At 60.2% G+C, this 111,701-nt stretch carries 107 protein-coding genes, 1 tRNA gene, 3 pseudogenes and 1 riboswitch (2 of these 112 cut by a window edge); of the genes and pseudogenes, 61 read left to right on the top strand and 50 right to left on the bottom strand.

Annotation, left to right across the window (positions count from 1 at the left end):
* Positions 1-194, top strand: partial view of a 6-phosphogluconolactonase gene (gene pgl / locus T3A99_RS22605; protein WP_047228355.1) — the 3' portion only. It extends 520 nt beyond the left edge of the window; only the last 194 of its 714 coding nucleotides appear in the window; the start codon falls outside the window, past its left edge; its stop codon occupies positions 192-194.
* A 17-nt stretch (positions 195-211) separates the two neighbouring features.
* A complete protein-coding gene (locus T3A99_RS22610; protein WP_047228354.1) occupies positions 212-877 on the top strand; it encodes a bifunctional 4-hydroxy-2-oxoglutarate aldolase/2-dehydro-3-deoxy-phosphogluconate aldolase in 666 nt (221 codons plus the stop codon).
* 242 nt (positions 878-1,119) lie between these two features.
* On the opposite strand, the gene T3A99_RS22615 is transcribed toward T3A99_RS22610, so the two are convergent.
* Together T3A99_RS22615 and T3A99_RS22620 are read right to left on the bottom strand one after the other, a co-directional pair.
* Positions 1,120-2,307, bottom strand: a complete 1,188-nt coding sequence (locus T3A99_RS22615) for an aminotransferase class V-fold PLP-dependent enzyme (protein WP_281459479.1) — start codon at positions 2,305-2,307, stop codon at positions 1,120-1,122.
* Between the two features lie 12 nt (positions 2,308-2,319).
* Positions 2,320-2,556 (bottom strand): DUF3820 family protein, encoded by a 237-nt coding sequence (locus tag T3A99_RS22620; RefSeq protein ID WP_047228352.1) that lies wholly within the window; start codon positions 2,554-2,556, stop codon positions 2,320-2,322.
* Between the two features lie 205 nt (positions 2,557-2,761).
* Here T3A99_RS22620 and T3A99_RS22625 point away from each other — a divergent pair, with 205 nt between their 5' ends.
* The 4 genes from T3A99_RS22625 to T3A99_RS22640 all read left to right on the top strand — a co-directional run bounded on the left by T3A99_RS22625 (position 2,762) and on the right by T3A99_RS22640 (position 6,454).
* On the top strand, positions 2,762-3,226 hold the full coding sequence (locus tag T3A99_RS22625; RefSeq protein WP_322834819.1) for a PA2169 family four-helix-bundle protein: 465 nt from the start codon (positions 2,762-2,764) through the stop codon (positions 3,224-3,226).
* A gap of 160 nt (positions 3,227-3,386) precedes the next feature.
* The gene (locus T3A99_RS22630; RefSeq protein WP_322834820.1) at positions 3,387-5,387 is read left to right on the top strand and encodes an FUSC family protein; all 2,001 of its coding nucleotides are present in this window, start codon (positions 3,387-3,389) and stop codon (positions 5,385-5,387) included.
* Entirely contained in the window at positions 5,374-5,580 is a 207-nt protein-coding gene (locus T3A99_RS22635) for a DUF1656 domain-containing protein (protein ID WP_047228349.1), read from the top strand. Before T3A99_RS22630 ends, T3A99_RS22635 begins: the two co-directional genes overlap by 14 nt.
* A gap of 10 nt (positions 5,581-5,590) precedes the next feature.
* Complete coding sequence (locus T3A99_RS22640; protein WP_047228348.1) at positions 5,591-6,454, top strand: HlyD family secretion protein; 864 nt, start codon at positions 5,591-5,593, stop codon at positions 6,452-6,454.
* Positions 6,455-6,608: 154 nt separating this feature from the next.
* Here T3A99_RS22640 and T3A99_RS22645 read toward each other — a convergent pair whose 3' ends face one another.
* Together T3A99_RS22645 and T3A99_RS22650 are read right to left on the bottom strand one after the other, a co-directional pair.
* Positions 6,609-7,079 carry a MaoC family dehydratase gene (locus T3A99_RS22645; protein WP_003184579.1) on the bottom strand — a complete coding sequence of 157 codons (471 nt, stop codon included), beginning with the start codon at positions 7,077-7,079 and terminating at the stop codon, positions 6,609-6,611.
* 40 nt (positions 7,080-7,119) lie between these two features.
* The gene (locus T3A99_RS22650; protein WP_047228347.1) at positions 7,120-8,064 is read right to left on the bottom strand and encodes an alpha/beta hydrolase; all 945 of its coding nucleotides are present in this window, start codon (positions 8,062-8,064) and stop codon (positions 7,120-7,122) included.
* Positions 8,065-8,310: 246 nt separating this feature from the next.
* Between T3A99_RS22650 and fadD2 the strand changes: the two genes are divergently transcribed.
* Positions 8,311-9,999 carry a long-chain-fatty-acid--CoA ligase FadD2 gene (gene fadD2, locus T3A99_RS22655; protein ID WP_047228346.1) on the top strand — a complete coding sequence of 563 codons (1,689 nt, stop codon included), beginning with the start codon at positions 8,311-8,313 and terminating at the stop codon, positions 9,997-9,999.
* Positions 10,000-10,367: 368 nt separating this feature from the next.
* Positions 10,368-12,059, top strand: coding sequence for a long-chain-fatty-acid--CoA ligase FadD1 (gene fadD1, locus T3A99_RS22660; protein ID WP_076386040.1), 1,692 nt, complete (start codon positions 10,368-10,370; stop codon positions 12,057-12,059).
* A 228-nt stretch (positions 12,060-12,287) separates the two neighbouring features.
* Here the strand turns inward: fadD1 and T3A99_RS22665 are convergent, their stop codons facing one another.
* A complete protein-coding gene (locus T3A99_RS22665; protein ID WP_030139341.1) occupies positions 12,288-12,665 on the bottom strand; it encodes a hypothetical protein in 378 nt (125 codons plus the stop codon).
* 195 nt (positions 12,666-12,860) lie between these two features.
* Between T3A99_RS22665 and T3A99_RS22670 the strand changes: the two genes are divergently transcribed.
* The 3 genes from T3A99_RS22670 (at position 12,861) to def (ending at position 14,714) form a co-directional block, all read left to right on the top strand.
* Entirely contained in the window at positions 12,861-13,052 is a 192-nt protein-coding gene (locus tag T3A99_RS22670; protein ID WP_047228344.1) for a CsbD family protein, read from the top strand.
* Positions 13,053-13,227: 175 nt separating this feature from the next.
* Positions 13,228-14,172: a YihY/virulence factor BrkB family protein gene (locus tag T3A99_RS22675; protein ID WP_047228343.1), complete on the top strand. Its 945-nt coding sequence runs from the start codon at positions 13,228-13,230 to the stop codon at positions 14,170-14,172.
* A 2-nt stretch (positions 14,173-14,174) separates the two neighbouring features.
* Positions 14,175-14,714: a peptide deformylase gene (def, locus tag T3A99_RS22680; protein WP_047228342.1), complete on the top strand. Its 540-nt coding sequence runs from the start codon at positions 14,175-14,177 to the stop codon at positions 14,712-14,714.
* A gap of 121 nt (positions 14,715-14,835) precedes the next feature.
* On the opposite strand, the gene T3A99_RS22685 is transcribed toward def, so the two are convergent.
* Together T3A99_RS22685 and T3A99_RS22690 are read right to left on the bottom strand one after the other, a co-directional pair.
* The gene (locus T3A99_RS22685; protein WP_047228341.1) at positions 14,836-15,258 is read right to left on the bottom strand and encodes a GNAT family N-acetyltransferase; all 423 of its coding nucleotides are present in this window, start codon (positions 15,256-15,258) and stop codon (positions 14,836-14,838) included.
* A 291-nt stretch (positions 15,259-15,549) separates the two neighbouring features.
* On the bottom strand, positions 15,550-16,581 hold the full coding sequence (locus T3A99_RS22690) for a LacI family DNA-binding transcriptional regulator (RefSeq protein WP_274090906.1): 1,032 nt from the start codon (positions 16,579-16,581) through the stop codon (positions 15,550-15,552).
* A 215-nt stretch (positions 16,582-16,796) separates the two neighbouring features.
* Here T3A99_RS22690 and T3A99_RS22695 point away from each other — a divergent pair, with 215 nt between their 5' ends.
* Positions 16,797-17,330, top strand: coding sequence for a gluconokinase (locus T3A99_RS22695; protein WP_076386036.1), 534 nt, complete (start codon positions 16,797-16,799; stop codon positions 17,328-17,330).
* 92 nt (positions 17,331-17,422) lie between these two features.
* Positions 17,423-18,775, top strand: a complete 1,353-nt coding sequence (locus T3A99_RS22700; protein ID WP_047228337.1) for a GntP family permease — start codon at positions 17,423-17,425, stop codon at positions 18,773-18,775.
* Between the two features lie 168 nt (positions 18,776-18,943).
* Here T3A99_RS22700 and alaC read toward each other — a convergent pair whose 3' ends face one another.
* On the bottom strand, positions 18,944-20,161 hold the full coding sequence (alaC, locus tag T3A99_RS22705) for an alanine transaminase (RefSeq protein ID WP_076386034.1): 1,218 nt from the start codon (positions 20,159-20,161) through the stop codon (positions 18,944-18,946).
* A gap of 210 nt (positions 20,162-20,371) precedes the next feature.
* Between alaC and T3A99_RS22710 the strand changes: the two genes are divergently transcribed.
* Positions 20,372-21,037, top strand: coding sequence for a LysE family translocator (locus tag T3A99_RS22710; RefSeq protein ID WP_107321632.1), 666 nt, complete (start codon positions 20,372-20,374; stop codon positions 21,035-21,037).
* 75 nt (positions 21,038-21,112) lie between these two features.
* A complete protein-coding gene (locus T3A99_RS22715; protein WP_047228334.1) occupies positions 21,113-21,601 on the top strand; it encodes a GyrI-like domain-containing protein in 489 nt (162 codons plus the stop codon).
* A gap of 133 nt (positions 21,602-21,734) precedes the next feature.
* On the opposite strand, the gene T3A99_RS22720 is transcribed toward T3A99_RS22715, so the two are convergent.
* On the bottom strand, positions 21,735-22,220 hold the full coding sequence (locus T3A99_RS22720; protein ID WP_047228333.1) for a GNAT family N-acetyltransferase: 486 nt from the start codon (positions 22,218-22,220) through the stop codon (positions 21,735-21,737).
* Positions 22,221-22,362: 142 nt separating this feature from the next.
* Here T3A99_RS22720 and T3A99_RS22725 point away from each other — a divergent pair, with 142 nt between their 5' ends.
* From T3A99_RS22725 to T3A99_RS22740, 4 genes are all read left to right on the top strand, one after another.
* Positions 22,363-22,797: a YybH family protein gene (locus T3A99_RS22725; RefSeq protein ID WP_047228332.1), complete on the top strand. Its 435-nt coding sequence runs from the start codon at positions 22,363-22,365 to the stop codon at positions 22,795-22,797.
* 67 nt (positions 22,798-22,864) lie between these two features.
* Positions 22,865-23,209 carry a YciI family protein gene (locus T3A99_RS22730; protein WP_047228331.1) on the top strand — a complete coding sequence of 115 codons (345 nt, stop codon included), beginning with the start codon at positions 22,865-22,867 and terminating at the stop codon, positions 23,207-23,209.
* Between the two features lie 27 nt (positions 23,210-23,236).
* Entirely contained in the window at positions 23,237-23,713 is a 477-nt protein-coding gene (locus T3A99_RS22735) for an SRPBCC family protein (RefSeq protein WP_047228330.1), read from the top strand.
* Entirely contained in the window at positions 23,713-24,948 is a 1,236-nt protein-coding gene (locus tag T3A99_RS22740; protein ID WP_305467639.1) for an RNA polymerase sigma factor, read from the top strand. The genes T3A99_RS22735 and T3A99_RS22740 overlap by 1 nt, the downstream gene beginning before the upstream one ends.
* Positions 24,949-25,163: 215 nt before the next feature.
* On the opposite strand, the gene T3A99_RS22745 is transcribed toward T3A99_RS22740, so the two are convergent.
* The 4 genes from T3A99_RS22745 to T3A99_RS22760 form a co-directional block, all read right to left on the bottom strand.
* Entirely contained in the window at positions 25,164-26,498 is a 1,335-nt protein-coding gene (locus tag T3A99_RS22745; RefSeq protein WP_047228328.1) for an imelysin family protein, read from the bottom strand.
* A 264-nt stretch (positions 26,499-26,762) separates the two neighbouring features.
* Positions 26,763-28,814, bottom strand: a complete 2,052-nt coding sequence (locus tag T3A99_RS22750; RefSeq protein ID WP_188252327.1) for a putative bifunctional diguanylate cyclase/phosphodiesterase — start codon at positions 28,812-28,814, stop codon at positions 26,763-26,765.
* A gap of 304 nt (positions 28,815-29,118) precedes the next feature.
* Positions 29,119-29,715 carry a superoxide dismutase gene (locus T3A99_RS22755; RefSeq protein ID WP_047228326.1) on the bottom strand — a complete coding sequence of 199 codons (597 nt, stop codon included), beginning with the start codon at positions 29,713-29,715 and terminating at the stop codon, positions 29,119-29,121.
* 175 nt (positions 29,716-29,890) lie between these two features.
* Positions 29,891-30,493, bottom strand: coding sequence for a LysE/ArgO family amino acid transporter (locus T3A99_RS22760; RefSeq protein WP_047228325.1), 603 nt, complete (start codon positions 30,491-30,493; stop codon positions 29,891-29,893).
* Between the two features lie 96 nt (positions 30,494-30,589).
* On the opposite strand from T3A99_RS22760, the gene T3A99_RS22765 reads away from it, so the two are divergent.
* The 3 genes from T3A99_RS22765 (at position 30,590) to T3A99_RS22775 (ending at position 33,525) form a co-directional block, all read left to right on the top strand.
* Positions 30,590-31,483 (top strand): LysR family transcriptional regulator ArgP, encoded by an 894-nt coding sequence (locus T3A99_RS22765; RefSeq protein ID WP_047228324.1) that lies wholly within the window; start codon positions 30,590-30,592, stop codon positions 31,481-31,483.
* Positions 31,484-31,539: 56 nt separating this feature from the next.
* Complete coding sequence (locus T3A99_RS22770) at positions 31,540-32,532, top strand: NAD-dependent epimerase/dehydratase family protein (protein WP_139050964.1); 993 nt, start codon at positions 31,540-31,542, stop codon at positions 32,530-32,532.
* Positions 32,533-32,640: 108 nt separating this feature from the next.
* The gene (locus T3A99_RS22775) at positions 32,641-33,525 is read left to right on the top strand and encodes an ATPase (RefSeq protein WP_047228322.1); all 885 of its coding nucleotides are present in this window, start codon (positions 32,641-32,643) and stop codon (positions 33,523-33,525) included.
* A 231-nt stretch (positions 33,526-33,756) separates the two neighbouring features.
* Here T3A99_RS22775 and rapA read toward each other — a convergent pair whose 3' ends face one another.
* A complete protein-coding gene (rapA, locus tag T3A99_RS22780) occupies positions 33,757-36,603 on the bottom strand; it encodes an RNA polymerase-associated protein RapA (protein WP_047228321.1) in 2,847 nt (948 codons plus the stop codon).
* A gap of 248 nt (positions 36,604-36,851) precedes the next feature.
* Here rapA and T3A99_RS22785 point away from each other — a divergent pair, with 248 nt between their 5' ends.
* The 3 genes from T3A99_RS22785 (at position 36,852) to ccoM (ending at position 37,712) form a co-directional block, all read left to right on the top strand.
* Complete coding sequence (locus T3A99_RS22785; protein WP_047228320.1) at positions 36,852-37,193, top strand: hypothetical protein; 342 nt, start codon at positions 36,852-36,854, stop codon at positions 37,191-37,193.
* Positions 37,194-37,287: 94 nt separating this feature from the next.
* Positions 37,288-37,449: a hypothetical protein gene (locus T3A99_RS22790; protein WP_171061412.1), complete on the top strand. Its 162-nt coding sequence runs from the start codon at positions 37,288-37,290 to the stop codon at positions 37,447-37,449.
* Between the two features lie 146 nt (positions 37,450-37,595).
* Positions 37,596-37,712 carry a cytochrome c oxidase subunit CcoM gene (ccoM, locus tag T3A99_RS22795; protein WP_025212288.1) on the top strand — a complete coding sequence of 39 codons (117 nt, stop codon included), beginning with the start codon at positions 37,596-37,598 and terminating at the stop codon, positions 37,710-37,712.
* Positions 37,713-37,961: 249 nt separating this feature from the next.
* Here ccoM and T3A99_RS22800 read toward each other — a convergent pair whose 3' ends face one another.
* The gene (locus T3A99_RS22800; RefSeq protein ID WP_047228319.1) at positions 37,962-39,437 is read right to left on the bottom strand and encodes an inorganic phosphate transporter; all 1,476 of its coding nucleotides are present in this window, start codon (positions 39,435-39,437) and stop codon (positions 37,962-37,964) included.
* Positions 39,438-39,799: 362 nt separating this feature from the next.
* Complete coding sequence (locus T3A99_RS22805) at positions 39,800-40,000, bottom strand: hypothetical protein (RefSeq protein WP_047228318.1); 201 nt, start codon at positions 39,998-40,000, stop codon at positions 39,800-39,802.
* Positions 40,001-40,562: 562 nt separating this feature from the next.
* Here T3A99_RS22805 and pcaR point away from each other — a divergent pair.
* The 10 genes from pcaR (at position 40,563) to pcaC (ending at position 50,278) form a co-directional block, all read left to right on the top strand.
* Positions 40,563-41,405, top strand: a complete 843-nt coding sequence (pcaR, locus tag T3A99_RS22810; protein WP_092397150.1) for a pca regulon transcriptional regulator PcaR — start codon at positions 40,563-40,565, stop codon at positions 41,403-41,405.
* 292 nt (positions 41,406-41,697) lie between these two features.
* On the top strand, positions 41,698-43,044 hold the full coding sequence (locus tag T3A99_RS22815; RefSeq protein WP_047228316.1) for an MFS transporter: 1,347 nt from the start codon (positions 41,698-41,700) through the stop codon (positions 43,042-43,044).
* A 293-nt stretch (positions 43,045-43,337) separates the two neighbouring features.
* Positions 43,338-44,195, top strand: coding sequence for a CoA transferase subunit A (locus tag T3A99_RS22820; RefSeq protein WP_047228315.1), 858 nt, complete (start codon positions 43,338-43,340; stop codon positions 44,193-44,195).
* Positions 44,192-44,974: a CoA-transferase subunit beta gene (locus T3A99_RS22825; RefSeq protein WP_171061413.1), complete on the top strand. Its 783-nt coding sequence runs from the start codon at positions 44,192-44,194 to the stop codon at positions 44,972-44,974. The genes T3A99_RS22820 and T3A99_RS22825 overlap by 4 nt, the downstream gene beginning before the upstream one ends.
* Positions 44,971-46,176 (top strand): 3-oxoadipyl-CoA thiolase, encoded by a 1,206-nt coding sequence (gene pcaF / locus T3A99_RS22830; protein WP_281459472.1) that lies wholly within the window; start codon positions 44,971-44,973, stop codon positions 46,174-46,176. Before T3A99_RS22825 ends, pcaF begins: the two co-directional genes overlap by 4 nt.
* A 37-nt stretch (positions 46,177-46,213) precedes the next feature.
* Positions 46,214-46,918: a protocatechuate 3,4-dioxygenase subunit beta gene (pcaH, locus tag T3A99_RS22835; RefSeq protein WP_076386020.1), complete on the top strand. Its 705-nt coding sequence runs from the start codon at positions 46,214-46,216 to the stop codon at positions 46,916-46,918.
* A gap of 1 nt (position 46,919) precedes the next feature.
* Positions 46,920-47,486, top strand: a complete 567-nt coding sequence (gene pcaG, locus T3A99_RS22840) for a protocatechuate 3,4-dioxygenase subunit alpha (RefSeq protein ID WP_047228311.1) — start codon at positions 46,920-46,922, stop codon at positions 47,484-47,486.
* 210 nt (positions 47,487-47,696) lie between these two features.
* Positions 47,697-49,061: a 3-carboxy-cis,cis-muconate cycloisomerase gene (locus T3A99_RS22845; protein WP_107321639.1), complete on the top strand. Its 1,365-nt coding sequence runs from the start codon at positions 47,697-47,699 to the stop codon at positions 49,059-49,061.
* A 12-nt stretch (positions 49,062-49,073) separates the two neighbouring features.
* Complete coding sequence (gene pcaD, locus T3A99_RS22850; protein WP_139050960.1) at positions 49,074-49,874, top strand: 3-oxoadipate enol-lactonase; 801 nt, start codon at positions 49,074-49,076, stop codon at positions 49,872-49,874.
* A gap of 11 nt (positions 49,875-49,885) precedes the next feature.
* Positions 49,886-50,278 (top strand): 4-carboxymuconolactone decarboxylase, encoded by a 393-nt coding sequence (gene pcaC, locus T3A99_RS22855; RefSeq protein ID WP_047228308.1) that lies wholly within the window; start codon positions 49,886-49,888, stop codon positions 50,276-50,278.
* 632 nt (positions 50,279-50,910) lie between these two features.
* Here the strand turns inward: pcaC and T3A99_RS22860 are convergent.
* The 4 genes from T3A99_RS22860 to T3A99_RS22875 all read right to left on the bottom strand — a co-directional run bounded on the left by T3A99_RS22860 (position 50,911) and on the right by T3A99_RS22875 (position 59,270).
* The gene (locus tag T3A99_RS22860) at positions 50,911-52,164 is read right to left on the bottom strand and encodes an OprD family porin (protein ID WP_322834821.1); all 1,254 of its coding nucleotides are present in this window, start codon (positions 52,162-52,164) and stop codon (positions 50,911-50,913) included.
* A 1,326-nt stretch (positions 52,165-53,490) separates the two neighbouring features.
* Positions 53,491-54,948 carry an AdeC/AdeK/OprM family multidrug efflux complex outer membrane factor gene (gene adeC / locus T3A99_RS22865; RefSeq protein ID WP_047228033.1) on the bottom strand — a complete coding sequence of 486 codons (1,458 nt, stop codon included), beginning with the start codon at positions 54,946-54,948 and terminating at the stop codon, positions 53,491-53,493.
* On the bottom strand, positions 54,945-58,109 hold the full coding sequence (gene emhB, locus T3A99_RS22870) for an efflux RND transporter permease subunit EmhB (RefSeq protein WP_322834822.1): 3,165 nt from the start codon (positions 58,107-58,109) through the stop codon (positions 54,945-54,947). Before emhB ends, adeC begins: the two co-directional genes overlap by 4 nt.
* Before the next feature lie 3 nt (positions 58,110-58,112).
* Positions 58,113-59,270 (bottom strand): efflux RND transporter periplasmic adaptor subunit, encoded by a 1,158-nt coding sequence (locus T3A99_RS22875; RefSeq protein WP_157952121.1) that lies wholly within the window; start codon positions 59,268-59,270, stop codon positions 58,113-58,115.
* Between the two features lie 265 nt (positions 59,271-59,535).
* Between T3A99_RS22875 and T3A99_RS22880 the strand changes: the two genes are divergently transcribed.
* Positions 59,536-60,168 carry a TetR family transcriptional regulator gene (locus T3A99_RS22880; protein WP_047228030.1) on the top strand — a complete coding sequence of 211 codons (633 nt, stop codon included), beginning with the start codon at positions 59,536-59,538 and terminating at the stop codon, positions 60,166-60,168.
* 211 nt (positions 60,169-60,379) lie between these two features.
* On the opposite strand, the gene T3A99_RS22885 is transcribed toward T3A99_RS22880, so the two are convergent.
* From T3A99_RS22885 to T3A99_RS22900, 4 genes are all read right to left on the bottom strand, one after another.
* Positions 60,380-60,886: a hypothetical protein gene (locus tag T3A99_RS22885; RefSeq protein WP_047228029.1), complete on the bottom strand. Its 507-nt coding sequence runs from the start codon at positions 60,884-60,886 to the stop codon at positions 60,380-60,382.
* A 328-nt stretch (positions 60,887-61,214) separates the two neighbouring features.
* Complete coding sequence (locus T3A99_RS22890; protein ID WP_076386007.1) at positions 61,215-62,264, bottom strand: alkene reductase; 1,050 nt, start codon at positions 62,262-62,264, stop codon at positions 61,215-61,217.
* 32 nt (positions 62,265-62,296) lie between these two features.
* The gene (locus T3A99_RS22895; protein ID WP_047228027.1) at positions 62,297-63,463 is read right to left on the bottom strand and encodes an MFS transporter; all 1,167 of its coding nucleotides are present in this window, start codon (positions 63,461-63,463) and stop codon (positions 62,297-62,299) included.
* Between the two features lie 17 nt (positions 63,464-63,480).
* On the bottom strand, positions 63,481-63,783 hold the full coding sequence (locus T3A99_RS22900) for an ArsR/SmtB family transcription factor (RefSeq protein ID WP_047228026.1): 303 nt from the start codon (positions 63,781-63,783) through the stop codon (positions 63,481-63,483).
* A 156-nt stretch (positions 63,784-63,939) separates the two neighbouring features.
* On the opposite strand from T3A99_RS22900, the gene T3A99_RS22905 reads away from it, so the two are divergent.
* Positions 63,940-64,524: an ACP phosphodiesterase gene (locus tag T3A99_RS22905; RefSeq protein WP_047228025.1), complete on the top strand. Its 585-nt coding sequence runs from the start codon at positions 63,940-63,942 to the stop codon at positions 64,522-64,524.
* A 145-nt stretch (positions 64,525-64,669) separates the two neighbouring features.
* On the opposite strand, the gene T3A99_RS22910 is transcribed toward T3A99_RS22905, so the two are convergent.
* Together T3A99_RS22910 and olsB are read right to left on the bottom strand one after the other, a co-directional pair.
* A complete protein-coding gene (locus T3A99_RS22910; RefSeq protein WP_047228024.1) occupies positions 64,670-65,461 on the bottom strand; it encodes a lysophospholipid acyltransferase family protein in 792 nt (263 codons plus the stop codon).
* Positions 65,461-66,216 carry an L-ornithine N(alpha)-acyltransferase gene (gene olsB / locus T3A99_RS22915; protein ID WP_047228023.1) on the bottom strand — a complete coding sequence of 252 codons (756 nt, stop codon included), beginning with the start codon at positions 66,214-66,216 and terminating at the stop codon, positions 65,461-65,463. The genes T3A99_RS22910 and olsB overlap by 1 nt, the downstream gene beginning before the upstream one ends.
* A gap of 145 nt (positions 66,217-66,361) precedes the next feature.
* Here olsB and T3A99_RS22920 point away from each other — a divergent pair, with 145 nt between their 5' ends.
* The 5 genes from T3A99_RS22920 to T3A99_RS22940 all read left to right on the top strand — a co-directional run bounded on the left by T3A99_RS22920 (position 66,362) and on the right by T3A99_RS22940 (position 70,656).
* Positions 66,362-67,234, top strand: a complete 873-nt coding sequence (locus T3A99_RS22920) for an acyl-CoA dehydrogenase (RefSeq protein WP_322834823.1) — start codon at positions 66,362-66,364, stop codon at positions 67,232-67,234.
* A 169-nt stretch (positions 67,235-67,403) separates the two neighbouring features.
* Positions 67,404-68,498 (top strand): serine hydrolase domain-containing protein, encoded by a 1,095-nt coding sequence (locus T3A99_RS22925; RefSeq protein ID WP_305467659.1) that lies wholly within the window; start codon positions 67,404-67,406, stop codon positions 68,496-68,498.
* The gene (locus tag T3A99_RS22930) at positions 68,495-68,806 is read left to right on the top strand and encodes an amidase (protein WP_107322060.1); all 312 of its coding nucleotides are present in this window, start codon (positions 68,495-68,497) and stop codon (positions 68,804-68,806) included. The genes T3A99_RS22925 and T3A99_RS22930 overlap by 4 nt, the downstream gene beginning before the upstream one ends.
* A gap of 100 nt (positions 68,807-68,906) precedes the next feature.
* Positions 68,907-69,497, top strand: coding sequence for a YceI family protein (locus T3A99_RS22935; protein ID WP_139050943.1), 591 nt, complete (start codon positions 68,907-68,909; stop codon positions 69,495-69,497).
* A gap of 1 nt (position 69,498) precedes the next feature.
* Positions 69,499-70,656 (top strand): phospholipase D-like domain-containing protein, encoded by a 1,158-nt coding sequence (locus tag T3A99_RS22940; RefSeq protein ID WP_107322061.1) that lies wholly within the window; start codon positions 69,499-69,501, stop codon positions 70,654-70,656.
* A 126-nt stretch (positions 70,657-70,782) separates the two neighbouring features.
* Here the strand turns inward: T3A99_RS22940 and bglX are convergent, their stop codons facing one another.
* A complete protein-coding gene (gene bglX, locus T3A99_RS22945) occupies positions 70,783-73,074 on the bottom strand; it encodes a beta-glucosidase BglX (protein ID WP_274090355.1) in 2,292 nt (763 codons plus the stop codon).
* Positions 73,075-73,336: 262 nt separating this feature from the next.
* On the opposite strand from bglX, the gene T3A99_RS22950 reads away from it, so the two are divergent.
* The 6 genes from T3A99_RS22950 (at position 73,337) to T3A99_RS22975 (ending at position 78,068) form a co-directional block, all read left to right on the top strand.
* Positions 73,337-73,945 carry a LemA family protein gene (locus T3A99_RS22950; protein WP_281459469.1) on the top strand — a complete coding sequence of 203 codons (609 nt, stop codon included), beginning with the start codon at positions 73,337-73,339 and terminating at the stop codon, positions 73,943-73,945.
* Positions 73,946-74,081: 136 nt separating this feature from the next.
* The gene (locus T3A99_RS22955; protein ID WP_107322063.1) at positions 74,082-74,828 is read left to right on the top strand and encodes a TPM domain-containing protein; all 747 of its coding nucleotides are present in this window, start codon (positions 74,082-74,084) and stop codon (positions 74,826-74,828) included.
* 28 nt (positions 74,829-74,856) lie between these two features.
* The gene (locus T3A99_RS22960) at positions 74,857-75,474 is read left to right on the top strand and encodes a TPM domain-containing protein (RefSeq protein ID WP_173407284.1); all 618 of its coding nucleotides are present in this window, start codon (positions 74,857-74,859) and stop codon (positions 75,472-75,474) included.
* Between the two features lie 150 nt (positions 75,475-75,624).
* The gene (locus T3A99_RS22965; protein ID WP_047228013.1) at positions 75,625-76,842 is read left to right on the top strand and encodes a class I SAM-dependent methyltransferase; all 1,218 of its coding nucleotides are present in this window, start codon (positions 75,625-75,627) and stop codon (positions 76,840-76,842) included.
* A 231-nt stretch (positions 76,843-77,073) separates the two neighbouring features.
* Entirely contained in the window at positions 77,074-77,655 is a 582-nt protein-coding gene (locus T3A99_RS22970) for a DJ-1/PfpI family protein (RefSeq protein WP_047228012.1), read from the top strand.
* A 68-nt stretch (positions 77,656-77,723) separates the two neighbouring features.
* On the top strand, positions 77,724-78,068 hold the full coding sequence (locus tag T3A99_RS22975) for a YegP family protein (protein ID WP_322834824.1): 345 nt from the start codon (positions 77,724-77,726) through the stop codon (positions 78,066-78,068).
* Positions 78,069-78,164: 96 nt separating this feature from the next.
* Here the strand turns inward: T3A99_RS22975 and T3A99_RS22980 are convergent, their stop codons facing one another.
* A complete protein-coding gene (locus T3A99_RS22980) occupies positions 78,165-79,184 on the bottom strand; it encodes a DUF4917 family protein (protein WP_047228010.1) in 1,020 nt (339 codons plus the stop codon).
* 140 nt (positions 79,185-79,324) lie between these two features.
* On the opposite strand from T3A99_RS22980, the gene yiaY reads away from it, so the two are divergent.
* Complete coding sequence (gene yiaY, locus T3A99_RS22985; protein WP_047228009.1) at positions 79,325-80,473, top strand: L-threonine dehydrogenase; 1,149 nt, start codon at positions 79,325-79,327, stop codon at positions 80,471-80,473.
* Here the strand turns inward: yiaY and T3A99_RS22990 are convergent.
* Both T3A99_RS22990 and T3A99_RS22995 read right to left on the bottom strand, forming a co-directional pair.
* Positions 80,470-81,633: an MFS transporter gene (locus T3A99_RS22990; protein WP_322834825.1), complete on the bottom strand. Its 1,164-nt coding sequence runs from the start codon at positions 81,631-81,633 to the stop codon at positions 80,470-80,472. The two genes, yiaY and T3A99_RS22990, sit on opposite strands and share 4 nt — an antisense overlap.
* A 12-nt stretch (positions 81,634-81,645) precedes the next feature.
* A complete protein-coding gene (locus T3A99_RS22995) occupies positions 81,646-82,881 on the bottom strand; it encodes an aminotransferase class I/II-fold pyridoxal phosphate-dependent enzyme (protein ID WP_047228007.1) in 1,236 nt (411 codons plus the stop codon).
* Positions 82,882-83,148: 267 nt separating this feature from the next.
* On the opposite strand from T3A99_RS22995, the gene T3A99_RS23000 reads away from it, so the two are divergent.
* From T3A99_RS23000 to T3A99_RS23020, 5 genes and pseudogenes are all read left to right on the top strand, one after another.
* Entirely contained in the window at positions 83,149-83,565 is a 417-nt protein-coding gene (locus T3A99_RS23000; protein WP_047228006.1) for a VOC family protein, read from the top strand.
* A 13-nt stretch (positions 83,566-83,578) separates the two neighbouring features.
* A pseudogene (locus T3A99_RS23005) lies at positions 83,579-83,698 on the top strand (LysE family translocator); the annotation flags it as partial.
* An 85-nt stretch (positions 83,699-83,783) separates the two neighbouring features.
* Entirely contained in the window at positions 83,784-85,133 is a 1,350-nt protein-coding gene (locus T3A99_RS23010) for a diguanylate cyclase domain-containing protein (RefSeq protein ID WP_047228038.1), read from the top strand.
* A gap of 289 nt (positions 85,134-85,422) precedes the next feature.
* The gene (locus tag T3A99_RS23015) at positions 85,423-85,926 is read left to right on the top strand and encodes a DUF4142 domain-containing protein (protein ID WP_047228005.1); all 504 of its coding nucleotides are present in this window, start codon (positions 85,423-85,425) and stop codon (positions 85,924-85,926) included.
* Between the two features lie 76 nt (positions 85,927-86,002).
* On the top strand, positions 86,003-86,911 hold the full coding sequence (locus T3A99_RS23020) for an SDR family oxidoreductase (RefSeq protein ID WP_322834826.1): 909 nt from the start codon (positions 86,003-86,005) through the stop codon (positions 86,909-86,911).
* A gap of 47 nt (positions 86,912-86,958) precedes the next feature.
* Here the strand turns inward: T3A99_RS23020 and T3A99_RS23025 are convergent, their stop codons facing one another.
* Positions 86,959-87,372, bottom strand: coding sequence for a low affinity iron permease family protein (locus tag T3A99_RS23025; RefSeq protein ID WP_047228003.1), 414 nt, complete (start codon positions 87,370-87,372; stop codon positions 86,959-86,961).
* Positions 87,373-87,538: 166 nt separating this feature from the next.
* On the opposite strand from T3A99_RS23025, the gene T3A99_RS23030 reads away from it, so the two are divergent.
* Positions 87,539-87,685: a hypothetical protein gene (locus T3A99_RS23030; RefSeq protein ID WP_171061408.1), complete on the top strand. Its 147-nt coding sequence runs from the start codon at positions 87,539-87,541 to the stop codon at positions 87,683-87,685.
* 137 nt (positions 87,686-87,822) lie between these two features.
* On the opposite strand, the gene T3A99_RS23035 is transcribed toward T3A99_RS23030, so the two are convergent.
* The gene (locus tag T3A99_RS23035) at positions 87,823-88,233 is read right to left on the bottom strand and encodes a type II toxin-antitoxin system HicB family antitoxin (protein WP_322834827.1); all 411 of its coding nucleotides are present in this window, start codon (positions 88,231-88,233) and stop codon (positions 87,823-87,825) included.
* 207 nt (positions 88,234-88,440) lie between these two features.
* On the bottom strand, positions 88,441-89,070 hold the full coding sequence (locus tag T3A99_RS23040) for a LysE family translocator (RefSeq protein WP_322834828.1): 630 nt from the start codon (positions 89,068-89,070) through the stop codon (positions 88,441-88,443).
* A 145-nt stretch (positions 89,071-89,215) separates the two neighbouring features.
* Here T3A99_RS23040 and T3A99_RS23045 point away from each other — a divergent pair, with 145 nt between their 5' ends.
* The gene (locus tag T3A99_RS23045) at positions 89,216-89,695 is read left to right on the top strand and encodes an Lrp/AsnC family transcriptional regulator (RefSeq protein ID WP_107322068.1); all 480 of its coding nucleotides are present in this window, start codon (positions 89,216-89,218) and stop codon (positions 89,693-89,695) included.
* Between the two features lie 299 nt (positions 89,696-89,994).
* Entirely contained in the window at positions 89,995-91,206 is a 1,212-nt protein-coding gene (locus tag T3A99_RS23050) for a hypothetical protein (protein ID WP_047228000.1), read from the top strand.
* Positions 91,207-91,318: 112 nt separating this feature from the next.
* On the opposite strand, the gene T3A99_RS23055 is transcribed toward T3A99_RS23050, so the two are convergent.
* On the bottom strand, positions 91,319-92,311 hold the full coding sequence (locus tag T3A99_RS23055) for a TerC family protein (protein WP_076385991.1): 993 nt from the start codon (positions 92,309-92,311) through the stop codon (positions 91,319-91,321).
* A gap of 208 nt (positions 92,312-92,519) precedes the next feature.
* Here T3A99_RS23055 and T3A99_RS23060 point away from each other — a divergent pair.
* Positions 92,520-93,135, top strand: a pseudogene (locus T3A99_RS23060) (tyrosine-type recombinase/integrase).
* A gap of 294 nt (positions 93,136-93,429) precedes the next feature.
* Here the strand turns inward: T3A99_RS23060 and T3A99_RS23065 are convergent.
* A complete protein-coding gene (locus T3A99_RS23065) occupies positions 93,430-94,209 on the bottom strand; it encodes a DNA polymerase beta superfamily protein (RefSeq protein ID WP_173407273.1) in 780 nt (259 codons plus the stop codon).
* A gap of 125 nt (positions 94,210-94,334) precedes the next feature.
* Positions 94,335-94,955: a tyrosine-type recombinase/integrase gene (locus T3A99_RS23070; RefSeq protein ID WP_322834829.1), complete on the bottom strand. Its 621-nt coding sequence runs from the start codon at positions 94,953-94,955 to the stop codon at positions 94,335-94,337.
* Between the two features lie 115 nt (positions 94,956-95,070).
* On the opposite strand from T3A99_RS23070, the gene T3A99_RS23075 reads away from it, so the two are divergent.
* Complete coding sequence (locus tag T3A99_RS23075; protein WP_322834830.1) at positions 95,071-95,376, top strand: hypothetical protein; 306 nt, start codon at positions 95,071-95,073, stop codon at positions 95,374-95,376.
* A 455-nt stretch (positions 95,377-95,831) separates the two neighbouring features.
* On the top strand, positions 95,832-96,278 hold the full coding sequence (locus T3A99_RS23080) for an NUDIX hydrolase (protein WP_160891804.1): 447 nt from the start codon (positions 95,832-95,834) through the stop codon (positions 96,276-96,278).
* 45 nt (positions 96,279-96,323) lie between these two features.
* On the opposite strand, the gene T3A99_RS23085 is transcribed toward T3A99_RS23080, so the two are convergent.
* The 13 genes and pseudogenes from T3A99_RS23085 to T3A99_RS23145 all read right to left on the bottom strand — a co-directional run bounded on the left by T3A99_RS23085 (position 96,324) and on the right by T3A99_RS23145 (position 110,266).
* On the bottom strand, positions 96,324-96,686 hold the full coding sequence (locus T3A99_RS23085) for a DUF6124 family protein (RefSeq protein WP_173407270.1): 363 nt from the start codon (positions 96,684-96,686) through the stop codon (positions 96,324-96,326).
* Positions 96,687-97,219: 533 nt separating this feature from the next.
* Positions 97,220-97,293 (bottom strand) — tRNA-Gly (locus tag T3A99_RS23090).
* A gap of 162 nt (positions 97,294-97,455) precedes the next feature.
* Complete coding sequence (locus tag T3A99_RS23095) at positions 97,456-98,340, bottom strand: alpha/beta fold hydrolase (protein WP_160891816.1); 885 nt, start codon at positions 98,338-98,340, stop codon at positions 97,456-97,458.
* Positions 98,341-98,649: 309 nt separating this feature from the next.
* Positions 98,650-99,342, bottom strand: coding sequence for a pseudouridine synthase (locus T3A99_RS23100; RefSeq protein WP_139050925.1), 693 nt, complete (start codon positions 99,340-99,342; stop codon positions 98,650-98,652).
* 36 nt (positions 99,343-99,378) lie between these two features.
* Complete coding sequence (locus tag T3A99_RS23105; RefSeq protein ID WP_047227993.1) at positions 99,379-99,597, bottom strand: cysteine-rich CWC family protein; 219 nt, start codon at positions 99,595-99,597, stop codon at positions 99,379-99,381.
* A pseudogene (locus T3A99_RS23110) lies at positions 99,590-100,207 on the bottom strand (GGDEF domain-containing protein); the annotation flags it as partial. The pseudogene T3A99_RS23110 and the gene T3A99_RS23105, both read right to left, overlap by 8 nt.
* Positions 100,208-100,457: 250 nt before the next feature.
* Positions 100,458-102,236: an allophanate hydrolase gene (atzF, locus tag T3A99_RS23115; protein ID WP_322834831.1), complete on the bottom strand. Its 1,779-nt coding sequence runs from the start codon at positions 102,234-102,236 to the stop codon at positions 100,458-100,460.
* Between the two features lie 22 nt (positions 102,237-102,258).
* Complete coding sequence (uca, locus tag T3A99_RS23120; RefSeq protein WP_322834832.1) at positions 102,259-105,888, bottom strand: urea carboxylase; 3,630 nt, start codon at positions 105,886-105,888, stop codon at positions 102,259-102,261.
* Positions 105,889-106,191: 303 nt separating this feature from the next.
* Positions 106,192-106,833, bottom strand: a complete 642-nt coding sequence (locus T3A99_RS23125; RefSeq protein WP_107322078.1) for an urea amidolyase associated protein UAAP2 — start codon at positions 106,831-106,833, stop codon at positions 106,192-106,194.
* An 11-nt stretch (positions 106,834-106,844) separates the two neighbouring features.
* On the bottom strand, positions 106,845-107,570 hold the full coding sequence (locus T3A99_RS23130) for an urea amidolyase associated protein UAAP1 (RefSeq protein ID WP_274090345.1): 726 nt from the start codon (positions 107,568-107,570) through the stop codon (positions 106,845-106,847).
* A 12-nt stretch (positions 107,571-107,582) separates the two neighbouring features.
* A complete protein-coding gene (locus tag T3A99_RS23135; RefSeq protein WP_047227987.1) occupies positions 107,583-108,371 on the bottom strand; it encodes an ABC transporter ATP-binding protein in 789 nt (262 codons plus the stop codon).
* On the bottom strand, positions 108,368-109,183 hold the full coding sequence (locus T3A99_RS23140) for an ABC transporter permease (RefSeq protein ID WP_047227986.1): 816 nt from the start codon (positions 109,181-109,183) through the stop codon (positions 108,368-108,370). Before T3A99_RS23140 ends, T3A99_RS23135 begins: the two co-directional genes overlap by 4 nt.
* Positions 109,184-109,198: 15 nt before the next feature.
* The gene (locus T3A99_RS23145; protein WP_139050921.1) at positions 109,199-110,266 is read right to left on the bottom strand and encodes a putative urea ABC transporter substrate-binding protein; all 1,068 of its coding nucleotides are present in this window, start codon (positions 110,264-110,266) and stop codon (positions 109,199-109,201) included.
* Positions 110,267-110,326: 60 nt separating this feature from the next.
* Positions 110,327-110,428, bottom strand: a riboswitch (guanidine-I (ykkC/yxkD leader).
* Positions 110,429-110,733: 305 nt separating this feature from the next.
* On the opposite strand from T3A99_RS23145, the gene T3A99_RS23150 reads away from it, so the two are divergent.
* Positions 110,734-111,138 (top strand): hypothetical protein, encoded by a 405-nt coding sequence (locus T3A99_RS23150; protein ID WP_107322081.1) that lies wholly within the window; start codon positions 110,734-110,736, stop codon positions 111,136-111,138.
* A gap of 197 nt (positions 111,139-111,335) precedes the next feature.
* On the opposite strand, the gene T3A99_RS23155 is transcribed toward T3A99_RS23150, so the two are convergent.
* Positions 111,336-111,701, bottom strand: the 3' end of a protein-coding gene (locus T3A99_RS23155; RefSeq protein WP_047227984.1) for an enoyl-CoA hydratase/isomerase family protein. The gene runs 747 nt beyond the window's last position; only the last 366 of its 1,113 coding nucleotides appear in the window; its start codon lies off the right edge, out of view; the stop codon is at positions 111,336-111,338.

The following is a 111,701-nucleotide window of genomic DNA, read 5'->3' on the forward strand; positions in this document are numbered from 1 at the left end:
TGGCGCCCACCGTGCCGCACCAGCGCCTGACCATGAGTCGCGCTTTGCTGGCCTCGGCGAAACACAAAGTGCTGTCGATTTCCGGTCAGTCGAAATTGACCACCCTGAACGCTGCGGTGGCCGGTGACAATGTCGCCGAAATGCCGATCCGCGCGTTTTTGCAACCTACGTTAGAGATTTACTGGTGCCCATGAACCAAGGATCAGCCGCTATGACAAACCCATCCCCGACCGTTTCCATGGCGGACAAAGTTACCCTGATCGACAGCCTCTGCGCCAAGGCGCGGATTCTGCCGGTGATCACCATCGCCCGTGAGCAGGACATCCTGCCGCTGGCCGATGCCCTGGCCGCCGGCGGCCTGACGGCGCTGGAAGTGACCTTGCGTTCCCAATACGGCCTCAAGGCCATCCAGGTGCTGCGCGAGCAACGTCCGGAACTGGTGACCGGGGCCGGTACGGTGCTGGACCGCCATATGCTGGCCGCTGCCGAGGCTGCCGGTTCGCAGTTCATCGTCACCCCAGGCATCACCCGTGATCTGCTGGAAGCCAGCGTCGACAGCCCGATCCCGTTGCTGCCGGGCATCAGCAACGCCTCCGGCATCATGGAAGGCTACGGCCTGGGTTATCGCCGCTTCAAACTGTTCCCGGCGGAAGTCAGCGGCGGTGTCGCGGCCATCAAGGCCCTGGGCGGCCCGTTCGGCGAAGTGAAATTCTGCCCGACCGGCGGCGTAAGCCCGGCCAATATCAAGAGCTACATGGCGTTGAAAAACGTGATGTGCGTGGGCGGTAGCTGGATGCTTGATCCTGAGTGGATCAAGAACGGCGACTGGGCCCGCATCCAGGAGTGCACCGCCGAGGCGCTGGCGCTGCTGGACTGATTGTCTTACCGAACCTTCGTTGGGTGTTCTACGGTTTTACGGTGCGCTTGGTCGGCGCGCCGTTTTTTTTGCCTGGGTTTTATCGTACCGCGCTGGATGAACGCTGGATTTGTGGCGAGGGGATTTATCCCCGCTGGGGCGCGCAGCGGCCCCGAAACCTGACATCTCGGTGCGTCAGATAGGTTAAGTCCTCCTTGCTGGGCTGCTGCGCCGCCCTGCGGGGATAAATCCCCTCGCCACAACTACATTCGGCTCAGGTTAATCAGCGCCGCAGTCAACCGCTCGATATCCTTCGCCAAGGTGATCAACCCTGGGGTAATGCGAATACACGGCCCGACACTGGTGTTGCGCACCACGGTGAAGATCCCGTAGTCATTGAGCAGTCGATCGGCCATCGCCTGTTGATCGGGCTGGGCGCTGAAGCGCATCGACGTGATGCCACAGTACAGGCGCGGATCGTCCGGCGTCATGATTTCGATCCCCGGTACATCACGCACGGCGTTCACCCACAGGTCGCGCAGATAACTGAGCCGCACGCCCTTGGCCGATGCGCCACCCAATGAGCGGTGCTCCTCCAGGACCAAGGGCAGGGTGAGCAAAGCCGGGATATTGGGCGTGCTGTGGGGCGTTCGCGAGCGCACGTCTGCGGCTGGATAATGATCTTCGTCCATGTCCGGGTCGATGTCGGCCAGCCGTTGCGGTGCGATGTATAAAAAGCCCAGGGCCAGCGGCCCGCCTATCCACTTCTGCAGGTTGAACCCGGCGAATTCGATACCGAGCTTCTTCAGATCGAAATCGATCTGGCCCAGGGCGTGGGCACCGTCGAGAATGATATCGACGCCAAACTCACGGGCGGTTTCGGCAATGGCCTGGACCGGCATCACCAGCCCAGTGAGGTGGTTGACGTAGGTCAGCGCCATCAGCTTGAGGCGCGGGTAACGAATGAACGCTTGGCGATAAGTGCCCACCAGGCTTTCGAAACTGGCGGGGTGCGGGTGGACGAGTTCAATCACCTCTACGCCACGCTGCCGGGCCAGCCAGCGCATTGCGCTTTTAACCGACGCGTATTCCAGATCACAGATCAGCACCTGATCGCCAGGCTTGAGACCGTTGTAGTTGCGAATCAGCGTTTGCAGGGCGTCTCCGGCACTGTTGGCCAGCGCTACGCTAGCGGGGGACGCGTGGATCAGTTGCGCCACTTGCTGGCGAATCGCTTCGCCATGGTCCCGGTCGAAATGCTGGCGCACGTACACCGAGTTACCGCGATTGACGAACTCAATATTGCGTTGGTACTCCTCGACCACGGTCCGGGACATGCGGCCGAAGTAGCCGTTTTCCAGATTGAGCGGCCCATTGGGGTCGACATCGTAGCGACCCACAAAAGTTTCCCAGAAAGCTTCATCGTGGGCGCGCAGGGTGTTCTCGGGCATGGCGTGGCTCAATCAATGTTGGGGCTTGGGTTTGCCGTGTTTGGCACGCAGGGGGTCAAGCAGATCCGACAGACCGTTGTGGTCGATCTCCTGCATCAGCGCCAGCAAACCGCCCAGTTCCCCGTGAGGAAAACCCTCGCGAGCGAACCAGTTCAGGTATTGCCCGGGCAGGTCGGCCAGGATTCGGCCTTTGTATTTGCCGAAGGGCATCTGGCGTGTCACCAGCAGTTCGAGCTTTTCCGGGTTCATGGTAGGGGTCTTGATTCAGTCAGCCTGGAAAATACAGGCATTCTGCATGCAGGCCAAATGACAGATCATGCAAAGAACACGGATACAGTTATCGAGCGATTGATTAAGTTATTGATTTTTAGTGATTTTATTTGTGAATGCGGCTGGCACGACCGATGCAATATTCCTTGTAGGTTTTTTATTCACCAAGCAAAGGAATTGAAAAATGACCGACATCAACAAAGAATCCATCTCCGTCCTGAACGACCTGATCGAAACCAGCAAAGATGGTCAGGAAGGTTTCAAGACTTGCGCTGAAGACATCAAGCATCCACAACTCAAGTCGTTGTTCGTCCAGCGCGCCGCAGACTGCGCCGCCGCCGCGGCTGAGCTGCAAGCTGCCGTACGGGCGCTGGGTGGCGACCCGGAAACTTCCACCAGCGTTGCCGGTGATATGCATCGCCGTTGGGTGGACGTGAAATCCATGTTCACTGGCAAGGACGAAGAAGCAGTGCTCAACGAAGCCGAGCGCGGTGAAGACCATGCCCTTAAGGCTTACAAAGAAGCCATGGAGAAAATCAGCAAGCACAACCTGGTAGGTATTCGCGACCTGGTTGAGCGTCAGTTCCATGGCGTGCAGCGTAACCATGACCAGGTAAAAGCCCTGCGTAATCAGGCGCGCGCCAGCTAAACACGCGCGCTGTACAAAAAAACGCCAGCCTGTCTGGCGTTTTTTTATGCCGATCATGTAACCGTGGCTCTGGACTCAAATAGATAGCCAGCTAATAATTGCACCCTCCATCACCCTTTATTGCATCTATCGTTACTGCGTCCCCAGAAGAGTTTTTCGCGTGCCCATTACTTTCCAGGCCCTGTTCGCTCCCGACCGCCTCGCTGTGCAATTCGCCGTCAAGACCGTGCTTGGTGGTGGCTTGGCGCTTTGGCTGGCCTTGCGCTGGGGCCTGGAGCAGCCTTCATGGGCGTTGATGACCGCGATCATCGTGGCGCAACCGCTGTCCGGGATGGTGGTGCAGAAAGGTTTGGCGCGATTGGTCGGCACGCTGGTGGGCACCGTCATGTCGGTGGTGTTCATGGGGCTGTTTGCTCAGGCACCGTGGTTGTTCCTACTGGCGCTGGCCGTGTGGCTGGGCTTGTGCACGGCTTGCTCCACACTGCTGCGCAGCGCCTGGTCCTATTCGTTCGTGCTGGCCGGTTACACAGTGGCAATCATTGCCTTGCCGGCCATTTCCCATCCGCTGGGGGTGTTCGATCAGGCCGTGGCGCGCTGTACGGAGATCAGTCTGGGCATTGTCTGCGCCACGGCGGCCAGCGCGTTGCTCTGGCCGTTGCGGGTCGAGCGGCAATTGGCCGATCAGGCCCGTGTCGCCTGGCAGAGCGGCATGCAGGCGGCCCGTGCCACCCTGACGGGCGACGCCCAGGCCCGTAAAGGACTGTTGGAAATCCTCGGCAAGATCGTCGCCGTGGACGCCCAGCGTGAACACGCCTGGTTCGAAGGCAGCCTGGGTCGGCAACGGGCTCGGGCCATCAGCGCTCTGAGCCAGAAACTGTTGATGCTGCTGCGCATCTCCCGCTCGGTTCGGCGGCAATGGAAACAACTCGATCCTGAGGAAGCCGAGGCCCTCAAGCCGTGGATGAGCGAGGTGCAACAAGCCCTCGACGCCGACAGCGCGACCCTGCAAGCCTTGCGACCACGGGTGCTGGATGCATCCCACGATCCACTGATCAGCCCGGCGCAAAGTTATTGCCTGGCCCGCTTCGCCTTGTTGCTCGATACCGCCCTGGCTGCCTGCGCAGCCTTGAAGGCGGTGCAAGAGGGCAGGGAGGCGGTGGATCCGCCTCGCACCCTGGCGCCCCATCGTGACCTGCCCCTGGCCATGGTCTTTGGTGCGCGTAGCGCCCTGGCGTTTCTGGCGGTCGCCTGTTTCTGGCTGGCGACTGCCTGGCCCGCCGCCTCAGGCGCGCTGGTGCTCACCTGCGTGGTGTGCAGTCTGTTCGCCAGTCGCGAAAACGGCGCGCAGATCGGCATGAGTTTTCTTCGGGGAATTCTGTTGGCGGTGCCGACGGCGTTTGTCATCGGTGAGATTTTGCTGCCGCAGTGGAGCAGTTTTGCGATGTTGTGCATGGCCATGGGCGTGCCGCTGTTCCTGGGAGCGCTGGGTATGGCCAAGCCGCAGATTTTCGCCACGGCCACCTCGTTCTGTCTGCATTTCGTGGTGCTGATATCGCCGCTCAACGCCATGAAATATGACGTGGCGGCGTTCTTCAACAATGCTCAAGCGATGATGATCGGTGTGGGTGCGGCGGTGTTGGCCTTCAACCTGCTGATTCTGCGCGATCCGGCCTGGCATAGCCGGCGCCTGCTGGCCGCCACGCTGGATGATCTGGTGCGGTTGACGCGCCGTAGCCTGCGGGGCGCCGAGAGCTGGTTCGGCGGACGCATGGCTGATCGGCTGTTGCAACTGGCGCGGCATTATCCCGAACTGCCGGTGCCGGCGCGTAGCCGTTGGGATGACGGATTGCTTGGCCTGGACATGGGTGACGAGTTGCTGCACCTGCGTTTGAGTCTGGCCGTCGCCCAAATGCCCGACAACCGGGCCCAGCGCCGTTACTTCGATGCGCTGGAGCAGGTGCTTGAGCGCGGCCCGGCAGTTGATCAGGCCGAAGCACTCGGCCCGGCGAGCGACGAGTTCCTGAAGGTGTTGTCGACGCAACCGCCCGGCGATGCGCTGAAACTGGCCCAGGGTGCGGTGGTGCAATTGCAGAACAGCTGGCGCGCCTGGTGCCGTCAGCACGAACCTGAACAACGGGAGCAGAGCCATGGGCTTGCGTGAGTGGTCGATAGGCGGGGTATTGCTCAGCCCGTTCTTGATTTATGTGGTGCTGGCCTTGCTGGTGACCGGTGGGCTTCGCCTGTTGCTCAGCCTCGTGCCGGCCGGGCGCTGGATCTGGCATGAAGCCTTGTTCGACTGCGCCCTGTATGTCTGTGTCCTGACTGTTATTACCGTGGTCCTCGGACCGCTATAAGGAGTTGAACATGCGTACTTCCGTACGTGTTGCCGTCACGCTGAGCGTGGTGGCCGTGGCGATCTTCGCCGGGTTTCATCTGTGGCAGTACTACATGCTCACGCCCTGGACCCGGGATGCGCGGATTCGCGCCGACGTGGTGGTGATCGCCCCCGACGTGTCAGGTTGGGTGCGCGAGCTCAAGGCGGTGGATAACCAGCAGGTCAAGGCCGGCGATGTATTGCTGAGCATCGACCGCGAACGTTTCGAGGCCGCGCTGGAGAAAGCTCGGGCGGTGGTCCAGACCCGGCAGCAGCAACTGAGTTTGCGTGAACACGAAGCCAGTCGACGCGCCGCTCTGGGGCCCCAGGCTATCAGCGCCGAGTTGCGGGAAAACGCCCAGATCAACGCCGGCATCGCCCGGGGCGAACTGCGCGAGGCCCAGGCCGAGGCCAAGGTCGCCGAACTCAACCTGGCCCGCAGCCAGGTCCTGGCCCCACGGGGCGGCCATATCACCAACCTGCGCCTGGCCGAGGGCAACTACGTGAATGCCGGACAACCGGTCATGGCGCTGATCGACGATTCAACGTTTTATGTGCAGGCCTATTTCGAAGAAACCAAACTGCCCAGGATCCGCGTGGGCGATCCGGTCAAGGTCTGGTTGATGAGCGCCGGTCATGCCCTGCAAGGCCACGTCGAAAGCATCAGCCGCGGCATTACCGACCGCAATACCAATCCCGATGCGCAGTTGCTGGCGGAGGTCGAGCCGACCTTCAATTGGGTGCGCCTGGCCCAGCGGATTCCGGTGCGGATCAAGCTGGACAAGGTGCCTGAAGGGGTAAACCTGAGCGCGGGGATGACGGCGAGCGTGCAGGTGCGTGAAGACTTGCAATAACTTTGTGGCGAGGGGATTTATCCCCGCTGGGGCGCGAAGCGGCCCCAATATCTCAAGACCTCTGAGGTGTGTCTGCCCGAGTGCAGGGGGCTGCTTCGCAGCCCAGCGGGGATAAATCCCCTCGCCACAGGTCATTCACTTTAGATAGTGGTAATCAACCGACAGTAATCGCCGGCAGCGTCGGCAAGGTCACGGTCTGCTGCTTGCGTGGCGCGAGGATTTCCGCTTCGCCGTCCACCACCAGCTCGTCGCGCTGATTGAACACGCGAGTGGCAATGCGTACGCGAAATTTCGGCAGTTTCTCAAGGATCTCCAAGCGCACGGTCAGGGTGTCGCCAATCTTCACCGGCTTCTGGAAGCTCATCTGCTGGCCGATATAGATGGTGCCCGGCCCAGGCAGCTCGCAGGCCACCGCCGCGCTGATCAGCGCACCGCTGAACATGCCATGGGCGATGCGCTCCTTGAACATGCTCGCCGCAGCGAATTCGGCATCCAGGTGCACCGGGTTGTGATCGCCCGACATGGCGGCGAACAGCTGGATGTCGCGCTCTTCGACGGTCTTGCTGTAGCTGGCGGTCTGGCCGACTTCGAGGGCTTCGTAGGGGATGTTGGTAACCTGGGTCATCTATCAAATCCTGTGACGAGTAAAGGAAAACGCTGCAAACCTATTCGCTGCGTGGCGGTCGCTTGTGACTCAGGGCCTGGGCAATCCAGGCCAGCACGTCGGCCGTCACTTCATCGCGGTTGGTTTCATTGAACAGTTCGTGCCGGGCTTGCGGGTAAATCGTCAATTGCAAGTGCTGGCTGCCGGCGCCGCGCAGGGCGTCGGCCAGATCCTTGAGACGTTTGCCTTCACTCACCGGATCACATTCACCGCCGATCACCAGCAGGGGCAGGCCCGGATCGATCTGGGCGAGATTGGACGCTTTGCTGATCTGCTGCAACCCGCCGAGCAGGTCGACCCACAACTGATTGGTGCAACGAAAGCCGCACAGCGGGTCGAGGCGGTACTTGTCGACCTCGGCCGGGTCGCGGCTGAGCCAGTCGAAGGGGGTACGCGTGGGTTTGAATTTCTTATTGAAACTGCCGAAGGACAGCCACTCGATCAGGGCGCTGCGGCCCTTTGGGCCCTGGCGCATGCGCTCGAAACAGGCGATCAGGCGCGCGGCACGATAGAGCGCCACGGGCTGGAAATTCGAACCGCTGAGAATCGCCCCGTGCAGACTGGCGCTGTGATGTAACAGGTAACCCTGGGCGATGTAGCTGCCCATGCTGTGACCCAGCAATACAATGGGAACATCGGGGTGTTGCTGGCCGATGTGTTGATTGAGGCTGGCCAGGTCGCCGACCACCTTGGCCCAGCCATCCTCGTCGGCAAAATGGCCAAGCGTCGCTGCTTCGCCGGTTTTGCCATGGCCGCGCAGGTCCGGCGCGTAGACACCGTAGCCTGCATCGCACAGCGCCCGGGCCAGACGCGCGTAGCGGCCGCTGTGTTCGGCCATGCCGTGGGCCAGCATGATCACCGCTTCAGGGGCGGTTTCAGGCAGCCACTGATTGACGAACAGGCGGGTGTGGTCGGTGGCGGTGAGCATGAACGTTTGGTGGATCATGGTCATTCCTTTACTCACGGGCATACACAAGGGCAAACACAGCGTCGCTGCATTGTATAGCGCATCCGTTGCGTCTCGCCTGATCAAGTCACGTTACGTTACGTCGTGGCAGGTAGATTCACACAATCTATGAAGCAGGTTGCCATATTTGCCTGATTGGCCATAGCTGCTAGTGTCCCAAGAGCACCGCCTGTGCAAGAGCCACAGAAGCGGCCCGGACACGTTCAGGTAAAGAGGATAAAAACAATGCAGCCTGATTTCTGGAATGACAAACGCCCGGCCGGCGTGCCCCTGGACATTGACGTGGGGGCCTACAAATCGGTGATCGAGGTGTTCGAGCGTTCCTGCAAGAAATTCGCCGACCGTCCGGCGTTCAGCAACATGGGGGTTACCCTGACCTATGCCGAACTCGAGCGCTACAGCGCTGCCTTCGCCGGCTACCTGCAAGCCCATACCGACCTGGCGCCTGGCGATCGTATCGCGGTGCAGATGCCCAATGTCCTGCAATACCCCATCGCCGTGTTCGGTGCCTTGCGCGCCGGGCTGATCGTGGTCAACACCAACCCGTTGTATACCCCGCGGGAAATGCGCCACCAGTTCAAGGACTCCGGCGCCCGGGCACTGGTGTACATGAACCTGTTCGGACAGAAAGTCCAGGAGGTGCTGCCCGACACCGATCTGCAGTATCTCATCGAGGCGAAGATGGGCGACCTGATGCCAACTGCCAAGGGCTGGCTGGTCAATACGCTGGTGAGCAAGGTCAAGAAGATGGTCCCTGACTATTCGCTGCCCCAGGCCGTTTCCTTCAAGAGCACGTTGCGCCTGGGGCGGGGCCATGGCATCAAACCGCTGAAAGTCAGCCTCGAGGACATCGCGGTGCTGCAATACACCGGCGGCACCACCGGCCTTGCCAAGGGGGCGATGCTGACCCATGGCAACCTGGTAGCGAACATGCAGCAGGCCCGGGCATGCCTGGGCCAGTTCGGCGACGACGGCCAACCGTTGCTGCGCGAAGGCCAGGAGGTGATGATCGCGCCGCTGCCGCTGTACCACATCTATGCCTTCACGGCGAATTGCATGTGCATGATGGTCACCGGCAACCACAACGTGCTGATCACCAATCCGCGGGACATCGGTGGCTTTATCAAGGAGCTGAAGAATTGGCGTTTCTCGGCGCTGCTGGGGCTCAACACGCTGTTCGTGGCGCTGATGGACCATCCGGATTTCAAGACCCTGGATTTCTCCAGCCTCAAGCTCACCAACTCCGGTGGTACTGCGCTGGTCAAGGCCACCGCCGAGCGTTGGGAACAGCTCACCGGCTGCCGGATCACCGAAGGCTATGGCCTGACCGAAACCTCGCCGGTGGCCTGCACCAACCCTTATGGCACCAAGTCCCGGCTGGGCACGGTGGGGCTGCCGGTGCCGGGCACGCTCATGAAAGTGGTCAGCGACGACGGCGCCGAACAGCCACTGGGCGAGCGCGGTGAGTTGTGCATCAAGGGCCCGCAAATCATGAAAGGCTACTGGAACAAACCCGAAGCCACCGCCGAGGTGCTGGACAGCGAAGGCTGGTTCAAATCCGGTGACATCGCGGTGATCGACCCGGACGGTTTCGTGCGCATCGTCGATCGCAAGAAAGACATGATCATCGTCTCGGGTTTCAACGTATACCCCAACGAAATCGAAGACGTGGTGATGGCCCATCCGAAAGTTGCCAACTGCGCGGTGATCGGTGTGCCGGACGAACGTTCGGGGGAGGCGGTGAAACTGTTCGTGGTGCCACGCGAAACGGGCGTCAGCCTTGAGGAGCTCAAGGCTTACTGCAAGGAGAACTTCACCGGCTACAAGATACCCAAGCACATCGTGCTGCGAGAGTCGTTGCCGATGACGCCAGTGGGCAAGATATTGCGGCGGGAGTTGCGGGATATCGCCTGAGGCCGGCCATCCTTTGGAATAAACCCTGTGGGAGCGAGCCTGCTCGCGATGGCGGTGTATCAGTGACAGAGATGTCGACTGAGGCGCCGCCATCGCGAGCAGGCTCGCTCCCACGGTTTTTATGTATTCGCAGTGATTAACCAGTGCTTAGTATTTTTACTCTAAAAATGACCACTGCATATTCTTGAGTCATATTTATGACTATAGGGGCCACTTTTGGCTCTAGGCGACCCTTGGCAAAGCTGCTACTCTCGGCGCGCTTTTGTGACTTCTCGGCGTTGAATTAGGCCAGATTCACCAATAAACACACACCAATAATAATCGCATCAAATGCGGTGAGAATTCGCGTTGCTGAGGAGTGGGCTTCCATGATCGAAGACTTTTGGAAGGATAAGTACCCAGCTGGGATTGCTGCCGACATCAATCCAGACGAGTATCCGAATATTCAGGCGGTGTTGAAGCAGTCCTGCCAACGCTTCGCCGACAAGCCGGCATTCAGCAACCTGGGCAAGACAATTACCTACGGGGAACTGTATGAATTGTCCGGTGCCTTTGCTGCGTATCTGCAACAGCATACCGACTTGCAGCCTGGCGATCGAATCGCCGTGCAACTGCCCAACGTTCTCCAGTACCCGGTTGCCGTGTTCGGTGCGATTCGCGCCGGCCTGATCGTGGTCAACACCAACCCGCTGTACACCGCGCGGGAAATGGAACACCAGTTCAATGACTCCGGTGCCAAGGCGCTGGTGTGCCTGGCGAACATGGCGCACCTGGCCGAGGCTGTGGTGCCCAAGACGGGCGTCAAGCATGTGATCGTCACCGAAGTTGCCGATTTGCTGCCGCCACTCAAGCGTCTGCTGATCAACAGCGTGATCAAGTACGTCAAGAAGATGGTCCCCGCTTATCACTTGCCCAAGGCCATCAAGTTCAACGATGTGCTGAGCAAGGGCCACGGCCAGCCAGTGACCGAAGCCAACCCCACCAGTGACGACGTGGCCGTGTTGCAGTACACCGGCGGCACCACTGGCGTGGCCAAGGGCGCGATGCTGACCCATCGCAACCTGGTGGCGAACATGTTGCAGTGCAAGGCGCTGATGGGGTCCAACCTCAACGAAGGTTGCGAGGTCCTGATCACGCCGCTGCCGCTGTATCACATCTACGCTTTCACCTTCCATTGCATGGCGATGATGCTGATCGGCAACCACAATATCCTGATCAGCAACCCGCGCGACCTCCCGGCGATGGTCAAGGAACTGTCGAAGTGGAAGTTCAGCGGTTTTGTCGGTCTCAACACGTTGTTCGTGGCCCTGTGCAACAACGAAGCCTTCCGCAACCTGGATTTCTCGGCAATGAAGGTGACGTTGTCCGGTGGCATGGCCCTGCAACTGGCGGCGGCCGAGCGCTGGAAAGAGGTTACCGGCTGCCCGATCTGCGAAGGTTATGGCATGACCGAAACCAGCCCGGTCGCCACGGTCAACCCGATCCAGAAAATCCAGATTGGCACCATCGGCATTCCGGTGCCGTCGACGCTGTGCAAGATTATCAATGACGCCGGCGAAGAACTGCCATTGGGCGAAATCGGTGAACTGTGTGTGAAAGGTCCACAGGTCATGAAGGGCTACTGGCAGCGCCAGGACGCCACCGACGAGATCCTCGACAGCGAAGGCTGGCTCAAGACCGGCGATATCGCGCTGATCCAGCCGGACGGCTACATGCGCATCGTCGATCGCAAGAAAGACATGATCCTGATCTCCGGTTTCAACGTATACCCCAACGAGCTGGAAGACGTGCTGGCGACCTTGCCGGGCGTCCTGCAGTGCGCGGCCATCGGTGTACCGGACGAAAAATCCGGCGAGGCAATCAAGATTTTCATTGTGCCCCGCCCGGGTGTCACGCTGACCAAAGAGCAGGTGATGGAACACATGCGCGCCAACGTCACGGGCTACAAAGTGCCCAAGGCGGTGGAATTCCGCGACGCGCTGCCGACCACCAACGTGGGCAAGATCCTGCGACGCGAGTTGCGTGATGAAGAACTGAAGAAGTTGGGTCTGAAGAAGTAAAACCGCTGCCAACAAAAAGCCCCGCCAGTGCGGGGCTTTTTGTTTGGTATTGCCCTGGCAGGCCCCAAAAATCTGTGGCGAGGGGATTTATCCCCGCTGGGTTGCGCAGCAACCCCCCTGCGTCTTGTATGACAGATTGGTGTGGCTCATGAAAGCGTGGGGCTGCTTCATAGTCCAGCGGGGATAAATCCCCTCGCCACAGGAAGCCCGGCAGCTTATACGGATTGGTTACAACCGAAACTGCGCAAAATCCAGGTTGGTGCCACCCGGGCGCATGTCCTGCAGGTACGAATCCTTGTCGGCGCTCAGCTCCAGGCTCAGGGCCGCCTTGCGCTTGCCCTGGTTGCGTACTTCCAGGCCTTCCATTTTTTCGCGCAGGAACACGGTCGGTACCTTCAGGTGCAGCAGCTCATCGGTGGCCGGCGTGTGCAGCAGCAGGTGGATCCATTCGTACTGACCGATGGCCAGGCGTGCCACCGGGATATCGAACCAGAAGATGTTGCGGTTGCGGTTCAATTCGCTGAAGTGGCAGTTATTGACGCCCAGTACGGCGCCGCCCAGTTCCTGGTTTCTGCGGGCGATGGCCTGCTTTTTATCGAGTTTCATAACGTTCCTACGAGATTGGAGCTTCAGGTCGCAGCCTGAATACGTGGGGCATTCTCGGGGGTGGATCGGCAAACATAAAGCGCAACCTGCATCTGACGATGAAATGCGCTGCTGAAAAAATGAAACTCCCCGCAAACGGCCTCGGTCAACCCTTATGTAATGACTTTTCGTACAGTTGTTCACAGGAGAGACATCATGGGTAGCACGAGCGATAAAGTGAAGGGCGTTGCCAACGAAGCCGTCGGCAACATCAAGCAAGGCGTCGGCAAGGCCACCGACAATGACCGCATGCGCGCTGAGGGCGTGGTCCAGGAGAAAAAAGGTGAGGTTCAGCAAAACGTGGGCAAGGCCAAGGACGCAGTCAAGAAAGGCGTTGACGAGGCATAACCGGCCTGTTGAATAACCGATTGGAACGGCCATCCGCGGGTGGCCGTTGTCATGTCTGCTCGAACTTGCACCGGGGAAATTGTTCCAAAGTCGCCAAACAGGTTACTTTTGTCTTGGATAGCAACCCCGAGAGTCGCCAGGCGACCTTCCTTTTTTGCGGCGAAAGGAGACGCACATGATGTTCCCGGCCTTGAAAGGCTTACCCTTGCATCGTGTGATGATGCGTACCGTGACCGAGTTTCTCGACGACGAGATGTCGACCTACGCCTCGGCATTGGCCTACCAGATGCTGTTTTCGCTGTTCCCCTTCATTCTGTTCCTGATCGCACTGATCGGTTTCCTGCATTTGCCGGACTTCTTCTCCTGGCTGCGCCTGCAATCGGAGCTGGTGTTGCCACCCCAGGCCCTGGAGCAGGTCAACCCGGTGATCGACCAGCTTCAGCAATCCAAGGGGGGGTTGTTGTCGGTGGGTATCGTCATTGCGTTGTGGACTGCCTCGGCCGGTGTCCGGTTGATGATGAGTGCGATGAACGCCGCCTACGATGTGGTAGAGGGCCGTCCGATCTGGAAGCGCTTTCCGCTGTCGATTTTCTACACCATCGGCATCGCCGGCATGTTGTTGGCCGCCGCGGCGCTGATGGTGCTCGGGCCGCAGGTGATGGGCTGGATCGCGGCCCAGGTCGGGTTGGAGGAGTTCATCGTCACACTCTGGACCATCGTGCGCTGGCCGGTGATCGTGTTTTTGCTGATGGTGGCTGTGGCGTTGATCTATTACGTGATGCCTGACGTCAAACAGGAGTTTCGCTTTATTACACCGGGGTCGGTGCTGGCGGTGGTGGTGTGGATCATCGCGTCCCTGGGCTTTGCGTTTTACGTCAAGACCTTCGCCAACTACAACGCCATGTATGGCAGTATCGGCGCGATCATCGTGCTGTTGCTGTACTTCTACATTTCTTCGGCGGTGCTGTTGCTCGGTGCGGAGATGAACGCGGTGATCGAGCACATGTCCGCCGAGGGCAAGGACCGTGGTGAAAAGAGCCCGGGCGAGCACGAAAAACAGCATGTGTCGGGCCTGGGCCGTGACCATTCCATTCCTCACCCCCACACTGACGAAACCTGACCATGATTCGTGAAATCCTGAAAATGGGCGACGAACGCCTACTGCGTATTGCCCCGCCGGTGCCGCCGGAAATGTTCGACAGCCCAGAGTTGTGGCAGTTGATCGACGACATGTTCCAGACCATGGAAAGTGTGGGCGGCGTCGGCCTGGCCGCGCCGCAGATCGGTGTCGACCTGCAACTGGTGATCTTTGGCTTCGAGCACAGCGAGCGTTACCCGGACGCCGAGGCGGTGCCCCAGACGATCCTGATCAACCCGCTGATTACGCCGTTGGGCCCACTGATGGAGGAGGGGTTCGAGGGCTGCTTGTCGGTGCCGGGCCTGCGCGGTGCGGTCGATCGCTATCAACACATTCGCTACGAAGGCTTTGACCCCAAAGGCGAAGCCATTGTGCGCACGGCCTCGGGCTTTCATGCGCGGGTAGTGCAGCATGAGTGCGACCACCTGATCGGGCGGCTGTACCCCTCGCGCATCACCGATTTCAGTAAGTTCGGCTTTACCGAGGTCATGTTTCCGGACCTGGACCCGGCGGCGGACGACTAGCCTACGCAAACCCTCTGTGGGAGCGAGCCTGCTCGCGATAGCGGTGAGTCAGCTATGAAGCTGTTGACTGACACGCCGCTATCGCGAGCAGGCTCGCTCCCACATTGGATTGTGATGCGCTTCAGGAGAGTGTTTTAGGCTCCATCCCCATCGCAATCATCGGCTTGCTGCGCGCATAGCGACTCAGGCGCTCGGCCATCGCATAAGGCAGCACGGGGTCGAAGCTGAACCCCAGCCGCTCATAAAAGCCGCGCAAATCAGGATGGCAGAACAACCAGACCGGTCCTTCCACGCCTTTCACCGCTTCGTCGATCAAGCGCGCCGCGATCCCCTGCATGCGATACGTCGGGTCGACAAACAACCCCGTCAGCCAATGCCCACCCGACACCGCTCGCAAGCACAGGGCCGCGATGATTTCATCCTGCCGCGCCACCCACAACTGCGCTTCACGCACCGCTTTCATTGAAGATTGGTGGGCGCGATAAAACTTGTTCATCAGCGGCCACAAGGGTTCGTCGAGCCGCGTGTAGTGGATCTGGGACATGGCAAAGTCAGGGGGCGGTGAAGGGGAGGGTGATTATAAAAGAACATGTCTGCGGCGATAGGTGTATACCTGACTTCACATCCCGTATGAGTGGAGTACGTATCATGGCCAAAGGCATGGATTCAAAAAAAGCGGCAAAGAAAAAACCGGCGAAGACCGCCGATGAAAAGCGCGCCGACAAAAAGGCCAAGAAGGTGAATCTGTTCGGTCATTGAATCGGCACACATCGCGTAGAAGCCGGGTTTTTAACCCGGCTTTTACCGCCCACTGCATCACCGTCGTGGGACAGGCTCAGGTACTTTCGCGAACCTTGAGTTCAAATCCCATGTCCACCACCGGCTGAGCGATGCGGTTGCCAGCCATCAACGTGAGCATCTGTTCGGCGGCGCGATGGCCGATGGCCTCCCGTGGCGTGCTGATGCTGCTCAGGCGCGGCACCATGTGGGCCGAGGCGGGCAAATCGTTGAAGCCCAGGACCGCAACCTGCTCGGGAATCTTGATGCCACAGCGCAGGGCTTCGAACAGCGCGCCGTGGGCCAGGTCGTCGTTGCCGAAGAAGATTGCATCGACGTCCGGATGGCTGGCGAGTAACTGCAGGAACAGTTCGCCGCCCAGGCCCACCGAGGATGGCCGTGGGGTCAGCAGTTCCAGATCCGGGTCGTACAGGCCGGCTTTCTGCAAAGCACGGCGAAAACCTTCGCCACGCAGCAACGTGCGCTGGTCCAGTTGTGCGCCGACATAGGCCAGGCGCTTGCGACCCCGGGAGATCAAGTGCTCGGCCGCCGTCTCGCCGGCCTTGAGTTGCGAAAAGCCGACGCAGTTAAGGCCCGCACCGGGGTCCAGTTCCATCATGTACACGCAGGGAATGTTGCTGGCCTCGATCATGCGCCGGGCGCTCTCGGTACGGTCGAAGCCGGTCAGCAACAGACCGCGTGGCTGATAGGCCATGTAGTTACGCAGCAGGTCTTCTTCTTCGTCCCGGGAATAGTGATAGTTGCCGATCACCACTTCGAAGCCCTTGGGCCTGAGCACACGATGAATGGCTTCCAGGGTGTCGATGAACAACAGGTTGGACAACGACGGCACCAGCACCACCACCGAATGGCTCTGGGCCGAAGCCAGGGCGCGGGCGGCGGGGTTGACCACGTAGTTCAGGTCGCGGGCGGCCTGGCGGACTTTTTCCACCAGGCTTTCGGCAACGGTGCTGACGCCGCGCAGGGCACGGGAGGCGGTGATAGGACTGACACCGGCCAGGCGTGCGACTTCGTTGAGCGTAGGGCGACCGGTGGTGCGGGTATTCTTATCGTTTTTAGTGACGGTCATCAGGGCGGCTTGCCAAACAAAAATCAAGGCACTAAGGTAGCGCTGTCTCGACGCGGCTGCAAATGCGTGAGCGGGGTTTGCCTGAGCCCTGACCGTTAGCGTTGTGAACGAACATGCTGCAACCACAAAAATGACAAGAAGGCGTCGGCAACTTCTGCTTTTGCTCTGGTGTCACAACTTGCAAAGGTAGCGCTGTCTGCGCGCTGAGGTGTTACATGAATAATCCCATCACCGCCCTGGTCATCATGGGCGTTGCCGGTTGCGGCAAGACTTGCGTCAGCCAGGCCCTGTGCCAGTTGAGCGGCGCCACCGCCATTGAAGGCGACACTTTCCACCCTGCGGCCAACATCCAGAAGATGAGCGCCGGTATCCCCTTGAACGACGACGACCGTGCCGGCTGGCTTGACAGCCTGTGCGACGAGTTGCGCCGTGTCGATGCGATGGGCGAGCGTCCGGTGCTGACCTGTTCGGCCCTCAAGCACAGTTATCGCGAGCGTCTGCGCAGTGCCTTGCCGGGCCTGGGCTTCGTATTTCTTGAGTTGACCCCTGAAGTGGCCGCCGACCGCGTGTCCCATCGTCCGGGGCATTTCATGCCGTCGACCCTGATCGACAGCCAGTTTGCCACCCTTCAATCCCCTGTTGGCGAGCCCCTGACCCTGGCTCTGGATGCATCCAGCCACAGCGTCGATGAACTGGCTCATCAGGCTTATGTCTGGTGGGTGGATCACGGTTTGAAGCTGGCCAGTTGAGTTGCAAAAATTTTGCGTCAGAAAGATAGCGCTGTCCCGACGGCTTACAAATAACCGCTTCAATAACAACAACAAATCAGGAGACACCTCCCATGTTCGGCATGTCCCACGAGACGTTTCTGCTGCTTGATGCAGTGGTTACGGTGATCGGACTTATCGTCCTCATCACCAAGTTCAAACTCCACCCGTTCATTGCACTGACCATCGCGGCCGCTTTTCTGGGCCTGACCTCGGGCATGCCGATCGGCACCATCATCAAGGCGTTCCAGGACGGCTTCGGTGGCGTGCTGGGCTTTGTCGGCATCATTCTGGCGTTGGGTACGATGCTCGGTAAAATGATGGCCGAATCGGGCGGGGCCGATCAGATCGCCCAAACCCTGATCCGCGCCTTCGGCAAGGATAAAGTGCAGTGGGCCATGATGTTCGCCGCCTTCCTGGTGGGCATTCCGCTGTTCTTCGAAATCGGTTTCGTGCTGCTGATCCCGCTGGTGTTCATCGTGGCGCGTCGCACCGGTGTCTCGATCATCAAGATCGGTATCCCGCTGCTGGCCGGTCTTTCCGCGGTCCACGGCCTGGTGCCACCGCACCCGGGCCCGCTGCTGGCGATTGGCGTATTCGGTGCCGACATCGGTAAAACCATTCTCTATGGCCTGATCGTGGCGCTGCCGACGGCCATTATTGCCGGGCCGATTTTCGGTACCTTCATTGCCAAGCACATCCCCGGCCATCCGAATCAGGAACTGGTGGATCAACTGGCGCGTGAGACCGACTCTGCCGATCTGCCGAGCTTCAACATCACGCTGATCACCGTGCTCTCGCCGGTGTTCCTGATGCTGCTCAAGACCTTTGCCGATGTGGTGTTGCCTGAAGGCAATTTCTTCCGCACGTTCATGGACCTGATCGGGCATCCGATTTCTGCACTTCTGTTGGCATTACTGCTGTCGCTGTACACCTTCGGCTACAAGCAGGGCATCGGTTCGAGCCAGATACTCAAGTGGCTGGACGCGAGTCTGGCACCGACTGCGGCGATCATTCTGATCATCGGTGCAGGCGGTGGCTTCAAGCAGATGCTGGTCACCAGCGGTGTGGGTGATGTGATCGGTCACATGGCGGTGAGTGCGCAGATTTCACCGATCCTGTTGGCCTGGCTGGTGGCGGCGGTGATTCGCATCGCCACAGGCTCGGCGACCGTGGCAACCATCACGGGTGCCGGGATCGTGGTACCGGTGGTCGGGATGATTCCGGGCGTGAACCGTGAGCTGCTGGTGCTGGCGACCGGTGCCGGTTCGCTGATCCTGTCTCACGTTAACGATGCCGGCTTCTGGCTGGTCAAGCAGTACTTCAACATGACCGTGGCCGAAACCTTCAAGACCTGGACCGCGATGGAAACCATCCTGTCCGTGGTAGCGCTGATCTTCATCCTGTTGCTGTCGCTGGTGATCTAAGCGACGACGCATCACCCATTGTGGGAGCGAGCCTGCTCGCGATAGCGCACTGACCGTCAGCAACGAAGTCGACTGTCATGCCGCTATCGCGAGCAGGCTCGCTCCCACATTGGCTTCTGGTGATCTGAAGATCCAGAGTGGGAGCAAACTCCCACATTGATTTTGGTATCAGGCGTTCGGTTTGCTGACCAACCCATCCGCCCGGAACATCCCGCGAATGCCGCGAACGGCCTGGCGAATCCGGTCCTGGTTTTCGATCAGTGCAAAGCGCACATGATCATCGCCATATTCACCGAACCCCACCCCCGGCGAGACGCAGACCTTGGCTTCGGCCAACAGTTTCTTGGCAAACTCCAGCGAACCCAAGTGTGCATAAGCCTCGGGGATCTTGGCCCAGACGTACATCGACGCCTTGGGGTTTTCCACCATCCAGCCCAGTTCATGCAGGCCCTTGACCAGCACATTGCGGCGCTGGCGGTACTGTTCGGCGATATCCCGCACGCACTGCTGATCGCCTTCAAGCGCGGCGATGGCCGCCACTTGCAGCGGTGTGAAGGTGCCGTAGTCGTGGTAGCTCTTGATCCGCGCCAGGGCGTTGACCAGTTCCGGGTTGCCTACCATGAAGCCGATACGCCAGCCGGCCATGTTGTAGCTTTTGGACAGGGTGAAGAATTCCACGGCAATGTCTTTTGCACCCGGCACCTGCATGATCGACGGGGCTTTCCAGCCGTCGTAGACGATGTCGGCGTAGGCCAGGTCGTGGATCACCAGCACGTCGTACTGTTTGGCCAGGGCGATGACCCGTTCGAAGAAGTCCAGCTCCACGCATTGCGCGGTAGGGTTGGACGGAAAGCCCAGGATCATCATTTTCGGCTTGGGAATCGAGCCGCGAATGGCGCGCTCCAGCTCGTCGAAGAAATCCACCCCCGGCACCAGTGGCACCGAACGCACCTGGGCGCCGGCGATCACTGCGCCGTAGATGTGGATCGGATAGCTGGGATTGGGCACCAGCACGGTGTCGCCCTGGTCCAGGGTCGCCAGCATCAGATGCGCCAGGCCTTCTTTGGATCCGATGGTGACGATGGCTTCGGTTTCCGGGTCGATGTCCACCTCGTAGCGGTCCTTGTACCAGCGCGAAATGGCGCGGCGCAGGCGCGGTATGCCTTTGGAGGTGGAGTAACCGTGGGTGTCTTCACGCTGGGCGACGGTGACCAGCTTTTCCACGATATGTGGCGGTGTGGCGCCGTCGGGGTTACCCATGCTCAAGTCAATGATGTCTTCGCCGCGCCGACGCGCAGCCATCTTCAGCTCGGCAGTGATATTGAATACATACGGGGGGAGTCGATCGATGCGCGCAAAGCGGCGCGGCGAACCTTGGTTGGCCATTATTGCCTCGAGATACGTGAGCGCCCGGAACCGTCCGAGCGACGTTGGCCACTGCGGTGGCCTGCGGCGCAAGATAAAGGGGCTGATGGCCAATTGTCCAGTAGCGGCGCGCAACTATTTTCGACGACACTGTCGATCCGCTCAGGGGACTTTCAGTAACACCTGCGCATTGTACGACTCGCCCTGTTCAAAAAACGAATGGACTGAATGATGGAATTTTCCAGCGGTTTCCTGCTGAGCCTTTCTTTGTGCCTGGACATTGGCGTGGCCAATATCGCGATGATTACCCTGGCCATGCAACGTGGCTATTTCCAGGGTTTCGCCCTGGGCCTGGGCACATGTGTGGGGGACCTGATCTACGCGGTCCTGGCCTTGGCCGGCATGACGGTGCTGCTGCAATACGAAACGGTGCGCTGGGTGCTGTGGATCGGCGGCTCGGTGGTGCTGCTGTATTTCGCAGCGAAGATGATTCATTCGGCGATCTATCACCATGCGGCGTTGGCCGAGGCTGGCGAGGTGCGGAGTCATTCATCTGGACAGGAGTTTTTTCGCGGGATTTTCCTGGCGATGTCGTCGCCCAGTGCCATTCTCTGGTTCGCGGCGGTGGGCGGCACATTGATCGCTCGTTCGGGCGGCGGAACGATCCTCAGCTCGGCGCTGTTCCTGAGTGGATTTCTCTGTGCCGGACTTCTCTGGTGTGCAGGCCTGTGCCTGGCAGCAACCCAGGGCGGCAGGCTGCTGGGGGATAAACTGTTGCGCTATTGCTATTGGGCATCGGCCGCCATCTTCTGCTATTTCGCGGTGTACGTGATTGTTTCTGGCTACAACGAGTTTATCGGGAAAGTGGCGCCGGCCGTTGTGCCTGGACTCGGATAAGCGAAACGGGCCTGGCAATCTTCATCAGGCTTCTATACTGCAACACCCGACCTCACGTTTCTGGAGTGTTGACGCATGGAAAAGCACGAACCCGATAACGCAGCCGAACCACGCTTCGAACACGGACGTTTTCAGATAATCGCCGGTTTTGGTGGCTGTTTTACCCCGGACACCGCCGAGGATATCCCGCTGCTCTGGGAAAAGTTTTTGCCCTGGCTCGGTAAAGTGCCAGGGCAGAAAGATGAGGTCACCTATGGCGTGTGTTGCAACCCGGACGGGAAGGGTGGGTTTGAATACATTGCCGGCGTGGAAGTCAGCCGGCTCGATGACTTGCCTGAACAGTTGCGCTGGATCGAAATACAGCCTGCGCACTACGCAGTGTTCGAACACAAAGGCCCATTGAAAGCCCTGCCGCAGACGTTCCACTACATCTGGAAAGAGTGGCTGCCGCGATCCGGCCACACAGCTGCCGAGGCCCCGGAGTTCGAACGCTACAGCGAAGACTTCAACCCCAGGACCGGCGAAGGCTCTCTGGAAATCTGGATTCCTCTCAAACCGAGCTGATTGCCATCCTCTCGGCAATGCAAACCGGTGGGAGCGAGCCTGCTCGCGATAGCGGTGCCACATCCAACATTCATGCAAGCTGGCCCACCACAATCGCGAGCAGGCTCGCGCTCACAGACAGGTTATGTCCTGGTCAAAACACCAGCCCCATCCGCCGCTCATAACCGATGCGGCCCTTGTACGCTTCGCCACTGTCGACCCAGCCCAACCGGGTGTACAGGCCGATGGCCGAGACGTTGTCGGCGTCGACCGAAAGCTCCAGTCCCCTGATTTGCGGCCATGCCGCCTGAGCCGCGGCAGGAAGCGCTTGCAGGCAGGCCTTGCCGTAACCCTTGCCCTGGGCCCGATAATCGACTTGCAGGGCGTGCAGGGTGGCGCTGTGTTCGTTGGCCCAGGCGGGCAGTACTGGCGGGCGCTTGAGTAACAGGAACGCCACTGGCACCTCGCCAGCCAGCAACGCAAACCCTTTGACGCCAGGGCCGGGCCTGGACAACAGCGTGTGCAGTGCGCCGTGGATATCGCCGGCGAACTTGATCTGTTCGGGGTGGATTTCGATGGCTTCGACCTGCGTGCGCTGCAGCTCGGTGAGGTCTTCGTAGGGTACGAGCTGAGCGGTCACAAAAGCATCCGTTGTTTGCCGACAGAATGGGCCTGGGATTCTAGCGAATTTTTTTCTTTGAATTATTTTTGTTTGGGTTGTCGATTCGCAGTTTCTCTAAACGACAAAGGGTGTCTTCAACAAAAACCTGCGGAGAATCACCATGAATACCCAAGCCACCGAAACCGAAATCAAGGCCTTGATCGAGACTTATCGCCAGGCTGTCATGGAAAAAAATGTTGAAAAAGTCATGGCGCTCTATGACGACAACATCGTTTCGTTCGATGCCATCCAGGCCCTGCAATTCAAGGGCAAAGTCGCTTACCGGGCCCATTGGCAGGCGTGCATGGAGATGTGCCCTGGACCGCACAAGTTCGACTTCCATCAGATCGAGATTACCGCAGCTGACACGATCGCCTTCGCTCACTGGCTGGCCTATTGCGGCGGCACCAACGACAAAGGTGAAGAGCAGGCTTGCTGGATGCGCACGACCGCCTGCTATCAACGGGTGGCCGGGCAATGGAAGATTGTCCACGAACACTGGTCCGCGCCGTTTGATCCGATGGCCGGTACGGTGATGTTCGACCTGCAGCCCTGATCGTCGGTTTCTTCGCTGAGCGCTTTTCTGCGGTCCATAGTTGATCAGTTCGATCACGGAGCTTTCCATGAAGTACTTATGTCTGGTCTATAGCAACGAGCATGCGCTGCACAACTCACCCGACAGCCCGCAGGACGCTGAATGCATGGCCTACGCCGAGTCGGTCCAGGGCAGCGGTCGTATGATTGCCGCCGAGGCCCTGGAGTCGGTGCAGACCGCTACCACGGTGCGCATGCGCGGCGGCAAGTTGTCGATCACGGACGGTCCGTTTGCCGAAACCAAGGAGCAACTGGCGGGCTTCTACCTGATCGACGCCAAGGACCTGAACGAAGCCCTCCAGGTCGCCGGCAACATTCCGGCGGCCCGGGTCGGCTGCGTCGAGGTCCGACCGGTACGCCAACTGAATCCCTGAACAACAATCACAAACAGGATTTCATTCATGAACCTCAAACCTGCCGCGTTCGAGTTATCCATCAGCCGGGTGATCGACGCCTCGCGCCAGAAGATTTTCCGCGCCTGGACCGAGCCGGCGCTGCTTGTCCAATGGTGGGGACCCCACGGCATGACTACGCCGGAGTGCGAAATGGAGCTGTGGGTCGGTGGCCAGTTTCGCACCCTGATGCGTGCCCCGGACGGCAGTGAGTATCCGACCATGGGCGTGTTCCTGGAAATCGTTGCCCCGCAGCGGCTGGTCTTCACCGATGCGTTTGTGCCCGGCTGGATCCCCTCCGGCAAAGCCTTCATGACCGGCGAAGTGTTGCTTGAGGAGATGGGCGATAAAACCCTTTACACCGCCCGCGCCCTGCACTGGAACGAAGAAGACCGCCAGGCCCACGAAGCCATGGGCTTTCATGACGGCTGGGGCCAGAGCCTTGACCGGCTCGAAGCGCTGGTGACCCAGGGCATGCCCGACTGATGTCGGCCGAAGAAGTCAGCGCACGGGTCGAGCAGGTTTATCGGCAAGACTCGCGGCGCATCCTGGCGACGCTGATTCGCCTGCTGGGGGATTTCGACCTTGCTGAAGAGGCCTTGCACGAGGCCTTCTTCATCGCGGTCGAGCGCTGGCAGCGCGACGGTGTGCCGGACAATCCTCGGGCCTGGCTGGTGTCGGCCGGGCGCTTCAAGGCCATCGACAGTTTGCGCCGGCGCGCTCGCTTCGCGGCGAGCCGGCCGATGCTGATTGCCCAGCTCGAAGAACTGGAGCAGAGCGACTGGAGTGATGAGGACGTGGAAGACGATCGCCTGCGGCTGATCTTCACCTGTTGCCACCCGGCCCTGGCCGCTGATGCCCAGGTGCCGCTGACGTTGCGGGAAGTGTGCGACCTGACCACCGAAGAGATCGCCCGGGCTTTTCTCGCCGCCCCGGCGGCCATCGCCCAGCGCATCGTGCGGGCCAAGGCAAAAATTCGCGATGCGAAGATCCCCTATCAGGTGCCGTCCCGCTCGGAACTGCCCGAGCGGCTGGACAGTGTGTTGCGCGTGATCTACCTGGTATTCAACGAAGGCTATTCGGCCTCGATGGGGGCTGAGGTGACGCGTGAAGATTTGACCCGCGAAGCCATCCGTCTGGCCCGCCTGTTGATGGAGCTGTTGCCTGAAGCCGAAGTCATGGGTTTGCTGGCATTGATGCTGCTGCACGAGTCGCGGCGGCGAGCGCGAACCTCTCCCAGCGGTGAACTGATCCTGCTGGATGAGCAGGACCGATCCTTGTGGGACGCCGACATGATCGCCGAAGGCTGCGCCCTGGTGGAAGCCGCGCTCAATACCCGAAGGTTCGGGCCTTATTGCCTGCAAGCTGCGATTGCGGCAGTGCATGCCGAAGCCCCCACGGCGCAGGAGACCGACTGGCCGCAGATCGTTGGCCTCTATGATGTGTTGCTGCGTGCGGTGCCTTCGCCGGTGATCGAACTCAACCGCGCCGCGGCCCTGGCCAAACGCGATGGACCGCAAGCGGGCTTGCAGCGGATCGACGCGATTCTGGACCGGGGCGAGTTGCTCGATTATCACCTGGCCCACTCGGCGCGGGCAGAACTCTGTCGGCAGTTGGGACGCGTGGAGGAGGCGAGGGCGGCATATCGACGCGCGCTTGAATTGACTCAGCAATTGCCGGAGAGGCGGTTTATCGAGGGGCGGCTTGCGGGGTTGCAGTGATGACCACAAACGATGAAATTTCCTGTGGGAGCGGGCGTTGTGGTGTGCATCGTATTTATGAACAGCCGAAACCACTGTGGGAGCGAGCCTGCTCGCGATAGCGTCATGTCAGTCACATTGCTGTTGGCTGAAACATCGCTATCGCGAGCAGGCTCGCTCCCACAGGGTTTTATGGCTTGGCTGACGGGCATAACCCGTCAGTCAACCAGCCTTGATCAGAACTCGTGATCAGCGCTGTCCGGGTTCAGGTCGCTGATGCCCAGTTTGCCCGCGGCCTGTTCGATCGCGCCGGTTTGCTTGACCAGTGCGGCAATGGCGTCGCGCACGACCTGGTTGCCAGCGGTGTTGCCCGCAGCGATCAGTTGGTCGTAGTGCTCACCCTTGTTGGCGTGATCGACCATGACCTGGATCTTGGCTTCGGTGTCGGCCAGGTCGGCCTTGAGGGCGTTGTCAGCGGCCGGGTCAGCCTTGGCCACCAGGGACGACAGGCTGGCGCCGGTCATCTTGGTGCCGTCGACGCGGGTGTATTCGCCCAGGTAAACGTTGCGTACGCCTTTGGCATCGTAGAAGTGCGAGTTGTGGGTGTTGTCGCTGAAGCAGTCCTGCTCGTCTTCTGGCGAGTTGGCTTCCAGGGACACCTTCATACGTTCGCCCGCCAGTTCGCCGAGGGACAGGCTGCCCATGCCGAACAGCATCTTGCGCAGGCCGGTTTCGGCAGGCTCGGCTTCCAGGGTGGCGCGGTAGTTGTCAGCCACGTTTGGCTTCCAGTTGCCGACCATTTCTTCCAGATCGCTGACCAGCAATTGGGTCACGGCCTTGAGGTAGGCGCGACGACGGTCGTTGTGACCGCCAGTAGCCCCGGCACCTTCCAGATAATCGGAAGCCGGACGCTTGCCGGCACCAGGGCCGGTGCCGTTGAGGTCCTGGCCCCACAGCAGGAATTCGATGGCGTGGTAGCCGGTGGCGACGTTGGCCTCGGAACCGCCCAGCTCGTTCAGGCTGGCGAGTTTCTCCGGGGTGATGTCTTTCACGTCGACCTTGTCTTCGCCTACCTGGACTTCGGTATTGGCGATGATATTGGCGGTGGCGCCCGGGTTACCCAATGCGTGCGCGTAGGAGGTGTCGACGTAGTCGATCAGACCTTCATCCAGCGGCCAGGCGTTCAATTGGCCTTCCCAGTCGTCGATGATGGTGTTGCCGAAGCGGAACACTTCGCTTTGCAGGTAAGGGACGCGCGCAGCGACCCAGGCGGCCTTGGCGGCGTTGAGGGTCTCGTCGTTCGGTTTGGCCAGGAACGCATCGATCGCGGTTTGCAGGGTTTTCGCGGTGGATTCGGCATCGCTGTAGACCGCATGGACGATGTCGGCGTAGTGCGCGACAACGGCCTTGGCAGCGGCTTCGTCGATTTTGCCGGCTGCGGCTGGGGCGGCGGTGCTGGCTGCAGGCGTGGGCGCTTGCGGCGCGGCGGCCTTGTCTTTGCCTTCGCCGCAACCGGCGAGGGAAATAGCGATGGCCAGCAAACTGGCGGTAGCCAGAGGCATACGAATCATGGCGAACATCCTGCTTCGGTGATGGATGGGACAGGCGCGAGGTGCGCAAAGCTGCGACATAATGCGAAAGATTTGCATTATGTGTAAAGGGTTGTAGCTGTAAATATTTCTTATTTGTGATGCGGCGCGGGCAGCCTTCCGTAGGCGCCGCCGAGCTAAGCGAGGCGGCGATCTCTGCCCAGACGCTTGAGTCTCAAGCGAACAAACCAAAGAGCGCAGGCTTCGCCAACTCCGGCAGAGGCATGACTACCCGAGGAGAAAGAATCAGATGATGGAGACTTTGCTGCGCTGCGCCTGCTTGAGATAGATGCCCAACTCCCGTGCCGGTAGCGGTTTGCTGTAGTAATACCCCTGACCTTCATGGCAGCCCTCGGAGATGATGTAGGCTTCCTGCTCGACCGTCTCAACCCCCTCGGCGATTACCTGCATCCCCAGGCTCTTGCCCAACTGGATGATGGCCCGGACGATGGTCGCGTCATCCTCGTCATCGAGCAGGTCCTGGACGAAGCTCTTGTCGATCTTGATCTTGTCCAGCGGCAGGCTCTTGAGATAACTCAGGGACGAATAACCGGTCCCGAAGTCATCGATGGCAATCAGCGCGCCGGAGCGGCGCAGACTGAGCAAGTGCTGGGCGGCTGTCGTGATGTCTTCCATCAGGCCGGTTTCCGTGACCTCCAGCTCCAGGCTGCGCGGCGGCAGGCGGTACATCTGCAGCAAATTGTTCACCACCCGCGGCAGTTCGGCATGGTGCAATTGTACGGTGGACAGGTTGACCGCCATGCGCAGGTCAACGAAGCCCTGGTCATGCCATTCGCGCAACTGTTTGCAAGCCTGATCCAGGACCCATTCACCGATGGCGATAATGGTGCCGTTCTGTTCGGCCAAGGGAATGAACAGGTCCGGCGGCACGAGGCCGTGTTCGGGGTGATGCCAGCGAATCAGCGCCTCGGTACCCACCACTCGCAGGTCGCGATAGCTGACCTGCGGCTGATACACCAGGCTGAACTGCTCGAGGAGCAGAGCCTCGCGCAGGTCTTTTTCCAGCTCGCGACGGCGGCGCATTTCACTGTCGACGCTGGCGATGTAGAACTGGTAGCGATTGCGCGAGCGGGCCTTGGCCAGGGTCATGGTCTGCTCGGCTTTCTGCAACAACTTCTCGGTGCTGTCCCCGTCCTCGGGAAAGAGGGTGATGCCGATGGTCGCCCGTAGGCGGATTTGCTGATCATCGAGGATGAACGGCGCCTCCAGGTCATCGAGGATGCTCTGGGCCAACTCGGCGGCTTCGTAAGGTTGTTCGATATCGGCCTGGACCAGGGCGAACTGGTCGCCCCCCAGTCGCGCCAGCGCGCCAAGGCGTCCGCTGTGGGCTCGCAGCCTATCTGCCAGGGCCAGCAGCAACTGGTCACCGGTTTGATAGCTGAACTGTTCGTTGATGCCCTTGAAGTCATCCAGCCCCACACACAGTACGGCCACCCGGCGTTGCAAGCGCCCGGCATCCACCAGGATCTTGTCCAATTGCTGTTGAAGCTGCTGACGATTGGGCAGGCCGGTGAGGAAGTCATACTGGGCCATGCGCAGCAGGCTGTTTTCCGCCTCGTGGCGCAGGTGTGTATTGCGCTCGATGGAGGCGAGCAATTGGTTGGCGGTGTTGATCCAGAGCCCCAACTCATTTTGTTCGTGGCCGCGTAGCTGCGGGATCTTGTGTTCACTCGGCCGGTCGGGGTTGATTTCGGTCAGGTGTTCGATGATCCGCGACAGCGGTTTGGTCAGCAGCCAGTGATAGACCAGGTACAACACCAGGCCCATCGCCAGGGCTCGCAACATGCCCGATATAAAAATGATCACAGAGTTGACGATGAAACTCTGGCCGTAGGTGGCGGTGTCGAGAGTAATGCTCAGGTCACCGTAATATTCACTGTAAGGCCCGCGACCCACCAGTTGCGTGGTGAATGTGCGTTCCTTGCCAAGGATCAGGTCGGTCAGCCAGCGACTTCCAGAGTGCTGCAAAGGCCGGGTTTTTTCGGCGAGCATGGTCTCGTGAGGGTGACCGATAGAAGCCATGCGCACCGCTTGGTCCTGAAACAGCCCCTCGATCACTTGCATGCCCATCTCCCGGTCAAGGCTATAGACGGCCTGGGTCGAAGGGTCGCGGAACATATCAAGAATTCGTTGGGCATCGCTGGCGACGGCATGGTCGGTTTTGTAGGCATCGAAAACGATCTGGGCGCAGCTCAATACCACGCCGACGATCAATGCCGAAAGGAGCACGACCCGGAGCAACTTCACAGACAAGCTGTTCTTGAGTTCCAGCTTCAAAGAGGGGGTTCCTTGTTCCGTGCGAGTAGCGTCAAGTTGCCATGAGTATTGGCAATCCTGTGATGTCAGTCAAAGGGACAATCAAACACAAGGGTCTTCGCCTGAAACCTGGCCGTTATACGGTGTTTCCAGAGTTATTGCTCTACGACCATTGTGTCGGATGGAAGGGCCCGCAACTTGAGGCCTGGGTTTGATTTTTGTTGGATTTCAGACACGAGGTAGGGGGCCGGACAAGATTCCGGGGCTTTGTGCCAGCTAAAAAAAACCCGGCAAAGAGCCGGGTTCTTTTGTCTGGCATTACGGATCAAGCGGTGAAGGTCTTGCCTTCGAACTGCTCGGCCACAAACTTCCAGTTGACCAGGTTCCAGAACGCTTCGACGTACTTCGGACGAAGGTTGCGGTAGTCGATGTAGTAGGCGTGTTCCCAAACGTCGCAGGTCAGCAGCGGGGTGTCGCCGCTGGTCAGCGGGTTGCCGGCGCCGATGGTGCTGGCCAGGGCCAGGGAACCGTCAGCCTTTTTCACCAGCCAGCCCCAACCGGAACCGAAGGTGCCGACGGAAGTCTTGGTGAATTCTTCCTTGAACTTGTCGAACGAGCCGAACGCACTGTTGATGGCGTCGGCCAGCGCGCCGGTAGGTTGACCACCGGCGTTTGGCGCCAGGCAGTTCCAGTAGAAGGTGTGGTTCCAGACCTGAGCGGCGTTGTTGAAGATACCGCCCGAGGAAGTCTTGACGATTTCTTCCAGGGTCTTGCCTTCGAACTCGGTGCCAGGTACCAGGTTGTTCAGGTTCACGACGTAGGTGTTGTGGTGCTTGTCGTGGTGGAATTCCAGAGTCTCTTTGGAGATGTGCGGCTGCAGTGCATCGTGTGGATAAGGCAGCGGCGGCAATTCGAAAGCCATGGTGATTCTCCTAATCAGGTCAGTTGCGGTGAGCGCAAGGCCGATCACGGGCGGCCAGACTAGCGCCGGGGAGTTTGTACTCATTGCGGCGCAGGAGTCGGATCATAGCACCGGGGGAACGGCATAACCACGCAACAACTGTGTGGGATAGAGGTTCCAGAGCGGTTTGGAATAATCAGCCAGAGACGATCAACTGTATGGCCACGCTGAACATCATCGTTGCCACCAGCACATCCAGTATCCGCCAGGTACTCGGCCGGGCCAGCCACGGTGCCAGCCATGCCGCACCGATTGCCAGTGTGAAGAACCACAGCAACGAGGCACTGGCCGCTCCCACGACATAGGCGCCAGGCACGCTTTGCTGGGCCCCGAGGGAACCGATCAGCAACACGGTGTCGAGATAGACGTGGGGGTTGAGCAGGGTCACCGCCAACGCACTGAGCAGCACCGCCCGTAACGAGCGCACGACCTGTTTTTCATCTTGTTGCAGGCTTTGTTTCGAACAGGCCCGACGCAACGCCAGGCTGCCATACCAGAGCAGGAACCCGGCGCCGCCCCAGCGGGCTATTGAAAGCAGCAACGGGCTTTGGGCCAGCAGTGTCGCCAGCCCGAACACCCCGGCGGCCACCAGCAACGCATCGCAAGTTACACACAGGGCGGCGACCGGCAAGTGATGTTCGCGGCGCAGGCTTTGCGCCAGCACGAAGGCGTTCTGAGCGCCGATGGCCATGATCAGCCCGAGGGCCACCAGTAGTCCGTTCATGTAGCTTTGCCACATAAATTACTCCCCGAGTAGGTATGAATGCGGTGTCATTCTCTGGTGCAAAGCGGTATAAGAAAAACCAATATTGCTGATTGCTCATTAGGGAAACTGATGTTCGATTACAAATTGCTTTCCGCTCTGGCGGCGGTTGTCGAACAGGCCGGATTCGAGCGTGCCGCCCAAGTGCTGGGTTTGTCGCAGTCGGCGATTTCCCAGCGGATCAAACTGCTGGAGGCGCGGGTCGGCCAGCCGGTGCTGGTGCGCGTCACGCCGCCGGCACCGACCGAAATCGGTCGCCGCTTGCTCAACCATGTGCAGCAGGTGCGGCTGTTGGAGCGCGACCTGCAAAGCCTGGTGCCAGCGCTGGATGAGGAGGGGCTGCCTGAGCGCCTGCGGATCGCCTTGAATGCCGACAGCCTGGCCACTTGGTGGGCGGTGGCCGTTGGAGATTTCTGCGCCGAACATCATCTGTTGCTCGACTTGGTGGTGGAAGACCAGACCGTCGGCCTCAAACGCATGCGTGCTGGTGAGGTGGCGGCGTGCGTCTGCGCCAGTGAACGTCCGGTGGCTGGTGCCCGTAGTGTGTTGTTGGGGGCCATGCGCTACCGGGCGTTGGCCAGCCCGGCGTTCATCGCCAGGCATTTCCCCGATGGGGTGCGCGCCGATCAACTGGCGCGCACGCCGGCGCTGGTGTTCGGCCCGGATGATTTCCTGCAGCATCGCTACCTTGCTTCCCTGGGGGTCGAAGGCGGTTTCGAACATCATCTCTGCCCGTCGTCCGAAGGTTTCATTCGGCTCGCCGAAGCGGGGCTTGGCTGGGGACTGGTGCCTGAGTTGCAAATGCGTGAGCAACTGGAGCGGGGCGAGTTGGTGGAATTGCTGGCAGATAAACCGATTGATGTGCCGTTGTACTGGCATCATTGGCGCAATGGTGGGCAGTTACTGGGTTTGTTGACTGAACGATTGATCAAGGCGGCAAGCAGCAAGCTCCAAGCGGTAAGTTGAAAGCGATTGGCTTGAAGCTTGTAGCTTGAAGCTCGAATCTGATTTTAGGAGTCTTCATGAAAATTCTGGTTACCGGCGCAAGTGGCTTCATTGGCGGGCGCTTTGCGCGTTTCGCTCTGGAGCAGGGCCTGGATGTACGGGTCAACGGTCGCCGGGCCGAGAGCGTTGAGCACCTGGTGCGTCGCGGGGCGCAGTTCATTCAGGGGGATCTGAGTGACCCGTTGCTGGCTCGCGACCTGTGCCTTGATGTTGACAGCGTCGTGCATTGCGCCGGTTCCGTGGGGCTTTGGGGCCGCTATCAGGATTTTCACCAGGGCAACGTCCAGGTCACGGAAAATATTGTCGAGGCCTGCCTCAAGCAGAAGGTCCGGCGTCTGGTTCATCTGTCATCACCGTCTATTTACTTCGACGGCCGGGACCATCTGGACCTGACCGAAGAACAGGTGCCCAAACGCTTCAAACATCCCTACGCCGCCACCAAATACCTGGCTGAACAGAAAGTCTTCGGGGCCCAGGAGTTCGGTCTCGAAGTACTGGCTCTGCGCCCGCGCTTTGTCACCGGCGCCGGCGACATGAGCATTTTCCCCCGGCTGTTGAAAATGCAACGCAAGGGCCGCTTGGCCATTGTCGGCAACGGGTTGAACAAGGTGGATTTCACCAGCGTGCAGAATCTCAACGAAGCGCTGCTCAGCAGTCTTTTGGCCGGCGAATCGGCCCTTGGCAAGGCTTACAACATCAGCAACGGCACGCCGGTGCCGTTGTGGGATGTGGTCAATTATGTGATGCGACAGATGGAAGTCCCACAGGTCCGGCGTTATCGTTCCTACCGGCTGGCCTACAGCGTCGCCGCCCTGAATGAAGGTTTTTGCACGTTATGGCCGGGCCGTCCCGAACCGACGTTGTCGCGCCTGGGCATGCAGGTCATGAACAAGAATTTCACCCTGGACATCAGCCGGGCCCGGCATTATCTGGATTACGATCCACAGGTCAGCCTGTGGACCGCTCTTGATGAGTTCTGCGCCTGGTGGAAAGCCCAGGATGCCCGCTGATCGCCCCGTCATGAACCGAGTGCCAGGTTCGGGGTCAATCGGTGCGGCGGGCGAGGGGGTTATACTCGCTGCATCAAGCCAACACCGGTTTCCCAAAGGTTGAACCCAATGCCCATGCGTAACGATTCCAACGACGACTTCGATGATATACCGAGCTTGCGGATGCGGGCCGACATTCCCGATGACGATGACTTTCTGCCTGAGCGCGAACGCCCGCCCCACGTGCAAGCGCGCCCGGCACCCGTTGCGGCGGCCAAGGTCAAGGGGGCCAGTACCGGGCCACTGTGGGCACTGGTCGGTGCGCTGTTGTGTGCGCTTGCCTTCCTGGCGTGGTGGAGCTTCCAGCAGATTTCCTTGATGGAACAGCAGCTGGTGGCCACCCAGGAAAGTTTCGCCCGTATCAGTGAAGACGCGGCGGGGCGCTTGCAGGACATTTCCGGCAAGGTGGTAGCCGGTCAGTCCAATGTCATGAGCGACAGTGAAGCCTTGAAGTTGCAGATCAAACAGCTGGAAGGCAAGCTCCAGGAGCAGGGCAAGCAATTCGAAAGCAAGCTGCAGGAGCAGTACAAACAACAGATGGTCGCGTTCGGTCCGTCCGCCGACCTGGACAAGGAGCTGGCCCAGATCATTGCCCAGACCACTGAGCAGCAGAACGCCAGCACTCAGTTGCAAGCTTCCAACAAGGAACTCCAGGACCAGGTCAAGGCGCTGGCGGCTGAAGTTTCCGCCCTGAAAAACCAGGGCGAGGATGGTGCTCTCGATGCCCGGCTCAAGAGCATCGGTGCCGACATCACCGCCCTGAAACGCGCCACTTCCAATTCTGCCATCGAGCGTCTGGAGCAGGACGTGATCGTGCTCAAGAGCCAACAGGACAACGGGGGCAGCAACACCGCCGAGTTCGACGCCTTCCGCGGCCAGGTCACCCGCAATATCAACACGCTGCAAGCGCAGATCCGCAACCTGCAGCAGCAACTTGGCAGCCGAGCTCAGTGACGAGGCTGTAGTCGCGAGCGGTGGGTCAGTCAGTTTGCATCAATGGCTGATGTGCCACCGCCATCGCGAGCAGGCTCGCTCCCACATCGTGAGTCGTGCGCTTGCAAAGTGTTCAGCCGCTGCAAACCGGTGGGCTTGCCGATCCTTGCGCTGATCGGCAAGTGGGACCAGACAAATGCACAAAAAAAGGCCCGCATCGCTGCGGGCCTTTTGTTGAGTAACGGCGGCAATTCAGCCCGCCACCAACACCCGTATGGCCTCCAGGCGCAGCGCCGCCTTCTCAAGCATCGCCAGACCTTGCTCACGCTGTTGGCGCAGAGCCACCAGTTCGCTGTCGCGTACCGTCGGGTTGACCGCTTGCAGGGCGGTCAGGCGCGCCAGTTCTTCGTCGGTATCGGCTGCCAGGCGACGCTGGGCTTCGGCCACGCGTTCGGCGTGACGCGGGGCGATCTTCTCTTCACCGGCGTTGATCCGTGGCGAGAGCTGGTCACGCTGGGCCTGGATGAACTTGTTGGCGCTGGCCCGAGGCACGCTTTCCAACTGATCGTTCAAAGTCTCGAACGAGACTCGGGCGGCGAGGTCGTTGCCGTTGGCGTCCAGCAGGCAGCGCAGGGCGGCCGGCGGCAAGTAACGGCCCAGTTGCAGTGAGCGCGGGGCAACCACCTCACTGACATAGAGCAGTTCCAGCAACACGGTGCCGGGCTTGAGGGCCTTGTTCTTGATCAGCGCTACGGCGGTATTGCCCATGGAGCCGGACAGCACCAGGTCCATGCCGCCTTGCACCATCGGGTGCTCCCAGGTAATGAACTGCATGTCTTCGCGAGACAGCGCCTGGTTGCGGTCGTAGGTGATGGTCACGCCTTCGTCGTCGCCCAGCGGGAAGCTGGCGTCGAGCATTTTTTCGCTCGGCTTGAGGATCAGCGCGTTGTCCGAATGGTCCTCGCTGTCGATGCCGAACGCATCGAACAGGGTTTCCATGTAGATCGGCAGGGCGAACTGGTCGTCTTGTTCGAGAATGGCCTCTACCAAGGCATCGCCTTCACCCGCGCCGCCAGAGTTGAGCTCCAGCAGACGGTCGCGACCGGTGTGCAGCTCGGCCTCCAAGCGTTCGCGTTCGGTGCGGGCTTCGTCGATCAAGGCTTGCCACTGGCCGTCATCGGCTTCTTCCAGCAATGGCAGCAGGCGCGGGCCGAACTGATGCTGCAAGGCGTTGCCGGTCGGACAGGTATTGAGGAACGCGTTCAGGGCCTCGTGATACCACTGGAACAGCCGCGCTTGCGGGCTGGTTTCCAGGTACGGCGCATGCAGCTCGATGGTGTGCTTCTGGCCGATCCGGTCCAGACGGCCAATACGCTGTTCCAGCAGGTCCGGGTGCGAGGGCAGGTCGAACAGCACCAAATGGTGGGCGAACTGGAAGTTGCGGCCTTCGCTGCCGATTTCCGAGCAGATCAGCACCTGGGCGCCGAACTCTTCGTCGGCGAAATAAGCCGCCGCACGGTCGCGCTCCAGGATGTTCATGCCTTCATGGAACACCGTGGCCGGGATGCCGGAACGTACGCGCAGGGCATCTTCCAGGTCCATGGCGGTTTCGGCGTGGGCGCAGATCACCAGCACTTTGGTGCGCTTGAGCATCTTCAGGGTGTCGATCAGCCACTCGACCCGTGGGTCGAAACGCCACCAGCGCTGTTCTTCGTTGGCGTCCGGCTGAGCCTGGAAGCTGACTTCCGGGTACAGCTCGGCGTGATCACCCAACGGCAGCTCGAGGTATTCGTCCGGGCACGGCAGCGGGTAGGCGTGCAGTTTGCGCTCCGGGAAACCCTGTACGGCGGCGCGCGTATTGCGAAACAGCACGCGGCCGGTGCCGTGGCGGTCCAGCAGTTCGCGGACCAGGCGGGCGCTGGCTTCTACATCGCCATCATTGACGGCGGTCAGCAGCGCTTCGCCCTCGTTACCCAGGAAGCCGTGAATGGTCTTGTGCGCCTCGGGTGAGAGACGGCCCTTGTCCAGCAGCTCCTGCACGGCCTCGGCCACCGGGCGATAATTCTCGCTCTCGGCGCGGAAGGCCTTGAGGTCATGGAAGCGGTTCGGGTCCAGCAGGCGCAGGCGGGCGAAGTGGCTGTCCTGGCCCAGCTGTTCCGGGGTCGCGGTCAGCAGCAGTACGCCGGGAATCGTTTCGGCAAGCTGTTCGACCAGAGCGTAATGCGGGCTGACCTGATCTTCGTGCCAGACCAGGTGATGGGCTTCGTCGACCACCATCAGGTCCCAGCCGGCGGCAAACAGCGCGTCCTGGGCCTTCTCATCGTCCACCAGCCACTCCAGCGCCACCAGGGCCAGTTGGGTGTCTTCGAACGGGTTGCTGGCATCGCTTTCGATGAAGCGTTCTTCGTCGAACAAGGCGACCTGCAGGTTGAAACGCCGGCGCATTTCCACCAGCCACTGGTGCTGAAGGTTTTCCGGTACCAGGATCAGCACGCGGCTGGCGCGGCCGGAGAGCAGTTGGCGGTGGATGATCAGGCCGGCTTCGATGGTCTTGCCCAGGCCCACTTCGTCTGCCAGCAATACCCGTGGCGCGATGCGGTCGGCCACTTCACGGGCGATGTGCAATTGGTGGGCGATGGGCTGGGCACGGACGCCACCCAGGCCCCAGAGCGGCGACTGCAACTGGCGGCTGGTGTGTTCCAGGGTGTGGTAGCGCAGGGAAAACCACGCCAGCGGGTCGATCTGGCCGGCGAACAGACGGTCACTGGCCAGGCGGAACTGGATAAAGTTCGACAGCTGGGTTTCCGGCAGAGTGACAACCTCGTTCTGCCCATTGAGGCCGTGGTAGACCAGCAGCCCATCGACATCGTCGACTTCGCGCACGGTCATTTTCCAGCCTTCGAAGTGAGTGATCACATCGCCCGGCGAAAACCGCACGCGGGTGAGGGGCGCATTCCGTAGCGCGTACTGGCGAGTGTCGCCAGTGGCCGGATAGAGCACGGTCAACAAGCGGCCGTCCTGTGCCAGAACGGTGCCTAAACCCAGCTCGGCTTCGCTGTCACTGATCCAGCGTTGCCCCGGTTGATACTGCTGCGCCATGCTGCCTGACTCCCGCCTTGAAAAAGCCGGTTATCTTAACGGAATGATCCCTCAGACCAAAGGATTTACGTAGACATCGGGTCGCCATGGGCATTGATTACTTACCGGCGGTGCGGAACTTAAGTGTGCTGAGTGATCAAACAAGCTCGGCCCGGCCTATTGTGATAATGCCAACCGGGTCACAAGTTTCAGACCAGCGGTTCAAGCTGCCCCTCGCTCAGCCGACAACCTGAAGACAGGAGACCTTTATGTTGCCACCCATGCTCCCTTTGAGCGCCGTACCCATCACCGCTCAACAGGATCCGGTCCGCCAGCGGCCGGACATACCGCCCGTGGTCCCGGTGCAGCAAAGCTCCAACGAAAGCACCATCGACCTGAAGAATCGCGACCCGGAGGAGGCTGCGCTGTTGCTGCGCGAGGAGCAACAGCGCCAGCAGGAACGCAACAAGCGCCGCCGCGAAGCCGACGAAGATCCCGAAGCGCACCTGGCCGTACCGGGCACTGAACTGAACGCCGACAACACCGTGCCAGTGGTGCCGTTGGTGGAAGGGGAAGAGCGTCAGGGCTTGTGGGTCGATATCCAGGTCTGATCCAGGCTTTTGTCGACGCATGCAGGCTGGTCAACCCGCTCGACAGCCTTCATCATGAGAGCATCCGCAGTTCACCGTACGATGCCGACACGCCATGAGCCAAGACGACAAACTGATCGACCTCAGTGCTGAGCGCGCCAAGCGCGTTCACGACCTCAACGAAAAACGCCTTAACGAAGTCCGCCAGGCTTTCGAGCAAGCCATGCCATTGGGCAAAGCCCAGAAAAAACCGAAGAAAAAACCCAAAAAGCGCTGACTCCCCCCTCTATCCATTGATACAGATCAGTTATTTCCCTTCCTTTTCGCCGCGTCGCGAGCGTTATTGACCCCGGTCAATTTTCATCCAGGCCTGATTGGTTAACTTGCACCCATCGCAACAGGGGCAAGACCAGGAGGCCAGTCATGTTTTTCGATAATGTGGTGTTTGCCGGAGTGTTGACCGTCGGCCTCATGTTCGTGTTTTTCGCCGGCTTCGGATTATTCATCTGGAAAGATGCACACAAGCGCAAAAAGCCGTAGGTCTTTCCAGCTAAAACGAGCACGCAAGGCATTTTGGGCGACTTCGGTCGCCCTTTTTTTTTTCATTTTTTTGTTCCACACACTACAACTGTGGGAGCGAGCCTGCTCGCGATAGCGTCCGGTCAGCCACATCTGCATTGTTTGATGCGCCGCCATCGCGAGCAAGCTCGCTCCCACAGTAGTCAGGTGTCCGGGCATAAAAAAAGGTGCGATCCGCCAGGACCGCACCTTTTTTATTAGCCGCTGATATCAGCTGCCGATGGCCTTGGACGCCAGCCAGAACAGCGCCGCCGAGAGGGCCACTGTCGCCGGCAGGGTCAGTACCCAGGCCAGCAGGATGGTCCGTACCGTGCCACCTTGCAGACCGCTTTTGTTGGCGACCATGGTGCCCGCCACGCCGGACGACAGTACGTGGGTGGTGGAAACCGGCAGGCTGAAGATGTTCGCCGCACCGATCATGCACGCCGTGGTGATTTGCGCCGACATACCTTGAGCGTAGGTCATGCCTTGCTTGCCGATCTTCTCACCGATGGTCAGCACCACACGCTTCCAGCCGACCATGGTGCCCAGGCCCAGGGCCAGGGCGACTGCCAGGATCACCCAGAACGGGGCGTATTCGGTGGTGGCGGTCAGGTCCTTGCGCAGCTTGTTCAGGTCGTCTTTTTCCCGAGCTGCCAGGCCTGGCAGCTTGCCAACCTTCTTCGCCGTGTCATCCAGGCAGAGCAGGTAGCGGCGAACCTCGATGCGGCTTTCCGACGGCAGCGATTGGTAATCCGCCACGCCTTTGAGGGTGTCGAGCAGCGCCGCGATGGTGGGCTCGGTCTGCTGCGGGTTGCAGCGGAATTTCTCTGGCAGATCGCCCTTCACGCTTTTGCCCAGCGCCAGGTATTCACCCAGCGATTCGCTGTTGCGCTGGTAGAACTGGCTCAGGTGCAACGTCGCGTCGCGGGTGCGCTCGATCTGGTAGGTGGTGCTGTTCAGGTCAAGCACGAACTGCGCCGGTACGATACCGATCAGCACCAGCATGATCAGGCCGATGCCTTTCTGACCATCGTTGGAGCCGTGGACGAAGCTGACGGCCATGGCTGAAATGACCAGCACCAGGCGATTCCAGAACGGGGGGTGTTTCTTGTCATCGATCTTGCGGCGCTGTTCCGGCGTCTTGTGCATCTTCGACAGCGGACGCCACCACTTCAGACTGATCAATACCAGTGCGGCAATCAGGAAGCCCGCCATGGGCGAGAACACCAGGGAGGCACCGATATCGATTGCCTTTTGCCAGTTCACCCCGTCGGCCAACGGGATATCGTTGATCAGCGCGTTGGCCAGGCCCACGCCGAGGATCGAACCAATCAGCGTGTGGGAGCTGGAGGCTGGGATACCGAAATACCAGGTGCCCAGGTTCCAGGTGATGGCCGCTGCGAGCAGCGAAAACACCATGGCCAGCCCGTGTCCGGTGTTCACATTGATCAGCAGCTCTACCGGCAGCAGGTGAACGATGGCATACGCCACGCCCACACCGCCCAGCAGCACGCCGAGGAAGTTGAACACACCGGAAAAGAACACCGCCAGATGAGGCGGCATGGCTTTGGTGTAGATAACAGTGGCCACCGCGTTTGCGGTGTCATGAAAGCCGTTGATGAACTCGAAGGCGAGGACAAAGGCCAGGGCGAGCAAGAGGCTCACAAGCACCCAAGCATCCAGTCCGCTAAATAAATCGATCATGAAGGTTTTCTGACCCGGTCGTAAGGGGGCGCGATTATGCCAGAAAACCTCGGTAATCGATGCATTGCCTGCTCATCGGTAACATTCTTCAACGAAATAATTTGCAGGCACCCTTTCGAACCCTGGCTTTTAGCGGGTTGCGCAAGCCATTGATTCGGGAACGGAAAACGCGCCAGGCAAGGGGCCGCTCGTCGTTGCAAGAGCCTTAAGCGGTTGTGCGAAAAATCCGAAAAGAAGGTAAGCCAAGGCCATTCCTCGACCGTTGTCGGGGAAATGGCGGCCCGCTCATGGCGGGCGTCCGGTACGGGGCCGGCCAGGGTGTCGGCCGGATACCGCTTCACAAGAACATCAAGCGCTGAGCATTACCGCTCTTCCGCTTTGAGTTCCTGTTCCATTTTCTGAAGTTCCTGGGTAAAGGCCTGGTCCTGAACGGTGGCGCGTTTACGCCAGGGTTTGCGTTCCGGTTCAGGTTGCGCGGCGTAGGTGGTGATTTCCCCGCCGTAAACTTCCTTGTAACGTTGTTCCTGGCGCTCAAGTTCCGCGCGCAGTTCGTCTTTCGTCACAGTATTACCTAATGGATTGAATGGGATCTGGTGATACGCACTGCATGTAGACATGCAGACGGCCACGGCACCAGAGCTGACAGCTGACGTAGCATCAGGAGTTTCGTATACCGCCGATACGGGGAAGCGCCATCCGGGTGCTTCGGGCACCGGCTGCCGGCACCACGCAGGATAGAAACCTGCAATGCCTGCGGACGGGAGCGGTCGATTGCCGCACCGTCACTGTGGTGCATTATAGCGGGCTGCCCGAAGAACACTATCGGGAAAAGTTAAAAGAATCTGTTGTTGTGTGAATCAATATTTGTATGTGCAACTTGTGGCAATTAGGTTTCAGGCAATGCCAGACAATGTCGCTATCCACTCTGCTGGCGCGAACTACGTTCAATACTCGTGTCGTCTTACTTATTTATCAACCCTTCACACAGAAGCAAGAGGGGGGTAGGGTGCCTTGATTGCGATTATCGGTTGATGGTTCGATAATCGAACGGTGCTGACAGCCAGCCCTTGTCTGCTCAGCGGGCAGCCGCTTGTAATAGCCGCCATTCCCCGGGAAGGACCAGATATGAACGACCAATTGCGCAACGCCTTTGCTTCTGTAGCGCCACCCATCGTTGCTTCGCCGGCCAAGCGCATCCAGGCCCTGACCGGTGACCCGGACTTCATGACGTCCCTGGCCCGAGGGTTGGCCGTGGTCCAGGCGTTCCAGGAGCGCAAGCGGCACTTGACCATCGCTCAGATCAGCCACCGCACGGAAATTCCCCGCGCCGCCGTCAGACGTTGCTTGCATACCTTGATCAAACTCGGCTACGCCACCACCGACGGACGAACCTATTCGCTGCTGCCCAAAGTATTGACCCTGGGCCATGCCTATCTGTCATCGACGCCTCTGGCCGTGTCCGCGCAGCCGTATCTGGATCGCATGAGCGAACAGCTGCATGAGGCCTGTAATATGGCGACGCTTGAAGGCGACGACATTCTTTATATCGCCCGTTCGGCCACCACCCAGCGGCTGATATCCGTGGACCTGTCCGTCGGTGGACGTCTGCCGGCCTATTGCACCTCGATGGGCAGGATTCTTCTGGCGGCACTGGACGACGCTTCCCTGCGTGATTACCTCGACCATGCCGACCTGCAGGCCAAGACCAGCCGGACCCTGCACACTCCCCAGGCTTTGCTGGAGTGTTTGCAAGAGGTGCGGCAGCAGGGATGGTGCATCGTCGATCAGGAACTGGAGCAGGGGCTGCGCTCGATTGCCGTGCCAGTCTACGACGCCTCCGGCCAGGTGGTGGCGGCGCTGAATGTCAGTACCCATGCCGGGCGGGTCAGCCGCAATGAACTGGAACAGCGCTTCCTGCCGGGGCTGTTGGGAGCCAGCCGCGACTTGAGCGCGCAACTGTTCACTTAAGCTGTTCGATAAACGCACAGAGTCGCCTCTGACGAATTGACGGTATTTGCCTCGGATCATTAATGTCGCGGCAGCGTCATCCGACGTGATCGAGCCTGGCTCGACCGATGGATGGCGGCCCAATAATAATGAGAGGCACACCTGCCATGTATACCTTCCTCGGCCTTCACCTTGACGATCGACCGACCTGTCTGTCCCGGATCGCCCGCTAACCAACACCTTTTTTGCAGCCTTGCGGTTTATTTGCCGGGCCTCTGTTCGCCTGCGTTTTCTTGCGTGGAATAAAAACAAGATGAACCAACCCCAGACCTCCGTAGGCAATTGCCTCGACGTGCAGTCCTTCATCAACGCTCAACCCATCTCGCGCTATCAGTGGCGGGTAGTGATCCTGTGCTTTCTGATTGTTTTTCTCGACGGCCTCGACACCGCGGCCATGGGCTTCATCGCTCCGGCGCTCTCCCAGGACTGGGGTATTGATCGGGCCAGCCTGGGTCCGGTCATGAGTGCGGCGCTGATCGGCATGGTCTTCGGAGCTCTCGGCTCCGGTCCGTTGGCAGACCGTTTCGGCCGAAAAGTTGTGCTGGTAGGCGCGGTCGTGCTGTTCGGCGCGTTCAGCCTGGCATCGGCTTACAGCACCAACATCGATCAATTGCTGGTGCTGCGCTTTCTGACCGGCCTGGGGTTGGGCGCCGGTATGCCGAACGCCACTACCTTGCTGTCGGAATACACCCCGGAGCGTAAAAAGTCGTTGCTGGTGACCAGCATGTTCTGCGGCTTCAACCTGGGAATGGCCGGTGGCGGGTTTATCTCGGCCAAGTTGATACCGGCGTTCGGTTGGCACAGTCTGCTGCTGATCGGCGGGATCCTGCCGTTGATCCTGGCGGTGGTGCTGGTGTTCTGGTTGCCGGAGTCGGCACGTTATCTGGTGGTGCGCAATCGCGGCACGGACAAGGTGCGCAAGACCCTGGCCCCGATCGATCCGCACACCGTCGCCCAGGCGGCGAGTTTCAGTGTGCCGGAACAAAAAATCGTTAAAGCCCGCAACGTGCTGGCGGTGATTTTCTCCGGCACCTACAGCGCCGGGACGCTCTTGTTGTGGCTGACCTATTTCATGGGGCTGGTAATTGTTTACCTGCTGACCAGTTGGTTGCCGACGCTGATGCGCGACAGCGGCGCGAGCATGGAGCAGGCGGCGTTTATCGGGGCGTTGTTCCAGTTCGGCGGCGTATTGAGCGCGGTTGGGGTGGGTTGGGCGATGGATCGGTTCAATCCGCACAAAGTCATCGGCATTTTCTACTTGATGGCCGGGATATTCGCCTACGCGGTAGGGCAGAGTCTGGGCAACATTACCTTGCTTGCCACGTTGGTGCTGGTGGCCGGCATGTGCGTCAACGGCGCGCAATCGGCGATGCCGTCGCTGGCGGCGCGGTTCTATCCGACCCAAGGCCGGGCCACCGGTGTCTCGTGGATGCTGGGTATCGGCCGGTTCGGCGCGATCCTCGGCGCCTGGATGGGCGCGACATTGTTGGGCCTGGGCTGGAACTTCGAACAGGTCCTGACCGCCCTGGTCATTCCAGCGGCCCTGGCGACTGCGGCGGTGGTGATCAAGGGCATGGTCAGTCATGCGGATGCGACGTGAGGCAATGATCTGAACCTTGCGGCAGACCGGTGGGAGCGAGCCTGCTCGCGATAGCGGTGGGTCAACTTGCATAAGTGTTGACTGACCCACCTCAATCGCGAGCAGAGCTCGCTCCCACAGGATCAGGGTGTCTGGGAAATCGATAGCCAAACAACAATCTGTTCGATAAACGAACACTCAGTCGATTATCGGATTGTTTGGCTGTCACCCCGAGCTTAATCTTCAGTCACTCCGGCGCTTAACCTCGCGCCTTTTTCTTCATCTTGGTCTACTGAAAAACGGGAGCCTGCCCCATGGCTGAAATCCTTTCGCTGCACGACGCAGTGAAGCAATTCGTCAATGACGGCGATACCGTCGCGCTCGAAGGCTTCACTCACCTGATTCCGACGGCGGCGGGTCATGAAATCATTCGCCAGGGCAAGAAAGACCTGACCCTGGTGCGGATGACACCCGACCTGATCTACGACCAGTTGATCGGCGCCGGTTGTGCTCGCAAGCTGATTTTCTCCTGGGGCGGCAATCCTGGGGTGGGATCCCTGCACCGGCTGCGCGATGCCGTGGAAAAACAATGGCCGCAGCCGCTGGAGATCGAAGAGCACAGCCACGCCGACCTGGCCAATGCCTACGTCGCCGGGGCCTCGGGCCTGCCATTCGCGGTGCTGCGGGCCTACGCCGGCTCCGACCTGCCAAAGGTCAATCCGTTGATCAAAACCGTGACCTGCCCCTTCACCGGGGAAGTGCTGGCCGCCGTGCCATCCGTGCGCCCGGACATTACAGTGATCCACGCTCAAAAAGCCGACCGCAAGGGCAACGTCCTGTTGTGGGGCATTCTCGGCGTGCAGAAAGAAGCCGCCCTGGCCGCCAAGCGCTGCATCGTCACCGTGGAAGAAATCGTCGATGACCTCAACGCACCGATGAACGCCTGCGTGCTGCCGACCTGGGCGCTGAGCGCGGTGTGCCACGTACCGGGCGGCGCTCATCCGTCCTACGCGCATGGCTACACCGAACGTGACAACCGCTTCTACCAGGCTTGGGATCCGATCGCCCGGGACCGTGAGACCTTTACCGCATGGATCAATGAATACATCCACGCAACGAAAGATTTCAGTGAATTCCAGGCCCGACTGGCTGCCACTTCGCAGGTGAAATAATGACGTACTCCACCAATGAAATGATGACCGTCGCCGCAGCCCGTCGATTGCAGAACAACGCTGTGTGCTTCGTGGGCATCGGCCTGCCATCGAAGGCAGCCAACCTGGCGCGGCTGACCTCGTCGCCGGATGTCGTGCTGATCTACGAGTCCGGTCCGATCGGGGCCAAACCCAGCGTATTGCCCCTGTCTATCGGTGATGGTGAGCTGGCTGAAACCGCGGACACTGTCGTACCCACCGGTGAGATTTTTCGCTACTGGTTGCAGGGTGGACGCATCGACGTCGGCTTTCTCGGTGCAGCTCAGGTCGACCGGTTCGGCAACATCAACACCACGGTGGTGGGCGACTACCATCAACCGAAAGTCCGCTTGCCGGGCGCCGGTGGTGCACCGGAAATCGCCGGTTCGGCCAAGAGCGTGCTGATCATCCTCAAGCAGTCGGCGCGCTCGTTCGTCGACAAGCTGGATTTCATCACCTCGGTCGGTCACGGCGAGGGCGGGGATTCGCGTAAACGCCTGGGCCTGCCGGGCGCAGGTCCGGTCGGTATCATCACCGACTTGTGCATCATGGAGCCGGAAGCCGGCAGCCATGAGTTCGTGGTCACTGCGCTGCACCCCGGCGTGACCCGTGAGCAAGTCGTTGCCGCCACCGGTTGGGCGATTCGTTTTGCCGACCAGGTGCAAACCACCGCCGAGCCGACCGAAACAGAGCTGCGCGCACTGCGCGACCTGGAAGCTCGCACTGCCGCGGCCCACGGCCAGGCACCGGGAGAAGCGTGATGCGCGACGTTTATATCTGTGATGCGATTCGAACCCCCATCGGTCGCTTCGGGGGCGGTTTGTCCGCGGTGCGCGCCGATGACCTGGCCGCGGTGCCGATCAAGGCGCTGATGGAACGCAACCCATCGGTGGACTGGACTGCCGTGGACGAAGTGTTTCTCGGTTGCGCCAACCAGGCCGGGGAAGACAACCGCAACGTGGCGCGCATGGCGCTGCTGCTGGCTGGCCTGCCGCAGAGCATTCCCGGCGTAACCCTCAACCGCCTCTGCGCCTCGGGCATGGACGCCGTCGGCACGGCGTTCCGCGCCATCGCCAGCGGCGAAATGGAATTGGCCATCGCCGGCGGCGTGGAGTCGATGTCCCGCGCACCGTTCGTGATGGGCAAGGCCGATGCCGCGTTCTCCCGCAACATGAAACTGGAAGACACCACCATCGGCTGGCGCTTCATCAACCCGTTGATGAAAAACCAGTACGGTGTGGACGCGATGCCCCAGACCGCCGATAACGTGGCCGATGATTACGCAGTGTCCCGAGCAGACCAGGATGCTTTCGCCTTGCGCAGTCAGCAGCGCACGGCGGCAGCCCAGGCCGCAGGGTATTTCGCCGAGGAAATCGTCCCGGTGCGCGTAGCCCACAAGAAAGGCGAAACCGTGGTCGAGCAGGACGAGCATCCTCGCGCCGACACCACGCTGGAGACCTTGAGCAAACTCAAACCGGTCAACGGTCCAGACAAAACCGTCACGGCCGGCAACGCCTCGGGCGTGAATGATGGCGCGGCGGCTATGATCCTGGCTTCGGCCGAAGCGGTGAAGAAACACGGGCTGACGCCTCGGGGTAAAGTGTTGGGCATGGCCAGTGCCGGCGTGGCCCCACGGGTGATGGGCATCGGCCCGGTGCCCGCGGTGCGCAAACTCACTGAGCGCCTGGGCCTGGCGGTCGCAGACTTTGATGTGATCGAACTCAACGAAGCCTTCGCCAGCCAGGGCCTGGCGGTGCTGCGCGATCTGGGTCTGGCGGACGACGCGCCGCAGGTGAACCCCAATGGCGGCGCCATCGCCCTCGGCCATCCGCTGGGTATGAGCGGAGCACGGCTGGTGCTGACGGCGTTGCATCATCTGGAAAAGATCGGCGGCAAGAAAGGCCTGGCGACCATGTGTGTCGGCGTCGGCCAGGGTCTGGCGTTGGCAATCGAACGCATCTGACACGTCGTTCCACTAATAAGAAACCGAGGAATGCTTCATGACTGACAAGCCTGGTTATCGTCGCCCCCAAGCGGGCACCCAACCGGAGTACCTGCACCCGCCGTACCAGTCCACCAACCTGCGCTCGCCTTCAAAGCCGTTGGTGTACCTGCCTCATTCGCTGTCGGAAATTACCGGTCCGACCGTAGGTGCCGATCGCCTGCAGGAGAAGGACAACGACCTGACTGCCCAGCATGCCGGCGAGCCACTGGGGGAGCGAATCATCATTCACGGGCGCGTGCTGGATGAGCATGGCCAACCCGTGCCTGGCATCCTGGTGGAGATCTGGCAGGCCAACGCCGCCGGGCGTTACAACCATGACCGTGACCTGCACGACGCACCGCTGGACCCGAACTTCACCGGCACCGGTCGCACCGTCACCGACGCCGATGGCTGGTACCAGTTCCAGACCATCAAGCCCGGCGCCTACCCGTGGGGCAACCATCACAATGCCTGGCGCCCGGCGCACATCCATTTCTCATTGTTCGGCCCGAGCATCCTGACGCGCCTGGTGACGCAGATGTATTTCCCCGGCGACCCACTCCTGGCCTACGATCCGATCTACAACTGCGTGCCGGACACCAGCGCCAAGGAACGTCTGATCGCCCGTTTCGACCTGGAAAAAACCATTCCTCACTACGCCCTCGGTTATCGCTGGGACATCGTATTGCGCGGCCGCGATGCCACGCCGATGGAGAAATAAGATGACGCTCACTGCCACCACCTCCCACACCGTTGGTCCTTACTACCACATCGGCCTGACCTGGCTGAACCGCGAAGACCTGACCGTCGCCCAAACCCTCGGCCAGCGCGTGGCGATCACCGGGCAGGTGATCGACGGCAACGGCGAATTCGTCAATGACGCGATGCTGGAAGTCTGGCAGGCCAACGCCGCCGGCAAATACGCACACCCGGAAGACGACCAGGACAAGCCCCTGGACCCGAATTTCGAAGGCTTTGGCCGGGTGCCGGTGGATGCCGAAGGGCGTTTTCGTTTCACCACCATCAAGCCGGGCTCCGTGCCGGGCCTTGGCGGCACGACCCAGGCGCCGCATCTTGTCGTGCTGGTGTTCGCCCGCGGTCTGGTCAAGCATTTGCTGACGCGAATCTACTTCGATGGCGAGCAGGCCAACGAAACCGACCCGCTGCTGGCCTGCGTGCCCGAGGAACGTCGCGCCACTATCGTGAGCAAGCCCGATGCTTCGGGCGTGTATCAGTGGAACGTGGTTTTGCAGGGGACGGATGCCGAGACGGTGTTCTTCGACTACTGATTGAAACCCGTGTGGCGAAGGCTCTTGGCCCAGCCCCGCAACAACGGTGGGGCGTGGGTCGTACAAAATACTGATGACCCTGTTCCACCCGAAGGCGTAGGGTTGGCCTGCGGGGGTGATGAATAGGATGTGCGACAACCCACGTATTTACGTCGCAGCTTTTGACCCAACCGCGTCAGGCCGGCAGACCTGCACACCCAAGGACTTTTTATGAGCGAACGACCGGGTAATCAGCTCTTTGATGCCTACTTCACTACCCGCCACATGCGCGAGGTGTTTTGTGATGCGGGCCGGGTGCAGGCCATGCTCGATGTCGAGGCGGCGCTGGCCCGGGCTGAAGCGAAGGTGGGCTTGATCCCTGTCAGTGCAGTGGCTCCGATCGAGAAGGCCTGTGACGCGCAGTTGTACGATTTTTCGGCGTTGAGCGAGGCGATTGCCACGGCGGGTAATTCGGCGATTCCACTGGTCAAGGCCCTCGGCAAGCGCATTGCCGCGCAAGACGCCGAGGCTGAGCGCTACGTGCACCTGGGGGCTACCAGTCAGGACGTGATGGACAGTGGGTTGGTGCTGCAACTGCGCCAGGCATTGGCTTTGATTGAAGGCGAACTGGTGCAACTGGCCACGATTCTCGCCCGCCAAGCCGAACGCTACGCCGCCACGCCATTGGCCGGGCGCACTTGGTTGCAACACGCAACACCGGTGACCCTGGGCATGAAAATCGCCGGTTGGCTGGGAGCCATCACCCGTAGCCGCCAGCGCCTGAATGAACTCAAGCCGCGCTTGCTGGTGTTGCAGTTCGGTGGTGCCTCAGGAACGCTCGCCGCACTGGGTGAGCAGGCCTTGCCCATCGCCGAAGCCCTGGCCGCCGAGCTGCAACTGAGCTTGCCGGAGCAGCCGTGGCACACCCAGCGCGATCGCTTGGTTGAGTTCGGTTCGGTACTGGGGTTGATCGCCGGCAGCCTGGGCAAACTGGGCCGCGACATCAGCTTGTTGATGCAGACCGAGGCCGGTGAAGCGTTCGAACCCTCGGCGCCGGGCAAGGGCGGTTCGTCCACCATGCCGCACAAACGTAACCCGGTGGGCGCGGCGGTGCTGATCGGTGCGGCGACCCGAGTCCCTGGCCTGCTGTCGACGCTGTTCAGCGCCATGCCCCAGGAGCACGAACGCAGCCTGGGCCTGTGGCACGCCGAATGGGAAACCTTGCCGGAGATCTGCTGCCTGGTGTCCGGCGCCCTGCAACAGGCGCGGCTGCTGGCCGAAGGTCTGGAAGTGGACGCGGCGCGCATGGCTCGCAATCTGGAACTGACCCAAGGGTTGGTGCTGGCCGAGGCGGTGAGCATCGTCCTGGCCCAGCGGGTCGGACGCGACACCGCGCATCATCTGTTGGAGCAATGTTGCAAACGCGCCGTGGCGGAGCAGCGTCATTTGCGGGGCGTGTTGGGGGACGAGCCCCAAGTCACTGCGCAGTTGTCCGCCGCTGAGCTGGATCATTTGCTCGACCCCGCCCACTACCTCGGCCAGGCCCAGACCTGGGTCGCGCGCGCGGTGGCTGAACACCTTGCCTTGAACGCCTGAAAGGAGACTGTTGTGGGATTCGTCAAACTCGCCGAAGGCGAACTGAACTATTGTTTCGATGGACCGCAGGATGGCCCGGTGCTGGTGCTCTCCAACTCCCTGGGCACCGACCTGCACATGTGGGACGAGCAGATCGCCGCCTTCAGTGAACACTTTCGCGTGTTGCGTTTTGACACGCGCGGGCACGGTCAATCCTTGGTGACTGAAGGGCCGTACAGCATCGACCAACTGGGCCGCGACGTGCTGGCGATGCTCGATCAGCTGAACATCGACAAGGTGCATTTCTGTGGGTTGTCCATGGGCGGATTGATCGGCCAATGGCTGGGGATCAATGCCGGTGAGCGGCTGCACAAACTGGTGGTGTGCAACACCGCCGCCAAGATCGGCGACCCATCCGTATGGGACCCGCGGATCGAAACCGTACTGCGTGATGGCAAGGCGGCGATGGTCGCGCTACGGGATGCCTCGATTGCTCGTTGGTTCACGCCGGACTTTGCCCAGGCTCATCCAGAGAAGGTCAGGAGAATCACCGACATGCTTGCTGCCACTTCGCCCCAGGGCTACGCGGCTAACTGCGCGGCGGTGCGCGATGCCGATTTCCGCGAGCAGTTGTCGTCGATTCGCGTGCCGCTGCTGGTGGTCGCCGGCACCGAAGATGCCGTGACCCCACCGTCGGGCGGGCACTTTATCCAGGAGCGGGTCAACGGCGCCGAATACGCCGAATTCCATGCCGCGCATCTGTCCAACGTCCAGGCCGGCGCTGCGTTCAGCGAACGGGTGCTGGCTTTCCTGCTGGATTCCAGTCGTTCTTGAGGGAGTATTTTGTGGACGAGAAGCAACGTTACGACGAAGGCATGCAAGTACGCCGCGCGGTGCTGGGCGATGCCCACGTCGACCGCAGCCTGAATGCCTTGACCGAGTTCAACAGCGAATTCCAGGAGATGATCACCCGTCATGCCTGGGGCGACATCTGGACCCGCCCCGGCCTGCCGCGCCACACCCGCAGCCTGATCACCATCGCCATGCTGATCGGCATGAACCGCAGCGAAGAACTCAAACTGCACTTGCGCGCTGCTGCCAATAATGGTGTGAGCCGCAGCGAGATCAAGGAAGTGATCATGCAGAGTGCTATCTATTGCGGCATCCCCGCGGCCAACGCCACCTTCCACCTGGCCGAGTCGGTGTGGGATGAACTGGGCGTCGAATCACGGGCTTGAGATCCACCGCCAATCCCTGTGGAAGTCAAGACTGGGGGAGCAAAGCTTGCTCGCGAAAGCGGTGGGTCAGTTGGCGATGATGTTGAATGTGATGACGCCATCGCGAGCAGGCTCGCTCCCACACTGGATCTTCAGTGAGCACAAATTTTATGCTCGACACTGATCCCCTGTGGGAGCGGGCTTGCTCGCGAAAGCGGTGGGTCAGCTTGCATCGATGTTGAATGTGATGACGCCATCGCGAGCAGGCTCGCTCCCACACTGGATCTTCAGTGAACACAAATTTTATGCTCGACACTGATCCCCTGTGGGAGCGAGCCTGCTCGCGAAAGCGGTGGGTCAGCTTGCATCGATGTTGAATGTGATGACGCCATCGCGAGCAGGCTCGCTCCCACACTGGATCTTCAGTGAGCACAAATTTTATGCTCAACGCTGATCCCCCTGTGGGAGCGAGCTTGCTCGCGAAAGCGGTGGGTCAGCTTGCATCGATGTTGAATGTGATGACGCCATCGAGAGCAGGCTCGCTCCCACACTGGATCTTCAGTGAACACAAATTTTATGCTCGACACTGATCCCCCTGTGGGAGCGAGCCTGCTCGCGATGACGCCGGTACAGCCTCCACCCATGTTTGGCTTTTACAACAAGCTGATCGGATAGCTGACGATCAGCCGGTTCTCATCGAACTCGTTGGTGCTGTAATCCCGACGCATCGTCGAATTACGCCATTTCACATTGAGGCTCTTCAACGCACCGCTTTGTACGGTGTAGGCCAGTTCGCTTTCGCGACCCCATTCCTTACCGTCGGTGATGGTGCCGGTGTGTACGTTGTCACCGCTGATGTAGCGGTTCATCAGGGTCAGGCCCGGTACGCCGACGGCGGCGAAGTTGAAGTCGTGGCGCACTTGCCAGGATTTTTCCTGGGCGTTGTCGTAGCTGGAGTTGTAGCTGTCGTTGGCCAGGGTGCCGCCGCTGGTGCCGTTGACGCGCATCCAGCCATCGTCGCCGCTGAGTTTTTGCAGGCCGACGTAGAAGGTGTTGCCACCGTATTTGGCCGAGAGCATGGCGAACGCGGTCTTGTTGTCCAGGTCGCCCGCCAGGGCACTGCCTTCTTCCTTGCCGATGAAGTAGCCCAGGTTGGCGCCCAGGGTCCAGTCACCGATGGGCTGGCTGTGGGTCAGGTTGAAATATTTTTGCTGGTAGATGTCCGACAGTTCCGCGTACCAGACGCCGACCTGAGTGCGCTTGTCGTTGAAAGCGTATTCGCCGCCGCCGAAATTGAAGCGGTCGGACGTGAACGCGCCGCGGCCGTTCATCGACATGTCTTCCATGCTCGCGTCGTTACGCGGGCTGTTGGCGCGGAACTGGCCGCCGTACAGGCTCAGGCCGTTGATCTCGGTGGAGGTGACCTGACCGCCGCGGAAAGTCTGCGGCAGGGACCGGCCATCGTCAGAGCGCAGGATCGGCAGCACCGGCATCCATTCGCCCACTTTCAGCTCAGTTTTCGACACCTTGGCCTTGAGTGCGACACCCAGGCGACCGAAATCATCGGCCGGGTGGCCACCGTCATGAACCGGCAACAATCCGGTATTGGCGGTGCCGCGACCACCGTCGAGCTTGAGCGAGTACATGCCCAGCACGTCCATACCGAAACCCACTGTGCTCTGAGTGAAGCCGGACTTGGCGTCGAGAATGAAACTCTGGGTCCATTCCTCGGCTTTGCCTTGGGCGTTAGCCGGGTTGGTGAAGTTGCGGTTGATGTAGAAGTTGCGCAGGTTGAGATTGACCTTGGCGTCCTCGACAAAACCCGACTCTGCGGCCAGGACGGGCAGGGTGGCGCCAGACAGGGCGATAGCGATAAGGCTGGGAAACAAATGCTGTGTAGGTTTCATGGGCATGTCTCTAGTTTTTGTGGGCAAAGCGGGTCGCTGCCGCAACCTTGGGTTGCAGTCGGCACTGTGGAGCTGGACGGTAAGGCGATCGAAGGATCAGCCGGATGAGGCGGGGTCTATGGGCATGGCATCGAACCTGTTGTTATTGGTTTTGTGCTAGGGATGGTGAAGGGCCGGCTGGGATCGGTTCAATTGTCGTTTGCGGGTTTTGGGCGATTATCGAACGGCAAAAATTGATTGGATCTTTGTGGGAGTGAGCCTGATCGCGATGACGGCCTACAGTCGGCCAGGATGTTTTTGACTGAGTACATATCCATTTCGCGGTAACGGCGACTTAGGGTTCCGCCCTTACGGCGGGTCACTTTCGAAAATCCGGAAGCCGGCCCAGGCGAAAGTAACCAAAGCGCTCTTGCCCCACCACTCGGCACCTCGCTTAGGCTCGGTGTGCCCTCACTCCGGCATTGCTCCGTGGGCCCGCCGCGAAGGGCCATCCATGGCCCAGCGCGGCTATCCCGGCATCCATGCCGGGATGCCCACTGCGCAATGCCTGCGTTCGGCCAGCGTGGTTAACGGGGCGCCCGAGATCAACGTCCACCGCGAGGCGGCCTAGTAGCCGACCTGGCTCTCCCGGTCGTACGCCGATCCCATTGTGAGAGCGAGCCCGCTCGCGAAGGCGGTCTGACAGCCGACCTGTCACTCCGGCCATACCCCGATCCAACTGTGGGAGCGAGCTTGCTCGCGATGGCGGAGGGACAGTTTGCGGTGGTGTTGGATGTGCTGGCGTCATCGCGAACAAGCTCGCTCCCACAGGTTTTTGTATCGTGTGCGAATGTTGTGAACACCCGCAAACCTATGTGGGAGCGAGCCTGCTCGCGATAGCGTAGGGTCAGTTTGCGGCGATGTTGGATGTGCTGGCCTCTTCGCGAGCAAGCTCGCTCCCACAGGAGGAACGCGATCACCAAAAAATCAGGTCGGCTATCAGGCCGCCTCGCGGTGGACGTTGATCTCGGGCGCCCCGTTAACCACGCTGGCCCACGGAGCAATGCCGGAGTGCGGGCATGCCGAGCCTAGGCGAGGCACCGAGTGGTGGGGCAGAAGCGTTTTGCTTACTTTTGACTGGGCCGGCTTCCGGGCTCCTCAAAAGTGAGCCGCCGTAAGGGCGGAACCCTAAGTGGCCGTTACCGCAGAAACGGATATGTACGCAATCAACAAAACCCTGGCCGACTGTCAGGCCGCCATCGCGGGCAAGCCTTGCTCCCACACAGCGTGCACAAACAAAAAGCCCACCTTCCGGTGGGCTTCGTGTTTCAGCGTTCAGGCATCAAGTCAGAACAATTTCAGCGGCGGTGCTTTCTCCGCCACCGGTTCGTTCTTGCCGGGTTCGGCATTCCAACCACCGCCCAACGCCTTGTACAGATTGACCTCGCTGGTCAGTTGCGCCAGGCGGTCGGTGATCAGCGATTGTTGGGCGCTGAACAACTGACGTTGGGCGTCGAGGAAGGTCAGGTTGCTGTCGACACCGATGCGATAGCGACGCTCGGCCAGGCTGTAGTAGTCCTGGTTGGCGGCGACGAAGGCGGTCTGGGCCTGCAACTGTTCATTGTAGGTCCGGCGTGCGGCCAGGCCGTCGGAGACTTCCTGAAACGCGGTCTGAATCGACTTCTCGTAATTGGCGACGTTGATGTCTTTCTGGATTTTGGCGTAATCCAGGCTTGCCCGCAGGCTGCCGGCGTTGAAGATCGGCAGGTTGATTTGCGGGGCGAAGGTCCAGGTGCCCGAACCGCCCTTGAACAGGCCGGACAGGTCCGGGCTCAGGGTGCCGGCGTTGGCCGTCAGACTGATGCTGGGGAAGAACGCGGCCCGTGCGGCGCCGATGTTGGCGTTGGCGGCCAGCAGGTTGCGTTCGGCCTGGAGGATGTCTGGGCGACGTTGCAACAGGTCTGACGGCAACCCCGCCGGCACTTCGCTGAGCAGGTCATCGCTCAGCGGTTGGGTGCTCAGGTTGGACGGCAGTCCGGTGCCCAGCAGCAGGGTCAGGCTGTTTTCATCCTGAGCCACCTGGCGGGTATAGCGCGCCAGTTGTACGCGGGCGTTTTCCACCGCCGTGCGTGCCTGGCTCAGGTCCAGGGCCGAGGCCACGCCGACTTCGGCGCTGCGCGAGGTCAGCTTGAGGCTTTGCTCGTAGGTGCCCAGGGTTTCCTGGGTCAGCTTGAGCAGTTCCTTGTCGGCCTGCCAGGTCAGGTAGGCGTTGGCAACGCTGGCCACCAGGCTGATCTGGGTACTGCGACGGGCCTCTTCGGTGGCGAAGTAGCTTTGCAACGCTTGCTCGCTCAGGCTGCGCACCCGGCCAAACAAGTCCAGTTCATAAGCACTGATGCCCAGGGTGGCGGAGTAGGAGCTGCTGATGGCCGCCTCACCGGTTTGCGACGCCCGTGCCGGCACTCGCTGACGGCTACCGGAACCGGTGGCCGAGACCGCCGGGAACAGGTCCGCCCGCTGGATGCGGTATTGCGCGGCGTAAGCATCGATATTCAGCGCCGCGACGCGCAGGTCGCGGTTGTTTTCCAGGGCAACCTGGATCAGCTGTTGCAAGGCCGGGTCATGGAAAAACTGTTTCCAGCCCTGTTCGGCGGCGGCCTGGCTGGCCGCCTTGGCCGGCTCGTAGGCCGGACCTTGCGGGTACTGCGTGGCGACCGGTGCTTCGGGCCGCTGATAATCGGGGATCAGCGAGCAGCCGCTGAGCACGACGGCAGCGATGGTCAGAGAGAGGAGCGACTTGCTCATTGGCCAGCCTCTTTAGAAGTTTCAGGAGTGTCGTCCTGGTCGATATTTTTGCGACGGCCTATCGACGACACAGTCACGAAGAACAATGGCACCCAGAAAATCGCCAGGATGGTGGCGGTCAACATACCGCCGATCACACCGGTGCCGATGGCGTGCTGGCTGCCTGAACCTGCGCCGGTGGAAATCGCCAACGGCACCACGCCGAGAACGAACGCCAGGGACGTCATGATGATCGGCCTTAGACGCATCCTACAGGCTTCAATGGCGGCTTCCACCAGCGTGCGGCCCTGTTCGTGAAGTTCCTTGGCGAATTCCACGATCAGAATAGCGTTTTTCGCCGCCAGACCGATGGTCGTCAACAAGCCCACCTGGAAGTACACGTCGTTGGACAGGCCGCGCAGGCTGGTCGCCATCAAGGCACCGATGATCCCCAGTGGTACCACGAGCATGACCGCGATCGGAATCGACCAGCTTTCATACAGCGCAGCCAGGCAGAGGAATACCATCAGCAGCGACAAGGCGTACAACGCAGGCGCCTGGGAGCCGGAAAGACGTTCCTCGTAGGACAGACCCGTCCAGGAAATACCGACGCCGGCCGGCAGTTTCTGGGCGATGGCCTCGACTTCGGCCATGGCTTCACCGGTGGAGTAACCCGGGGCCGGGGACCCCAGAATTTCCATCGCTTCCACGCCGTTGTAACGGGCCAGTTTCGGCGAGCCGTAGACCCACTCGCCCTTGGCGAATGCGCTGAACGGCACCATAGTCCCGGCGCTGTTGCGCACATACCACTTCTGCAGGTCTTCGGGGCTCATGCGTGCACTCGGCTGACCTTGGACGTACACCCGCTTCACCCGACCACGGTCGATGAAGTCGTTCACGTAGCTACTGCCCAGGGCAACCGACAGGGTGTTGTTGATGTCCGAGAGGGTGATGCCCAGGGCGCTGGCCTTCTCGTCATCGATTTCCAACTGGTACTGCGGCTCGTCATTCAGGCCGTTCGGACGCACCTGGGAGAGAATCTTGCTCTGGGAAGCCATGCCCAGGAACTGGTTACGGGCTTCCATCAGCTTCTCATGGCCGATGCCGGCGCGGTCCTGCAGGAACACGTCGAAACCGGTGGCGTTACCCAGTTCCATCACCGCCGGCGGAGCGAAGGCAAACACCATTGCGTCGCGGAAGGTGAAGAAGTGTTGCTGGGCGCGGCCAGCGATTTTGAACACGGTGTTCTCAGCGTCACGCTCTTCCCACGGTTTGAGCATGATGAACGCCAGGCCGGAGCTCTGGCCACGACCGGCGAAGTTGAAACCGGTCACGGTGAACACCGAGGCCACGCCATCGCCTTCACCGCCATCCTTGCTTGGACGCAGCAGGAACTCGCGCATGTTGTCCACCACCACCTGGGTCCGTTCGGCGCTGGAACCAGCCGGGGTCTGCACCTGGGCAAACAGCACGCCCTGGTCTTCTTCCGGCAGGAACGCCGTCGGGATGCGGGTGAACAGCCAGACCATGCCAACCACGATGATCACATAGGCTAGCAGGTACGGCGCCTTGTGCTTGAGCATGTTGCCCACGCCGCGCTCGTAGCTTCTGACGCCGCGGTCGAAGGTGCGGTTGAACCAGCCGAAGAAGCCGCGTTTCGGCGTGCCGTGCTCACCCTTGGGAATCGGTTTGAGCATGGTGGCGCACAGGGCCGGGGTAAAGATCAGGGCCACCAGTACCGACAGGGCCATGGCCGAGACGATGGTGATGGAAAACTGCTTGTAGATCACGCCGGTGGAGCCGCCAAAAAACGCCATCGGCAGCAGCACCGCCGAGAGCACCAGGGCGATACCCACCAGGGCGCCCTGGATCTGGCCCATGGATTTCTTGGTGGCTTCCTTGGGTGACAGGCCTTCTTCACTCATGACCCGTTCGACGTTCTCCACCACGACGATGGCATCGTCCACCAGCAAACCGATGGCCAGCACCATGCCGAACATGGTCAGGGTGTTGATGCTGAAGCCGAATGCCGCGAGGATCCCGAAAGTGCCGAGCAATACCACCGGCACCGTCATCGTGGTGATGATGGTGGCGCGGAAGTTCTGCAGGAACAGGAACATCACCAGGAACACCAGGGCAACCGCTTCGATCAGGGTTTCAACCACACCCTTGATCGACTCGCTCACCACCGGTGTGGTGTCGTAGGGGAACACCACTTCCAGGCCTTGCGGGAAGAACGGCTTGAGATCTTCGACGGTCTGGCGCAGGGCCTTGGCCGTGTCGAGGGCGTTGGCACCGGTGGCCAGTCTCACTGCCAGACCGGAGGCCGGGGCACCGTTGAACTGGGCATTGATGCTGTAGCTCTCGCCGCCCAGGGCGACATCTGCCACGTCGCCGACGCGCACTTGCGAGCCATCCGGATTGACCTTGAGCAAGATGGCCTTGAACTGTTCGGCGGTCTGCAGGCGGGTCTTGCCAATAATGGTGGCGTTCAGTTGCTGACCGGGCAGGGCAGGCAGGCCGCCGAGTTGGCCGGACGCGATCTGGACGTTCTGCGCGGAAATGGCGTTGGTCACATCTACCGGGGTCAGGCTGTAGTTATTCAGCTTGGCCGGGTCGAGCCAGATTCGCATTGCGTACTGGGCACCGAAGACCTGGAAGTCACCGACACCGGCTGTGCGCGAGATCGGGTCCTGCATGTTGGACACGATGTAGTTGGACAGGTCTTCCCGGGTCATGCTGCCGTCGCGCGACACCACGCCGATCACCATCAGGAAGTTTCTCACTGACTTGGTCACGCGGATGCCCTGTTGCTGCACTTCTTGCGGCAGCAGCGGGGTGGCCAGGTTCAACTTGTTCTGGACCTGGACCTGGGCGGTATCGGAGTTGGTGCCTTGTTCGAAGGTTGCCGTGATGGTCATGCTGCCGTCGGAGTTACTTTCCGAGGAGACATAACGCAGGTTATCGATGCCGTTGAGCTGTTGCTCGATGACCTGCACCACGGTGTCCTGCACGGTCTGCGCGGATGCGCCCGGGTAGGTGACCTGGATCGCAATGGCCGGCGGCGCGATGCTGGGGTATTGGTTGATCGGCAATTTGAGGATCGACAGGGCCCCGACCAACATGATCACCAGGGCGATAACCCAGGCGAAAATCGGACGGTCGATAAAAAATTTCGACATGGTTTACTCCCCTTTGCCGCCGGCGGCTTTGTCAGCTGCCTGTGCGGGGGCCGGGTTCTTTGCGCTAACGTTGGTGGCCTCAGTGGCTTTGACTTCCACCCCTGGCCGTACGTACTGCAACCCTTCGGTGATCAGGCGATCGCCAGCCTTGAGCCCGTCTTCGATCAGCCACTGGCTACCGACGGTACGGCTGGCCTTGAGCTGGCGCAGCTCGACCTTGTTGTCCGGGCCCACCACCAGGGCGGTCGGCATGCCTTTGAGGTCGCGGGTCACGCCTTGCTGCGGCGCAAGAATCGCCGCGCTGTTGACCCCGGCCTGCAATTGCGCGTGGACGAACATGCCCGGCAGCAGGGTGTGGTCAGGGTTAGGGAACACCGCGCGCAGGGTTACCGAACCGGTGGTCTGGTCGACCGACACTTCGGAGAACTCCAGCTTGCCCTCATGGGCATATTGGCTGCCGTCTTCCAGGGTCAGTTTGACCATGGCGGCGTTGTCGCCAGCCTTCTGCAGGCGGCCGCTTTCCAGTTCACGGCGCAGTTGCAGCAGTTCCACGGAACTCTGCGTCACGTCGACGTAAATCGGGTCCAGTTGCTGAATGGTTGCCAGGGCATCGGCCTGGCCGTTGCTGACCAGCGCACCCTCTGTCACCGAGGAGCGACCGATGCGACCGGAAATCGGTGCGTAGACCTTGGTGTAGCGCACATTGATCTGGGCGGTCTGCAGATTGGCTTCCGACTCCAGGCGGTTGGCCAAGGCGGTGTCGTATTCCTGGCGGCTGACGGCCTGTTCGTCCACCAATTGTTTATAGCGATCGGAAATGGACTTGGTTGAGCGCAGGTTTGCTTCGGCGCTTTTGAGGGTCGCTTCGTACATGGCCGGGTCAATCTGATACAGCTGCTGGCCAGCCTTGACGTCGGCACCTTCCTTGAACAGACGCTTGAGGATGATGCCGTTGACTTGCGGACGAACTTCCGCGATGCGGAACGCGCTGGTGCGACCGGGAAGCTCCGACGTCAGGGTGAACGGCTGGGTCTTGAGGGTTACGACGCCGACCTGAGGAGCCGGTGCGGCAGGTGCCGCCTCTTCCTTTTTACATCCGCTGAGCAGCGATGCCAGGGCGATGGCGGTAACCAGAGCGGTAACAGCTGGCTTGAATTGCATGGAAATCCTCGGGTCCAGGCGCGTAAGAGGCGCACAAGAAAGTGGAAGGTGAAAAAGAGCGAGATAAACAATTAGTAGGATGCTAAGAAATATACTTACGTACACGGTTGTTTGTAAACACCCAAATTGCGTACCATCGGTATTTACAAAAGCCTGACAAAAGGCCTGCGCAGGTCGCAGAAGCGTTGTGAAGAACGCCGCCTCACATTTTGTTCAGTTGATCCTTACGCATTGCTTACGCATCCTGATTGAGGTGTTTACTGCCATGGTCCGTCGTACCAAAGAGGAAGCTCTGGAGACTCGCAGCCAGATACTCGAAGCGGCCGAAAAAGCCTTTTTCGAGCGCGGTGTGGCCCGCACGACACTGGCTGACATCGCGACGCTGGCCGGTGTAACGCGCGGTGCCATCTACTGGCATTTCAGCAATAAGGCGGACCTGCTCCAGGCCATGCTCGATACGTTGCACGAGCCGCTCGACGATCTGGCCCGCGCCAGTGAAAGTGAAGAGGAGCTTGACCCCCTGGGTTGTGTTCGCAAGCTGCTGGTGCGGTTGTTCCAACAGGTGGCCCTGGACCCGAAAACCCGACGCATTAATGAGATTTTGTTTCATAAGTGCGAATTCACCGATGAAATGTGCGATTTGCGCCAGCAGCGGCGCCAGGTCAGTCTCGATTGCAACGTGCGTATCGCGTTGTCGTTGCGCAATGCGATGAAGCGTGGCCAGTTGCCGGACGATCTGGATCCCGAAAGGGCAGCAGTCGCCATTCATGCCTACATCGACGGCATTTTGTACCAGTGGCTACTGGCTCCCGACAGCTTCGCACTGGCGGGTGAGGCCGAGCGCTGGGTGGAAATCGGGCTGGATATGCTGCACCTGAGCCCCAACCTGCGCAAATAAAACAAAATGCTCAATTTCATCGGTTTGTGTCAATAGCTGAACGGCGAGGACCCCGCCGGGCCTTGATCCCGGCAGAGTCATTTATAGACGAACTGCAGACACGTTGATCGCTCGCGAGTCGCTATTGTGCAGGAGGATTATGGCGTGTTGATGTACCGGCGCCATTGAGGCGCCTGTACTTGTCGTGTCGGCCTGTTACCGACCCTCTGGTTTATTCAACAATGAGGCGCACGGAATAGTTGAAAGGGGGTTCGAGCATCTTCTGGAAGATTTCCGAGCGGCAGGTGTATTCACCATTGCCGGTATACGCAGTTTTGCTTTTCCTGTTTGGCCTGTAACTGGATTCCAGGACGCCAAAACCGATGGGGGCTTCAAAGCGGGTTTGCATTTGGCAGCCGAAGTTGAAGGTGCTCATTTGATAGGAGAGAACTAATTCAATCGGTTTGATTTTTCTCAGCGTCGGTTGCCAGCCAGCAGCGGGATAAGTGAATTTCCTGTTATGGGCGAAATAGAATTCGCGGGTTGTTTTGGCGGGGACATCATAAGCGCTCAAGGACATGTCCGGGGGCGTGGGTTGCTCACTTAAAATGTTGGTCATTTCCAAGGCGTGAGAAGTTTTGTTTACCAGCTCCACGGTGATGCCGGTGTTGGCCAGGCTGGTGGCGACGGCTGCCGGTCCCAGTAGCAGAGCGAGGATTAAGTTTTTCATCATGTTCATTGTAATGTGTCTCTCATGTATTACGAGGCGCGCTAAAGCCTGCGTAAGATAATGGCGCGTAATTGAAGTTACTCGGTTTAGTGTTATTCTTTACAAGAATTTAAGTTGCTTATTAAGTTTGATAGATGTCGGTTAAATCCATTGGTTGAGTGGGTTGTTGTTCGGGCTTATTATTAACGCTGTCCGGTGTGTTAATCCATAGTGAGTAAGTGTGGTGTTGTTATTTGATGTTTCGATTTCTGCGGAGTTTGATTGCGTCAGCCGTCAACAGATGTAAAAAAGCCCCGGCTCTTGCGAGTCGGGGCTTTTGGTAAGGCCGGTTTTTTATTTACATCACGGGGTAATCGATGTAACCCACCGGGCCTTTCCCATAGAACGTTTCCGGATGCGGCTCGTTCAGCGGTGCGTCAGCTTTCAAGCGCGCCGGTAGGTCCGGGTTGGCAATGAACGGCACACCAAAGGCAACGGCATCCGCTTTGCCCTCGGCCAGCCAGGCGTTGGCGCTGTCCTTGGTGAAACGTTCGTTGGCAATGTACGGGCCACCGAAAGCTTGCTTGAGCTGCGGGCCGATGCTGTCTTCGCCTTCCTTTTCACGGGAGCAGATAAAGGCGATGCCACGCTTGCCCAACTCGCGGGCCACATAGCTGAAGGTTTCCAGGCGGTTCTCGTCGCCCATGTCATGGGAGTCGGCGCGTGGTGCCAGGTGCACGCCAACCCGGCCGGCGCCCCAGACTTCAATGGCAGCGTCGGTCACTTCCAGCAGCAGGCGGGCACGGTTTTCCAGGGAGCCGCCATAGTTGTCGGTGCGCTGGTTGGTGCTGCTTTGCAGGAACTGGTCGAGCAGGTAGCCGTTGGCGCCATGGATTTCCACGCCGTCGAAACCGGCGGCCTTGGCGTTCTCGGCGCCTACACGGTAAGCCTCAATGATATCGGCGATTTCCTCGGTTTCCAGCGCGCGTGGCGTCGGGTAGTCGGCCAGCGGACGCACCAGACTTACATGGCCCTTGGGCTGGATGGCGCTGGGCGCCACCGGCAATTCGCCGTTCAGGTAAGACGGATGGGAGATCCGGCCCACGTGCCACAGTTGCAGGAAAATCTTGCCGCCGGCGCCGTGGATAGCCTTGGTCACGTTGCTCCAGCCGCGCACCTGGTCGTTGGACCAGATGCCGGGGGTATCGGGGTAGCCCACGCCCATGGGCGTGACAGAGGTGGCTTCGCTGAGGATCAGGCCAGCGGAGGCACGCTGCACGTAGTACTCGGCCATCAGCGCGTTGGGCACACGGCCGGCGTCGGCACGGCAGCGGGTGAGCGGCGCCATGATGATGCGGTTCTTCAGCTCGATGTCGCCGAGTTTGATTGGATCGAAAATAGTCGTCATCAATTACAGCCTCGAAAGTTAAGGGTTAAAAGTCAGTGAGTGGCAGGGGCCAGGTCGGCATTGCCGCCCTGGCGGAAAGTGATCAGGGTGACCAGCAGCGCCAGCACGGCCAGCGCACCGGCGGCCAGGGGCACGCTGGTCAGGCCCAGGCCGTGGTCGATGACACTGCCGCCGACCCAGGCGCCCAAGGCGTTGCCGATGTTGAAGGCGCCGATGTTCAGGGTGGAAACCAGGTTTGGCGCGTCTTTGCCGAAGGTCACCACGTTGACTTGCAGGGCCGGCACGGCGGCGAAGCAGGCGGTGGCCCAGAGGAACAGGGTGATTTCAGTGGGGATCAGCGCGACGCTGGTCCAGCTCAATACGGTGGACACCACAGCCATGGTGGTGAAAACCCCCATCAGCGTGTTCGCCAGGCTCTTGTCCGCCAGCTTGCCGCCGATGATATTGCCCAGAGTCAGGCCCAGGCCGATCAGCACCAGGGTCCAGGTCACGCCGCGGGGCGATACGCCAGTGACTTCTCCCAGCAGCGGGGCGACGTAAGTGAACAGGGTGAACACCGAGGCGGAGAACAGCGCGGTCATGCTCAGGGACAGCCACAGGCCTGCGCCCTTGAGGGCGACGAGTTCCGAGCGCATGTCGAGTTTTTCTTCATCGCGCTTGGCCGGCAGAAAGCGGATCAGGCCGATCAGTGCAATCACGCCGATGACGGTCACGGCCCAGAAGGTCGAGCGCCAGCCGGCTTCCTGACCCAGCGCGGTGCCCAGCGGTACGCCGAGTACGTTGGCCAAGGTCAGCCCGGTGAACATCAGGGCCACGGCCGAGGCGCGCTTGTTGGGTGCCACCAGGCCGGCGGCCACCACCGAACCGATGCCGAAGAACGCGCCATGGCACAGGGCGGTGACGACCCTGGCGAACATCAGCACGTTGTAATCACTGGCGATGGCGCAGAGCAGGTTGCCGACGATGAAGATCCCCATCAGCGCGACCAGGGCGGCCTTGCGCGGCAACCGTGCGGTGGCCAGGGCCATGAACGGTGCCCCGATGGCCACGCCCAGGGCGTAGCCGGTCACCAGCCAGCCGGCGCCGGGAATCGATACACCCAGGTCGGCCGCCACCTCAGGCAACAGGCCCATGATGACGAACTCGGTGGTGCCGATGGCGAAGGCGCTCAGGGCCAGGATGAGAAGTGAGAGGGGCATGGTGGATCCTTGTCGGGTCAGAGCTCTTGGCTCATTTGCTTGAGGAACTGCTGGATCACGTCCTCGTTGCGTTTGAAGAAATGCCATTGACCGACCTTCTGGCTGGTGATCAGCCCCGCCCGTTGCAACACCGCCAGATGGGCGGACACCGTGGACTGCGACAGGCCGCAACGCTGGTCGATCTGCCCGGCGCAAATGCCGAATTCGTGGTTGTGCAACTGTTCGGGGAACTGGACCTTGGGGTCTTTGAGCCAGTTGAGGATGTCTCGCCGTACTGGGTGTGCCAGGGCTTTTATTATTTCGTCGAGGTCGAGGGGCATGGTTGGCTGCTCGGAATGAGTAAAACGCTATATCGCGATGGGGCGAACTTTAAATCGTTATTTCGCGATACACCAATATGGATTTGATCTGAAAACCGAATAAATCGCTATATCGGGTTATAACGATATTGGCGCGGCGGTGCTAAGCTTCGCGCCATGAACTATCTCGCACACCTGCACCTCGGCGGTCCCGGCCGGGAACGACTGCTCGGCAGCCTCTACGGCGACTTCGTCAAAGGGCCGTTGCAAGGGCTGTACGATCCGCAAATCGAAGCGGCGATTGCCCTGCATCGGCGCATCGACATGTACACCGATCGCCACCCCGTGGTGGATATCGCTTTGTCGCGCTTTTCCACCGTACGGCGGCGCTATGCCGGAATTGTGCTCGACGTGTTTTTTGATCATTGCCTGGCCCGGGACTGGGCGCTGTATGGCGAAGGGCCGTTGATGGATTTCACCTCCCAGGTCTACCGAGTGCTCGCCGCCGAGCCGCAGTTGCCTGGGCGTCTGGCGCAAATCGCGCCTTACATGGCGGCGGATGACTGGCTGGGGTCTTATCGAGAATTCGATGTGCTTGGGCAAGTATTGCGGGGGATTTCCCGACGCCTGTCCCGGCCGGAGGAACTGGCCGGGGCCATGGAAGAATTGATCAGGCTCTATGAACCGTTGAGCGAAGACTTTCAGCTGTTCTACCCGCAGTTGCAGGATTTTGCGTTGAGCCAGACAACACGGCAGGGGTGATGTTGGAGCCGGTTCTTGCCGTCACTGAAGTTCAAATGTGTGAGCGAGCCTGCTCGCGATGAAGGCCTGGCAGTCAAGAACCAACTGACTGACCGCTATCGCGAGCATGCTCGCTCCCACAAGGGCTCTGCATAGGGCCGCCGGATCAGGCCGCGATCGCAGGCCGCATCGGCACTTGCTGCTTTTGTGGGATTTCGCCAAACAATGCCTTGTGCACCGCCTGTTGCGCCTGAAAGGCCAGGGCAGCTCGCTCCTGGCCGTGGCAGGCAATCGGTTCCAGCAGATGGATGTGCACCTCGCCCCGGTCATTGGCGAACAGGCGCATCAGGTGCGACAGCAAATCATCATCGCCAACGAACGGCGCCAGCGAGTCCGGTTCACCGTTGCGCAGGTAGCGGATCGCCACCGGTTGCAGCGCCACGTCCGCATCGATGGCCGCCGACAATAAACGACCGTGGAAAGTGCGCAGGGAGCGGCCATCGGTGGTGGTGCCTTCGGGAAACATCAGCAGCGGATGGGCCTGTTCCAGGTGTCGGCTCATTTGCTTGCGGATCAACTGGCTGTCGCCCGAGCCGCGCCGGATAAACAGGCTGCCAGCCTTGGCCGCCAACCATCCGGCCACTGGCCAGGTGCGTACTTCGGCCTTGGACAGGAACGACATTGGCGTGAGCATGCCCAGCAGCGGGATATCGGTCCAGGACACATGGTTGCTGACCCACAGCATGGGCTGTTGCGGCATTTGCCCGTGCACCGTCACGCAGAAGGGCAGGGCATTGCTCAGGCGCGCCATGAAAAAACGCGACCAGCGCTGGCGGCGCACCATGGAGTTGGCCACACCCAACCGTTCGAACAGCCCGAATACGCTGGCCATGCTCAGACCCAGCGTCACCACCAGCAACACTCGCGCGATTCGCGCGTACACCCGCAACCGACTCATCACACCGCTGCCTTGAAGTGGCGGGCGTAGCGTGGGCAGAGTTCGTCACGCTTGAGCAGGATGAACACGTCGGCCACCTGGAAATCCTCATCCCAGCACGGCTCACCGCAAATCTTCGCGCCCAGGCGCATGTAAGCCTTGAGCAGAGGCGGCATTTCGGCGATGACGTTGGACGGTACGTCCAGGGCCGGCAACGGTTTTTTCGGCACCGCCCGCAGGTGTTCGGTGCACAGATAACGTTCGCGCAGACGCTGCATGATCGCTTGGGCCTGGACGCCGCCGTCCTGCATTGGAATGCTCGCGCATCCCATCAGGTAGCTGTAGCCGCCCTCGTTCAGCACCTCGGCCAGTTCGCCCCACAATACAGCGATGGTGCCACCGTTGCGGTAGGCCGGGTCGACGCAGGTGCGGCCGATTTCCAGGATCGGGCCCTTGAGATGGACCAGGCCGTGAAGGTTGAATTCTTCTTCGCTGTAGAACCGGCCCAGGCTGCTGGCAGCGTGGTGATCGAGCAGGCGTGTCGTCGCCACGAGTCGGCCGGTATTCAGGTCGCGTACGCCGATGTGGGCGCAGTGAACATCATAGTCATCCATGTCCAGACCCATTTCCGCGCCTTTGAGCTTGGCGTTGAATTCGCCGCTGAAGACGTTGAAGCGCAGGGCCTGGGCTTCTTGCAAAGCCTTGGCGCCAATCAGGCGTTCGGCTTGCAGGCGGCGTTCATTGCCAGTGTCGCTGATGCGGGCGATCTGAGTCATAGCGAATCTCCGTGCGGGCTGTTCAGTTGCAGCCGATCGACTTTCTTTATGCAGCCATGTTGTGCAAAGTCAGGCTATGTAGCCCCGGTGTCATCGCCATGAAGCTTTGGTGATGCTTATATGACAGCCCATTAAGGAGCCTCCCATGCCCTGGCAAAACCTGATCGAACGCGGCGAGCGGTTGCCCGCCCATCCGGACCTGGCTGAGGGTTATGCGGCCTTGCTACAACGCCTGGGGCCGGTTACGCCGTTCGAACTGGCCGTCATGGGGGCGAGATTGATGGCAACGCCGGGGTTGGCTTTTCTGGTGGGGTATCAGGCGGCGCTGCGGGTGCTTTGGCCGAGCGCGCCCCAGAGCCTGGGCGCCTTGTGCGCCACGGAGCAGCGCAGCCTGCGCCCGGCGGACATGCAGACTCGCATCACCGACCTGCGATTGAACGGGCGCAAGGATTTCGTTACCGCGGGCGATGCCGCCGAGTGGCTGCTGATCGCCGCCCGCAGCGAAGCAGCCGGCGAGCCGCCGCGGTTGAATCTTGCGGTGGTTTATCCCGGAGAGCCGGGGGTGACCCTGGAAAAACTCCCGGCTATCGCCCTGATGCCAGACATCAGCCATGGCCGGGTGCTGTTGGACGGCGCGCTGTGCGAGTTGTTGGCCGGGGACGGTTGGGACGCCTACGTCAAACCGTTCCGCACCCTGGAAGACCTTTATGTGCTCAGTGCCATGGCCGCCTGGCTGTATGGCGTGGGGCAGGAGTGCGCTTGGCCCCAATCCCTGCAACTGCGCCTGCTGGGATTGCTGGCCGGTTGCTCTGAAGTGAGTCGTCACAACCCGTCCAGCGCGGCCGGGCATGTGCTGCTGGGTGGGTTGTTCGCCCAGTTCAACGGGCTCGATGAAGAACTGAACGACGCCCTGGCCGCCGGCCCGGCGGTGTGGCGCGAAATGTGGACGCGAGATAAAGCCGTGATGGACATGGCGGCGGGTGCGCGGGCCAAGCGGTTGGCCAAGGCGTTGGGATAACCCTTTGTGGGAGCGAGCCTGCTCGCGATAGCGGAGTGTCAGTTGACATCAATGCTGCTGAGCCAGCGCTATCGCGAGCAGGCTCGCTCCCACAGGGAGATGCCACCCATACCCAAATTGTCATCAAGTCTGAATAGGCTCAGAAGGTTCAATCCTGCGAGCCCCGAGCATGTCCAAAGGCTGGTTCCTGATCCCGCTGCTATTGCTCAACCTGTACGCCCAGGCTGAAGACTGGCCCGGTGAGCAATGGTCAAGCGGCCCGACCCCCACCGGGCCGGCCATCGAAGCCCTGGAGCAATACGCCTTCCCACCCCGCGACGATGCCACTCGCCAGGGCATCCGCACCGATGCGCTGCTGGTGATACAGGACGGTCGGCTGGTCTACGAGCGTTATGCGGGGCCCACCCGTGCCGACACTGCGCACCTGACCTGGTCGATCAGCAAAAGCCTGATGGCGACGGTGTTTGGCGTGGCCTATGGGCAAAAGCTGTTCAGTCTGCAGGATCCTGTCGCCAGGTATTACCCGGCGTTGAGCAAGCATCCGGACATGACCTTGGCCGATCTGTTCCATTGGGCCTCGGGGCTGGATTGGCAGGAAGATTACGAATACGCACCGCTCAAGTCCTCGGTGGTGGCGATGCTTTATACCCGTGGGCGTCATGACATGGCGGCGTTCACTGCGCAGCATGAACGCGACAGTCCGCCGGGGCAGGTGTTTCGTTACTCCAGCGGTGACAGCAACCTGCTGGCCGCGGCATTGAAAAATATCGTCGGCCCGGCGCGGTATCCCGATTACCCCTGGACGGCCCTGTTCGAGCCGCTGGGTATCCGCCACGCCACCTGGGAAACCGACGCCGCCGGCACGTTTGTCGGGTCCTCCTACGCCTACCTTACGGCGCGGGACCTGGCGCGTGTGGGGCTGTTGATGCAACGCGAGGGACGCTGGGGCGAGCGGCAACTGATCCCGCAAGCCTGGGTGGCGTTCAATCGCGAACCCTTCGCCCGCTTCCGGGCCGGCCAGGATGAAGCGGTGCCCGGTGGGCATTGGTGGCTCAACCGCGCGGCCGACCCGGCCATCCACCCGTGGCCCGATGCACCGCCGGATACGTTTGCCGCGCTGGGCCATTGGGGGCAGGCGCTGTACGTGATCCCCAGCGCCCGGTTGGTGATCGTGCGCTACGCTGATGACCGCGACGGCAGCTACCGCCACAACGAACTGCTCAAGCGAGCCATGGCGGCGTTCGCCGGGACGGTGCAGCCATGAGACGCAGACCGCTGCTCACGCTGATGTCGTTACTTGTTGTGGCCCTGCTCGGCTGGATCTGGCTCGAGCGGGTGGCGCTGCGGGCCTTCCCCGACATCATCAGCGCCTACACCGCCAAGGAATATTGCTCGTGTCGCTACGTGATGGAGCAACCGGCTGACTATTGCCGTGGCTATGTAAAGCAGTCGGTGCCCATCAGCGATTTTCTCGAAACGCCTGAAGCGAAACGCATCACCGTCGCCGGGCTGGGGCGAAGCAATAGCGCACGATGGCTGGGGGAGCGGCAGGGCTGTCGGTTGGAGCCGTGACCGGACCTGTGTATTCCCGCAGAGGATTGAAACAGAAGGTTTGCAAGTGCCCTCGGCCCGGTTAAGGTTCGCCACAGGTTTATCTGCCCTCCGAGTGTGTATGTTCAAGCGGTCTTTTTCTCACGCTGTCGCGACCTTGCTGCTGGCCTGCGCCGCGCTGCCGGTCCAAGCCAATTGGTATCTGGACGGCGAATCGTCGCGGCTGTCGTTTATCAGCAGCAAAAACGGCAACGTTTCCGAGGTCCAGCGTTTCCTGGTGCTTCATGGTCAGGTCCAGCCCAAGGGGATGGTCCGGCTGGAAGTGGAGCTGGAGTCGGTCAACAGTGGCATTCCCCTGCGTGACGAGCGCATGCGCGCCGAGTTGTTCGAGATCAAGCAATTTGCCGACGCCGCCATTACCGCGCAGCTCGACCTGTTACCGATCCAGGACCTGGCCAACGGTGCTCAACTGGAACTGCGCTTGCCGCTGACCGTGGACCTGCACGGCAAGCAACATGTGTATCAGGCCGAACTGCTGGCAACGCGCCTGGATGAACGACGGTTCCAGGTCGTGACCCTGGAGCCGGTGGTGCTCAATGCCGCGGATTTCGGCCTGGCGCCGGGATTGGAGAAGTTGCGCAAACAGGCCGGGTTGTCGGCCATCAGCCTCGCAGTGCCGGTGAATGCGGTGCTGATTTTCACGGCGCGCTGACATGAGCGGCCCGGTATTTCCGTGGCGCGAGGGCAATCGCTTCGAGCTGTTGATCGATGGCCCGCAGTTTTTCCCGCGCATGCTGGTGGAAATTGCCCGCGCCCAGGAACAGGTCGAGCTGGAGCTGTACCTGGTGGAGGCGGGAACTTGCGCCGAGGCGATGGTCCAGGCACTCGTCCAAGCTGCCGAGCGCGGTGTTCGCGTGCGTTGCCTGTTCGATGACTACGGCAGCCTGGCGTTCACCCAGGACCTGCGCCACCGCCTGATCGAGGCGGGCGTGGAGCTGCGTTTTTACAATCGGCTGAGTTGGCGCCGCTGGGTACGGAATTTATATCGGGACCACCGCAAGCTGCTGTTGGTGGACCAGCGCCTGGCGGTGGTTGGCGGCACCGGGGTCACCGATGAGTTCTGGAGCCCGCTGGATGACCGCTGCGAGTGGCACGAGGTCATGGTGGAAATCGTCGGCCCCTTGGTGCTCGACTGGCAGTTGCTGTTTGACCGCCAATGGCTCGCCAACCGCCATCGCCGTGCCTGGAAACCGGCTTCCAACTTCGGCTTGCCGCGTTTGCCCCGGGTTCCGCCGATGGGGGAGGGCATGGGGCGGGTGGCTTATGCCGATGCCCGCCAGAATCGCGACATCCTGCAATCGTTGTCCCGGGCCCTGAACAGCGGCCAGAAGCGGATCTGGATGGCGACCCCGTACTTTTTGCCGACCTGGAACGTGCGCCGCTCCTTGCGCAAGGCCGCCGCCCGGGGCATCGATGTGCGCCTGCTGCTCACCGGCCCGCGCACCGATCACCCGTCCGTGCGCTACGCCGGGCACCGTTATTACCCGCGTCTGCTCAAGGCTGGGGTGAAAATCTTCGAATACCAGCCGTGTTTCCTGCACCTGAAGATGGTGCTGGTGGACGACTGGGTCAGCATCGGCTCCTGTAATTTCGATCACTGGAACCTGCGCTTCAATCTGGAAGCCAACCTCGAAGCCCTCGACTCCGCACTCAGCACGGCAGTGGCGGCGAGTTTCGAGCGAGACTTCGCCCAGAGCCTGGAGGTCAGTCTCGACGCCTGGAAGCGCCGGCCACTGTGGAAACGGGTCAAGCAACGGGTGTGGGGATTGGTGGATCGGTTGGTGGTGAATGTGCTGGGGCGGCGGGGTTAAGGTTCAGCAAAAACAATGTGGGAGCGAGCCTGCTCGCGATGGCGGCCTGACAGTCAATGATGCGGTGACTGGTAGGCCTTCATCGCGAGCAGGCTCGCTCCCACGGTTATTTGCGCTGTTGATGAATCAGAGCAACTCGAAACTCTGTTGCTTCACATCCTGGGAATCCAGGCCGATCTGGACGTTGAACTTGCCCGGTTCAGCGGCGTATTTGAGCTGGGCGTTGTAGAACTTCAAGTCGTCTTCGGTGATGGTGAAGTGAATGACTTTCTTCTCGCCGGCCTTGAGCATCACCTTGCGGAAGTTCTTCAGCTCCTTCACTGGGCGGATGATCGAGCCGGTCACATCCTGGATATAGAGCTGCACCACGGTTTCGCCGTCACGCTCGCCGGTGTTTTCCAGGGTCACGCTGGCATCGAGCTTGCCGGTCTTGTTCAGCGTGGTGGACGACAGGGCCATGTCCGTCAGGCTGAATTCGGTGTAGCTCAGGCCGTAGCCGAACGGGTAGAGCGGGCCAGTGGTGTCATCGAAGTATTGCGAGGTGTAGTTGCCCGGCTTGCCCGGCGTGAACGGTCGACCAATGCTCAGATGGTTGTAGTAGGTCGGAATCTGTCCTACCGAGCGCGGGAAGGAGATCGGCAGTTTGCCCGACGGGTTGTAGTCGCCGAACAACACGTCGGCGATGGCGTTGCCGCCTTCGGTGCCGCTGAACCAGGTTTCCAGGATCGCATCGGCCTGTTGCTTTTCATCCACCAGCGCCAGCGGGCGGCCGTTCATCAGCACCAGCACCAGTGGTTTGCCGGTAGCCTTCAGGGCCTTGATCAACTCGCGCTGGCTGGCGGGGATGCTCAGTTCCGTGCGGCTCGAGGATTCGTGGGACATGCCGCGCGACTCACCCACGGCGGCCACCACCACATCGGCTTGCTTGGCGGCCTTCACGGCTTCGTCGATCAGCACTTGGGCAGGGCGCGGGTCATCCACCACTTCCGGGGCGTCGAAGTTGAGGAAGTTCAGGTAGTCGAGCACCTTCTTGTCGCCGGTGATGTTGGCGCCACGGGCGTAGATCAGTTTCGATTCTGCGCCCAGTGCGCGGGTCATGCCGTCGAACAAGGTCACCGATTGCGCAGGGCGCCCGGCAGCGGCCCAACTGCCCATCATGTCGATCGGAGCCTTGGCGAGCGGTCCGACCAGGGCGATTTTTGCGTTTTTGTTCAGGGGCAGGGTCTGGTTGCGGTTTTCCAGCAGGACCAGGCTGCGGCGGGCCACGTCACGGGCATCGTCGCGGTGCAGGCGGCTTTCAGCGTAGGTGTCGGCCGGGTCGTCCTCGGCCTTGCCGATGCGCAGGTACGGATCCTTGAACAGGCCCATGTCGTATTTGGCGGCGAGGACTTCGCGCACCGCATTGTCGATGTCGCTCTGCTCGATTTCACCGGCCTTGAGCAGTCCAGGCAGCTCCTTGCCGTACAGCGAGTCGTTCATGCTCATGTCGATGCCGGCCTTGATCGCCAGCTTCGCCGCTTCGCGACCGTCCCGGGCCACGCCATGCTTGATCAGTTCGAAGATGGCGCCGTGGTCACTCACCGCCAGGCCCTTGAACCCCCATTCCTTGCGCAACAGATCGTGCATCAGCCAGGTGTTGGCGGTGGCGGGCACGCCGTTGATGGAGTTCAGCGCGACCATCACCCCGCCGGCACCCGCATCGATGGCGGCGCGGTAGGGTGGCAGGTAGTCCTGGTACATTTTCACCGGGCTCATGTCCACGATGTTGTAGTCCCTGCCACCTTCCACTGCGCCGTACAGGGCGAAGTGCTTGACGCTGGCCATGATGCTGTCGGCCGCGTTGGCGCCACTGCCCTGGAACGCTTTGACCATCACCCCGGCGATGCGCGACACCAGGTAAGTGTCCTCGCCAAAGCCCTCGGAGGTCCGGCCCCAGCGGGGGTCGCGGGAAATATCCACCATCGGCGCGAAGGTGATGTCCAGGCTGTCGGCCGCCGCTTCCTGGGCAGCGACGCGGCCGGAGCGGTAGATGGCGTCCATGTCCCAGCTGGAGGCCAGGGCCAGGGGGATCGGGAAAATCGTGCGATGGCCGTGGATCACGTCATAGGCGAAGAACATCGGGATCTTCAGCCGGCTGCGCATGGCCGCGTCCTGCATCGGGCGGTTTTCATCCCGGGTGATGGAGTTAAACGTACCGCCGATGTTGCCGGCGGCGATTTCCTTGCGAATCATCTCCCGAGGCATCTCGGGGCCGATGCTGATCAGGCGCAACTGGCCGATCTTTTCCTCGAGGGTCATCTGCTTCATCAGGTTGCTGATGAAGGCATTCTTGTTCTCTATCGGGGTTGGCAGGTTGTCGGCTAATACGGATTGACTGGCCAGTGTGACGAACAGGCCCAGCAAACACAGCTTCTTCATGAATGGTTTCTCGCAAGCCTAAGGGCGGTAATCAGGACTCGCCGGTCAGCAAAATGTGAGGAGCGGCTATTGTTGTTCGAGTATTGTCTGAATAAGAGCAGCACTGTTTTCGAACGCACGCGGATGAACTTAGTTTCGCACCGGGCATCTTTTAGCCCATCGACCCGATTCAATCCCGTGGCGGCGGCAGATTATGCCCCAGACGCTGGTGAGATAGGTGGCTGTGTTTTCTTCAATGGACTGTATAGGGGAGTTTCAACCGATGAATCTACGACTCGATCACCTTCGCCACCTGCCAATACTGGCGCTGATACTGTTCACCACGCTGCTGGCCGGTTGCGGCATCAACAACATTCCAACCCTGGACGAACAGGCCAAGGCCGCCTGGGGACAGGTGCAGAACCAGTACCAGCGCCGAGCCGACCTGATCCCCAACCTGGTGGAAACCGTCAAGGGCTATGCGCAGCACGAACAGGAAACCCTGACGGCGGTGGTCGAGGCGCGGGCCAAGGCCACGTCCATCCAGGTCGATGCCGGTACCCTGGACAACCCGGAAAAACTCAAGCAGTTCCAACAGGCCCAGGACCAGTTGAGTGGTGCGTTGAGCCGGCTGATGGTGGTGGTCGAGCGTTATCCGGACCTCAAGGCCAACCAGAACTTCCTGGCCTTGCAATCACAACTCGAAGGCACCGAGAACCGCATCGCCGTGGCTCGTCGCGACTTCATCCTGGCGGTGCAGAAATACAACACCGAAATCCGCACCTTCCCCGGTCGCTTGTGGCACAGCGTGCTGTACAGCGATCTGCCGATCCGCGAAACCTTCGAAGCCACCAGCCCCAACGCCGAAAAAGCCCCTGAAGTGAAATTCTGAAAAAACTGTGGGAGCGAGCCTGTGGGAGCAAAGCTTGCTCGCGATGAACGATAACGCGGTCATTAGAAAGACCGAGGTGCCTTCATCGCGAGCAAGCTCAGCTCCCACACCAGCTCGCTCCCACACAGGAGTTACGATGCGAGTGTTGAAATTTGGCCTGGTGCTGTTGCTCTGGGTCTTTGCCATCACGGCCCAGGCCGAGTTGAGTTTTCCGGCACTGACCGGGCGGGTGGTGGACACTGCCCAGATGCTGGAACCCTCGGTGCGCACGCAACTGGATGCACAGCTCAAGGCCCATGAACAGGCCACCGGTGAACAGGTGGTCGTGGTCACGCTGGCGGACCTGCAAGGCAGCAGCATCGAAGACTTCGGTTATCAACTGGGGCGTCACTGGGGCATTGGGCAGAAGGATAAAAACAACGGCGCGCTACTGATCGTGGCCCGGGATGACCGTAAACTGCGGATCGAAGTGGGCTATGGTCTGGAAGACCGCCTGACTGACGCCCAGAGTTCGGTGATTATCAACCAGGTGATCACTCCGGCGTTCAAGGCCGGCAATTTCAACAAAGGTATCAGCGACGGCGTAGCGGCGATGCTAATGGTGCTGGGCGGCAATGCGCTGGATGAGCCGGCTGCGGTGTACGGTGCCGACGGCCAGGAGGAGGGCGATTTCGTCGGGCGCCATCCGGGGCTGTTCGTGTTGTTGGTGCTGCTGTTCATCGTAACGGTGTTCGTGTGCCAGATGCTCGGTATCCTGCCGGCCGGACGCGGTGGTTCCGGGGGCGGCTATGGCGGTGGCGGCGGTTTTGGCGGCGGCGGTGGCGGCGGCTTCAGTGGTGGTGGGGGCAGTTTCGGGGGCGGCGGTTCGTCGGGCGGCTGGTGACAATAATAATGAGCAGGCACTTTTAACCATGGCATTACTGACTGAACACGAACAACGCAAGGTCGCCGAGGCCATCGCCCGGGTGGAGCGCGATACCGACGCCGAGCTGGTCACCGTGCTTGCTGCCCGCGCCGACGACTACGCCTACATCCCGTTGCTGTGGGCCAGCCTGCTGGCCTTGGTGGTGCCCGGCATGGTGCATTACCTCACGGGCTGGCTGAACATGCACAGTCTGCTGCTGGTGCAGTGGGTCCTGTTTATCGTGCTGTGCCTGGTGTTTCGCATTCCTGCAATCACCACTCACCTGATCCCCCGTTCCGTGCGCCACTGGCGCGCCTCCAATCTGGCGCGCCGGCAGTTTCTCGAGCAGAACCTGCACCACACCGTCGGCGGCACAGGAATGTTGATTTTCGTTTGCGAGGCCGAGCGGTATGTGGAAATCCTGGTGGACGAAGGCATCTCCAAGCGTCTCGACAACTCGCGCTGGGAGGCCATTGTCGCCACCTTCACCCAGCAGGTCCGCCAAGGACAGACGTTGCAGGGCTTCGTCACCTGCATCGAGGCCTGCGGCGAATTACTCAAGGAGCATGTGCCCGTGACTCACGCGCGCAATGAGCTGCCGAATCGGTTGGTGGTGCTGGGCTGAAAAAATTTCTGCCAGCACAATCCTGTGGGAGCAAAGCCTTGCTTCCACAGAGGCTACTGCTCGCCACACGAACTTTTCCGTGCCCTCACTGCCCATCCCCCCTAAAATAACCGCCATTCCCGATCCGCCCGCCCCGAGGCCGCTTTTTCCATGTCTGTCACCGCTACCCCCGCCCGTCCTGCGCCGGATCACCACGCCCAGTTCATCGAGCTGCTGCAAAGCAGCCTTGAGCAGAACGCCTTCATCAAACTGGTGCTGGCCAAGTACGTCGGTGACGAAGCGGACCTGCAACGGCTGATCATCAAGCAGTTGACGGTCAAGGATCAGCCATGCCTGTCCTTCGTTTACCGCTACAAAACCCGCGACATCACCAAGAATTTCCCGCTGGCCGAAGGCGTGGCGACCATCGCTGTGTTATTGCCGATGTCGTTCAAGAACGCGCATCTGCTGGCTGTCACCGACGAAGCGCAGCTGGAATACAGCAAAAAGGGCAAAAGCTCGCTATTCAAGAGCAAGCCCCAGCAGCTGCGAGAAGTGCCATCGGCCGAGCACAATCGCGAGAAAAACCGCTTCCTCGACCTGAACCGCCCGTTCCTGGCGGATTTGGGCGTGACCAACCATAAGCACGAGCTGATCCCGGCGATGTCGCGCAAGTGGAAGCAGATCAACAAGTTCATCGAAGTCTTCAGCCATGCGCTGACATCTTCGCCGCTGGCCCTGGATCAGCCGGTGCGGGTGTCGGACTTTGGCTCGGGCAAGGGTTATCTGACGTTCGCCATCCATGACTACCTGCGCAACACCTTGCAGGCTGAAGGGATCGTGACCGGCGTCGAACTGCGAGAGGACATGGTCAAGCTGTGCAACGAAGCTGCCGCGCGGCTGGAGCACCCGGGCCTGAGCTTCCAGCACGGCGATGTGCGCAGCGTGGCGCCGGCCGCGGTGGATGTGATGATTGCCTTGCATGCCTGTGATATCGCCACCGATTACGCGATCCACATGGGCATTCGCTCGGGCGCTTCGATCATCATGTGCTCGCCGTGCTGCCACAAGCAGATCCGCTTGCAAATCCAGAGTCCGGCGTTGCTCAAGCCGATGCTGCAATATGGGCTGCACCTGGGCCAGCAGGCAGAAATGGTCACTGACAGTCTGCGGGCGCTGTTTCTGGAGGCGTGCGGTTACGAAACCAAGGTGTTCGAGTTCATTTCCCTGGACCACACCAACAAGAACAAGATGATCCTGGCGGTCAAACGCGCCGAACCGGTGGACCCGGCAGAGCTGCTGGCGAAGATCCAGGAACTCAAGGCGTTCTACCACATCACCGAGCACTGCCTCGAAACCCTGCTGCGGGCTGACGGTTACCTCGCCTGAGTGACTGACACATTACCCTGTGGGAGCGAGCCTGCTCGCGATTGAACGATGACGCGGCGCACCTGAAAAACCGCGTCGCCTGAATCGCGAGCAGGCTCGCTCCCACACGTTGCATTCAGCATCCAGCGATGTGCAGCCCGTCAGGTAATCGCCGCTTATCCCTCATCTACCGACGTACCGGTCTACCTTTAATGCGTTCACCCCCTACGCATTTTTCAAGGAGTCCACCCCATGGCCGCAAAGAAAATCCTCATGCTGGTCGGCGATTACGTCGAAGACTATGAAGTCATGGTGCCATTCCAGGCCTTGCAGATGATCGGCCACACCGTTCATGCCGTGTGCCCGGACAAAAGCGCCGGGCAGACCGTGCGCACGGCGATCCACGACTTCGAGGGCGACCAGACCTACAGCGAAAAACCGGGGCATCTGTTCGCGCTGAATCATGATTTCGTCGGTGTCGAGGCCGCTGATTACGATGCGTTGCTGGTGCCGGGCGGACGTGCGCCGGAATATCTGCGCCTGAATGAGAAAGTCCTGCAACTGGTGCGTGAATTTGACCAGGCGGGCAAGCCGATTGCAGCGGTATGCCACGGTGCGCAATTGCTGGCAGCGGCGGGTATCCTGGAAGGGCGCGAATGCAGCGCCTATCCCGCCTGTGCCCCGGAGGTGCGTCTGGCGGGAGGGACCTTTATCGAGTGCGCGGTCACCGAAGGCCACGTTCAAGGCAATCTGGCGACCGCGCCCGCCTGGCCGGCACATCCGAACTGGCTGGCGGGGTTCCTGACGTTGCTGGGCACGGCCATCACCTTGTAAGGCACTGGCAGAACAAGCGCAGCGGGTCTTTACTCTTGGGGATGCCTCAACCGCCCAGGAGAAAGAACATGTCCGGATGGTACGAAGTCAGCAAAAGCAGCAACGGCCAGTTTAAGTTTGTGCTCAAGGCGGCGAACGCCGAAACGATTTTGACCAGCGAGCTGTACACGACCCGCAGCGGTGCCGACGGTGGCATCGCTTCGGTGCAGAAGAACAGCCCACTGGCTGAACGTTATGAACTCAAGAGCACCAAGGACGGCCATCCTTACTTCAACCTCAAGGCTGGCAATCACGAAGTGATCGGCAGCAGCGAAAGCTATTCCTCTGAAGCCGCCCGGGACAAGGGCATTGCCAGCGTCATGGCCAACGGACCGACGACGGTGATCAAGGACAAGACGCTGGCGGCGCTTTGACAGGACGCCAAAAGCCGAGGGCCAATGTGGGAGCAAGCTTTGCTCCCACCGATAAATCCCTTCCCCACAAGCTACGGGGCCATGCCTGCCCTGGCTCTAAACCTCCACCGGCACCGACAGTTTCGGGTTGCCCAGCGGATGCGTCTTGGCATCGAAGAACCGCAGTTCAACCGCCAACCCCTGGAACACCTTGGCGTAATGGCGCTTCTGGTGCTGAATGAACGCCTGACTGCGGGGGTAGATCGAGATTGCCACGGTTTTCGGCGCGGCCTGGCGCAGGGCATGGACGATGTGACTGTCCTGTTCGCCCAAGGCATGGCCGAACAGGCACAGGTTGTCGCCGTGGTGCAGCAACTGGTCGTAGCAGAACGATAGGTAATCAGAGCTGCGAATGGTCTTGAGCTTGTCCTGGCTCGGGCCTTCATTGACGAACAGCGGCACGTCGTCAAGGGTCTTGATCGTATTGTTGATGGCGAAACTGCCCAACAGCGTGCCTTCGGTGGCGGTCAGCTTGCGTGCCGTGCCGTCCTGGTTGCGTACCAGGTGCAGGCCACCGTGCAGGTACAGCAGACGTGGTTTGTCCGTGTCTGCCTGGCTCAGATCAAAGCTGTGATCGTTGCCCAGGAACAGGTCGGTGACAGTCTCGGGCGCATGCTGGATCGCCCAGTAGTTGAGCAGATCGTAGTTGGTGGTGAACACCGTGCGATAGCGGCCCAGCTCCTGATTAAGCGTCGCCAGGGTCGAGGGTTCGACCAGTCGCCACGGGATATGCACCGCGTGCACGGTGTTGATCAGTGCTTCCTTTATTGCGTAGTAGCGATTGCGCGGTGCAGCGGAACTGACGGCCAGGGCCTTGTTGACCCGGCTGGTGGTTTTCAGCGCACCGAGTACCTGTTCGAAACTGCGTGTCTGCATCGCGTCGAACACACTCATTTCCGACGGGCTCAAGGGTTTTTCTTCGACTGTGCGAGCGTTTTCGAACAGCGAGTCGTAGCCGAAATCGTCCCAAACGGCGCGGCTGGCGCCGTTACCCAGCAGCAAGCCGCTGAAAGCGGTGCTGGCGCGCAAGGCATCCCAGTCTTCGAGCTGGGCGTCGTATTGCTGGAAGTCGGTCATTGCGAAAGTTATCTCAAAACGTGGTTAAGGCAGGGCGCGACTTTATCACGACCCAGTCTTGAGCCAGATCAAGATGCGCTGTGACCAGTCGGTCATTCTGGTAGCCCTGCCAATCCCGGCCTCTTCCAGGAGCATCTCCCATGAGCAGCACCTTTTTCATTCCCGCCGTGAACGTCATGGGGCTGGGTTGCCTCGACGAGGCCATGACCGCCATCCGTAACTACGGCTTTCGCAAGGCCCTGATCGTCACTGACACAGGGTTGGCCAAGGCCGGCGTCGCCAGCAAGGTGGCCGACCTGCTGGCGCAACAGGACATCGACTCGGTGATTTTCGACGGTGCCAAACCCAATCCCAGCATCGCCAATGTCGAGCGTGGGCTGGGGTTGCTGAAGGAGAGCCAATGCGATTTCGTGGTGTCGCTGGGTGGTGGCTCGCCCCACGATTGCGCCAAGGGCATCGCCTTGTGTGCCACCAACGGCGGGGAAATTCGTGACTACGAGGGCGTTGACCGCTCGAGTAAACCGCAGTTGCCGCTGATCGCCATCAACACCACGGCAGGTACTGCCAGCGAGATGACCCGTTTTTGCATCATCACCGACGAGACGCGCCACGTGAAAATGGCGATTGTCGACCGCAACGTGACGCCGCTCATGTCGGTCAACGATCCGGCGTTGATGGTGGCGATGCCCAAGGGGCTGACGGCTGCCACCGGCATGGATGCGTTGACCCATGCGATCGAAGCTTACGTATCCACTGCCGCCAATCCGATCACCGATGCCTGCGCGCTGAAAGCAGTCACGTTGATCAGCAACAATCTGCGTCAGGCCGTGCGCGACGGCAACGATCTGACGGCGCGGGAGAACATGGCCTACGCGCAGTTTCTCGCGGGGATGGCATTCAATAATGCCTCGCTGGGTTTTGTGCATGCGATGGCCCATCAACTGGGCGGTTTTTATGACTTGCCCCACGGCGTGTGTAATGCCGTGCTGTTGCCCCATGTGCAGAGTTTCAACGCCTCGGTATGTGCCGCTCGGCTGACCGACGTGGCCCATGCCATGGGCGCCGATACGCGCGGACTCAGCCCGGAGGAGGGCGCGCGGGTGGCCATTGAGGCGATCCGCAGCCTGGCCCGGGACGTGGACATTCCGGCCGGCCTGCGTGAGTTGGGCGTACGCCTCAACGACGTGCCGGTACTGGCCACCAACGCATTGAAAGATGCTTGTGGTCTGACCAACCCACGGGCGGGGGATCAACGGCAGATCGAGGAGATTTTCCGCAGCGCCTTTTAAGCGACCCGTGGCGGCATGAACCGCACGCACAGCATCGCTGCCACCGCCAGCAGCGTGCACAATGCCGCCAGCGGCCAGGCCTGTTGACTCAACAACAGGCTGGCCATGGCGCCGATCGCCGATGCCATCAGTTGATGCAGGAAACCGCTCAACGCCATGGCATAAGCACCGGCCACCGGTGAACCCTCATTGGCCAGGGACAGGCTGATGGGGTAATTCAACGATTGGCCGAACACCGCGAAGCAGTACGGCAACCAGAACAGCAGCGCAACACTGCTCAGCGCGACGCTCCCCAGCAGCATGGTTGCGCTGCCACCCAGCACCAGCGCAATGCCCCAGCTCATCAGCCGTCGCTGACCGGTGCGCAGCACAAAGCCGTTTACCGCCAGCGCGCCGAACAGGTACGCCGCACTGATCGGCCAGCCCAGCAGGCCGTACTCAATCGCTGACCAATGAAAGCTTTCCTGCAGGATCAGTGGCGCGGCGGTGTTGAACGCGACGATCACGCCGTAACCCAGGCCACCAGCCAATGCCGGCAGTAAAAAACCTCGGTATCGGAGAATTCTGCCGTAGACGCGCCACGCTGATTGCCCGTGGCTGCTTTCTGTCAGCACTGGGAAACCGACCCGGGACACTGCCACCGCCATGGCCAGGCTGACCGCACCCAAGCCGTAGAAGATCGCTTCCCAGCCGAAGGCAACCTGGATCAAGGAGCCCAGATACTGGCCAATGCCAAGGGCAATCACGAAGGCTATCGAGATCCATGACAGGGCCTTGGCCAGCAGATCGCCGCTGAAACTGTCACGGATCAATACCCTGGCCATCACCGAGATACCGCTGGCGCCGATGCCCTGAATCAACCTGAGCGTCAGGAACGCCTCGACTGTCGTACCCAGCGGTAACGCCAGGTTACTCAGGCCGTACAACCCCAATGCCGCCAGCAACACCGGTTTGCGTCCCAGACGCTGGCTCACGCTGCCCCACAGCAACATTGGCAGCGCCATGCCGATCAGGTAAACCGACAAGCCCCAGGAAACCCGGGACGCATCGGCCCCCAGATCCCGGGCAATGTCGGGCAGGGCCGGCAAGTAGATGCTCATGCCCAGTTGTGCCAGGAAGACAGTGGTGCAGGTGATGATCAGGGTCGTACGGTTCTTCATCAAGGCGCTCGTTCAAGGACGGATGTCACGCCCGTGTGCCAGCAGCAGATCGGTGATCCGTTCGCAGAACGAGCGAATCACGTTCGTCTCCATGTCGGCGCGCAGGGTGATGCGGATTGCGGCCTTGTTTTGCGGCACTACGGGGAAAAAGACCGCTGAAGTGAAATACCCCAGGTCGGCCAATTCGACCGCCAGGCTGTTGGCCAGGGTTGCTTCACCGCATGTCACCAGGCGGATCGCCATGGCATTGCCGAGCTGCTCGGTGCGGATGAGGCTGTCGAAGAGGCGGATATTAGCCTGCAAACGCTCCTGCAAGGCGCTGAATTCTCGACTGCGGTGCAGGCGGATCGAGGCAATGCCGGCGCCAATGGCCGCCGCGTTCAGGCTCTGGGACCAATTGCTCGGCCCGCCGTAGCGCTGCACCAATGTTTTTTGCCGTTCACTGCCAAACATCGCCAGGCCGCCACTGGCCCCGAATGATTTGGCCAGCGAGGCGACAATCAGCGTGCGCTCGTCCACGGCGTGCAAGCGTGACCGGACCAGGCCCGCTCCGCATTGCCCTACGGCGGACAGCGCGTGGGAGTCATCCAGATAGAGAAACAGGCCATAGCGCTGTTTGAGGTACAACAGGCTGTCCATATCCGTCACCCCGCCCATGCTGTAGGCCCCATCGGCCACATACGCCACGTTGCGCTGTCGTTTGCACACGTCCTCGAGAAAGTCCATGTCGTTGTGGGGCCCGGTGATGACTTGGGTTTCATCGGCGCAGGCAGCCTTGACGTGGTTCATCGAGTAATGGGCATGTTTGTCAAACACCATGACTGGCGGCCGATTGTCGGTGAGCACGCCGCTGGCCAGCAACGGCAGGATCCCGGCGCTCGCTGCGCTGCATGACAGGGCGCTGAGACAACTGGCGCCGAACAACTCCGACAATTGGGTTTCGTATCGGTCCAGGATCGCCAGTTTGCAGCGGTTTTTCGAATTGGCGACGCGCAAGGTCCCGGTTTCCCACAGGGCCGTCATGGCCCCGTCCAGCAACGCCGGGTGGTGATCCAGGCCCAGATAGGACGTGGTACAGAAATGGTGAAAGGTTCGGCCGTACTGGTCGACCAGGACATTGGGTGTCTTGACCTCGACATTCAGCCCTGAGATTTTTCCGACTTCGGCGCTCTGCCAGTCCTGGTCCGCCAGGGAAATGACCTTACGGTAGTTGGTGTAGCGATGGGTTGGCTGTGCAGTCTGGTTCATGGTGCGCTTACATTCCTTGGTTGAGTGGTGCTGTCCGTGGGTGGTTTCGATATCTGTGTGTTTCCAGACTTTACAGATCGTTATGCAGGGCTTTGAATCGGCCGTTTCCGGCTTGTTTGAGTGTTACCGGAGACTTCTGTGTAGGATCTTGCCTAAGGGGCTGGGCGGGGAATCCATTTACGCTGTCGGAGCTGGGCAACGCGATGCTTTCACCCTTGAGCCTGCTGCACTTGACCCATCCGTTTCTTTTCCAAAGGTTGCTTGTCGATGCTCTCAGGCTTCAATCATCTGACACTTGCCGTCACCGAGCTGGACCCCAGTGTGGTTTTTTATAGCGAGCTATTGCAGCTTCGTCTTGAGGCCAGATGGGACAAAGGGGCCTATTTGTCGCTGCCCGGACTATGGCTGTGCCTGTCTGTTGACCCGTTGCGCAAAAAGGGGGCTGCGGCGGACTACACCCATTACGCATTCAGTATCCGTGCCGAGGACTTCCCGGTGCTGGTGGCGCGGCTCAATGCGGCCCAGGTGGTGACGTGGCGCGACAACCGCAGCGAAGGGGACTCGTTTTACTTTCTCGACCCGGACGGGCACAAACTCGAAATCCATGTGGGAGATCTGACGTCCCGCCTGCAGGCCTGTCGACAGGCGCCTTACGCCTCCATGGAGTTTTTTACGGCTCCCTGATTCTTCGCCTCGCCTGTGCAGCCGTGCCGAGCTGCTGCATGGGTCGATATTGCCATTGCTGATAACAATCAGTTTTTTGGGCGGCCCGTTGGCCTACGCTATCCTCATGGGTATTGTTGGCGCGAATCGGTTGTTGGCCAGCAAGGCGCAGGGCTGACGTGCCGGCTGCGCAGGCAAGGCTTTTTTCAACGATGCATTATCGGAAGACCACCAGCCCCATGGACACTCGCAATCGTGCGCCGCTGGCCAGTTACATGGATCTTTTGCTGGACGCCGTGTGTGCCGTCGACGGCCAGGGGCGTTTCGTGTTTGTCAGCGCCGCTTGTGAACGCATTTTCGGTTACACCCCGCAGGAGCTTATCGGCCAGCCGATGATCGACCTGGTGCATCCTGCCGACCGCCAGCGGACTCTTGATGCGGCGCGGGAGATCATGGACGGCGAACCCAAGCTCAATTTCGAGAACCGCTACCTGCACAAGGACGGTCGGGTGGTGCATATCCTGTGGTCGGCGCGCTGGTCGCCGGCGGACCAGTTGCGGATCGCCGTGGCCCGGGATATCACCGAACGCAAGCAGGCCGAGTCTCGGCAGGCGGCGTTGTATGCGATTTCCGAGGCCGCCCATGCGGCTGCGGACCTGCTGGCGTTGTTCAAGCGCATCCACCTGATCATTGGCGAGTGGCTGCCGGCGCTGAATTTTTCGGTGGCGCTGTATGACGAGCAGTGCGAGCAGTTGAACTTTGCCTATCACGTCGATGACCTGGAACGACAGCCCGATGGGCCGGGCTCAGTCACCAAGCGCCTGTGCGCCGAAGTGATTCGCAGCGGCCAACCGATCTTGCTGACCCCCGGTTGCAGTCAGTTGCCATCGGGGTTCTGCGACCTTGTGGCGCAACCGAACGCTCCCTGCTGGCTGGGTGTACCGCTGATCTCGCAAAACGGCACGATCGGTGCGTTGATCGTCAAGAGCACGCAAGACAACCAGCGCTATACCGAGCAAGACAAGGAGTTGCTGCAATACGTCTGTGCGCAGCTCACCATCGCCATCGAGCGCCAGCAATTGCACGCCCGGTTGCAGCGCATGGCTCAGTACGATCAGTTGACCCAGGTGCCAAACCGCGAATTGCTGCGCGAACGCTTCAAGGCCGCACTGGCCACCGCCCGGACGGCGTCTGGGCGCATGGCGCTGCTGTATATCGACCTGGATCGCTTCAAGCAGATCAACGATACCTACGGCCACGCGGTGGGCGACATGTTGTTGCAGGCAGTGGCCAGCCGGCTCCAGGGCTGTGTGCGCGACACCGATACCGTGGCGCGCATTGGCGGCGATGAGTTCGTTGTGCTGCTCCATAGTGTCCAGGCCTTGGAAGATGCCCACCATGTGCAGGAAAAGATCCGTCATGCACTGACCCAGCCGCTGCGCCTGGACGGGCATTGCCTGAGTATCGAGCCGAGCATCGGAGTGGCCTGTTTCCCCGAGCATGGCCTGGAAGATGTCGCACTGTTCCGCCACGCCGATGAGGCGATGTACGCCGCTAAACGCCAGAATCACAAGGCGTTCGATATTTGACTACGGGCCACCGTTCGTCGTGGCACGCAACGAATTTTCAAACCTTTCAGTTCGCGACCCTTTCGAATATCAGGTGGGGCCCGCTCGCCGGAAACATTGCCCTGGATCGAACGAAGGCGTCTGGATCGGGTCGCACATGTGGGAGAACCACCCACTTCATCGTCGTCGAGAGTTACCCGTTGAAGCCGGTATCGGCCGTATTCGGAACAGACGTTTGTCCACATCGTTACAGGTGGTTCTGATTCAGCGGCGAGAAATCTGCCGCAACTTTTTAGAGGAGGGCGTGACCATGAGCCGGATGGCCACCTTTTTACGCAGCACCAGTCTCGTCGTGCTGATGGGCCTGGGGGTTAATAGTGCCTGGGCACAATCGCCTGCCGAGTTTATCAACGATGCTTCGGCCAAAGGCATGGCCGACATCGAGGCCAGCCGCATGGCCCACGGCAAGGCCGAGTCCAGGGAAGTCAAGGATTACACCATCATGGTGATCAACGACCGCACCACCGCCAACCAGCATCTGGCCAAGATTGCGAAGAAACTCGACCTGCCTGTCGCGCCACGGGAAGAAGTGGCAGACAAGGCCAAGACGCTAATGCCGCAAGTGCCGGAAGGCGAGTCGTTCGAGGCTGCCTATGCCGCCAGCCAGGTCAAGGCTACCGAGGAAGCCATTGCGCAGATCCAGGAACAGGCCAAGACCACGGAAGTGCCGGAAATCAAGGCGTTCGCCGACGAAACCCTGCCTAAGTTGCAGACCCACCTCGAAATGGCCCGGGCGCTCCAGGCCAGTCGCTGATTCGCCGCACGTTTAACATTCAGGGCCAGGGCGCTTGCGTCCCGGCTCACCTTGCCCGCCGAAAAGGAGAAGCTCGATGTCCACACGCCGAGAACCCAACCAATACGCGATGCAGAACCCTTTGACCCAATATCCCCGTCCCCCTTTCCCCGACCAGCCGCAGTCGCCACCGGGTATCGATCAGGACATGGTGCCCAAGCCCGATCACGGTGAAAAAAGTTACCAGGGTTTCGGGCGTCTGGAAGGGCGCAAGGCTTTGGTGACCGGTGGCGACTCGGGCATCGGTCGCGCCGCCGCCATTGCCTACGCCCGGGAAGGTGCTGATGTAGCGATCAACTATCTGCCCAGCGAAGAGCGGGATGCACGGCAAGTCATCGAGCTGATCGAGGCCGAGGGTCGCAAGGCGATTGCAATCCCGGGCGATCTGAAGGATGAGCAATTCTGCGTCCAACTGGTGAAAAGCGCCCATGAGCAACTGGGTGGCCTGGATATCCTGGTGAATGTTGCGGGTAAACAGGAAGCACAGAAAGACATTGCCGATATCACCACCGCGCAATTCGATGACACCATGAAAACCAACATCTATGCGATGTTCTGGATCTGCAAGGCCGCATTACCGCTGATGCCGGCGGGGGCGACGGTTATCAACACCGCGTCGAGCCAATCCTACGATCCGTCCGCCACCCTGTTGGACTACGCCACCACCAAAGCGGCCATCGTCGCATTCACCAAGGCGCTGGCGGGGCAAGTGATCAGCAAGGGGATACGGGTCAATGCCGTGGCGCCGGGGCCGATCTGGACCGTGCTGCAACCCAGCGGCGGACAACCCCAGGAGAAAATCCCCACCTTTGGTTCTCAAGTTCCGATGAAGCGCCCAGGCCAACCGGCCGAGTGTGCGCCGCTCTATGTGCTGCTGGCGTCACAGGAGTCGAGCTACATCACCGGGGAAGTGTTTGGCGTGACGGGTGGTAATCCGCTGCCCTGACTTCACGCTTGGCCGCGCGAGTGGCGAAGGCTGCTCGCGCGCCAGTCTCAGCACTGATTCAGATCGATCTTGTTTTTTGGCTCCAGGCCTTGCTCGGCACCGAGGTTCTTGGCCTCCTTCTCACCCATGGCCTGGTAGTGCCTTCTCATCGCCTCCAACTGCTTGAGGTCCAGCGACTCCAGCCCGAGCATTGCATCGTGCGCATTTTTGTTCGCCCTGATCAATTCGTCGACCTTCAGATGCAAGATGTCGGTATCGCGGTTCTGTGTGTTCTGAATCAGGAACACCATGAGGAATGTGATGATCGTGGTCGAGGTGTTGATGATCAGTTGCCAGGTATCGTTGAACTGGAAAAACGGCCCGCTGACTGCCCAGAGCACCAACAACACCAGCGCCCCCAAAAACGTCTTGGGACTGCCTGCCCACAGGGCCAGTTTTTGTGCGATTTTTGCGAAGTTCATTGCTGCGTTTCCTTCTGGGACTTACCTGTCTGGTGTGACAGCAATGAAGCGATGAAAATTCTACTTACATTTGCCGCGCAGCCTGAAGTTCAGCGAGCTGCAAGGTCATCGCAACCATTCACCGTATTCAGAGGTCACTGCTTAAAGCCCTCAATCGGAGTACACCATGAATCTCACGCGCACCTTTTTCCTCACCTGTTGCCTGTTCGCCCTGCAGGGCTGCTTCGACAACTCTGACAACGAGACCAAGGACAACACCGATGGCACCAAGTCGTCGGTGCAGATGCAGGAGTCCGGTTCGGAGAAAAAATAACCGGCTTATTGCAAAAAAAATGTGGGAGCGAGCCTGCTCGCGATGGGCAGATCAGTAGGGTTTGACTGATAGGGCGCCATCGCGAGCAGGCTCGCTCCCACAAGGGTTTAGGGCAGAGGTTTAGGGCAGGTTGGTTTTCAACGTCCTTGCTGCAACACCTTCAGCGCCGCCGAGGCCAGAAACCCGGAACGGCTTTTTTCTTCAGGATGGTGCAGCACGTACTCGTCAATACGGTTCAGCAGATAACCAGGCAAGGTGATGTTGAGCTTCTGCGCCTTGCCCAGATATTTGGTCACATCAATATCCACCAGCGCCCAGGTGCAACCTGCGTATTTCGCATTGGCCGCATGCAAGGTGACTGAATTGGCCGATGGAATCGGCGAGCCGTCCTCAGCCAGAATCTCGAAGTGCCCTTCAATCGCCTCGCGGGCCATCGCCATGGCATCGTCCAGGTCATCGCCAGCAGAAAAACAACCCGGAATATCCGGTACTTCAACACCCCAGGCGTGCTTCTCATCGCCCATGGAAATTGCAATCGGGTAAAGCATGTCAATCGTTCTCCGGGAGGGCATCACCTCCGCGTGGTGTGCGTGGTGGGTACTATACCCACCTTGCTCTGATGATCAACACTATAACCACCGAGTGTAAGCAAGCGCAGTCATCGCAATCCAGTCTAGAAGCCGCGTCATACAAGGGCGGCGGTGAGGCGGGTTAGGGTTATTTCTGGATGTGAAGAACAACGAAATGCATCCGCACTACGACTGCTGCACAAACGTCAGCCGCACAGCAAACCCAATCAAAAGACTCCCGAACAACCACTGCTGCATACGCTGGGCCGAAGGAGAGCGCTGGAGCCAGCGACCGAGCGCCACGCCCACCAGCGCATAGGTGCTGTCAAACAGCAAGCCGACGCAGACCAACACCAGGCCGAGGGTTGCAAATTGCCCAAGCACTGGCCCGCCCTGTGGGTCGATGAACTGTGGCAAAAGCACCGAGCAAAACAGCAGCGCCTTGGGATTGAGCAGGTTGGTCAACAACCCGCGCCGAATCGCCGGGTGCCACTGCCGTCTTCCTGCCTCAACGCCGGCCCCTTCAAAGCTTGGCAACAGCGAAGTCCGCAGGCATTGAAAACCAATCCATAACAAATAAGCGGCACCGGCCAGGCGCACCACGTCAAAGGTCCAGGGCGCGGTCTTGAACAACGCCGAAAGCCCCAACGCTGCCAGCGCGACATGACACCCCCGAGCGATCCCCAGGCCTACCGCAGTCGCCAGCGCCGCGCCCTTACCCTGACGAGCGCCGGTTTGCAGAAGCAGGATCATGTCCGGCCCAGGCAACAGATACACCACCACTAACGCCATCAAAAACAACCAGAGCTCTGCCACACCACACCCCCTGCATCGACGATTTCGGTAGTGCCAGTCTATGGCTGACGGGCAGGGCAGGTGGTTGCGAAGTCAGCTTCTAAAGCTTATGGAATTGGCATAACCTGCCAAGTAATCGTGAAGTTCAATCGGAAACTACCAATCCATGAAACTGGACGCCTTCGATCGCAAAATCCTCGCCGCGCTGCAACGCGACGGCCGCTTGAGCAACGTGCAACTGGCGGAGGAAATCGGCCTGTCCGCGTCGCCATGCCTGCGCCGCGTGCGGATGCTGGAAGAAGCCGGCGTCATTCGCGGTTACCAAGCCATCCTCGACCGTGATGAAGTGGGGCTCGGGTTGATGATCTTTGTCGGCGTCAAGGTTGAACGGCACAACGACGAACAGGCCGAAGCGTTTCGCCAAGCGGTCACGGCGTTGCCGGAGGTGATTTCAGCGTTTCTGGTCTCAGGCGAATCGGACTTTCTGTTGCAAGTGGTGGTGCCGGACTTGCGCGCCTACGACCGTTTTCTCACTGGCCGCCTGCTGAAGTTGCCGGGGGTAAGTGACATCCGGAGTAATTTTGCGATTCATACGGTGAAGACTCCCGGGGCCCTGCCGTTGGGGCATTTGCCGGGGGGCGGTTGATATTTTCGGGTTCGCCCGCCAGCACTGACCGGAACCTTGCAAACAATAGGATCCAGCACCCTGCGCATGTTGGCGATGTGCGGCCGGCCCATTTCGCGTCATGCCGCTGCGCAGGCGGCTTCTTGCAGGCATCCGCGTATTCCCGCTGAATGCCCCTGAGCGCCCGTTACACCGGTTTTGAATTCAGACTCACACTCCAGACACAGTGTTCTATGCTGCTATCAAGTCCCGCGTAGTGAACGACCGTTCACTGCGGCTCTGTATCCGGCCTTTACCCTTGCCAACGGACGGCGCCTGATATGAACCAGCTGACAAGTTATACCGACACCAACGACCAGTTGAATCAACGCATCTTGAACAACCTGGAAGCGGGGCGGCCTGGCGGTCTGAAAGTAGATCTTTATCTGGGCGACCAACCTACGCTGGATCTGACCACGAATAACCTGACGCTTTTATCGAGCCAGCAATACCCTTACACAGCCCTCGGAACGATAGGCATACGAAAGTTGCTGGATCCACCCGAGAGTAGCCTGATCAGCCAGATTGTGAACCGTCACACCGTCCTTCCGAGCAATTCCAGCGCCGACCAACTCGTTCTACTCGACATGCAGGGCCAACTTGAAATCTCACAGGCACTGAGGCGGGATGCGCGTCATACCCAAGGTAGCGCCCATAGTCATCCGCTGTTCGACTCAACTAATCAGCATGTGCAGTGGATTCGGACGCATCGTGCGCAGATGTTGCTGGCATTCGAGGATATACGGCAGCAAGGGATCGTGCGTCGGCAGGCAAAAGAAGCGTGGGATCACTACGACGCCGTTTCCAGGCTCGACGCCACGACCAGGGAAGCGGTGAACACCTGGCTTCGGGGGGAGGATCACAGCCTCGGCTGGGACCGGTTCAAAAGAAACGATGTCAAATCTGGAAATCGCTTGAGCACCCACTACACGAACCTTCGTGGAGATCTGAAGACCCCGCAGTCTATAACGTCGGCCCGCGGGGAATATGCAGCAAGCAAACTCCTGATCACCGCGTATGGCACGGACTACCAGATGAAAATGGGGAAGTCCGCAAACGGGATGCGCCCCAATGGAATAGACCAGATTTGGGTCAAACGGGACATGCGCACAGGCAACGTAATTGAGTACCTGATTGTTGAAGCGAAAGGAAGCGTCAACGCGACACTGGGTCATCCCAGCACCGGCCAGCAAATGTCACCCAAATGGTTGTTCTGGTGCCTTATCAATATGGCAAGCAAAAACGCATCGTACATAGGGCCTGAAACGAAGACGGATTTACCTGTAAAAATCCTCAACGCATTAATCAACCCAGGGGGGATTCCCGTTCGAGGCATTGTCTTTCACTCGCTCCACGGATCGGCAAATGAAAGCAAGGTCGTGCAGATGAACGATATCGGACTCTACCAATTCGCGTCTGCATTCGAGAACGCATCGAAGGGGGGCGGACTATTCACCAACGCGCCTACACAACAGTACATCGCGTTTAAGTGACGAGGGGCGGCTCACTTTCGGCTGCCCCTCACCCATTCAACGACATCGGCCTATGGCCCCCGATGGCAGTTGCAAATATTGTTTTCGTGTAGCGGCCGCCGCCTGTTTGGATCTAAACCTGCGAGCGAGCAGAGGCCTGGTCGCGGGTTTTCCAAAGCGATAGCAGCACACCGCCCAGCAGCAAAGCCAGGGTCACGCTCAGGGAAATCACCGGCGCAATCTTGCCGATGATGCCGACCAGGAAGATCTTGCCGCCGATAAACACCAGCACAAGCGCCAGGGCGTACTTGAGATAGGCGAAGCGGTGAATCATCGCCGCCAGAGCGAAATACAACGCACGCAGGCCAAGGATGGCGAAGATGTTAGAGGTGTAGACGATGAAGGGATCCTGGGTGATGGCAAAGATCGCCGGCACGCTGTCCACAGCGAACACCAAGTCGGCACATTCAATCAGCACCAGGGCCAGGAACAACGGCGTCACCCAGAGCACGGACTTCCCACTGGCATCCGCCTGACGGACGAAGAAGCGCCCTTCATGCAAGCGATCAGTCACCCGCATGTGCTTGCGCAGGAACTTCACCAGCAGGTTTTCACTAAGGTCCGGATGGTCATCGATCTTGCTGAACAGCATCTTGGCCCCGGTCAACAGCAGGAAGATGCCGAACACATAGAGAATCCAGCTGAACTCGGCGATCAGCGCCGCACCTAGGCCAATCATGATCGCGCGCAGCACTATCACACCGAGAATGCCCCAGAACAGCACCTCGTGCTGATACTTACGCGGGATTGAGAGAAAGCTGAAGATCATCGCCATAAGAAATACGTTGTCCATCGACAACGATTTCTCGATCAGAAAGCCTGTGTAGAAATCCATCCCGGCATCACCGCCCTTGACCTGCCAGACCCAGAGCCCAAACAGCAAGCTGGCCGTGATATAGCCAGCAGACAGCAGCAGGCTTTCACGCACGCCGATTTCTCGATGCTCGCGGTGTAGCACCCCGAGGTCGAAGACCAACAGGCTGATAACGATGCTGATAAAAACGAGCCACAACCAAGTGGCGGTGCCGAGAAACTCGGCAAAAAAGAACGGTTCCAGGGCAGTCATAAGCCCCTCCTCTCAGTGTCGAAGTTGTACAAACTGCAACTCCGACATGGCAGCGATTCGCTGTCAGAGGGGCCCGGCGTTGTGGGAAAAAATTTAGAGAGACGCGTGGGATTTCTCAATCAGGCAAGGGTTGCAAGGTATTTCAGTGTGGGAGGGCGTCGCTGAAGTCGGAATGTCGATTGAGGGAAATTGAAGAAACCCTGCGTCCATCATCGCAACCTGCAACCGTCAGCCCTGGAACAAAGGTAAATTGGTCGTGCAGAAACCCCGCTACGACTGAGAGATATCTGGGCCATCCGAGTAAGGCTTCAAATTGCAGAAAAAACTCCGGATCTGGCTCTCTTCGATCTGGCCATCGACAGCAAGCTTCGAGCTTGCAATTTAACCAAGCTCGGCGTGCGCGACGTTGCCCATGGCGAGTACGTATCATCACGAGCCATGGTGATGCAGCAGAAAACGCAGCGGCCAGTGCAGTTCGAGATCACTGAGCAAACACGGTCCGCTCTCACGGCCTGGATACATCAGGCCCATCTACGCAGCGAAGACTGCCTTTTTCCTAGCCGGCTACATACCTCAAACCATCTATCCACTCGTCAATACGCTCGTATCGGCAAAAAAAATGGGTGAAAGCCGTTGGCCTTGAACCAGCCATGTATGGCACTCACACGATGAGACGTACGAAGGCATCGCTCATCTATCGCAGGACGAAGAACTTGCGGGCGGTTCAACTGCTGCTCGGCCATACGAAGCTGGAGAGCACCGTTCGATATCTGGGGATTGAGGTCGATGACGCCCTGGAGATGGCTGAACAAACTGAGATATGACCATGCATGGCGACGGTCGAAGTCAGGTTGTCGCTAACCGGCCGATTCTGTTGAAAAAGTCGGCTTCGGTTCCCACGGTAGAAAAGTACGCGCCTGAGATTGAAATCTGTGTTTTGCGTAGAAGGTTCAGGACTCGGATTTCACGTAGCAGCGTGCAAAAAAGGTGTTTTCACCCATTAATATTCGAGCATTTTGGGCAAACCGACTTTTTCAACAGAATCGACCCAAAGCGGACATCATTTATCTATGTAGGCGGACTCACCTGGCTTCTACAAGGTGTTCCTGCACAACATATCATCCCCAAGTTTCTTTGAGCACCGAGCGAAAAAGTTCGGAAAGCAATGGTTCAACTTCTTTACGTTCGCTACGGGTCGGCTTAATGGATTCGAGTCTATTGAGCTCACGCTCAATGAATTGCTGGATGGGCGTGATCTGAGGCGATAACCCCATTTCTGGAGACTCACGCTTGACGGCAAGCAAGTCATCAATGGTCCGCTGGAATTCGGGCTCCCTTTCGATGACACCGCGCAGCTTGTCAAACTCTATAGGAGCAGGCGTTTCAAACTGCTCTAGCCACCGTATCGATAACAAAGGACGCAGTACATAAAAGTATTTTTTCAAAGGGACATAAGGTGCCTGCAAGTACCCCCTGTAGTTGGTTTTAGCCATGCTGCGATAATGGTAGATGCCGCTTTCTACCGAATACACCTGCGGCAGTAACTCCTTGGCGCGCCTATGAAAGGAACCGATATGCTCGTAGATGATGGGCGATTGTATCCACTCAACAAAGCCTGGATTGGACTTCCAAAATAGCCTAAGTGCCTTTCGTAGATCCCAGCCATTGATGTCCATGTCGTCAATGATGGGGTATTCGATGACGTCGCGCTGCTCCTCAAGACCGACAGAGAGATACCACTCAGGTTTATTCACATAGATGAAGCGTGCGTCATAGTCGCTGTTGGGAGAGGCGAACCCCCAAGCACGACTTCCTGATTCAACAGCTAAAAGTATTTTCACATCGTGCTCGTCTTCTGCACGGCGTAGCCGGCCTCTAACTTCTTCCAGAACGTCCATAGAAACCACGAGGGAACTCCAACTAGTGTCATTTAGATTGCACGCTACTTTTCCAGGGGCAAACTGTCCAGTGATCGCTTCTGGCCGGTGAGCGACGGTCTGACTTCGACCGTCGCTATACATGATCAAACCGCGGTCTGTTCCGCCATCTCTAGGGCGTCATCGACCTCAATCCCCAGATATCGAACGGTGCTCTCCAGCTTCGTATGGCCGAGCAGCAGTTGAACCGCCCGCAGGTTCTTGGGCCTGCGATAAATCAGTGATGCCTTCGTACGTTTCATTGTGTGAGTGCCATACATGGCTGGATCAAGGCCAACGGCTTTCACCCAGCATTTCACGATACGAGAGTATTGACGAGTGGATAAGTGGTCTGAGGTATACAGCCGGCTAGGACAAAGGCAGTCCTCGCTGCGTAGCTGGGCCTGATGTATCCAGGCCGCGACAGCAGGCCGTGTTTGCTCAGTGATCTCGAACTGCACTGGCCGCTGCGTTTTCTGCTGCATCACCATGGCTCGTGATGATATGTGGTCGCCATGGGCGACGTCGCGCACGCAGAGCTTGGTTAAGTCGCAGGCTCGAAGCTTGCTGTCGATGGCCAGATCGAAGAGAGCCAGATCCCGAGTTCTTTCTGCAATTTGAAGCCTTGCTCGGGTGGCCCAGATATCTCTCAGTCGGAGTGGGGTTTTTTGCCCGACCAATTTTCCTTTGTTCCAGGGCTGACGGCTGCGGGTAGCGATGATGTTCATGACATGTCGTCCATGTGTGGAAGGACAAGGATGGCTAACCAGAGCGGTCGCTAACCGGCCAGAAGCGGTCATATAGAATGCCGTAACCCATCATCAATTAAATGCAGCCGACGCCATGCCCCAGCCCACAAGCCATCTGTTTGCTTATGTAAGGACAGTCAGTGATTTCCGGCCTGACGTTACCGCTATCGTGCTTTTCGGCCTGGAGGTAAAAGACGATGACCCGGTGTATCTGCTAATACGTTTTGAGGACTACGGAAAACTCCAGATTGAAGGCGACCACTTGATACTTGGATTGGATGAGGCACTGGAAAGCGCTGAGTTCGAGTACGGTATTTTGCCAAATGATTGGCGAGTGATGAGCGAGGCGGAAATTCAGCGAATCGATTCGAACATCCGTTCTAGCGATTTACCCGTTTAGGGTCGGAAGCGGATTCTCACGAAGGGCTCCTCTTGGCCGATTACGGCCTTTCGCGCCGGACAGCCATCGTCGGACAAGCTATATAGCAGAGGGAAATCGGCAAACCGTCCGCCCGCCATACTACCGCTCACCAGCCTATCGACGCGTTGAGGTGCCTGCTGTGCGCAACCAGCGGCGGGTGGCGCGTTGCTGGCGGGTCTGGTGGTGGGTGTTGTGACGCTGATCAGCCACTGGCTTTGTCGGCCAGTTCGAGCCAGCGATTGATTTCGCGCTCACACACGGGGACAAGTGAAATTGGCGAGCTGCTTGCGCATAATTGGCAGCCAGGCTCCGCTTAGAATGTCAGTTCGCACATTGAGTATTGTGGGTCGCGATCTGACCGCTACTGGATTTCATGCCTCAAGTTGAGGGAATCCAGCGCCGTCAGCTCATCAAGTCAAAAGGGAATTTTACTCATGTCAGAACCACGCATTCGTGCCCTCGCGCTCTGTATCTTTCATCATCACGGAAAAATACTGGTTAACCAATTCTATGACTCCGTTGAACAGCGAACCCTTTTTCGCCCTATTGGCGGCGGCATTGAGTTCGGCGAACGAGGTATCGATGCCATCGTCCGTGAAGTGCAAGAAGAACTGGCTCTTTCGATCAGTGATGTTCGATTGATTGGCACTTTGGAAAGCATTTTCACCTACGCAGGTAAGCCAGGACACGAAATAGTCCAGGTCTACGATGCAAGGTTTGATGATGTAGACGTCTATGAGCGATCTTGGTTAGACGGTCATGAAACCAATGGTGATTCGTTCAAAGCCACGTGGTGCCTGGGTTCCAGCTTCACCGCTACGTCTGCGCTAGTTCCTGAAGGGCTTTTCGAATTGCTCAAACAGGCTTCGTTGCTGGACTGAATAACTGTTGGGGGGCGTAAGTGCCCCCACAACAATCCCTGGCGACTAGCCAGGCTTGTGGTTATCCAGTACTCGATTGACCGCTAACTCACCCAACATGATGACCCGCTGCAGCACCAGCATCGTTTGGCGTCGTGGGCCGTCCGTCAAGTCGGTGAGGTCGCTGACCATCACGCTGGCGGATGCCAAGGATTCGCACGCCTCAACGAGCAACGTTTCGTCATCCACCGCTGCGTCGATGGTGAAAATCGTGCTGGGCTTGCGGGGCCGTATCTGCGTTTTCGGCGCCCCCGGGTTCAGGTAGTGCTTGAGTGCGCGGTCTGCCGCCTCTTTCAACTTTTCAGGGTCGAGAGAGTCGCCGTAGAGTACCGAGTCGATATCCGGGGGGTTGGGGGTAACCTTGAACATATGTCTAATTCCAGAGTTGGGGCCGCAACCGTTCTCGACTAAAAGAGGGTGGCGGCTGTACGCAGGTTAGTCGACCGGTGGAATTAGCAAACCCGGCGCGCCCAAGGGCGCCCTGCGCACAACCACCATCAAGTACAGGAATAGAATGACCTGACTGAATGGTACTCATGCACTTTACTAAAACCGACCGAGCGACTAAACCCGACCACTGATGGGCAGTGGCAGGTAAACGATAGGGGCCGGGGGGAAAGCGCACAAGCCGGCGGATTCTGACGCACGCGTAAGTAAGGACGCAAGGTCTCGTAGCCTCTAGGACGTAACGTGGAATGTATTTAAACGTGTCTTCGCCGGATGTGTTTACGAAAATTAAACAGGTCGAGTTTTCTTCGCTCTCATCCTGGGTCGGTATTACTGCAAGCACTGTGCTTTAAGGGCGGAGCCTAACAAACTGCGGACGAAAAAAAACCGGCCACCAAGAGCCGGTTTTTTCATATCCCCCGCCAAAACCACGCGACGTGAGACCAGAATTCGATTGGAGCGGGTGAAGGGAATCGAACCCTCGTTATCAGCTTGGGAAGCTGGAGTAATGCCATTATACGACACCCGCTCAGAGCGGCTGACTTTGTACCAGATGTGGGCGCGGATTTGAAGTTTTTCTTTACGGGCGCAGCGGTGACGCGTCTACGCAAACCTCAAACCAGAGCGGTCGTTCGCGGGCAAGCCCCGTGTCTGTTGGGGCAGAGCGGGGCTTGCTCGCGAGGACTCGGTTTCACATAGCCAGGGCATGGTAGTCCTGCACGTAGTTGTAGCGCGGTCGGCTTTCTTGGTGGGGCTGCTTGAGGAAACCCAGCAGGGCATCACGGCTGTCGCGGCAGGCGGCTTTGTGTTCCATGTCCAGGAAATGCCCCGTGGCTTGCAGCGTGCTAAAGGTGCTGTGTTGCACGTGGTCGGCGAAAACCTTGGCATCGCTGGCTGAGGTGTATTCGTCCCATTCGCCGTTCAGGAACAGCACCGGCACGTTGATTTTTTTCGCCGCGTTGACGTAGCACAACCGGTCGCTGTGGAGCACGTCGTTGATGTGGAAATGCATCTGCCCATATTCGTGCTCGGCCAGGCTGCTGACGTGGCGATAGTTGAAGCGCTTGAACAGCGGCGGCAAGTGTTTGCCGATGGTGCTGTTGACCAGGTGTCCCACGCGGTCGCCGTCCAGGCTGCCCAGGTAATCCACGCCGCGTTCCAGGTAGTCGCGCATCGGTGCATTGAGCACTGGGGAGAACGAGCTGATCACCGCTTTTTCGATGCGCCGTGGACGCTGGGCCAAGGCGGTGAGGGTGGCGGCGCCGCCCCAGGAAAAAGACAGCACATTCTCTGCGGCAAAGTGATCGATCAACTCCAGGAGGATCTGGCCTTCGATCTCTTTGGTCAGCATTTTTTCATGGCGGTTGTGGGGCTTGGACTTGCCCGCATAGGGTTGGTCGTACAGCACGACGTTGAATTGCGGGTAGAGGTTTTTGGCGGTCTGTGCAAACGACGCGGTGGTGGCCATCGAGCCGTTGACCAGGATGATGGTCTTTTGCGCGGCGTCTGCGCGATAGAACTCCGTGTAAACCCGATACTGACCCTGTATATCCAGCACAGCGATTTCTGGCCTCATGTCATAAGACTCCTGGCAAGCGGGTATGCGCGCAATGAGATTGCACGAGCAATGTGACAGGTAGGCATACGCCTGAAAGATAAGGCCCATGTCGATCCACGAAAGCCGGTCGACGGGTATTGTTATGGCGGGCAGTTTGCCGGAGTTAAGAAGGAACCCGAGGAGGCTCCGGCCGGCAAAAAGTTTCTTGGAAGTATGTGGTGACTCATCGGTCACATTTCGGCCGACGGTTTGATTCAAGCAGTGGACCGGCCGTCGCGCAAGTGTTGTTTGACAATTGTCCGACACTTCTGCCGAGCGGTCATACGATCAGATCAGCTGGATCTCTTCAGGGCTCAGGGCGCGGTATTGGCCCGGCTCAAGTTCGGCGTCCAGCAGCAGCGGTCCCATGCGTTCACGGTGCAGGCGCAACACCTTGTTGTCGAAGTGGCCGAACATGCGTTTGACCTGGTGATAGCGGCCTTCAACGATGCTCAGTCGCGCCGATCTTGGCCCCAGCAGTAGCAGTTCCGCAGGCTGGGTGGTGAGGTTTTCGAAAGCGAAGTACAGCCCGCGTGCGAAGGTGACGGCGTATTCGGCGGTGATGAGTTGCTCGGTCTCGACGTAATAGACCTTGGGCAGTTTGGTCTGCGGTTGGGTCAGGCGCCGTGACCAACTGCCGTCATTGGTGATCAGCATCAGCCCGGTGGTGTTGAAGTCCAGCCGCCCGGCGATGTGCAGGTCGTCCTTGTCTGGCTCATCCAGCAGGTCCAGCACGGTGGGGTGCTGCGGGTCGCGGGTGGCGCTGACGCAACCGGGCGGTTTGTGCAGCATGAAATACCGGGGTGGGCGACCGGCCTGCAGCACCTGTTCATCGACTTCGACCCGGCTGAATTCGCGCACCTGTGCGTGAGGGTCGCTGATGATCTGCCCGTCGATCCGCACCCGGCGTTCCACCAACAACAACCGGACTTGTTGGCGATTGAAACGCGGCAGATTACTGAGGAAGCGGTCAAGGCGCATGGGGCAGGTCAGGCAAGAGAGCGAAGGGCAGGCATCTTACGCGATCGGCTGCGGTTTGGCCCGCAACTGGGTTTCGACCTGGGCGCAACGTGGACACAGGCAGGACTGATCGCGCAGCTCGGCCGGCAATGCTTCCAGCACGGCCGGGTCGATGCTCACGCCGTAACACCAGCAGGCGCGGTCGGCGGTTCGTGGGTCGGCCAGGGTGCAGTCATTGCTGGCGCCACAGGCCGGGCACAGGTCAGGTTTATTCATAACTGGAATGAGGCATCTGTACACAGGTTCGGTTGTTCCCGGTTTGCCGGGCGCGTTGCAGCGCATGATCGGTCCGCGACAGCAGGCTGTGCAAGGTGTCTTCACCCTGCAAGGTGGTGAGGCCGATGCTGACGGTGACCCGCAGCTCTTTGCCACTGCAGAAATAACGTTGTTGTTCGATCCGTTGACGAATTTTCTCGGCGATCTTCAGACCGTTCTGCCCGTCGGTGTCCTTGAGCAGCACGATAAACGTCTCGCCACTCCAGCGACACACAATGTCCGAGTGCCGCAGGCTGTCGGTCAAGTCGCGGGCGAACCCGGTCAACAACTGGTCGCTGGCGATGTGACCATGGGTGGAGTCCAGTCGCTTGAACTCGTCCAGTTCCAGCAGCAGCGCCGCCAGGGGTTGGGGTTCACGTTGGGCTTCGTGCAGGGCTTGTACCGCCAACAGGTCGAAGCCACGGCGGTTGGGAAGTTCAGTCAGGCTGTCGAGGGTCGCCTGGGCGTCGATGCGGCGTTGATAGCTGTCAATTAGCCGATAGAGGATTGCCAGGACAGCCAGGGTCACGAGTACGCCGATCAGCAGATTCAAGTAGAGCGTTTTTAGAATGTTGTCGCGTACCGAGGTATGGGCGGCGTAATAGCCCAGCAATGCAATGACCAGGAAACCCGTACCGAGCAGCCCCACCACGAGCAGGAGCGGCTTGCGCTGGGAATACAACGGCGAACGGAGCGACATGGCGATTTCCTTGGCGCAGACCCAATGAAATCAGTTTAGTGGCCTTGTAGGAAAAGGTGCTCGGATTTGCAGGTTTGTAAATTGTGGCAAGAGGATTTATCCCCTCGCCACAGGGTTATGTTTATTGACGGGTATTAAGGTAAGCCCGCCATCCCCCCAAATGGCTGATGTCCTGCGCGCCCGTCAAACCATACGGCTCACAAATGAATCCGCTTTCCCAGCGACCGTTGGCCAGTTGTACCTTGCCCAGCCCAAGCGGCGCGGGGATGCCGGTCAGGAACGAACCGAGTTCGCTGCTCGGCAACTCCCAAACCTCCACCTCGATGGCCACGCCGCCTTCACTGACCCGCAGCATGCCGGGGCGCAGAGGCGGGCCGCCGGCCAGTGCGTAGAGACGGTAATCGGCTGAGCTGTGGGTGGCCTCGATCAGACGGGCTCCGCGTTGCTGGAGCTGCCAGTTCAGCGCCAAACCGTCCAGATGCGCCCCGCACACCACCAGCCGCGCCCGGTCATGGCGAGCCGGGTTGGCCGGCGCCGGCACGGCCGGCGCTTGCTGGCGCTGCAAGGCATCGGCGACGCTTAACAGGTATTGATCGGTGAAGGCCCGACCGAACAGCGTCACGCCCCAAGGCAAGCCGTTAGCCATGAATGCGCTGGGAACAGCGACGGCAGCGTAGTCCAGCAGGTTCATGAAGTTGGTGTAGTAACCCAGCTCCGAGTTGCGCAGCACCGGTTCGGCGGCCAGTTCGGCGAGGGTCACCGGGCGACCGATGGTCGGGGTGAGGACGCAATCGAGCGTTTCCATGACGCGATCGCATTGGGCTTTGAGCGCTTGCAAACGGTACTGGGCACGGAAGGTTTGTACGCCATCCACGGTAGGCGCTTTCGCCAATACGGCGCGGATAACTGGCAGTACGGCGTCGGGCTCGCGCTCCATCAACTCCCCGGCAACGCTGTAGCGCTCAGCCACCCAAGGCCCTTCATAAAGGAGCCGGGCGGCCTCCAGAAACGGGGACAGGTCCAGTTCCACCGCTTCGCCGCCCAGGCCCTTGAGGCGCTCGATGGCCGCTTGAAACAGTTGTGGACCTTCGTGGCAGCCGAAAAAAGCCAGGTCTTGCCCACGAGGCACGCCGAAGCGAAAGCTGCGTGGCGCGCCGAACGCTGAGCCGTCGTTCCACTGCGGGTTGCGGCGGCTGTACTCATCGCGTGGGTCGAGACGGGCTGTCAGCGCCAGTAACTGGCTGGCTTCCCGCGCCGTTGCGGTGAAGGTCGTGACGCAGTCCAGCGTGCGACAGGCCGGCACCACCCCCGCCGTGGAGATCAATCCCTTGGTGGCCTTCAAACCCAGCAGATTGTTCAGCGCCGCCGGCACCCGACCCGAACCAGCGGTATCGGTGCCCAGGGCAAAACTTGCCACACCCAGGGCCACCGCCAGTGATGAGCCGGCGCTTGAACCGCCGGCCGGATAGTCGGGCAGCACGCTATTGCGACAGGCACCGTAAGGCGAGCGGGTGCCGTTGAGCCCGGTGGCGAACTGGTCGAGATTGGTCTTGCCCAGAGGAATCGCGCCCAAGGCCAGTAGCTGCTCGACAAGGGTGGCCGAACGTTGCGGCACGTAGCTGAACGCCGGGCAGGCGGCCGTGGTGGGAATACCTGCCAGGTCGATGTTGTCCTTGATCGCGAACGGCACGCCATACAACGGCAGGTTTTCCAGATCCTGGCCCTCCAGCGCGACGAGGTAAGGTTCCAGCTCCACGGGCGTCAGCAGGTGGATGAACAGGTGGTAGTCCGGGTTCAGCGCCGCGGCTTTTTCCCGCAGGCTCAACAGTAAATTCCGAGGTGTAAGTTCGCCGCTGCGGTAGGCGTCGCGCAGATCGTCCAGGCGTAAAGATGGGGTCATGGCATTAATCCTTTGATTGAGTTCAGTCACGTTCCAGCACCACCACACGTTGTCCGGCGCGCACCGCCGAGCCGGGCTGTACACGAATCTGGCGCACCACTCCGGACACGGGGGCGAGGAGCGGGATCTCCATCTTCATCGACTCCAGAATCACCAGTACGTCACCCGCGCTGACCCGAGCATCCACCTGCACCTGGACCTGCCAGAGATTGCCAGCGATGTGGCTATCGACACTGAGTTGATCTTCGCTCAGCAGCGAATCTTCGCTGGGCGCGGGTGCCGGTTCTTCGCTGTCGAAGTGTGCCTGGCCACTGGCGATCCAGCGCTCGCGCTCGGCATTGAAGGCGCCTTGTTGCTGCGCTCGGAACGCGGCGATGCTGTCCGCCTCCTGCGCCAGGAAGCGCTGGTAATCAGCAAGGTTGAGTTGACCGTGTTCGATGTTCAGGTCGAAGCGGCCCAGCGGGAAGTCCCGGCGGATGCGCAGCAGTTCATCGGCGCTGACCGGGTAGAAGCGGATCTGGTCGAAGAACCGCAACAGCCAGGGTTTGCCGTCGAATGCGGCGACCTCGCGATAACGATTCCACATCTGCAACGTGCGCCCGACGAACTGATATCCACCTGGGCCTTCCATGCCGTACACACACATGTACGCACCGCCGATGCCCACCGAGTTTTCCGCAGTCCAGGTGCGGGCCGGATTGTATTTGGTGGTCACCAGCCGATGCCGAGGGTCCAGTGGCGTGGCGACCGGCGCGCCGAGGTAGACATCCCCAAGGCCCATCACCAGGTAGCTGGCGTCGAACACCGTGCGTTGCACTGCGTCGAGGTTGGGCAGGTCGTTGATACGGCGGATGAACTCCAGGTTGCTCGGGCACCAGGGCGCGTCCTTGCGCACAGTGGTCATGTATTTTTCGATGGCCAGCTGGCAGGCCGGATCGTCCCAGGACAGCGGCAGATGCACGATGCGTGACGGCACCTGCAGATCCTGCGCGGCGCACACCGCGTCCCATTCACCGCTGAGGATCTGCAGTAGTTCGGCCAGCGGCAGTTGTTCGGGTTGGTAATGCACTTGCAACGAACGAATACCCGGCGTGAGGTCGATTACGCCGGGCAACTGTTTGTGCTCCAGCGCCTGCATCAAGGCATGGGCGCGAAAACGCAGCACCAGATCCAGTTCGGGAGCGCCTATCTCCAGCAGCAGGTGCGTGTCGCCGGCCAATCTCGCCACCAGACGGGTATCGTCCTGACCGATATCCAACACCACAGGCGACCCAAACCCCTGTGGGAGCGAGCCTGCTCGCGATGGGGCCAGATCAGACTCCGCATCCACTTCATCGCGAGCAGGCTCGCTCCCACATTGATTCCATTCCAAGGTCAGAGAGCGGGCGGTCTTCAGGTCCACCGGCACAAACTGCACCCTGTCCCCGGCCTTCAGTTGCCCCAGTTGCCAAAGATCCGCCTCGATCACCGTCACCGGGCAGACGAAACCACCCAGGCTCGGGCCGTCGGGACCGAGGATGACGGGCATGTCGCCGGTGAAGTCCACGGCGCCGATGGCATACGGGTTGTCATGGATGTTGGAGGGGTGCAGGCCGGCCTCGCCGCCGTCGGCGCGTACCCATTCGGGTTTCGGCCCGATCAGGCGCACGCCGGTTCGGCTGGAGTTGAAATGCACTTCCCAAGCCGTGTCGAAGAAGGTGTGGATGTAGCGCTCGGTGAAGTATTCCGGCGCGCCATGGGGGCCGTAAATCACGCGGACCTGCCGCACGTCGGGCAGCTCCAGAGTGGGTTCGCTCGTGTGCGCCACGGTCGCGCGCTCGTCCAGGGGCGCCAGGTGCAACACGTCGCCGGTACACAAGGCCCGCCCACCATGGCCGCCGAACTGGCCGAGGGTGAAGGTGCTTTTACTGCCCAGGTAATCCGGCACTTGCACGCCGCCTTGCAGGCACAAGTAACTGCGCGCCCCGGCGCCGGCGATGGTGCCGATCGCCAGGGTGGAACCGGCAGGAATCGACAGGGCAGTGTTCATCGGCACAGCTTCGTCATCGAGGGTCAGCGCAATGACCGCGCCGGTCACGGCCACCCTGGCATCGCAGTTGAAACGCAGCAACGGCCCGCTCATGGTGATTTCCAGCGCCGCGGCGCCTTCTTCATTGCCCAGCAGGCGATTGCCCAGGCGCAGCGAGCGGCTGTCCATCGGTCCCGATGGCGGAACACCCACCGCCCAATAGCCGAGTCGGCCGGGGTAGTCCTGAATGCTGGTCTGGGTGCCGGGGCTGAGCACTTCAAAAGTGTGGGCGCGATAGACCAGCGCCTCAAGGCAGCGAGTCCAGGGCTGGCCGCTGGCAAAGGGTGAATCGAGGAGAATCTGTTGCAGGTAGTCGCGGTTGGTTTCCACGCCGTACAACAGGCTTTCATTCAGCGCTTGATGCAAGCCCAGGCGTGCCTGCTCACGGGTCGGCGACCAACGAATGACTTTGGCGATCATCGGGTCGAAGTAGGGTGGAATCTGGCAGCCGGCCTCGACCCAGGTGTCGATGCGCAGTTGTTTGCCGTCGGCTGGCGGCCATTGCACAGCGGTCAGCAGCCCCGGGCTCGGCTGGAAGTCCCGGCCTGGATCCTCGGCATACACGCGCGCCTGAATCGCATGACCCTGGGCTCGCAACCCCTGGCTCAACTCGCTCAGGGGCGGGAGGTCCCCGGCGGCCAGTTGCACCATCCAGCGCACCAGGTCGACGTTCCACACTTGTTCGGTGACGCCGTGCTCCACTTGCAGGCGGGTGTTCACTTCCAGAAAGTAAAAGCGCCCGGCGTCACTGTCGAACACGAACTCCACGGTGCCGGCGCTGCGGTAGTTGACCGCCTGGGCCAGTTGAATCGCTGCTGCGCAGAGCTCCTCGGCCATACCTTCGGGCAAGTTAGGCGCAGGGGTTTCTTCGATGACTTTCTGGTTGCGCCGCTGCACCGAGCAGTCGCGCACGCCCAGTGCGATCACCTGGCCCTGGCCGTCGCCGAATACCTGAACCTCAAGATGTCGAGCCCGCTCGATGTACTTCTCGATGAACACGCCGGCATCGCTGAAGTTGTTCTGGCCCAGGCGTTTGACCGCTTCGAATGACTCGCTCAACTCGGCGGCATCGCGACAGACACGCATGCCGATGCCACCGCCCCCGGCGGTGCTTTTGAGCATGACCGGATAGCCGACCTGGTTGGCGGCCAGTAGCGCGGCGTCGAGGCTGTCGAGCAGTTCGCTGCCTTCGAGCAGTGGCACGCCGTGCCGGCGAGCCAGGTCGCGGGCGGTGTGCTTGAGGCCGAATACACGCAGTTGCTCTGGCGTCGGGCCGATGAAAGCGATGCCGGCGGCCTCGCAGGCCTGCGCGAAGGCGGCGTTTTCCGAGAGAAAGCCGTAGCCGGGATGGATCGCCGTAGCGCCGCTGCTTTTGGCGATTGCCAGCAGCTTGTCCACCGCCAGATACGTACCGGCCGCCGCACCTTCGCCCAGGCAGTGGGCTTCGTCGGCCTGCAGGATATGCAAGCTGGCCGCATCGGCCTGGGAATACACCGCGACGCCTTCGACCTTCAGCTCACGCAGGGTCCGCAGGATCCGGCAGGCAATGGCGCCACGGTTGGCGATGAGGATTTTTTTGAACATGGCGTAACCCCCTCAGGCATGACTGTCAGCCTGAACTGGGATGCGGGCCGTCCCGCAGTTTTCGATGGCCGCCGGGGTCGTCCCTGGTGGCGAAACCTCCAAACACCCGACTCCCCTGTGGGAGCGAGCCTGCTCGCGATAGCGGTCTGTCAGTTACATCAGTGTTGGATGTGCTGCTGCCATCGCGAGCAGGCTCGCTCCCACAAGGGTTTGAGGGTGTTCATGAAATCAGTGTTTATTTGATGCACTGCCCCGACCGGCTCTGGCACAACGCAAACAGCCAGCGGCGCAGGCGGGTGAGTTTCAGTTCCATATCAAAAGCTCCGCTGGCGTGGGGTTGTAGGCGTTGCACGGGTTGTTCAGTTGCGGGCAGTTGGAGATCAGGACGATCACGTCCATCTCGGCCCGCAGGTCGACGTATTTGCCGGGCGCCGAAATCCCGTCCTCGAACGTCAGGCCGCCGTCGGCGGTGACCGGCACGTTCATGAAGAAGTTGATGTTCGGCCCGATGTCGCCCTTGCCCAGACGACCGTCATGGGCGCAGGCCCGCAGGTAGTTGTCGCGGCAACTGTGCATGTAGCGTTTTTCCAGGGCGTAGCGCACGGTGTTGCTTTCCTGGGCGCAGGCGCCACCGAGGGTGTCGTGGCGCCCGCAGGTGTCTTCAACGATGGTCAGCATGGGCCGGCCGAGGTTGGAATACAGCACGCTGCCGGTGCTCAGATACACGCTGTTCTGCCGGCGCAGGGTGCGCTGCACGTCGTAGCGTTCCTTGGGATTGGCCAGGCTGTAGAACAGCGTATCGACCGCCTGGTTGCCTTCCAGGTCGAGGATGCGCAGGGTCTGGCCGGCCTTGACCTCCACCAGCCAGGGTTCCCCGGCGGGAATGGTGGCGCGGTAGATGGCGGCGTCGGGCTGCTTTTGCAGGGTGGCGATGGCAAGTGACATGGCAGCGATCCTCAGGCGAACAGGCGGTCGGTGTTGATGAAGCCGCGCTGGTTTTCCGGGCGCGAGTTGCGGCAGTGCTCGGCCACGCTGGGCTCGGCGTTCATCCAGCTGAGCTTGAGCGGTTGCGGGGCGTATTGCGGGTTCGGGTCCATCGGGTGTTGCAGCGCAGTCATTACCACCAGGGTGTCCATCGGTGCGTAGAGCTCGATGTAATCGCCGGCCTTGGAATGGTCTTCAACGAAGTGAAAGTTGCCGGCCTCATCGACATCGACCCGGCTGAACAGGTTGAGGGTCATCAGCAGGTCGGACAGGCCCAACCCCCATTTGCCCAGCTCCACCAACAGGTTGTCGGTGCCGTTGCGAAAGAACCCGTTACGCAGTTCCTGATAGCGGCCCTGGCCGTATTTTTCGGCCACTTCCTCGGCGCAGAGCACACCGCCTAGGCTATCGCTCCAGCCGCACGTGTCGGCGGTGATCGCCGCCAGCACCCGGCCCATGTCCGAGTACAGGCAATGGCCGGTGGTGAGTTTGGCGGTGTGTTGGCATTTGAGGCTGTCGGGCAGGTTCAGGCGCTCGGTTTTCTCATTGGCATTGAGCAGCGTCAGGCTCACGTTGGCCCCGCCGCGCAGATCGGTCAGGCGCAGCAGTTGACCGCGCTTGAGCACGAAGGAACGGTGGCCGCCACCGGGCAGCAGCTCTTCGGCGAAGGGAGGAAACAATTGGGTCGAATCGGTCATGGGAAACTCCTTTCAAGCGATACGCAATGCGCCGGCCAGTTCGGCGGGCAGGGCGTCGACGGCGGCACGGGCGGTGCGGCGGTCGCTGTTCAGTGGAATGTCGTAGGTGATGCGCGCGCCATAGGCGCCGGGGGCATGGGGATCGACGCGAACCTTGTCGAACACCAGCAGGCGTGTGCCGAGGCTGAATCCTTCGGACAGGTCATGGGTGACCATGAACACCGTCAAGCGGGTCTCGCGCCACAGCTCCAGCAACAGGGCGTGCATGTCTTTGCGAATGCCGGGATCGAGTGCGCCGAAGGGTTCGTCCAGCAGCAAGACACGGGGTTTCATGATCAGCGCCTGGGCGATGGCCAGCCGCTGTTGCATGCCCCCGGACAACTGCGCCGGGTATTTGTCCAGTGCATGGCCGAGGCCGACCTTGTTCAGCAGATGCGCGGCCTCTTCACGGGCCTGGCGTTTGGCGCTGCCGAACAGGCGCCCCAGCAGCGGCGAGCGTGGCAGTTCCAGGCCCAGGGCAACGTTGTTCAGCACCGTCAGGTGCGGGAACACTGAGTAACGCTGGAACACCACACCACGGCTGGCATCCGGCTCACCAGCCAGAGGCTCACCGTCCAGCAGAATCTGCCCGCGACTGGCGCGCTCCTGGCCCAAGAGCAGCCGCAGAAAGGTTGATTTGCCACAACCCGACGCCCCCACCAGCGTGCAGAACTCGCCTTCGGCGACGCTCAGGTTCAAGCGTTCGAGCACCACCTGATCGGCGTACTGCTGCCAGACGTTATTGACCTTGATGAAACTCATGCCTTCGCCCCCTCATACCAGGGGAACGCTCGCCGGGTCAGGTGCTTGAGACCCCAGTCCATCAGCCAGGCGAGCAAGGTGATCCACACCACGTACGGCAAGATCACATCCATCGCCAGGTACCGGCGCACCAGGAAAATCCGATAGCCCAGCCCATCGGTGGAGGCGATGGCTTCGGCGGCGATCAGAAACAGCCAGGCAGAACCGAGCATCAGCCGCAGGGAAATCAACAGGCGTGGCAGCAGTTGCGGCAGCACCACCCGCAGCATCAGGGTCCAGGTCGAAGCGCCGAGGGTCTGGGCCTTGATCAGCAGCTCGGGCGGAATCTCCCGGGCGCGCTGTTCCAGGTCCCGGGCCAGACATGGGGTGATGCCAATGACGATCAGCATCACTTTCGACAATTCTCCCAGACCGAAGACGATGAACAGAATGGGCAGGATCGCCAAGGGAGGCACCATCGACAGCACGGTGAGCAACGGCGAGAGCGGCGCGCCGAACAGCGGCAGCGTGCCGGCGGCGATGCCCAGGCACAGGCCGGCCAAGGCGCTGATGCCCAGGCCGATTGCCAGTCTGCGCAGGCTCGATGCGGTGTCTTGCCAGAGCAGGTAATCGCCACTGCGCACGTCAGCGGTGAAGGCCAGGCGTTTGACCGCATCGGCCATCTGCACCGCGCTGGGCAGCAGCTTGTCGTTGGGGTTGTCCGTCAACCGTTCGGCCGAGCCCATAAAGTAGGCGAACAGCACCAGCGCGAAGGGCAGGATCACCAACAACAGGCGGCTGGGACGATCCGGATAGCGGTTGATCAGGCGCATGCCAGCTCCTCCGGTTTACAGCTTGGCGTCGGCGGCCAGCTGCACGTAGGTCGGGTCAAAGCGCAGCTTGAGGTTGGCCTTGTCGCCGCTGGTCACGCCATTGGCAAACGTCATGCCGACCGCGTCGGTGTCCTTGGCGCCTTCGCCGAGCAAACCGTGCTGGAACGAAAACTCGGCGACCTTGCGCATGGTGGCGGGCAGTTGCTCGCTGGTGGCGAAGCTCAGGGCCTCCTTGGGCGTGGCGAACAGCTTGGTGGTGTCCAGTTGCGACTGGAATCCGGCCAGATCGGTGCCCGAGGCTTTGGCCATGTGTTCGAGTGCGGTCTTGCTGGCGGCGTTTTTTGCATCCATCAGCGCCACCACTTCAAACCAGGCACCGGTCAACGCTTTGCCCAGGGCCGGGTTGTCCTGCAGGGTCTGGGTGTTGACCACCATCATGTCCATGATCTCCCCCGGGATCTGGCTGGAATTGAACACCTCGCTCACGCCGGGCTGGGCCTTGATGTCCGAGAGCATCGGGTTCCAGGTGGTGACGGCCTTGACCTGGTCGGTATTGAAGGCCGCGGAGATATCGGCATCGGAGGTGTTGACGACTTTGAGGTCTTTCTCGGTGAGACCGACCGAGTCCAGGGCGCGGGCCAGCAGGTAATGGGAGACCGACAGCTCCACCAGGTTGACGTCCATGCCCTTGAGGTCGGCGACTTTCTTGCCGTCACCCTTGAGCACGATGCCGTCATTGCCGTTGGAAAAATCGCTGACGATCAGCGCGGTGCTGTCCACGCCGCCGGCGGCGGGAATGGTCAAGGCGTCCATGTTGGTCATGGTGCAGCCGTCGAACTGACCGGCGGTGTATTGGTTGATGGATTCGACGTAGTCGTTGAGCTGCACGACATCGATGGTGATGCCGTATTTTTTCGCCCATTTATCGACAATGCCTTGGCTGCCGGCGTACTCCCAGGGCATCCATCCGGCGTAAATGGTCCAGCAGACGCTGAAATGGTCTTTTTGCGCGGCAGGGGACGAGGGGCTTACGAGGGCCGAGAACGTAGCGAGGAGCAGGGCGCAAAGACGAAGCTTGAGCATGGTGGTTCTCCAGTTGATCAAGGGCGGACAGGAGCAACGCGGCACCGCGAACGGTGGCTTGTCTCCCGGGCTTTTGTCCCGCCGTGTAACCTCAACTGGAGGTCGCCAACTCTCGGACCAGCCACTCGCCAGAGGCGAGCCGGAACCCTAGTCAGCCATTGCAAATTGTGGTGCCGCGAACCTGTGATGACTCCTGCACGGGGTTTGTTAAAGCGAGAGCCGTGCCAAGTAGCGTAAAGGCCCGGTCCAAAGCGGGTGGGGAGAGATCAGCGCGGCGTCGCCAGTGGGTTTGTGCATGGTTGTGGTGCTTTGCTGCACCGGGATGAGGCGCGGAGCACATGTTTCAACTTATTGCCGTGGCGCACCAGATTCGGATTTCGCTGTCAGATTAATCGTCAGTCACCCAATAGATGACTGCCGCCCGCCAGCGTCGCTGATGTGGCTCATTAGCGGTCCAGGAGGCCGCCATGTATCGACGACTTCTGCTCATTGCGTTTCTGGGTTTGACACTTTCGGCATGTGTTCCTTACGACGGAGGCTCAAGCTACTACCGTTCCGAGGTCTACACCTCACCGGCGCCGGTCTATTACGGTGGCGGGAGCTACTACTCGGCACCGCGCGGCTATTACGCACCGCGGTATTACTCGGCACCGCGTTATTACCAACCGGCACCACGCTATTACTCGGCGCCGCGCTACTACCAACACGGTCCACGCTATTACTCGCCACCGCGCACGGCATACCGATCTCATCCACACCGGGGCGGCTGGGACGGCCATAACCGGGGCGGCTGGAATGACGACCGTCGTGGTCGAGGCGGACGTGATCATCGGGGACGCGGTGATCATGATGGACGGCGTAACCACCGCTGATTCATCGGCAGCAAAAAGCGGCGCATTGAGCGCCGCTTTTTTGTGCCTGTAACAAACCCGATGGGATAACGCTTGTGGGAGCAAAGCTTGCTCGCGATGACAGGGGATCAGTCAGCTTCCCGGTGACTGGCATACCGCTATCGCGAGCAAGCTTTGCTCCCACAGATGTCGCTCTCACAGAATGTCACCCAGGTTCTTTACTCGTTAGACAAATCCGCCAGCGGATGCCGCCCTTCCCAGGCCTTGTGAAAATGCGCCTCGACCGCTGCTGCGGGGACATGGTTGATGTCCGGCCAGTGCCAGCGGGGCTTGTGGTCTTTGTCGATCAGCCGCGCCCGCACGCCCTCGCTGAATTCAGGGTGTCGGCAGCAGTTGAGGCTCAAGGTGTATTCCATGCGCAACACACTTGCCAATGACAAATGCCGGGCTCGGGCGATCTGTTCCCAGACCAGATGAGCAGTCAGCGGGCAGCCTTCGGTCATGGTCTTGGCCGCCCGCGCGATCAATGGGTCTGAATGGTCCACCAGCAGGCTGAGGGTTTTCCAGGCGCAACGTACATCGCT

It is taken from the genome of Pseudomonas sp. N-137 (assembly GCF_034555295.1).
Taxonomy (GTDB): domain Bacteria; phylum Pseudomonadota; class Gammaproteobacteria; order Pseudomonadales; family Pseudomonadaceae; genus Aquipseudomonas; species Aquipseudomonas rhizophila.

What these genes read in the sequence shown, in the direction of transcription:
- T3A99_RS22635 (WP_047228349.1), top strand. Translation starts at nt 5,374, where the DNA reads ATGGGCTTGCGTGAGTGGTCGATAGGCGGGGTATTGCTCAGCCCGTTC.
- T3A99_RS23065 (WP_173407273.1), bottom strand. Translation starts at nt 94,209, where the DNA reads ATGGACGTTCTGGAAGAAGTTAGAGGCCGGCTACGCCGTGCAGAAGAC.
- T3A99_RS22695 (WP_076386036.1), top strand. Translation starts at nt 16,797, where the DNA reads ATGAATAATCCCATCACCGCCCTGGTCATCATGGGCGTTGCCGGTTGC.
- T3A99_RS22715 (WP_047228334.1), top strand. Translation starts at nt 21,113, where the DNA reads ATGGAAAAGCACGAACCCGATAACGCAGCCGAACCACGCTTCGAACAC.
- T3A99_RS22900 (WP_047228026.1), bottom strand. Translation starts at nt 63,783, where the DNA reads ATGCCCCTCGACCTCGACGAAATAATAAAAGCCCTGGCACACCCAGTA.
- T3A99_RS22650 (WP_047228347.1), bottom strand. Translation starts at nt 8,064, where the DNA reads ATGATCCACCAAACGTTCATGCTCACCGCCACCGACCACACCCGCCTG.
- T3A99_RS23085 (WP_173407270.1), bottom strand. Translation starts at nt 96,686, where the DNA reads ATGTTCAAGGTTACCCCCAACCCCCCGGATATCGACTCGGTACTCTAC.
- T3A99_RS22920 (WP_322834823.1), top strand. Translation starts at nt 66,362, where the DNA reads ATGCCCTGGCAAAACCTGATCGAACGCGGCGAGCGGTTGCCCGCCCAT.
- T3A99_RS23035 (WP_322834827.1), bottom strand. Translation starts at nt 88,233, where the DNA reads ATGCTTTACCCGATTGCAATTTCCATGGGCGATGAGAAGCACGCCTGG.
- emhB (WP_322834822.1), bottom strand. Translation starts at nt 58,109, where the DNA reads ATGTCGAAATTTTTTATCGACCGTCCGATTTTCGCCTGGGTTATCGCC.
- T3A99_RS22800 (WP_047228319.1), bottom strand. Translation starts at nt 39,437, where the DNA reads ATGATCGATTTATTTAGCGGACTGGATGCTTGGGTGCTTGTGAGCCTC.
- olsB (WP_047228023.1), bottom strand. Translation starts at nt 66,216, where the DNA reads ATGACTCAGATCGCCCGCATCAGCGACACTGGCAATGAACGCCGCCTG.
- T3A99_RS22640 (WP_047228348.1), top strand. Translation starts at nt 5,591, where the DNA reads ATGCGTACTTCCGTACGTGTTGCCGTCACGCTGAGCGTGGTGGCCGTG.
- T3A99_RS22625 (WP_322834819.1), top strand. Translation starts at nt 2,762, where the DNA reads ATGACCGACATCAACAAAGAATCCATCTCCGTCCTGAACGACCTGATC.
- T3A99_RS22785 (WP_047228320.1), top strand. Translation starts at nt 36,852, where the DNA reads ATGTTGCCACCCATGCTCCCTTTGAGCGCCGTACCCATCACCGCTCAA.
- pcaG (WP_047228311.1), top strand. Translation starts at nt 46,920, where the DNA reads ATGACGCTCACTGCCACCACCTCCCACACCGTTGGTCCTTACTACCAC.
- T3A99_RS23075 (WP_322834830.1), top strand. Translation starts at nt 95,071, where the DNA reads ATGCCCCAGCCCACAAGCCATCTGTTTGCTTATGTAAGGACAGTCAGT.
- T3A99_RS23020 (WP_322834826.1), top strand. Translation starts at nt 86,003, where the DNA reads ATGTCCACACGCCGAGAACCCAACCAATACGCGATGCAGAACCCTTTG.
- T3A99_RS22765 (WP_047228324.1), top strand. Translation starts at nt 30,590, where the DNA reads ATGTTCGATTACAAATTGCTTTCCGCTCTGGCGGCGGTTGTCGAACAG.
- T3A99_RS23030 (WP_171061408.1), top strand. Translation starts at nt 87,539, where the DNA reads ATGAATCTCACGCGCACCTTTTTCCTCACCTGTTGCCTGTTCGCCCTG.
- T3A99_RS22970 (WP_047228012.1), top strand. Translation starts at nt 77,074, where the DNA reads ATGGCCGCAAAGAAAATCCTCATGCTGGTCGGCGATTACGTCGAAGAC.
- T3A99_RS22790 (WP_171061412.1), top strand. Translation starts at nt 37,288, where the DNA reads ATGAGCCAAGACGACAAACTGATCGACCTCAGTGCTGAGCGCGCCAAG.
- T3A99_RS22775 (WP_047228322.1), top strand. Translation starts at nt 32,641, where the DNA reads ATGCCCATGCGTAACGATTCCAACGACGACTTCGATGATATACCGAGC.
- uca (WP_322834832.1), bottom strand. Translation starts at nt 105,888, where the DNA reads ATGTTCAAAAAAATCCTCATCGCCAACCGTGGCGCCATTGCCTGCCGG.
- T3A99_RS22690 (WP_274090906.1), bottom strand. Translation starts at nt 16,581, where the DNA reads ATGACCGTCACTAAAAACGATAAGAATACCCGCACCACCGGTCGCCCT.
- T3A99_RS22620 (WP_047228352.1), bottom strand. Translation starts at nt 2,556, where the DNA reads ATGAACCCGGAAAAGCTCGAACTGCTGGTGACACGCCAGATGCCCTTC.
- T3A99_RS23045 (WP_107322068.1), top strand. Translation starts at nt 89,216, where the DNA reads ATGAAACTGGACGCCTTCGATCGCAAAATCCTCGCCGCGCTGCAACGC.
- atzF (WP_322834831.1), bottom strand. Translation starts at nt 102,236, where the DNA reads ATGACCCCATCTTTACGCCTGGACGATCTGCGCGACGCCTACCGCAGC.
- T3A99_RS22860 (WP_322834821.1), bottom strand. Translation starts at nt 52,164, where the DNA reads ATGAAACCTACACAGCATTTGTTTCCCAGCCTTATCGCTATCGCCCTG.
- T3A99_RS23125 (WP_107322078.1), bottom strand. Translation starts at nt 106,833, where the DNA reads ATGTCACTTGCCATCGCCACCCTGCAAAAGCAGCCCGACGCCGCCATC.
- T3A99_RS23105 (WP_047227993.1), bottom strand. Translation starts at nt 99,597, where the DNA reads ATGAATAAACCTGACCTGTGCCCGGCCTGTGGCGCCAGCAATGACTGC.
- T3A99_RS22735 (WP_047228330.1), top strand. Translation starts at nt 23,237, where the DNA reads ATGAACCTCAAACCTGCCGCGTTCGAGTTATCCATCAGCCGGGTGATC.
- T3A99_RS22895 (WP_047228027.1), bottom strand. Translation starts at nt 63,463, where the DNA reads ATGCCCCTCTCACTTCTCATCCTGGCCCTGAGCGCCTTCGCCATCGGC.
- T3A99_RS22685 (WP_047228341.1), bottom strand. Translation starts at nt 15,258, where the DNA reads ATGTCCCAGATCCACTACACGCGGCTCGACGAACCCTTGTGGCCGCTG.
- T3A99_RS22615 (WP_281459479.1), bottom strand. Translation starts at nt 2,307, where the DNA reads ATGCCCGAGAACACCCTGCGCGCCCACGATGAAGCTTTCTGGGAAACT.
- T3A99_RS22890 (WP_076386007.1), bottom strand. Translation starts at nt 62,264, where the DNA reads ATGACGACTATTTTCGATCCAATCAAACTCGGCGACATCGAGCTGAAG.
- T3A99_RS22665 (WP_030139341.1), bottom strand. Translation starts at nt 12,665, where the DNA reads ATGAAACTCGATAAAAAGCAGGCCATCGCCCGCAGAAACCAGGAACTG.
- T3A99_RS22740 (WP_305467639.1), top strand. Translation starts at nt 23,713, where the DNA reads ATGTCGGCCGAAGAAGTCAGCGCACGGGTCGAGCAGGTTTATCGGCAA.
- T3A99_RS22980 (WP_047228010.1), bottom strand. Translation starts at nt 79,184, where the DNA reads ATGACCGACTTCCAGCAATACGACGCCCAGCTCGAAGACTGGGATGCC.
- T3A99_RS22935 (WP_139050943.1), top strand. Translation starts at nt 68,907, where the DNA reads ATGTTCAAGCGGTCTTTTTCTCACGCTGTCGCGACCTTGCTGCTGGCC.
- T3A99_RS22880 (WP_047228030.1), top strand. Translation starts at nt 59,536, where the DNA reads ATGGTCCGTCGTACCAAAGAGGAAGCTCTGGAGACTCGCAGCCAGATA.
- T3A99_RS22995 (WP_047228007.1), bottom strand. Translation starts at nt 82,881, where the DNA reads ATGAACCAGACTGCACAGCCAACCCATCGCTACACCAACTACCGTAAG.
- T3A99_RS23010 (WP_047228038.1), top strand. Translation starts at nt 83,784, where the DNA reads ATGGACACTCGCAATCGTGCGCCGCTGGCCAGTTACATGGATCTTTTG.
- T3A99_RS23130 (WP_274090345.1), bottom strand. Translation starts at nt 107,570, where the DNA reads ATGACCGATTCGACCCAATTGTTTCCTCCCTTCGCCGAAGAGCTGCTG.
- T3A99_RS22770 (WP_139050964.1), top strand. Translation starts at nt 31,540, where the DNA reads ATGAAAATTCTGGTTACCGGCGCAAGTGGCTTCATTGGCGGGCGCTTT.
- T3A99_RS22845 (WP_107321639.1), top strand. Translation starts at nt 47,697, where the DNA reads ATGAGCGAACGACCGGGTAATCAGCTCTTTGATGCCTACTTCACTACC.
- T3A99_RS22975 (WP_322834824.1), top strand. Translation starts at nt 77,724, where the DNA reads ATGTCCGGATGGTACGAAGTCAGCAAAAGCAGCAACGGCCAGTTTAAG.
- T3A99_RS23070 (WP_322834829.1), bottom strand. Translation starts at nt 94,955, where the DNA reads ATGAACATCATCGCTACCCGCAGCCGTCAGCCCTGGAACAAAGGAAAA.
- T3A99_RS22760 (WP_047228325.1), bottom strand. Translation starts at nt 30,493, where the DNA reads ATGTGGCAAAGCTACATGAACGGACTACTGGTGGCCCTCGGGCTGATC.
- T3A99_RS23140 (WP_047227986.1), bottom strand. Translation starts at nt 109,183, where the DNA reads ATGCGCCTGATCAACCGCTATCCGGATCGTCCCAGCCGCCTGTTGTTG.
- T3A99_RS22710 (WP_107321632.1), top strand. Translation starts at nt 20,372, where the DNA reads ATGGAATTTTCCAGCGGTTTCCTGCTGAGCCTTTCTTTGTGCCTGGAC.
- T3A99_RS22755 (WP_047228326.1), bottom strand. Translation starts at nt 29,715, where the DNA reads ATGGCTTTCGAATTGCCGCCGCTGCCTTATCCACACGATGCACTGCAG.
- T3A99_RS22670 (WP_047228344.1), top strand. Translation starts at nt 12,861, where the DNA reads ATGGGTAGCACGAGCGATAAAGTGAAGGGCGTTGCCAACGAAGCCGTC.
- T3A99_RS22730 (WP_047228331.1), top strand. Translation starts at nt 22,865, where the DNA reads ATGAAGTACTTATGTCTGGTCTATAGCAACGAGCATGCGCTGCACAAC.
- yiaY (WP_047228009.1), top strand. Translation starts at nt 79,325, where the DNA reads ATGAGCAGCACCTTTTTCATTCCCGCCGTGAACGTCATGGGGCTGGGT.
- T3A99_RS23000 (WP_047228006.1), top strand. Translation starts at nt 83,149, where the DNA reads ATGCTCTCAGGCTTCAATCATCTGACACTTGCCGTCACCGAGCTGGAC.
- T3A99_RS23015 (WP_047228005.1), top strand. Translation starts at nt 85,423, where the DNA reads ATGAGCCGGATGGCCACCTTTTTACGCAGCACCAGTCTCGTCGTGCTG.
- T3A99_RS23080 (WP_160891804.1), top strand. Translation starts at nt 95,832, where the DNA reads ATGTCAGAACCACGCATTCGTGCCCTCGCGCTCTGTATCTTTCATCAT.
- pcaH (WP_076386020.1), top strand. Translation starts at nt 46,214, where the DNA reads ATGACTGACAAGCCTGGTTATCGTCGCCCCCAAGCGGGCACCCAACCG.
- bglX (WP_274090355.1), bottom strand. Translation starts at nt 73,074, where the DNA reads ATGAAGAAGCTGTGTTTGCTGGGCCTGTTCGTCACACTGGCCAGTCAA.
- T3A99_RS22610 (WP_047228354.1), top strand. Translation starts at nt 212, where the DNA reads ATGACAAACCCATCCCCGACCGTTTCCATGGCGGACAAAGTTACCCTG.
- T3A99_RS23145 (WP_139050921.1), bottom strand. Translation starts at nt 110,266, where the DNA reads ATGCTCAAGCTTCGTCTTTGCGCCCTGCTCCTCGCTACGTTCTCGGCC.
- T3A99_RS23095 (WP_160891816.1), bottom strand. Translation starts at nt 98,340, where the DNA reads ATGAGGCCAGAAATCGCTGTGCTGGATATACAGGGTCAGTATCGGGTT.
- T3A99_RS22960 (WP_173407284.1), top strand. Translation starts at nt 74,857, where the DNA reads ATGGCATTACTGACTGAACACGAACAACGCAAGGTCGCCGAGGCCATC.
- ccoM (WP_025212288.1), top strand. Translation starts at nt 37,596, where the DNA reads ATGTTTTTCGATAATGTGGTGTTTGCCGGAGTGTTGACCGTCGGCCTC.
- T3A99_RS22940 (WP_107322061.1), top strand. Translation starts at nt 69,499, where the DNA reads ATGAGCGGCCCGGTATTTCCGTGGCGCGAGGGCAATCGCTTCGAGCTG.
- T3A99_RS23150 (WP_107322081.1), top strand. Translation starts at nt 110,734, where the DNA reads ATGTATCGACGACTTCTGCTCATTGCGTTTCTGGGTTTGACACTTTCG.
- T3A99_RS22675 (WP_047228343.1), top strand. Translation starts at nt 13,228, where the DNA reads ATGATGTTCCCGGCCTTGAAAGGCTTACCCTTGCATCGTGTGATGATG.
- adeC (WP_047228033.1), bottom strand. Translation starts at nt 54,948, where the DNA reads ATGAGCAAGTCGCTCCTCTCTCTGACCATCGCTGCCGTCGTGCTCAGC.
- T3A99_RS22820 (WP_047228315.1), top strand. Translation starts at nt 43,338, where the DNA reads ATGGCTGAAATCCTTTCGCTGCACGACGCAGTGAAGCAATTCGTCAAT.
- T3A99_RS22725 (WP_047228332.1), top strand. Translation starts at nt 22,363, where the DNA reads ATGAATACCCAAGCCACCGAAACCGAAATCAAGGCCTTGATCGAGACT.
- T3A99_RS22950 (WP_281459469.1), top strand. Translation starts at nt 73,337, where the DNA reads ATGAATCTACGACTCGATCACCTTCGCCACCTGCCAATACTGGCGCTG.
- rapA (WP_047228321.1), bottom strand. Translation starts at nt 36,603, where the DNA reads ATGGCGCAGCAGTATCAACCGGGGCAACGCTGGATCAGTGACAGCGAA.
- T3A99_RS22925 (WP_305467659.1), top strand. Translation starts at nt 67,404, where the DNA reads ATGTCCAAAGGCTGGTTCCTGATCCCGCTGCTATTGCTCAACCTGTAC.
- def (WP_047228342.1), top strand. Translation starts at nt 14,175, where the DNA reads ATGATTCGTGAAATCCTGAAAATGGGCGACGAACGCCTACTGCGTATT.
- T3A99_RS23025 (WP_047228003.1), bottom strand. Translation starts at nt 87,372, where the DNA reads ATGAACTTCGCAAAAATCGCACAAAAACTGGCCCTGTGGGCAGGCAGT.
- T3A99_RS22815 (WP_047228316.1), top strand. Translation starts at nt 41,698, where the DNA reads ATGAACCAACCCCAGACCTCCGTAGGCAATTGCCTCGACGTGCAGTCC.
- T3A99_RS22875 (WP_157952121.1), bottom strand. Translation starts at nt 59,270, where the DNA reads ATGCAATTCAAGCCAGCTGTTACCGCTCTGGTTACCGCCATCGCCCTG.
- alaC (WP_076386034.1), bottom strand. Translation starts at nt 20,161, where the DNA reads ATGGCCAACCAAGGTTCGCCGCGCCGCTTTGCGCGCATCGATCGACTC.
- pcaR (WP_092397150.1), top strand. Translation starts at nt 40,563, where the DNA reads ATGAACGACCAATTGCGCAACGCCTTTGCTTCTGTAGCGCCACCCATC.
- T3A99_RS23055 (WP_076385991.1), bottom strand. Translation starts at nt 92,311, where the DNA reads ATGACTGCCCTGGAACCGTTCTTTTTTGCCGAGTTTCTCGGCACCGCC.
- fadD1 (WP_076386040.1), top strand. Translation starts at nt 10,368, where the DNA reads ATGATCGAAGACTTTTGGAAGGATAAGTACCCAGCTGGGATTGCTGCC.
- T3A99_RS23135 (WP_047227987.1), bottom strand. Translation starts at nt 108,371, where the DNA reads ATGAGTTTCATCAAGGTCAATAACGTCTGGCAGCAGTACGCCGATCAG.
- T3A99_RS22645 (WP_003184579.1), bottom strand. Translation starts at nt 7,079, where the DNA reads ATGACCCAGGTTACCAACATCCCCTACGAAGCCCTCGAAGTCGGCCAG.
- T3A99_RS22745 (WP_047228328.1), bottom strand. Translation starts at nt 26,498, where the DNA reads ATGATTCGTATGCCTCTGGCTACCGCCAGTTTGCTGGCCATCGCTATT.
- T3A99_RS22905 (WP_047228025.1), top strand. Translation starts at nt 63,940, where the DNA reads ATGAACTATCTCGCACACCTGCACCTCGGCGGTCCCGGCCGGGAACGA.
- fadD2 (WP_047228346.1), top strand. Translation starts at nt 8,311, where the DNA reads ATGCAGCCTGATTTCTGGAATGACAAACGCCCGGCCGGCGTGCCCCTG.
- T3A99_RS22885 (WP_047228029.1), bottom strand. Translation starts at nt 60,886, where the DNA reads ATGAACATGATGAAAAACTTAATCCTCGCTCTGCTACTGGGACCGGCA.
- T3A99_RS22930 (WP_107322060.1), top strand. Translation starts at nt 68,495, where the DNA reads ATGAGACGCAGACCGCTGCTCACGCTGATGTCGTTACTTGTTGTGGCC.
- T3A99_RS22955 (WP_107322063.1), top strand. Translation starts at nt 74,082, where the DNA reads ATGCGAGTGTTGAAATTTGGCCTGGTGCTGTTGCTCTGGGTCTTTGCC.
- T3A99_RS23050 (WP_047228000.1), top strand. Translation starts at nt 89,995, where the DNA reads ATGAACCAGCTGACAAGTTATACCGACACCAACGACCAGTTGAATCAA.
- T3A99_RS22990 (WP_322834825.1), bottom strand. Translation starts at nt 81,633, where the DNA reads ATGAAGAACCGTACGACCCTGATCATCACCTGCACCACTGTCTTCCTG.
- T3A99_RS22700 (WP_047228337.1), top strand. Translation starts at nt 17,423, where the DNA reads ATGTTCGGCATGTCCCACGAGACGTTTCTGCTGCTTGATGCAGTGGTT.
- T3A99_RS22910 (WP_047228024.1), bottom strand. Translation starts at nt 65,461, where the DNA reads ATGAGTCGGTTGCGGGTGTACGCGCGAATCGCGCGAGTGTTGCTGGTG.
- T3A99_RS22965 (WP_047228013.1), top strand. Translation starts at nt 75,625, where the DNA reads ATGTCTGTCACCGCTACCCCCGCCCGTCCTGCGCCGGATCACCACGCC.
- T3A99_RS23100 (WP_139050925.1), bottom strand. Translation starts at nt 99,342, where the DNA reads ATGCGCCTTGACCGCTTCCTCAGTAATCTGCCGCGTTTCAATCGCCAA.